Origin of the sequence: Planifilum fimeticola (assembly GCF_003001905.1) — a bacterium.
Lineage (GTDB): Bacteria > Bacillota > Bacilli > Thermoactinomycetales > DSM-44946 > Planifilum > Planifilum fimeticola.
Genome location: NZ_PVNE01000007.1, coordinates 1 through 115,343, shown reverse-complemented (window position 1 = coordinate 115,343; position 115,343 = coordinate 1). Strand labels below are relative to the sequence as shown.

Annotated in this window: 98 protein-coding genes and 4 pseudogenes (1 of these 102 running past the window's edge); 70 read left to right on the top strand and 32 right to left on the bottom strand. The window is 58.4% G+C overall.

Annotated elements, in window-relative coordinates; translation table 11 throughout:
- The 6 genes from CLV97_RS18545 to CLV97_RS06340 all read left to right on the top strand — a co-directional run.
- Positions 1 to 1,252: the 3' portion of a sugar isomerase domain-containing protein gene (locus CLV97_RS18545; protein WP_245891402.1), read on the top strand. Its footprint begins 674 nt before the window's first position; only the last 1,252 of its 1,926 coding nucleotides appear in the window; its start codon lies beyond the left edge, outside the window; the stop codon is at positions 1,250 to 1,252.
- A gap of 144 nt (positions 1,253 to 1,396) precedes the next feature.
- Complete coding sequence (gene uxuA / locus CLV97_RS06360; RefSeq protein WP_106344713.1) at positions 1,397 to 2,464, top strand: mannonate dehydratase; 1,068 nt, start codon at positions 1,397 to 1,399, stop codon at positions 2,462 to 2,464.
- An 89-nt stretch (positions 2,465 to 2,553) separates the two neighbouring features.
- Positions 2,554 to 3,207, top strand: a complete 654-nt coding sequence (locus CLV97_RS06355; RefSeq protein ID WP_106344712.1) for a bifunctional 2-keto-4-hydroxyglutarate aldolase/2-keto-3-deoxy-6-phosphogluconate aldolase — start codon at positions 2,554 to 2,556, stop codon at positions 3,205 to 3,207.
- Between the two features lie 321 nt (positions 3,208 to 3,528).
- Complete coding sequence (locus tag CLV97_RS06350) at positions 3,529 to 4,602, top strand: restriction endonuclease-related protein (protein WP_106344684.1); 1,074 nt, start codon at positions 3,529 to 3,531, stop codon at positions 4,600 to 4,602.
- The gene (locus CLV97_RS06345) at positions 4,599 to 7,694 is read left to right on the top strand and encodes a pPIWI_RE_Z domain-containing protein (RefSeq protein WP_106344683.1); all 3,096 of its coding nucleotides are present in this window, start codon (positions 4,599 to 4,601) and stop codon (positions 7,692 to 7,694) included. Before CLV97_RS06350 ends, CLV97_RS06345 begins: the two co-directional genes overlap by 4 nt.
- 13 nt (positions 7,695 to 7,707) lie before the next feature.
- The gene (locus CLV97_RS06340) at positions 7,708 to 10,089 is read left to right on the top strand and encodes a pPIWI_RE module domain-containing protein (RefSeq protein ID WP_106344682.1); all 2,382 of its coding nucleotides are present in this window, start codon (positions 7,708 to 7,710) and stop codon (positions 10,087 to 10,089) included.
- A 97-nt stretch (positions 10,090 to 10,186) separates the two neighbouring features.
- On the opposite strand, the pseudogene abc-f reads toward CLV97_RS06340, so the two are convergent.
- The 6 genes and pseudogenes from abc-f to CLV97_RS06310 all read right to left on the bottom strand — a co-directional run bounded on the left by abc-f (position 10,187) and on the right by CLV97_RS06310 (position 17,859).
- A pseudogene (gene abc-f, locus CLV97_RS18920) lies at positions 10,187 to 11,817 on the bottom strand (ribosomal protection-like ABC-F family protein).
- A 303-nt stretch (positions 11,818 to 12,120) separates the two neighbouring features.
- Complete coding sequence (locus CLV97_RS06330; RefSeq protein ID WP_245891399.1) at positions 12,121 to 13,092, bottom strand: type I phosphomannose isomerase catalytic subunit; 972 nt, start codon at positions 13,090 to 13,092, stop codon at positions 12,121 to 12,123.
- 44 nt (positions 13,093 to 13,136) lie between these two features.
- Positions 13,137 to 14,555 (bottom strand): phosphomannomutase/phosphoglucomutase, encoded by a 1,419-nt coding sequence (locus CLV97_RS06325; RefSeq protein WP_106344681.1) that lies wholly within the window; start codon positions 14,553 to 14,555, stop codon positions 13,137 to 13,139.
- Complete coding sequence (locus CLV97_RS06320; RefSeq protein ID WP_245891398.1) at positions 14,530 to 15,699, bottom strand: glycosyl transferase; 1,170 nt, start codon at positions 15,697 to 15,699, stop codon at positions 14,530 to 14,532. Before CLV97_RS06320 ends, CLV97_RS06325 begins: the two co-directional genes overlap by 26 nt.
- Positions 15,632 to 16,828, bottom strand: coding sequence for a glycosyltransferase family 4 protein (locus CLV97_RS06315; RefSeq protein WP_106344679.1), 1,197 nt, complete (start codon positions 16,826 to 16,828; stop codon positions 15,632 to 15,634). Before CLV97_RS06315 ends, CLV97_RS06320 begins: the two co-directional genes overlap by 68 nt.
- Positions 16,825 to 17,859 (bottom strand): nucleotidyltransferase family protein, encoded by a 1,035-nt coding sequence (locus CLV97_RS06310; protein WP_106344678.1) that lies wholly within the window; start codon positions 17,857 to 17,859, stop codon positions 16,825 to 16,827. Before CLV97_RS06310 ends, CLV97_RS06315 begins: the two co-directional genes overlap by 4 nt.
- A 376-nt stretch (positions 17,860 to 18,235) precedes the next feature.
- Here CLV97_RS06310 and CLV97_RS06305 point away from each other — a divergent pair, with 376 nt between their 5' ends.
- From CLV97_RS06305 to CLV97_RS06240, 14 genes are all read left to right on the top strand, one after another.
- Positions 18,236 to 19,984: a sigma 54-interacting transcriptional regulator gene (locus CLV97_RS06305; RefSeq protein WP_106344677.1), complete on the top strand. Its 1,749-nt coding sequence runs from the start codon at positions 18,236 to 18,238 to the stop codon at positions 19,982 to 19,984.
- Between the two features lie 128 nt (positions 19,985 to 20,112).
- Positions 20,113 to 21,315: a thiolase family protein gene (locus CLV97_RS06300; protein WP_106344676.1), complete on the top strand. Its 1,203-nt coding sequence runs from the start codon at positions 20,113 to 20,115 to the stop codon at positions 21,313 to 21,315.
- A gap of 26 nt (positions 21,316 to 21,341) precedes the next feature.
- On the top strand, positions 21,342 to 22,238 hold the full coding sequence (locus tag CLV97_RS06295; RefSeq protein ID WP_106344675.1) for a 3-hydroxyacyl-CoA dehydrogenase family protein: 897 nt from the start codon (positions 21,342 to 21,344) through the stop codon (positions 22,236 to 22,238).
- 11 nt (positions 22,239 to 22,249) lie between these two features.
- A complete protein-coding gene (locus CLV97_RS06290) occupies positions 22,250 to 23,401 on the top strand; it encodes an acyl-CoA dehydrogenase family protein (protein ID WP_281257589.1) in 1,152 nt (383 codons plus the stop codon).
- Positions 23,402 to 23,501: 100 nt separating this feature from the next.
- Positions 23,502 to 24,290 (top strand): enoyl-CoA hydratase/isomerase family protein, encoded by a 789-nt coding sequence (locus CLV97_RS06285; protein ID WP_106344673.1) that lies wholly within the window; start codon positions 23,502 to 23,504, stop codon positions 24,288 to 24,290.
- A gap of 111 nt (positions 24,291 to 24,401) precedes the next feature.
- Positions 24,402 to 25,619 carry an acyl-CoA dehydrogenase gene (locus tag CLV97_RS06280; protein ID WP_106344672.1) on the top strand — a complete coding sequence of 406 codons (1,218 nt, stop codon included), beginning with the start codon at positions 24,402 to 24,404 and terminating at the stop codon, positions 25,617 to 25,619.
- An 81-nt stretch (positions 25,620 to 25,700) separates the two neighbouring features.
- Positions 25,701 to 26,681, top strand: a complete 981-nt coding sequence (locus CLV97_RS06275) for an NADPH:quinone oxidoreductase family protein (RefSeq protein ID WP_106344671.1) — start codon at positions 25,701 to 25,703, stop codon at positions 26,679 to 26,681.
- Between the two features lie 154 nt (positions 26,682 to 26,835).
- On the top strand, positions 26,836 to 27,999 hold the full coding sequence (locus CLV97_RS06270) for a thiolase family protein (protein ID WP_106344670.1): 1,164 nt from the start codon (positions 26,836 to 26,838) through the stop codon (positions 27,997 to 27,999).
- A 32-nt stretch (positions 28,000 to 28,031) separates the two neighbouring features.
- Positions 28,032 to 29,198: an acyl-CoA dehydrogenase family protein gene (locus CLV97_RS06265; RefSeq protein WP_106344669.1), complete on the top strand. Its 1,167-nt coding sequence runs from the start codon at positions 28,032 to 28,034 to the stop codon at positions 29,196 to 29,198.
- A gap of 62 nt (positions 29,199 to 29,260) precedes the next feature.
- Complete coding sequence (locus CLV97_RS18775) at positions 29,261 to 29,623, top strand: amidase family protein (protein WP_106344668.1); 363 nt, start codon at positions 29,261 to 29,263, stop codon at positions 29,621 to 29,623.
- A complete protein-coding gene (locus CLV97_RS06255) occupies positions 29,530 to 30,666 on the top strand; it encodes an amidase (RefSeq protein ID WP_281257591.1) in 1,137 nt (378 codons plus the stop codon). The genes CLV97_RS18775 and CLV97_RS06255 overlap by 94 nt, the downstream gene beginning before the upstream one ends.
- A gap of 80 nt (positions 30,667 to 30,746) precedes the next feature.
- A complete protein-coding gene (locus CLV97_RS06250; RefSeq protein ID WP_106344666.1) occupies positions 30,747 to 31,517 on the top strand; it encodes an SDR family NAD(P)-dependent oxidoreductase in 771 nt (256 codons plus the stop codon).
- Between the two features lie 28 nt (positions 31,518 to 31,545).
- Entirely contained in the window at positions 31,546 to 33,234 is a 1,689-nt protein-coding gene (locus CLV97_RS06245) for a long-chain fatty acid--CoA ligase (protein WP_106344665.1), read from the top strand.
- A gap of 131 nt (positions 33,235 to 33,365) precedes the next feature.
- A complete protein-coding gene (locus tag CLV97_RS06240) occupies positions 33,366 to 33,773 on the top strand; it encodes an acyl-CoA thioesterase (RefSeq protein WP_106344710.1) in 408 nt (135 codons plus the stop codon).
- Between the two features lie 433 nt (positions 33,774 to 34,206).
- On the opposite strand, the gene CLV97_RS06235 is transcribed toward CLV97_RS06240, so the two are convergent.
- The 3 genes from CLV97_RS06235 to CLV97_RS06225 all read right to left on the bottom strand — a co-directional run bounded on the left by CLV97_RS06235 (position 34,207) and on the right by CLV97_RS06225 (position 37,785).
- Positions 34,207 to 34,554: a hypothetical protein gene (locus tag CLV97_RS06235; protein ID WP_106344664.1), complete on the bottom strand. Its 348-nt coding sequence runs from the start codon at positions 34,552 to 34,554 to the stop codon at positions 34,207 to 34,209.
- Positions 34,555 to 34,697: 143 nt separating this feature from the next.
- Positions 34,698 to 36,455, bottom strand: coding sequence for a serine hydrolase domain-containing protein (locus CLV97_RS06230; RefSeq protein ID WP_245891397.1), 1,758 nt, complete (start codon positions 36,453 to 36,455; stop codon positions 34,698 to 34,700).
- A gap of 49 nt (positions 36,456 to 36,504) precedes the next feature.
- Complete coding sequence (locus CLV97_RS06225; protein ID WP_106344663.1) at positions 36,505 to 37,785, bottom strand: exo-beta-N-acetylmuramidase NamZ family protein; 1,281 nt, start codon at positions 37,783 to 37,785, stop codon at positions 36,505 to 36,507.
- A gap of 392 nt (positions 37,786 to 38,177) precedes the next feature.
- Between CLV97_RS06225 and CLV97_RS06220 the strand changes: the two genes are divergently transcribed.
- Positions 38,178 to 39,950: a glycoside hydrolase family 3 protein gene (locus CLV97_RS06220; RefSeq protein WP_106344662.1), complete on the top strand. Its 1,773-nt coding sequence runs from the start codon at positions 38,178 to 38,180 to the stop codon at positions 39,948 to 39,950.
- Here CLV97_RS06220 and CLV97_RS06215 read toward each other — a convergent pair.
- From CLV97_RS06215 to CLV97_RS18915, 4 genes and pseudogenes are all read right to left on the bottom strand, one after another.
- The gene (locus CLV97_RS06215) at positions 39,944 to 40,477 is read right to left on the bottom strand and encodes a PTS sugar transporter subunit IIA (protein ID WP_245891396.1); all 534 of its coding nucleotides are present in this window, start codon (positions 40,475 to 40,477) and stop codon (positions 39,944 to 39,946) included. The two genes, CLV97_RS06220 and CLV97_RS06215, sit on opposite strands and share 7 nt — an antisense overlap.
- 147 nt (positions 40,478 to 40,624) lie before the next feature.
- The gene (locus CLV97_RS06210) at positions 40,625 to 41,539 is read right to left on the bottom strand and encodes a DUF7916 family protein (RefSeq protein WP_106344660.1); all 915 of its coding nucleotides are present in this window, start codon (positions 41,537 to 41,539) and stop codon (positions 40,625 to 40,627) included.
- A gap of 121 nt (positions 41,540 to 41,660) precedes the next feature.
- A complete protein-coding gene (gene nagE, locus CLV97_RS06205) occupies positions 41,661 to 43,085 on the bottom strand; it encodes an N-acetylglucosamine-specific PTS transporter subunit IIBC (RefSeq protein ID WP_106344659.1) in 1,425 nt (474 codons plus the stop codon).
- A gap of 206 nt (positions 43,086 to 43,291) precedes the next feature.
- Positions 43,292 to 43,714: pseudogene (locus CLV97_RS18915) on the bottom strand (VOC family protein).
- Positions 43,715 to 44,082: 368 nt separating this feature from the next.
- Between CLV97_RS18915 and CLV97_RS06195 the strand changes: the two are divergent.
- The 3 genes from CLV97_RS06195 to CLV97_RS06185 all read left to right on the top strand — a co-directional run bounded on the left by CLV97_RS06195 (position 44,083) and on the right by CLV97_RS06185 (position 45,486).
- Positions 44,083 to 44,412 carry an ArsR/SmtB family transcription factor gene (locus CLV97_RS06195; protein WP_106344658.1) on the top strand — a complete coding sequence of 110 codons (330 nt, stop codon included), beginning with the start codon at positions 44,083 to 44,085 and terminating at the stop codon, positions 44,410 to 44,412.
- Positions 44,409 to 44,834 carry an SRPBCC family protein gene (locus CLV97_RS06190; protein WP_106344657.1) on the top strand — a complete coding sequence of 142 codons (426 nt, stop codon included), beginning with the start codon at positions 44,409 to 44,411 and terminating at the stop codon, positions 44,832 to 44,834. The genes CLV97_RS06195 and CLV97_RS06190 overlap by 4 nt, the downstream gene beginning before the upstream one ends.
- A 61-nt stretch (positions 44,835 to 44,895) precedes the next feature.
- Positions 44,896 to 45,486 (top strand): YdeI/OmpD-associated family protein, encoded by a 591-nt coding sequence (locus CLV97_RS06185; protein WP_106344656.1) that lies wholly within the window; start codon positions 44,896 to 44,898, stop codon positions 45,484 to 45,486.
- Positions 45,487 to 45,596: 110 nt separating this feature from the next.
- Here CLV97_RS06185 and CLV97_RS06180 read toward each other — a convergent pair whose 3' ends face one another.
- The gene (locus tag CLV97_RS06180; RefSeq protein WP_106344655.1) at positions 45,597 to 46,100 is read right to left on the bottom strand and encodes a DUF5946 family protein; all 504 of its coding nucleotides are present in this window, start codon (positions 46,098 to 46,100) and stop codon (positions 45,597 to 45,599) included.
- Positions 46,101 to 46,481: 381 nt separating this feature from the next.
- Between CLV97_RS06180 and CLV97_RS06175 the strand changes: the two genes are divergently transcribed.
- Genes CLV97_RS06175 through CLV97_RS06160 form a run of 4 tightly spaced genes read left to right on the top strand, consistent with a single transcriptional unit; the run spans position 46,482 to position 50,079 of the window.
- Positions 46,482 to 47,498 (top strand): ATP-binding cassette domain-containing protein, encoded by a 1,017-nt coding sequence (locus CLV97_RS06175; RefSeq protein ID WP_106344654.1) that lies wholly within the window; start codon positions 46,482 to 46,484, stop codon positions 47,496 to 47,498.
- Positions 47,495 to 48,307: an ABC transporter permease gene (locus CLV97_RS06170; protein ID WP_106344653.1), complete on the top strand. Its 813-nt coding sequence runs from the start codon at positions 47,495 to 47,497 to the stop codon at positions 48,305 to 48,307. Before CLV97_RS06175 ends, CLV97_RS06170 begins: the two co-directional genes overlap by 4 nt.
- Before the next feature lie 24 nt (positions 48,308 to 48,331).
- Entirely contained in the window at positions 48,332 to 49,006 is a 675-nt protein-coding gene (locus tag CLV97_RS06165) for a response regulator transcription factor (RefSeq protein ID WP_106344652.1), read from the top strand.
- On the top strand, positions 49,003 to 50,079 hold the full coding sequence (locus CLV97_RS06160) for a sensor histidine kinase (protein WP_106344651.1): 1,077 nt from the start codon (positions 49,003 to 49,005) through the stop codon (positions 50,077 to 50,079). Before CLV97_RS06165 ends, CLV97_RS06160 begins: the two co-directional genes overlap by 4 nt.
- 423 nt (positions 50,080 to 50,502) lie before the next feature.
- On the opposite strand, the gene CLV97_RS06155 is transcribed toward CLV97_RS06160, so the two are convergent.
- Positions 50,503 to 51,372 carry a BglG family transcription antiterminator gene (locus CLV97_RS06155; protein WP_106344650.1) on the bottom strand — a complete coding sequence of 290 codons (870 nt, stop codon included), beginning with the start codon at positions 51,370 to 51,372 and terminating at the stop codon, positions 50,503 to 50,505.
- Positions 51,373 to 51,549: 177 nt separating this feature from the next.
- On the opposite strand from CLV97_RS06155, the gene CLV97_RS06150 reads away from it, so the two are divergent.
- The 3 genes from CLV97_RS06150 (at position 51,550) to CLV97_RS06140 (ending at position 53,187) form a co-directional block, all read left to right on the top strand.
- On the top strand, positions 51,550 to 52,299 hold the full coding sequence (locus CLV97_RS06150) for an alpha/beta hydrolase (protein WP_106344649.1): 750 nt from the start codon (positions 51,550 to 51,552) through the stop codon (positions 52,297 to 52,299).
- Between the two features lie 258 nt (positions 52,300 to 52,557).
- Entirely contained in the window at positions 52,558 to 52,965 is a 408-nt protein-coding gene (locus CLV97_RS06145; RefSeq protein WP_170070381.1) for a hypothetical protein, read from the top strand.
- The gene (locus CLV97_RS06140; protein WP_106344647.1) at positions 52,966 to 53,187 is read left to right on the top strand and encodes a type II toxin-antitoxin system HicA family toxin; all 222 of its coding nucleotides are present in this window, start codon (positions 52,966 to 52,968) and stop codon (positions 53,185 to 53,187) included.
- Between the two features lie 216 nt (positions 53,188 to 53,403).
- Here the strand turns inward: CLV97_RS06140 and CLV97_RS06135 are convergent, their stop codons facing one another.
- The 3 genes from CLV97_RS06135 to CLV97_RS06125 all read right to left on the bottom strand — a co-directional run bounded on the left by CLV97_RS06135 (position 53,404) and on the right by CLV97_RS06125 (position 58,042).
- Entirely contained in the window at positions 53,404 to 55,146 is a 1,743-nt protein-coding gene (locus tag CLV97_RS06135; protein ID WP_106344646.1) for a glycoside hydrolase family 3 protein, read from the bottom strand.
- Positions 55,147 to 55,299: 153 nt separating this feature from the next.
- Positions 55,300 to 56,715 carry a sodium:solute symporter family protein gene (locus CLV97_RS06130; protein ID WP_106344645.1) on the bottom strand — a complete coding sequence of 472 codons (1,416 nt, stop codon included), beginning with the start codon at positions 56,713 to 56,715 and terminating at the stop codon, positions 55,300 to 55,302.
- A gap of 13 nt (positions 56,716 to 56,728) precedes the next feature.
- Positions 56,729 to 58,042 carry an aspartate aminotransferase family protein gene (locus CLV97_RS06125; RefSeq protein WP_281257588.1) on the bottom strand — a complete coding sequence of 438 codons (1,314 nt, stop codon included), beginning with the start codon at positions 58,040 to 58,042 and terminating at the stop codon, positions 56,729 to 56,731.
- 498 nt (positions 58,043 to 58,540) lie between these two features.
- Here CLV97_RS06125 and CLV97_RS06120 point away from each other — a divergent pair, with 498 nt between their 5' ends.
- From CLV97_RS06120 to rbsB, 6 genes are read left to right on the top strand one after another with little or no spacing between them, the layout of a single operon-like run.
- Complete coding sequence (locus CLV97_RS06120; protein WP_106344644.1) at positions 58,541 to 59,542, top strand: LacI family DNA-binding transcriptional regulator; 1,002 nt, start codon at positions 58,541 to 58,543, stop codon at positions 59,540 to 59,542.
- Complete coding sequence (rbsK, locus tag CLV97_RS06115; protein WP_106344643.1) at positions 59,539 to 60,474, top strand: ribokinase; 936 nt, start codon at positions 59,539 to 59,541, stop codon at positions 60,472 to 60,474. The genes CLV97_RS06120 and rbsK overlap by 4 nt, the downstream gene beginning before the upstream one ends.
- A 3-nt stretch (positions 60,475 to 60,477) precedes the next feature.
- Complete coding sequence (gene rbsD / locus CLV97_RS06110) at positions 60,478 to 60,873, top strand: D-ribose pyranase (RefSeq protein ID WP_106344642.1); 396 nt, start codon at positions 60,478 to 60,480, stop codon at positions 60,871 to 60,873.
- 14 nt (positions 60,874 to 60,887) lie between these two features.
- Positions 60,888 to 62,387 (top strand): sugar ABC transporter ATP-binding protein, encoded by a 1,500-nt coding sequence (locus tag CLV97_RS06105; protein WP_106344641.1) that lies wholly within the window; start codon positions 60,888 to 60,890, stop codon positions 62,385 to 62,387.
- A complete protein-coding gene (locus CLV97_RS06100) occupies positions 62,384 to 63,334 on the top strand; it encodes an ABC transporter permease (protein WP_106344640.1) in 951 nt (316 codons plus the stop codon). The genes CLV97_RS06105 and CLV97_RS06100 overlap by 4 nt, the downstream gene beginning before the upstream one ends.
- A 40-nt stretch (positions 63,335 to 63,374) precedes the next feature.
- On the top strand, positions 63,375 to 64,298 hold the full coding sequence (gene rbsB, locus CLV97_RS06095) for a ribose ABC transporter substrate-binding protein RbsB (RefSeq protein ID WP_106344639.1): 924 nt from the start codon (positions 63,375 to 63,377) through the stop codon (positions 64,296 to 64,298).
- 191 nt (positions 64,299 to 64,489) lie between these two features.
- Here rbsB and CLV97_RS06090 read toward each other — a convergent pair whose 3' ends face one another.
- The 4 genes from CLV97_RS06090 to CLV97_RS18910 all read right to left on the bottom strand — a co-directional run bounded on the left by CLV97_RS06090 (position 64,490) and on the right by CLV97_RS18910 (position 66,526).
- Positions 64,490 to 65,248 carry a glucose 1-dehydrogenase gene (locus CLV97_RS06090; protein ID WP_106344638.1) on the bottom strand — a complete coding sequence of 253 codons (759 nt, stop codon included), beginning with the start codon at positions 65,246 to 65,248 and terminating at the stop codon, positions 64,490 to 64,492.
- Positions 65,249 to 65,635: 387 nt separating this feature from the next.
- Complete coding sequence (locus CLV97_RS18060; RefSeq protein ID WP_170070380.1) at positions 65,636 to 65,791, bottom strand: hypothetical protein; 156 nt, start codon at positions 65,789 to 65,791, stop codon at positions 65,636 to 65,638.
- Positions 65,792 to 65,964: 173 nt separating this feature from the next.
- Positions 65,965 to 66,222, bottom strand: a complete 258-nt coding sequence (locus tag CLV97_RS18770) for a DinB family protein (protein WP_106344637.1) — start codon at positions 66,220 to 66,222, stop codon at positions 65,965 to 65,967.
- Positions 66,194 to 66,526, bottom strand: coding sequence for a DinB family protein (locus CLV97_RS18910; RefSeq protein ID WP_106344636.1), 333 nt, complete (start codon positions 66,524 to 66,526; stop codon positions 66,194 to 66,196). Before CLV97_RS18910 ends, CLV97_RS18770 begins: the two co-directional genes overlap by 29 nt.
- A gap of 348 nt (positions 66,527 to 66,874) precedes the next feature.
- On the opposite strand from CLV97_RS18910, the gene CLV97_RS06075 reads away from it, so the two are divergent.
- From CLV97_RS06075 to CLV97_RS06065, 3 genes are read left to right on the top strand one after another with little or no spacing between them, the layout of a single operon-like run.
- Complete coding sequence (locus CLV97_RS06075; RefSeq protein ID WP_281257587.1) at positions 66,875 to 67,804, top strand: NAD(P)H-dependent flavin oxidoreductase; 930 nt, start codon at positions 66,875 to 66,877, stop codon at positions 67,802 to 67,804.
- Positions 67,805 to 67,854: 50 nt separating this feature from the next.
- Positions 67,855 to 68,115 (top strand): hypothetical protein, encoded by a 261-nt coding sequence (locus CLV97_RS06070; RefSeq protein ID WP_106344634.1) that lies wholly within the window; start codon positions 67,855 to 67,857, stop codon positions 68,113 to 68,115.
- Positions 68,102 to 68,416 (top strand): hypothetical protein, encoded by a 315-nt coding sequence (locus tag CLV97_RS06065; RefSeq protein WP_106344633.1) that lies wholly within the window; start codon positions 68,102 to 68,104, stop codon positions 68,414 to 68,416. Before CLV97_RS06070 ends, CLV97_RS06065 begins: the two co-directional genes overlap by 14 nt.
- A 96-nt stretch (positions 68,417 to 68,512) precedes the next feature.
- On the opposite strand, the gene ggt is transcribed toward CLV97_RS06065, so the two are convergent.
- Positions 68,513 to 70,279: a gamma-glutamyltransferase gene (ggt, locus tag CLV97_RS06060; RefSeq protein WP_106344707.1), complete on the bottom strand. Its 1,767-nt coding sequence runs from the start codon at positions 70,277 to 70,279 to the stop codon at positions 68,513 to 68,515.
- Between the two features lie 280 nt (positions 70,280 to 70,559).
- Here ggt and CLV97_RS18850 point away from each other — a divergent pair.
- The 9 genes and pseudogenes from CLV97_RS18850 (at position 70,560) to CLV97_RS06015 (ending at position 80,464) form a co-directional block, all read left to right on the top strand.
- A pseudogene (locus CLV97_RS18850) lies at positions 70,560 to 71,749 on the top strand (trans-sulfuration enzyme family protein).
- 384 nt (positions 71,750 to 72,133) lie between these two features.
- On the top strand, positions 72,134 to 72,790 hold the full coding sequence (locus tag CLV97_RS06045) for a GntR family transcriptional regulator (RefSeq protein WP_106344706.1): 657 nt from the start codon (positions 72,134 to 72,136) through the stop codon (positions 72,788 to 72,790).
- Between the two features lie 18 nt (positions 72,791 to 72,808).
- Positions 72,809 to 73,705 (top strand): 2,4-dihydroxyhept-2-ene-1,7-dioic acid aldolase, encoded by an 897-nt coding sequence (hpaI, locus tag CLV97_RS06040; RefSeq protein WP_106344631.1) that lies wholly within the window; start codon positions 72,809 to 72,811, stop codon positions 73,703 to 73,705.
- 11 nt (positions 73,706 to 73,716) lie between these two features.
- Entirely contained in the window at positions 73,717 to 74,496 is a 780-nt protein-coding gene (locus CLV97_RS06035) for a fumarylacetoacetate hydrolase family protein (protein ID WP_106344630.1), read from the top strand.
- Positions 74,497 to 74,502: 6 nt separating this feature from the next.
- Positions 74,503 to 76,002, top strand: a complete 1,500-nt coding sequence (hpaE, locus tag CLV97_RS06030) for a 5-carboxymethyl-2-hydroxymuconate semialdehyde dehydrogenase (RefSeq protein WP_106344629.1) — start codon at positions 74,503 to 74,505, stop codon at positions 76,000 to 76,002.
- A gap of 23 nt (positions 76,003 to 76,025) precedes the next feature.
- Complete coding sequence (gene hpaB, locus CLV97_RS06025) at positions 76,026 to 77,510, top strand: 4-hydroxyphenylacetate 3-monooxygenase, oxygenase component (protein WP_106344628.1); 1,485 nt, start codon at positions 76,026 to 76,028, stop codon at positions 77,508 to 77,510.
- Between the two features lie 52 nt (positions 77,511 to 77,562).
- A complete protein-coding gene (gene hpaD, locus CLV97_RS06020) occupies positions 77,563 to 78,552 on the top strand; it encodes a 3,4-dihydroxyphenylacetate 2,3-dioxygenase (protein ID WP_106344627.1) in 990 nt (329 codons plus the stop codon).
- Positions 78,553 to 78,719: 167 nt separating this feature from the next.
- The gene (locus tag CLV97_RS18845; protein WP_342749769.1) at positions 78,720 to 78,836 is read left to right on the top strand and encodes a symporter small accessory protein; all 117 of its coding nucleotides are present in this window, start codon (positions 78,720 to 78,722) and stop codon (positions 78,834 to 78,836) included.
- Positions 78,833 to 80,464 (top strand): sodium:solute symporter family protein, encoded by a 1,632-nt coding sequence (locus CLV97_RS06015; RefSeq protein ID WP_106344626.1) that lies wholly within the window; start codon positions 78,833 to 78,835, stop codon positions 80,462 to 80,464. Before CLV97_RS18845 ends, CLV97_RS06015 begins: the two co-directional genes overlap by 4 nt.
- 163 nt (positions 80,465 to 80,627) lie before the next feature.
- Here CLV97_RS06015 and CLV97_RS06010 read toward each other — a convergent pair whose 3' ends face one another.
- The 3 genes from CLV97_RS06010 to CLV97_RS06000 all read right to left on the bottom strand — a co-directional run bounded on the left by CLV97_RS06010 (position 80,628) and on the right by CLV97_RS06000 (position 83,447).
- Complete coding sequence (locus tag CLV97_RS06010; protein ID WP_106344705.1) at positions 80,628 to 81,683, bottom strand: bis-aminopropyl spermidine synthase family protein; 1,056 nt, start codon at positions 81,681 to 81,683, stop codon at positions 80,628 to 80,630.
- 115 nt (positions 81,684 to 81,798) lie between these two features.
- Positions 81,799 to 82,539, bottom strand: a complete 741-nt coding sequence (locus CLV97_RS06005; RefSeq protein ID WP_106344625.1) for an ABC transporter permease — start codon at positions 82,537 to 82,539, stop codon at positions 81,799 to 81,801.
- Positions 82,536 to 83,447: an ABC transporter ATP-binding protein gene (locus CLV97_RS06000; RefSeq protein WP_106344624.1), complete on the bottom strand. Its 912-nt coding sequence runs from the start codon at positions 83,445 to 83,447 to the stop codon at positions 82,536 to 82,538. The genes CLV97_RS06005 and CLV97_RS06000 overlap by 4 nt, the downstream gene beginning before the upstream one ends.
- 217 nt (positions 83,448 to 83,664) lie before the next feature.
- Between CLV97_RS06000 and CLV97_RS05995 the strand changes: the two genes are divergently transcribed.
- Complete coding sequence (locus tag CLV97_RS05995) at positions 83,665 to 84,729, top strand: MerR family transcriptional regulator (RefSeq protein ID WP_342749768.1); 1,065 nt, start codon at positions 83,665 to 83,667, stop codon at positions 84,727 to 84,729.
- A gap of 69 nt (positions 84,730 to 84,798) precedes the next feature.
- On the top strand, positions 84,799 to 86,088 hold the full coding sequence (locus CLV97_RS05990; protein WP_106344623.1) for an amidohydrolase: 1,290 nt from the start codon (positions 84,799 to 84,801) through the stop codon (positions 86,086 to 86,088).
- 120 nt (positions 86,089 to 86,208) lie between these two features.
- Here CLV97_RS05990 and CLV97_RS18515 read toward each other — a convergent pair whose 3' ends face one another.
- From CLV97_RS18515 to CLV97_RS05970, 4 genes and pseudogenes are all read right to left on the bottom strand, one after another.
- Positions 86,209 to 86,694: a GNAT family N-acetyltransferase gene (locus CLV97_RS18515; protein ID WP_245891394.1), complete on the bottom strand. Its 486-nt coding sequence runs from the start codon at positions 86,692 to 86,694 to the stop codon at positions 86,209 to 86,211.
- A gap of 83 nt (positions 86,695 to 86,777) precedes the next feature.
- A pseudogene (locus CLV97_RS18905) lies at positions 86,778 to 86,957 on the bottom strand (GNAT family N-acetyltransferase); the annotation flags it as partial.
- A 410-nt stretch (positions 86,958 to 87,367) separates the two neighbouring features.
- Complete coding sequence (locus tag CLV97_RS05975; protein WP_106344620.1) at positions 87,368 to 88,690, bottom strand: alkaline phosphatase; 1,323 nt, start codon at positions 88,688 to 88,690, stop codon at positions 87,368 to 87,370.
- A gap of 214 nt (positions 88,691 to 88,904) precedes the next feature.
- Positions 88,905 to 89,789 carry a LysR family transcriptional regulator gene (locus CLV97_RS05970; RefSeq protein ID WP_106344619.1) on the bottom strand — a complete coding sequence of 295 codons (885 nt, stop codon included), beginning with the start codon at positions 89,787 to 89,789 and terminating at the stop codon, positions 88,905 to 88,907.
- Positions 89,790 to 89,907: 118 nt separating this feature from the next.
- Here CLV97_RS05970 and CLV97_RS05965 point away from each other — a divergent pair, with 118 nt between their 5' ends.
- The 3 genes from CLV97_RS05965 (at position 89,908) to CLV97_RS05955 (ending at position 92,755) form a co-directional block, all read left to right on the top strand.
- A complete protein-coding gene (locus CLV97_RS05965; protein ID WP_170070378.1) occupies positions 89,908 to 90,642 on the top strand; it encodes a class I SAM-dependent methyltransferase in 735 nt (244 codons plus the stop codon).
- A gap of 166 nt (positions 90,643 to 90,808) precedes the next feature.
- The gene (locus tag CLV97_RS05960) at positions 90,809 to 91,678 is read left to right on the top strand and encodes a PhzF family phenazine biosynthesis protein (protein ID WP_106344618.1); all 870 of its coding nucleotides are present in this window, start codon (positions 90,809 to 90,811) and stop codon (positions 91,676 to 91,678) included.
- Positions 91,679 to 91,900: 222 nt separating this feature from the next.
- Positions 91,901 to 92,755, top strand: a complete 855-nt coding sequence (locus CLV97_RS05955; RefSeq protein ID WP_106344617.1) for a fumarylacetoacetate hydrolase family protein — start codon at positions 91,901 to 91,903, stop codon at positions 92,753 to 92,755.
- 76 nt (positions 92,756 to 92,831) lie between these two features.
- Here CLV97_RS05955 and CLV97_RS05950 read toward each other — a convergent pair whose 3' ends face one another.
- Positions 92,832 to 96,701 carry a GH92 family glycosyl hydrolase gene (locus CLV97_RS05950; protein ID WP_106344616.1) on the bottom strand — a complete coding sequence of 1,290 codons (3,870 nt, stop codon included), beginning with the start codon at positions 96,699 to 96,701 and terminating at the stop codon, positions 92,832 to 92,834.
- Positions 96,702 to 97,144: 443 nt separating this feature from the next.
- A complete protein-coding gene (locus CLV97_RS05945) occupies positions 97,145 to 97,930 on the bottom strand; it encodes a VOC family protein (protein ID WP_106344615.1) in 786 nt (261 codons plus the stop codon).
- Positions 97,931 to 98,195: 265 nt separating this feature from the next.
- On the opposite strand from CLV97_RS05945, the gene CLV97_RS05940 reads away from it, so the two are divergent.
- The 16 genes from CLV97_RS05940 to CLV97_RS05865 all read left to right on the top strand — a co-directional run bounded on the left by CLV97_RS05940 (position 98,196) and on the right by CLV97_RS05865 (position 115,095).
- The gene (locus tag CLV97_RS05940) at positions 98,196 to 99,488 is read left to right on the top strand and encodes an ABC transporter substrate-binding protein (protein ID WP_106344614.1); all 1,293 of its coding nucleotides are present in this window, start codon (positions 98,196 to 98,198) and stop codon (positions 99,486 to 99,488) included.
- 140 nt (positions 99,489 to 99,628) lie between these two features.
- Entirely contained in the window at positions 99,629 to 100,543 is a 915-nt protein-coding gene (locus CLV97_RS05935; RefSeq protein ID WP_106344613.1) for a carbohydrate ABC transporter permease, read from the top strand.
- The gene (locus CLV97_RS05930) at positions 100,543 to 101,367 is read left to right on the top strand and encodes a carbohydrate ABC transporter permease (protein ID WP_106344612.1); all 825 of its coding nucleotides are present in this window, start codon (positions 100,543 to 100,545) and stop codon (positions 101,365 to 101,367) included. The genes CLV97_RS05935 and CLV97_RS05930 overlap by 1 nt, the downstream gene beginning before the upstream one ends.
- Before the next feature lie 324 nt (positions 101,368 to 101,691).
- A complete protein-coding gene (locus CLV97_RS05925; RefSeq protein ID WP_211295692.1) occupies positions 101,692 to 102,549 on the top strand; it encodes an electron transfer flavoprotein subunit beta/FixA family protein in 858 nt (285 codons plus the stop codon).
- The gene (locus CLV97_RS05920; RefSeq protein ID WP_106344611.1) at positions 102,546 to 103,601 is read left to right on the top strand and encodes an electron transfer flavoprotein subunit alpha/FixB family protein; all 1,056 of its coding nucleotides are present in this window, start codon (positions 102,546 to 102,548) and stop codon (positions 103,599 to 103,601) included. Before CLV97_RS05925 ends, CLV97_RS05920 begins: the two co-directional genes overlap by 4 nt.
- A gap of 165 nt (positions 103,602 to 103,766) precedes the next feature.
- Entirely contained in the window at positions 103,767 to 105,074 is a 1,308-nt protein-coding gene (locus CLV97_RS05915; RefSeq protein ID WP_106344610.1) for an FAD-dependent oxidoreductase, read from the top strand.
- Positions 105,071 to 105,352 carry a ferredoxin family protein gene (locus tag CLV97_RS05910; RefSeq protein WP_211295691.1) on the top strand — a complete coding sequence of 94 codons (282 nt, stop codon included), beginning with the start codon at positions 105,071 to 105,073 and terminating at the stop codon, positions 105,350 to 105,352. Before CLV97_RS05915 ends, CLV97_RS05910 begins: the two co-directional genes overlap by 4 nt.
- Positions 105,353 to 105,548: 196 nt before the next feature.
- A complete protein-coding gene (locus CLV97_RS05905; RefSeq protein WP_106344609.1) occupies positions 105,549 to 106,019 on the top strand; it encodes a flavin reductase family protein in 471 nt (156 codons plus the stop codon).
- Positions 106,020 to 106,077: 58 nt separating this feature from the next.
- A complete protein-coding gene (locus tag CLV97_RS05900) occupies positions 106,078 to 106,341 on the top strand; it encodes a YciI family protein (RefSeq protein WP_106344608.1) in 264 nt (87 codons plus the stop codon).
- Between the two features lie 375 nt (positions 106,342 to 106,716).
- Complete coding sequence (locus CLV97_RS05895; protein WP_106344607.1) at positions 106,717 to 107,949, top strand: CaiB/BaiF CoA transferase family protein; 1,233 nt, start codon at positions 106,717 to 106,719, stop codon at positions 107,947 to 107,949.
- A 101-nt stretch (positions 107,950 to 108,050) separates the two neighbouring features.
- Entirely contained in the window at positions 108,051 to 108,956 is a 906-nt protein-coding gene (locus CLV97_RS05890) for a hydroxymethylglutaryl-CoA lyase (protein ID WP_106344606.1), read from the top strand.
- 46 nt (positions 108,957 to 109,002) lie between these two features.
- On the top strand, positions 109,003 to 109,233 hold the full coding sequence (locus CLV97_RS05885) for a hypothetical protein (protein ID WP_106344605.1): 231 nt from the start codon (positions 109,003 to 109,005) through the stop codon (positions 109,231 to 109,233).
- Positions 109,234 to 110,757, top strand: coding sequence for a sodium:solute symporter family protein (locus CLV97_RS05880; protein ID WP_106344604.1), 1,524 nt, complete (start codon positions 109,234 to 109,236; stop codon positions 110,755 to 110,757).
- A 116-nt stretch (positions 110,758 to 110,873) separates the two neighbouring features.
- A complete protein-coding gene (locus CLV97_RS05875; protein WP_106344603.1) occupies positions 110,874 to 112,115 on the top strand; it encodes an MFS transporter in 1,242 nt (413 codons plus the stop codon).
- 41 nt (positions 112,116 to 112,156) lie between these two features.
- On the top strand, positions 112,157 to 114,067 hold the full coding sequence (locus CLV97_RS05870) for a sigma 54-interacting transcriptional regulator (RefSeq protein WP_106344602.1): 1,911 nt from the start codon (positions 112,157 to 112,159) through the stop codon (positions 114,065 to 114,067).
- A 152-nt stretch (positions 114,068 to 114,219) separates the two neighbouring features.
- Positions 114,220 to 115,095, top strand: a complete 876-nt coding sequence (locus tag CLV97_RS05865) for a helix-turn-helix domain-containing protein (protein WP_106344601.1) — start codon at positions 114,220 to 114,222, stop codon at positions 115,093 to 115,095.
- Positions 115,096 to 115,343 lie beyond the last annotated feature (248 nt).

Sequence of the window (115,343 nt, the reverse complement as noted above, 5' to 3'; positions counted from 1 at the left end):
TTACCTGTGGGAGCAGTTGGCCCAGGACGAATTGTGGTCCTGTATGATCGCCGACGGATTTCATCTCCCCGAGTCGGTGTTGAAGGTGATCATGCGCGTGAAGGGAGAAAAGGCCCTCCTCGTCAGCGATACAGTAACCTTCGGCGGTCTGAAGCCGGGGGAGTACACCAGCCACATCGGAGGAAAAGTGGTTTTGACCCCCGAGGGTAAATTGCATCTGGCCGGGAATCCGAACCTGCTCGCCGGTTCGGCCCAACCCTTGAAACGGGGCATCGAGCATTTGGTGAAGACGAGCTTGTGTCCATTGTCCGAGGCCTGGAACATGGCTTCCCTGCGACCGGCCCGCTTGGCGGACCTGCCGAACAAGGACGCCCTGGTCAAAGGGGCGCCGGCCGATTTCGTTCTGTTTCACTGGGGAAGAAGGGGATACAAATACGGGAAACCGTCAAGCACGGGGAGTGCGTTTTCCGTTCTCATTAAAAGGAAGGAGGAAGGACCGATGTCCGTCATGACGCAGTATCTTCACAAAGTGGTGGAACACCTGCAGCGCCTGCATGACGAAGAGTCGGAATCGATCCGGAAAGCGGCCCGGATCATCGCCGATCACATCAAGCAGGACAAAATCGTATACGCCTACGGTCCCGGCGGCCATTCAAACCTGGGTCCTCAGGAGATTTTTTTTCGCGCCGGCGGACTGATGCACGTAAGCGCCATCTTGGACGAAGGCACGCTTCTCAGCAACGGAGCGCTCCGATCCATGGCGATCGAGCGGACGCCCGGATACGGGAAAATTGTGATCCAGGACCACGGGTTAAAAAAAGGGGATCTGCTGATTATCATCAATGCCTATGGGATCAATGCGGCCACCATTGATGCGGCCCTGGAGGCGAAGCGGCTGGGAGTGAAAACCATCGGTGTCACATCGGTGCGCCACGCCTCCTCTACTCCCGAAGATCATCCCGCCCGCCATCCTTCCAAACAGAATCTGCACGATCTGGTGGATATCGTGATAGACACCAAGGTGGAAGTGGGAGACGCCGTGGTGGAAATCGAAGGGTTGAGCCAACGGGTGGCTGCCATCTCCACCTTTGCCAATGCCTACTGCTTAAATGCGATGGTTGCCGAGACCGTGGATCTTCTCGTAAAGGAAGGCGTTCATCCTCCCATCTGGATGAGTGGAAATGCCCCGGGAGGAGATGAAGCCAACGCGCGGTTTATCGAACGGTTTAAGGGAAGGATAAAAAACTTATAATCTGCACGGAGACAGGGATTTCGCCCGGTGCTTTGCAGCAAACGCGAACGGGGCAGGCGATTCCCCTCCGGTTTTCCGGCAGGGGATTTGTTTCACTGGTTTTTGTTTCGGATACGAAAAAGAGTGGAAAGTGTGGTGATGGGGGTGCAAATGTCGTTTCGGTGGTTTGGGGAGGGGGACCCCGTCACGCTGGAACACATTCGTCAAATCCCCGGAGTGACCGGTGTGGTGTCCGCCGTTTACGATGTACCGGCAGGGGAAGAGTGGCCGTACGAAAAAATCGTCTCGTTGAAACGGCGGATTGAAGAAAAAGGGCTGACCTTGGCGGCCATCGAAAGCGTCCCGGTCCACGAGGAGATCAAGATGGGCGGATCGGGCAGAGATCGGTACATTGAAAATTTCCGGAGGACATTGAGGAATCTGGCTCGGGCGGGGGTTTCCGTCGTCTGTTACAACTTCATGCCCGTGTTCGACTGGACTCGTACGGATTTGACTTTTCGGCTGCCGGACGGATCCTCGACACTGGCGTACGACGAAGAAATCGCTCAAAAAATGGATCCCTTACGCGGCGAGCTGGAGTTGCCCGGCTGGGACACCAGTTACGACAAAGGCGAGTTGCGGGCCTTGCTGGAGGCGTACCGCGGGGTGACCGAAGACGATCTGTGGGAACACCTCCGCTATTTTCTCATCAAAGTGATCGATACGGCGGATGAGCTGGGAATCCGCATGGCCATCCATCCCGATGATCCCCCCTGGTCGATTTTCGGACTGCCGAGGATCATCACTTCCCGGGAGAGTCTGGAGCGATTGATCGGTCTGGTTGACAGCCCTTGTAACGGCCTGACGTTTTGTACCGGTTCCCTGGGGGCTGATCCAAACAACGACCTTCCCGCCATGATTCGAACTTTCGGAGGAAAAGGGAGGATTCATTTCGCTCATGTCCGCAACATTCAAATCACCGGGCATCGCTCCTTTGTGGAAATCGCACACTGTTCTTCCGAGGGCTCGGTGGATATGTATGAGGTGATGAAAGCTTTCTGGGAAGTCGGATTTGACGGCCCGATGCGTCCGGATCACGGGCGGATGATCTGGGGGGAAACGGGGAGGCCGGGTTACGGTTTGTATGACAGGGCGATGGGAGCGGTCTATTTGAAAGGTATTTGGGAAGGGTTTGAGAGGAGTTCCTATCAAGGGAGAGCCGGTTTGGGTTGATCGAACCGAAAAGCGGCGGTCGGCACCGCACCGACCTGCCCTTTTCTATTTCTTTGTCTCAACGGTTGAGTCAGAAGGAGGGGATTGTCGTGAAAAAGTGGAAGGTCCTGCAGAGGTTGTCGGAACTCGGTGTCGTCGCCGTCATTCGCACCAAGAAGGCGGAAACGGCGGAGAACGTGGCCTTGGCTTGCCGGGAGGCGGGGTTGTTCGCGGTGGAGATCACCTTCACCATCCTGGGTGCGGACCGGGTGATCCGCCGCTTGCGTGAGGAGGATGCCTTCGGAGAATTGATCGTGGGTGCGGGCACCGTCCTCGACAGCGAAACGGCCCGGATCGCGATTCTGGCGGGCGCCCAGTTCGTGGTCAGTCCCGGCTTTGATGAGGAGACGGCCCGCCTTTGCAATCGCTATCAGATCCCGTATATTCCCGGCTGTATGAGCGCTTCGGAAATCATCCGGGCGATGGAATGCGGGTCGGAGGTGATCAAGCTGTTCCCGGGCGCGGCGTTTGATCCTTCCGTCATCCGGGCGCTCAAGGGTCCGCTTCCCCAGGTGTCCATCATGCCGTCGGGCGGTGTGGACCTGGACAATGTGGAGGATTGGATTCAAAACGGAGCCGACTTCGTGAGCGTCGGCAGCCACCTCACCGCACCGGCGGAGAAGGGGGATTTCCGGCGGGTGAAGGAACTCGCCGCCGAATATGTGGAACGGGTCCAGATGGCCAGGGGGAAGAAGGGTCGGTGAAGCCCACTTCGTATTGAAGAATGGTTTCTAAGGTGTTCATTGTGGGTGGTCAAATGGATTTGGAAAATTGAAAGAGTTATATATTTGGATTCAAGGATTACCACTTGCACCGAAGGATCGAATAGGATCGAAAGTGGCTGGTCGAGTCATTGGAAATATTAGAAAAAAAGAGAGATGGGGTTGTGCGGATACCTTTGGCACAACCCTTTTTAAGAATTATCAGGGCATATATTGATTCTCGAACTATCAAAAATAATGTTGTTTTTTGTATTTTTTCGTTTAAAATAGTAGATAGAAAATGATGACTTAAAGGGTGATTTAATGCAGGAATTCCAGAAAGACGAGATACAAGGAATTTTATATGTTCAATTAATTGGACTAAAACATTTAGATGAGGCGCTGAAAAAAGATGAATTTACCATGCCGGACTCTGTTGTTCATGCACGGAGACAATTGGCGCGCTATTTTCTTAACAAAGGGAGAAAACCTTTAATAGGTTTAAATGAATGGGTTGAGGCGATGCTGCAGCCTGTTGAGACATGGTTGCCCGAGGCGGCAGATTTTATTGATTTAGAAGCTCCACTTTGGGAGAACAACGGTTGGAGCCGGGATTCCGAATATTTTTTACAAGCATACGGGAGACCAGAAGATTATCAGGAACTAACAGTGTTAAAGGTTCTTGAATATTGCCGCAAAAATAACGAACAAGAGGGTTATGTTCTTTTTCGAAGTTTCCTGTCAGATCCGGAATGGGCAGTTGTGTCGGAAGAAGAGTTGAATCAGATGGCCGCGTCGTTTTCGGATGAGTTTTTGAAACAGCAGATAAGAGCTTGTTATGAGCCTTTTGCTGAGTGGGAACAGGCAAGAAAGTGTCCTTATTGCGGCTGGAGTTTATTAAAAAAATCAGGATTGTGGCGCTGTGGCCACGCCAATGTGTGTTTTGATTTAGAAGGATCAAACAAATGGTCTCTACAAACGGCTGAGCCATTTCCTTTTGGGAAAGATACACGCGTCTACCGGCTTCGGCCGGGGATCCACCGCTATACCCTGATCCCTGGAATTCCTGAAAAAAGGATAGCCGAAAATTTAAGCAAGATCCATCGCATCGAACGTTACCCGGAACAGGATCGATTTGATCTTGCTGTTTATCTGGACCACAGAAATATCTACTTAGATGTGAAATGCTTTCGAAGCCCCGTTCATTTGGCAACCTATATTGAACGATTGGGATCTGAGAGATTGGAAGAGTTCCGAACCCATGCCTGGTTTGTAATTCCGAGGGAATACGCCCATAAAGATTACATAAATCGAGTCCGCAATCGAATCGAACTTCAGGTGAATATTTGTGAAGAGGATGAGCTGTATCAACTGCTGAAAGAAGGAGAGGTGCCATGAACCGTCTGAAATTGTTTCAATTGTGCGAAGAGGTCGGAAAAAAGGGGTATTTTGATGCTCTCGATTTGGGTGTCGAGAGAGGTGAGCTTCACCGGAAGAGACGGTTTGTTGAAGTGGAATTCACTCTGTACGGAGGATATCACAGTGGACTCAGTGATTGGCTTGCAAAGGACTTGTGGGCGGCTTTGAAAGGATGGGAGGAGTTGGTACTCCCGAATAGGGCTGATGTGGATCGGATTCGCCGCCTACGGTTGCTCGTTTATTCGTTTCAAAACAAAGCCATTTGGGAAGAAGCCCTTTCATTATATCTCGAAGTTGAGGAACGATATCGCCTGTTTACAGTGGATGAATCGGGACGTTTTCACCCGCGCTCTGTTTCTCCGGTGGTTTGTTCAGACAGAGAGAAAATATACGAGAAGATTCTTTCTGCCGCCATTCCCCGCAGAAAGCGAAAAATCCCCTTGGCCCGGTCGGGTGAATGTTTTCAATACGATCGCGAGGAAACAAACGACCAATACTTTGTAAGAATACCTTCTGATTTTGTTGTTTCTTCGCCTATGGAGATCACTCGCAGAATAAAACGTCCATTTACCCTTCCAGTCGATTTTGATTGGGCGAAGTTGGGCAGGGAAATGGATCGCATTCGGGAAGAAAACGGCTTAAAACCGGTTGATTATTCCGGTCGGATGGAAAAGTTGTCCTTGGTCCCCTTGAATGGAGAAGCTAAAAAATCCATGAAATTTACCGGATTGACACATGTTCTGGGAGGATTGGGCGCAGGAAAGTCCACATGGATGGTGGCTGTGGCTTATGAACTGGTAAAGCGACAAGGAGCCAAGGTTGGTTTTATCGAAAGCAGCGTAGCCAATATATTGAAACGGGCCGAAGAACTTCGCGCGCTCAATCTCTCTGTGGTCACCATTATCGGTACGGGCCAGCGAATCGATCATGAAAGGGAACATTTGGACCGGCCGGGATTGACACTGGAAGAGATTGCAGCGGATTCCAGCCTGATCGACTTGTCTTCGCTTTGTTTGCTTGAATCCCTTGCGGGAGACGAAACTATAAATAACAGATATCCTTGCCAACGTTTGTATAAAAGCAATGATAGGAAAAAGCGTTATGCCTGTCCCATGGCATCAGAATGCGGACTGTATCGGCAACTAGCAACTTTGGATCAAGCGGACGTGTGGATCGCCACGCCTGCCAGTTTGGTGTTTACCCGCATACCTCCCCAAATTTGTCCGGATAACCCCACTTTATATGAAGCGTTTTATGAGGCGTTGGATGTGGTGTTTGTCGATGAAGCGGATGCCCTTCAGAAAGCTTTTGACGAGTTGTTTATTCGCGATGAAAAATTGTTTGGAGATCGCGGTCATCTCATTGAAAATACCATTCGCGATATCCGCAATGCCTTACACGGTCTGTATGAACCGGGAGGACATTTTTTAACGCATTATTTGAGGCGGTGTGATAGTGCCCTCGATGCAACACGCTGTCTGTTCCAATTGATCAAAGAGCACCCCAAAATTCAGGAATATTTGCGAAACCGTGTCTCCTTTAAATTCCAGTGGGAGTATAAAGTGAAATGCTCATTGGAGAGATGGAATCCCTCTGTCGACCTGAGAACATTCTATGATGTGTTGGAGACTTGGAAGCATTCACCTTTCCGAAATGAATTATGGGAAGAGCGCCATCGTAACGGTACGGTTTGGTATCAGAGATTCGAAGATTTTCTCGACGGAAACATCGATCTTCAGCAACTGCTGGGTTCGGTGCCCGATAAAACTCTGGGAAAGCCCGAAATAAGGAATATCGAGGCGGAATGCAGGTTTTACCTCTGGCTGTGCCGATTAGAATCCAGCTTGGATTATATAACGGAACGTTATCCCCAGTTGCTTTCTTTTGTGGAAGAGCTGAAAGTTGATCTTCCCTTCAGTGCCGCGAAAAACCCGTTATTACCCCACCTGCCCACGCCAACGCTGGGGTACCGTTATGGCTATCGTCTAGTTAAGGAAGAAGATTCTAAAAACCTGGTCATGAAATTGATTGAATACAATACTGTCGGTCGCATTCTTCTTTACCGGTTCCCTGATCTATTCCGGCCGGCAGGGGACGGACCGGGGCCTGCTGTCATTCTCTTATCCGGAACAACCCTTGCTCCCCGTAATGTTCATTTTTTCTTGTTCGTGACCCCGGAATGGTTGATTACTTCCGACAACAAGGCTTCGGAAATCACCCAAGAGTTTCTGCCCTTGACTGATCCGGCGGGCCGTCTTATTCGTGTTTCTGGAATGAAGCCGTCGGAAAGGCGGGCAGCCCTCAAAGAATTGGCGCGTCTGGTGCCTTCGTTGATCGAGGCGGAAAAAAATCATTGGAAGAATCAGAGAAGAGTAATGATCGTGACCAATTCCTATCGCGACAGCGAAGCGATGGAAGAGATTTTTTCCCGTTCACCGCTTCAGGTGCGAATCAAATCGTTAACGCGGAAAATCAAAGATCCCATACATGTCACCCGTCCGCGCCTCATGGAAGTGGCCAAAGAGGTGGATGCCTTGATCACTCCGCTTTCCGCCATGAACCGCGGGGTGAATCTGGTCGACGAGAATCGGAAAGCTCTTTTCGGCACGGCTATATTTGTCAGCCGTCCTTATCCGCCTCCCCAGGATATCACTTACATTCTCTCATTTATCCACAGTCGTCTCTCTTCTTTGATCCGACAAGTTCAAAGTGAGGGGTTGTCCGGAAAAGAGGCACTTTCCCGTTTTCGCAAGATCTGTCATGCCATTTTTGAGAAAATGCATGACGAGCCAAACTTCTGGAAGCATCTGAGCGATGAAGAGCGGTTGGACTTGGCTTGGTATTTGTTTGTTCCGATTTGGCAAATGGCTGGCCGCCTTGTCCGGGGAGGAATGCCTGCGCGGCTGTTGTATATCGATTCAAGCTTTGATTCCGGTACTGGGGAGCCCGCTCTTTTCCAGTCTTGGCATCAATTGTTTGATCCCTATAAGGATCACTGGCTTTACCAAGAGTTATATGGCCCCTTCTTGTCCTCGTTGGAGTCTCTTGTATTCGAAGAAAGTCGGAAATGAGGAGTGAATATTCATGACGAATCAACACCGATTGCATTTGTTCGCCTTTGACGTGACGCACCCCCCTGTGCCGGATCAACCGGTTTATGGTTTAAAGTTTCCCCCTTCTTGGTGTGAGATGATTTGGCCCGGGCGTCCTGAAGGAAGTCATGTGAAAATGCCGGGTTTGACTAGTTTGGGAGAGGAGTTGATGCAACTATATCCCGGCTTGTTATACACCCGCTTCGACGATTCGGCCCTTGCCGGAAAGACGCCTGCACTTGTTGCTGAACAACCGATTCCCTCGGATGTGCTTGCCCGGCATTTTACCCGCCATTTCAAGCGGATTGGAAAGGCCGCCTCCTTCGATGCGTCCGATGTTGAGTGGTCCCGCATCGATTGGGCTAAGGTGGATCATCAAGACGCTATATACAGTTGGCTGCCCGCATATTTATCCCGTCGTTTTGCCGAATCCGACAAACCCTTCCGAGTCATGAAGTATAAGCGAAAGACGAAACAACAGGTGTTTGAAGGGGAATTGCGGTTTTATCCGGTTTTTTTGAACGGAAAATATGGCTGCATGACTGAACCCTACAAAGGATTTTCCTATGCCGTCTATTTTTCAGTGGAAACCCGCGCAAACCAACCCGGAAGGAAATTTCTGTACATCCATCCACGAATTCATCGCTTCGTTTCCGTGCCTGTCAAAAGGGGTTTATCGCCTAAAAGAAATGGCACGGTTTTGATCCGTTTGTCTCACAGTCAAGGAAAAACTCCCTTTGTGCCGGTAACGATTACCAAGAGCTCCAAACAGGAAGTTGCAGCGGAGTGGAAAGAGGATTGGATACCGGAATACTTGAATTATTTTCTTTCCAAACCTTTGGAATTGGAATCGCTTTTGAGTGAGCCGTCCAGATATCAAAATGTGGAGGGAGATATTTGCGCATTACTGTTGTACAATCCTGTTTTTTATTCTTCCTATTACAATGAAAAAGTGGCCAAAGGCGGGATGGGGCTTTCGGAGAGAAAGCAACTGTTTGATCTTTTCCAAGAAGTTTTTCCGGAATTGGAACCGTTACAACCGCTTAAGGAAGTAAAAACAAAACGAATCGTAAAAAAGAACTTCCCTATGACTGTAACCGAGTCTGAAGAAAGTCGTTTACGGATCGATTGTCACACGACCGATTCTGTATTTCAGAGTTTAGTTGAACAAATTGAAGGATTGACCGACTATTTCGCAAAACAGGATGATTGTGTGTACAAACTGCGTGCCAGCGGACCTGAAACGGTGGTGGAGTTGAGATATTGTCCGGACAGCGGTGTCGTCCAGGATGTGGATATCAACCATCCTCACCGAACCCTTCGCAAAATGAAAAAGATGATAACAAAATGGGGTAAAGCGCATGGTGCGTTGGTGATGATCGAACCGAAAAAAACCTGGTCGGAAAATCCGAAGGCCGATCCCAAACATGCATTGCGGGTTGCCTTTGCGGAATGCGGACAGATCACCCAATTTCTGCATGACGATAATGAGGAAAATTTTGAACACAGGGTGAAAAACGCCTTTTTCGATCTGCTGAGCGATTTTGGGGTCTATACGCATCATCTGATTGAAGGAGTGGATCGGGAACGGGTTTGGTTGTTTGTTACCGCCTTCCGACCCCACGAATTGAATGAGGGCCGCGTATTATACGCCCGTTATGACGGTAATCGCTATTTGATCCGTATGGAAGGAGACGACGGATCTTGGAGGGCTTTGCCCGACTTTATTACCGATGCGGGAGGTTTGAAACAGGGGCTCGAAAGAGATGGCCTGACAAGAGAGAAACAACCCGAAATCGAACGGACCATCCTTCAAATTCTGCAGGAAACGGAAAGGCCCCTGACGGTTGTTTTTGATCGAACTCCTTTGACCAAGTTATATTTTCCCGTTCAGGATAAACACCTGATAAATGGAGACTGGATCCTGACGAGGCCGGAACTTGATTACCAACGCAACCGCCTCCGCATTTTGCGAATAACGACGGAGTACTATGTTCCTCTTTATTATAACGATAAACCTGGGAAAGATTATACATTCAGTTCTGGTCTGTTCCTTTCTGAGGACGGTGTTTATTACAGTCTGGGTCAAAAACCGGATACCTATCAACTGGCTGTTTTGTATACGAAAGCTACCGATTCTTCGGAGCTACTGCTTCAACCCAATCTGGTGGAGATTTTGCCAGTGGGACATTGGGACCCCGGTGAGGCTGAAGAGGCCGTGCGACAGCTTCACTTGTTACGACAGGCCAATTTAACCTATGATCAGCATACGATTTATCCGGCACCGGTACACCGATTGAATGCGGCAAAAAAATATTTGGAGGCGTTTCTCGCTGTTCAAAGGCTCGTTAAAAATGATCGTGTAAGGATATAATGTGCCGATAAAGTGAAAACTTCGGCATGGTAACAAGAAAGCGGATGCTCACGGGCATCCGCTTTCGTTTATCAAGTTTCGCCAGGATCAAAAAGCTTCACCGCTCCGCCCGTTTCCGCCTGGCTTCATCGTAATTTCCCTCGTAGCGGGTCAGGGTTCCGTTTTCCAGCCAGTAGACGGGAGCGAACAACTGGTTCAAAAAGTACCGGTCATGGGAGACGGCCAGGATGGTGCCGCGAAAATCCCGGAGCGCCTCCTCCAACACCTCCCGGGAGTCGATGTCCAAATGGTTGGTCGGCTCATCCAGAATCAGCGCATTCACATCCCGGTGCATCAGTTGGGCAAGCCGCAGGCGCATCCGCTCGCCTCCGCTCAGATCCCGCATCTTGCGGAAGACGGAGTGACCGTAGAAAAGGAACCGGTCGAGGATCTGCCGGGCCGTGCCCGCATCCGCGGGGACTTCTTCCCGGAACGCTTCCAACACGGTCATGTCCGGGTCCCCCTCCCACCCCTGCTGGGAAAGATATCCCGCCTGGACCGACGGTCCGATGTATACCTCACCCCGGTCCGGCGCGATCTCACCCGTCAGGAGGCGGAGAAGGGTGGATTTTCCCGCCCCGTTTTTTCCCACCACCGCCACCCGTTCGCCGAATTTCACCGTCAGATTTGCCCCCCTCAAGACCGGTTTCCGACCGTAATTCTTGAAAATGTTTTCGAGCCGGAACACGATCTCCCCGCTTCGCTCTTGATGGCCGAAGTTCAGGGCGATTTTTTCCGCTCCAAAACCGGCCGTTCCAGCAGCTCCATCCGCTTGAGCGCCTTTTCCATGTTGGATGCCCGCCGGTGAAGGCCGGCGCTGGGAGGGTTGGAACGGTTGGCCCACTCCCGCAACCGCTTGATGGCTTCCTCCATCTTTTTGATCTTTTTCTGTTGTTCCCGATAAGCCTGGAATTCCGCCAGCAGGCGCTGTTCCTTCTCCTTGACGAAATGGGTGTAATTTCCCTGGTACAGGGTGCATCTGCCGTCTTCCAAATCGATGATCCGGTTGGCGACCCGATCCAGGAAATAGCGGTCGTGGGATACGACCACCACCGCCCCGCGCCATTGGGACAAAAAATCCTCCAGCCATTCCAACGCCGAAAGATCCAGATGGTTGGTGGGTTCGTCCAGCAGGAGCAGGTCGGGCTCGGATAACAACACCTGAGCCAGACCGACTTTGGTCTTCTCCCCGCCGCTGAGGGCGGCAAAGGGACGATCCGGAACGTCTTCCGGCAGATTGAGACCGCGTACGACCCGGCGGATTCGGGTCTCCATCTCATAACCGCCTCGCTTCTCGAATTCCTCCTGACAAACCTGGTACCGGTTCAGGATCCGTTCCATTCGCTTTTCATCGAGCCGGGAATCGGCCATCCGGTTTGCGAGCTCCCCCATTTCCCGTTCCAATTCCATCAGCTCCGCGAAGGGGGAGCGCAGCACGTCCAGGACCGTCGCCCTTGGGTCCGCCTGGGGAATTTGTTCCAGGTAGCCGATCCTTGCCCCTTTGGTCAAAAACACCTCTCCGCGGTCCGGCGCCATCACTCCCGCCAGGAGGCGGAGGAGCGTCGTTTTTCCCGATCCGTTGGGACCGACCAGCCCGATCCGTTCACCCCGTTCGATCACAAAGCTCACGTCGCTCAGCACCCATCGATCATCCAGGTTTTTTCCCACGCGATTGGCCGCAATGATCATCCATATACCCTCCTTGAAAAACAAAAAACCGCAGGCAAGGTTTCCTCACCTGCGGTGTCGTCGTTGTGAGCTTGAAAAGCCGCAATCCGTGTGAAGGGAACCTTCCTCATGCACCGGTCGTGGAATGGCTGAAAAAGGGCACACGAATCCCGTTTGCGGCCAATCCATAGTTAATATTGGAAATTTCGTTCCACCAAGCCATCCGACCGGTACACATCGTTCCCTTCACCTCCTTTGCTCAGGTAAAATGAATTTTATATGTTTTCCATCCGATTTTCAAGAGGAGTCGCCCGCCGAGGAATTTCAATAGAACGTGCGGATCAGCTCCATCTCCGCCGTACAGGAAACATCGTAGCCGGACAAGGTGGCGGGGACGATCGCGGCGTCGCCGCGGGAAAGCGGCATTTCACCGCCGGACCAGTGCAGGGTCCCTTCTCCTTTCGTCACGATCAGGATGTCCGGGTTGTTTTGGCGTCCCAAGTCGAAGGAATGGCGTCCCGAAGCCAGGTTCCAACGGTCGATGGTGAAATAGGGGCAGGAGACGAGACGGGATCCGCGCAGGCCGCCCTCTGCGGAGAGCTCCGCCCGCTCCGGGAAGGGATCCGGCTGCCGATCGTACCGGAGGACGTCGGCCGCCTTGTCGATGTGCAGTTCCCGCCCCCGTCCCCGTTCATCGACGCGGTCCCAGTCGTACACCCGGTAGGTGACATCGGAGGTCTGCTGGATTTCGAGCACCGTCGTGCCGGCCAGCAGGGCGTGCAGGGTCCGCGAGGGGACGAACACCAGCTTGCCCGGGGCGATGGGGGCGTACTCCAGATAATCCTTTACCCGCTTTTTTTCCACCGCCTGGAGATACTCCCGCCGTGACGAAAAGCGGTGGCCGTAGATGACGCGACCGTCCTCCGGGCAGTCCAGCACGTACCAGGCCTCGGTCTTTCCGAAATCCGCTTCCGCTTTGCGGGCGTATTCGTCGTCCGGATGCACCTGGACGGACAGATCCTGCGCCGCTTCGATCAATTTGATCAGGAGGGGAAACCGGGGCTGCGGGCTGGAGCCGAGATAGGCTTCCGGATAATCCCGCACGAGATCGTTCAGGGTTTTTCCCCGGAAGGGTCCTCCCTCAACGACGCTGGTCCCGTTGGGATGGCTGGAGATGAGCCAGTATTCGCCGATCGGCTCTTCCGTTTCGGTGTCGAACCAGGATTTCAGCCGGTGACCGCCCCAGATCCGCGGTACGGCAAGGGGGGTGAATTTGACCGGTTCCATCTTGTTCATCGATACCACCTTTCGATGTTTGGTCCGTCTGCGTGCGCACGTCGTCACCACGGAATGGGAGCGGTGATGCCGCAGCGGCGGATGACGCTTTCCACTTCCCGTTTGATCTCGACCAGCCGTTCGGTGCTGTCCGCTTCGGCCCTGAGCACGAGAATCGGCTGGGTATTGGAACTGCGCACCAAAGCCCACCCGGAGGGGAATTGAATCCGGGCGCCATCCACCTCGACAATCGGGTATTTCTTCGCGAAATGGGCCTTCACCTGCTCGATCACCGATGCTTTCTTCGCTTCTTCACAGGGCACCCGCGTCTCCGACGTGGCGTGGTACTGCGGCACGTCCGCAAACAGGGCGGAAAGGGGGCGCTTTTTTCGGGACAGGATTCGCAGCAGCCGCCCCGCGGCGTACAGCGCGTCGTCAAACCCGTAGTATTCGTCGTTGAAGAACAGGTGCCCTGACATCTCCCCCGCGAAGGGCGCCCGGGTCCGCCGCAACGTCGCTTTGACGTGGGAATGCCCGGTGCGGTGGAAACGGGGGTTGCCCCCGAGCCGCTTGATTTCTTCCACCAGCGCCTGGGAACATTTCACTTCGACCCATGCGTCGCATCCCGGATATTTCGGCAGGATTTCCCGCCAGTAGAGGATCATCAGCTGATCCCCCCAGCGGATGCGGCCCGTTTCGTCCACCACTCCGAGGCGGTCGCCGTCGCCGTCAAAGGCGATGCCCAGGTCCGCTCCCGTCTCCTTCACCGTCCGGATGAGATCCGTGAGGTTCTTCGGATCGACGGGATCCGGATGGTGGTTCGGAAAGGTCGGATCCGACGTGCAGTAAAGGGGAATCACTTCACAACCCCAGCGCTCCAAAGCTTCCGGCGCGAAGGAAGAGGCGGTTCCGTTGCCGCAATCCACGACCACTTTCAACGGCCGGCCGTCGAGCCGGATTTTTTCCTGCAGCATGTCGAGGTAGGGCGTACGAAGGTCCACCGATCTGGAAGGGGAGGTTTGGGCGATTTCCGGTTCGAGACCGGTTTCCGCGGCCACACCCACCATTTCATTGTACAGGTTTTTGACGGCGTTGCCATACAGGGTCGTCTTGTTTTGCGCCACCTTGAACCCGTTTTCATCGGGCGGGTTGTGGCTGGCCGTGATCATGATGCCGGAGGGGACATCCAGGTGTTCCAGGCCGAAGTAGAACATGGGCGAAGTGACTTCCCCGATGTCCATCACTTCGCACCCTTCCTGGACGAGTCCCGCGGTGACCGCCCGGGCGAGGGCGGGGGAACTCTTTCGGTTGTCGCGGCCGACCACCACCGAATGCTGCCCTTCGGCGCGCACCCGGCGGGCAAAGGCACGGCCCAGCCAATAGGCGAAGAATTCGTGGATCTCTTCCCCGACGATGCCCCGGATGTCATATTCCCGAAACACGTGCGGTGCGATTCGGTCAGCAGGTTTCATCATCGCGCTCATGGTGCTTTCCCTCCCGCGTCTTGTGGAATATGGCTTCCGTCAGCAAATAGGCCAGGGTGGACTCGGCCCCCCGATTGCGGTTGGGCCCCCCTTCCGTCAAGCCGTCGCAACAGGAACCGTCCGACGGGTCGGCCATCGGCACCCGGAGGTCATTGTCGCCGTGGAACCACGCCCGACATTTTTCCAGCACGGCCCGGTAGACCGCATCTCCGGTCGACGCAAGGCCCTGCTCGCAGGCCATGGCCAACTTCAACACTTCCACCGGCTGCTGGTCCCATTGGCTGTTCTTCTTCCGGGTGCACCATCCCCGGTTTCCGACGGGCCGAATGAATCCTTCGGGGGACGTCATTTTGTCGATCAGAAAATCGAGGCTCTCCCGAGCGATTTGTTCCGCCTCCCGGGACGGGAAGGTCCTGTGCCACTGAAACAGGGCCCAGGGGAAGACGCCGTTGCTGTAGGTCATGATCTCCTCAAACCATCGCCATCCCGGCCCGGAATGATGCCGGTACCACAAGAGCAGCGCTTTTCCCAGACGGCCGGCAGCCGCCGGCAGATTACGCAAAACCCAATCCCGGAATGAAGATTCGAGCCGGGGATTGGCTTCCGCTTCGCGCACGAGCAGACTGGCCGCCGAAAGGGCGAAGGCGATGCCCCGGGGGTGCCGGAGGCGATCGGCGGCGCGAAAACCCGTCCGGCACAAGTGCTGGGCGATGCGGGAACGGTCGCCGTCGGGATCCCACAACGCGGCGGTCGCCGTGGACCACAGCGTGCGCCCCAGGCAGTCGTCCGACGGTTCCTCCTCTTCCCACCGGCGGTTGTACGCGACGTTGTTGTGGAAATGCCCGTCCTCTTTTTGAACCCAGGCCAGGAAGGCCAGGTACGTGTCGGACAGGCGGGCGAGCTGTTCCGCCGCTTCGGCATCCCTGCCCCGCCGGGCGATTTTTCCCCATTCGACGCAGGCCCAAAGGGCCCGGGCATTGTCGTCGGTGGAGTAGCCCTCCTTCCGGCGGGGGATTTTCCCGATGCCGTGTTCGATGATTCCCGTATCGTCGGTGAGCCGTCTCAGATGGGTCAGTTTAACGGGAAGCGGATGCGATGCTCCGGCTGCCGCCCGCATCGGAACTGCGGGGATGAGACAGCTCACCGAACAGCCGCAGGTGTCGCTCGCCGACGCGGGGCCAATTCATCTCGCGTCCGATCTCCCGGATTTTCCGCTCCCACTCCCGCAATTTGCCGGTATCGGACAGGTGGGCGATGAGGGCTCGGGCCCAGGCATCCGCGTCACCGTACGGGATGAGCAGTTCGGGGTAGGGGCCGAGCAAGTCCCGCGCGTAAGCATAGGGCGTGCTCAGGACGGGTCTGCCCAATCCCACCGCGTAGGCCAGCGTGCCGCTCGTGATCTGTTCCATTCCGGGGTAGGGAGTGACGTATAAGTCGCATGCCATGATGGTGTGCACCAATTCGGATTCGGAGAGGTAGCGGTCGATCATCACCACATGGCGGTCCAGGTTCTGCTCCCGGATCATGTCCCTGAGGCGTTCGCGGTAGGCTTCCCCCTCCGCTTTTTTCACCTGGGGATGGGTTTGGCCCACGATGGCGTACAGGACGTCGGGGAGGCGGCGAACCACCTCCGGCAGGGCTTGGAGGATCATCTCCATCCCCTTGTTGGGGCTGAGCAACCCGAAGGTCATCAGCACCCGCCGGTTCGACCAACCGAGCTTTGCGCGCATTGATTCGCGCTGTTCCGGCACCGGTGACGGGGTGCCGTGGGGGATGTACACGCATTTGTCTTTCGGTACCCGGTATTGATCCGCCAACCGATCGACGGCGTGCCGGTTCATGACCAGGATGCGGTCGCTCCGCCGGGCGATTTCCTCCTGAACGCTGCGGTAGGGTTCCCGGGGGGAATGGAAGACGGTGTGAAAGGTGGTGACCAGGGGCTTGTGGAGCTCCCGCACGAAGTCGAGCACGTATTCGCCGGCGTCGCCGCCGAAGATGCCGAACTCGTGTTGGAGCGAAACGACGGTGACCGGGCTGTCGTTCAAGCGCCGGGCCGTATCGCGGTAATCTTCGCGGATGTCTCGTCGGATCAGCCGCAGCGAGGGGTCGTAATCTAAGGGTTCTTCGGGATCGACGACGGCGATCACCGTATCGACCGGCTCTGAGCCCTCCCCTCGGTGCGCTTTGCGGACGTAGGTTCGGAGATGATGGGTGTAGGTGGCGAGTCCGCACCGTTTTGGCACGTAGGTGCTGACATAGGCCGGGTGGATCATGGCTGCATCACTCCTTGGCGGATGAGATCGCCGGGAAGGCGGGTTGTGACCATGAAGTCGGGGGCGACGACGGCGTGTCGGAACACGCGGTTTCCTTCGAGACGGGTTCCCGGCAGGACGACGGCATGGGCACAGCGGCTGTCCGCTTGAACCGTCACGCCCTCACCCAGCACCGCGTAGGGTCCGAGGACCGCTCCGCGCTCCACCCTCGTTCCGCGGCCGATGACGACGGGTGGAATCAGCTTCGCGTGGCTGGAGATGTGGGTGTCCTCGCCGATCCAGACTCCCTCCGCCTTCATCGGATAGGGAAGCTGAAGCCCGATTTTGCCGTCGAGGGCATCCCGGTGCAGGGCGAGATAGCGGTCGTGGGTTCCCATGTCCAGCCAGTAGCCGCGGACCGCACAGCCGTAGACCGGCAGTCCCTTGCGGATCAGGAGCGGGAAGGTTTCCCGTTCGATGGAAACCGCTCGTCCGGCGGGAATCCAAGAGAGGGTCTCTTTTTCCATCACATAGATCCCTGCGTTGATCCGGTTGGAAGGAGCCTCGTGCCGAGGGGGTTTTTCCACGAACCGAAGGATCCGCCCGGAAGGGGTTTGTTGAACCACTCCGTATTGGGAAGGGTCTTCGACTTCCGTCAAGCCAATCGTGACCATCGCGCCGGAGGAACGATGAAATTCCAAGAGAGGCATCAGGTCCACATGGTGAATGATGTCCGCGTTGACCACGATGAACCGATCGGCCGAAAGCAGCGGTTCCGCGTGCTTGATCGCCCCCGCCGTGCCGAGCAGTTCGGGCTCCTGGCTGTAAGCGATGGTTACTCCGAGACGGCGGCCGTCACCGAAGTGATTCCGGATGATGTCCGCGTTGTGCTTGACGGCGATGACAAAGTCGGAGAGGCCTTGCGATCGGAGGTGCTTGAGGAGGTGTTCGAGCCATGGCCGGTTGACCACCGGTGCCATGGGTTTGGGGAGGTGTTCCGTCAGAGGTCTCAGTCTCGTGCCCAATCCCCCTGCCAACAGCAACGCTTGCATCATGCATCCCCCCATTGGATAGAAATCGGATTTCTATGCCAACAAAGAGACGAATGAGAGTTGCAAAGAGATGAGTGGACAGAGAGAAAAGGTGCGAAGACGGAACGATGCGGAGGAAAAGCGGAGTTGTTAGCACTCGCGTTCAGTGGCTGATAACAAACACATTTATATCATACTTGAAAGACTTGGAAATGACAAGCCCGGCCGGATGACGGGTGATTGGACGGAAATCCGTTGGCGGAAGAAGCGGCAGGGAGGGGGCATTTTTTGCGAAAAAAAAGGAGACAGATAAAAGAATAGGGAAGTATGTTACCTGATGCCCGTTTCCGGCGAGGGGATGGGGCCGTGGAAAATTCCGTTTGCGAGGGGGTAAGTGATGGCTGAGCAACAACTCGATTGGCAGCACCTGTGGAACCAGACTCCCTGCCCCATGGCGGTGGTGGACGATGCGGGCAGGATCCGGTACGGAAACGGGGAATTGCTCCGGCTGTGCGAGGAGCAGATCGCGGAGCATTCGTCCTGGGTGTCGTTCATTCAAGCGACTTCTTCCGAGGAGCATCCGGGGGTTCAACGGATCGGCGGCAAGGAGTACCGCGTTCGCTACAGCACCTTGGAAGAGCCGGAGGGTTGGATTCTCTATTCGCTGGAACAGGTGGCCATCAAACCGAGCGCTCCCCCTCCGTCCTCCAGCGGGTTGGATCTGGACACCCTGCTCGAAAACTCCTATGACTGCATCTACATCACGGATCACAACGGAATCACCCTCCATACCAATTCGGCCATTGAAAGGCTGACGGGCATTCCCAAGGAGTATTACATCGGCAAGGATGTCCGCTATCTGGAAAAGCGGGGGATTCTGAAGAAGTCCGTCACGCTGGAAGTGCTGAAGACCGGGAGGACGGTCAGCACCGTGCAGGAGAACAAACACGGAAAGGTGCTCATCATCACTGGCAGCCCCATCTGCGACGAAGAGGGCCGGATTGTGCGCGTGATCACCAATATCCGGGACGTGACGGAACTGAACCGTCTTCGGGACGAGTTGGACGAGACGCGGAAGCGCTCGGAGAGGTACCGCAAAGAACTGTCCGAATTGAGAAAGTTGTATCTGAAAGAGGAACCCTCCGTCGTCATGAACGACGTGGTGATGCAACAGGCGTACCACCTGGCGATGCGGGTGGCCGGAACGGACGCCACGGTGCTTTTGCTGGGGGAATCCGGGGTGGGAAAGGAAGTGTTCGCCCGGCTGATTCACAAAAACAGCAGCCGTTACGAAAGCGGGTCCTTCATCACCGTCAACTGCGGAGCGATCCCGGAAGAACTGATCGAATCGGAATTATTCGGTTACGAGGGGGGCGCCTTCACCGGTGCCCGGAGGGAGGGAAAACCGGGCATGTTTGAGATCGCCGAAAACGGCACCCTCCTCCTGGATGAGATCGGGGAGCTGCCCCTGTCGATGCAGGTCAAGCTCCTGCAGGTGCTTCAGGAGAAGAAGATTCGGAGGGTGGGAGGGGTCCGGTCGATTCCGGTCAACGTGAGGATCATCGCGGCGACGAACCGGGATTTGAAGGAGATGGTGCAAAGGGGCCAGTTCCGGGAGGACCTCTATTACCGCATCAGCGTGGTGCCCATCGAAATTCCTCCCCTCCGACGGAGAAGGAAGGATATCAAGCCCCTGCTCGTCCACTATCTGGACAAGTTCAACCGCAAATATCGCCGATCCTGCTACTTCGTCCCGGAGGTTTTCGAGAAACTGGAGCGGTATGACTGGCCGGGAAACGTCCGGGAGCTGGCCAATATGGTGGAACGGCTGGTGATCACCTGTCCGGAGGATGCGATCCGGCCGGAGCACATCCCGGAGATCCGGGAAGGTCGAAGCGGTCCGTCCCCCGCGGACGGAGGCAGAAAGGTTCCGGAGATCAACGGGGAAACCTACGATCTGTCCGGATTGAACCGCTCCTTCGATTCCCTGAACGACATTTTGTCCCACCTGGAGCGGTCCATTTTGGCCGAGGCCTACAGGCGGCACCACAGCTCCTATCAGGTGGCGAAGCATCTGGGGATCAGCCAGTCCACGGCGATGCGGAAGGCTTACAAATACGGAATCCGGGAAAAGGGGCTCTCGTAAGTCGGTTTCGGTTTATAAGCCGAAACCGACTTGCTTTTTTTAAGCCGTGCGCGGGAAACGGGAGGGATGAAGAGCATTTTCCCCGTGGCATGAGATTTGCTTAAAAGTGAGGGCAGGAGGTGGAGATTGTGCAGGATTGTTGGATTGTCGGGGCCGTGCGCACGCCGGTGGGCCGTTACGGCGGCGCGTTGTCCTCCGTCCGGCCGGACGATCTGGCCGCGGTGGCGATCCGGGGATTGCTCGAGCGGACGGGGGTTCCCGGCGAAGACGTGGAGGATGTCATTTTTGGAGCGGCCAATCAGGCGGGAGAAGATAACCGCAATGTGGCGCGGATGGCTTTGTTGCTGGCGGATTTGCCCGTCACCGTCGGCGGTGTGACGGTGAATCGCCTGTGCGGTTCGGGATTGGAGGCGGTCAATCAGGCCAACCGGGCGATCCGGTTGGGGGAAGGGGATGTGATGATCGCCGGGGGCGTGGAGAGCATGTCCCGGGCGCCCCTGGTGATGGCGAAACCCGAACGGGCTTTTCCGCGGGGAAATGCGACCGTCTATGACACCACCATCGGCTGGCGGTTCGTCAATGCCGAGCTGGCGAAGCGGTATCCCCCCGAATCGATGGGGGAGACGGCGGAAAATGTGGCGGAGCGTTACGGCGTCTCCCGGGAGGATCAGGACCGGTTCGCCCTCCGAAGCCAGCAGCGGGCGGCGGCGGCGATCCGGGAGGGGAAATTCAAGGAAGAGATCGTGCCGGTTCCGGTCACCGACCGAAGCGGAACCCGGTGGGTGGAGGAGGACGAACACCCCCGGCCGGATACCACGCTGGAGAAGCTGAAGTCTCTGCGACCGGCCTTTCGTGAGGGGGGAACGGTGACCGCGGGCAACGCTTCCGGGATCAACGACGGGGCGGCGGCCCTTTTGCTGGCGACTCCGGAAAAGGCGAGGGCATACGGCCTCAAGCCCCTGGGACGGATCGTCTCCACCGCGGTGGCCGGGGTGGACCCCTCGGTGATGGGGATCGGACCGGTTCCGGCGGTCCGAAAGGCCCTGAAGCGGGCGGGGCTGACGATCGACCAGGTGGACCTGGTGGAATTGAACGAGGCCTTTGCGGCCCAGTCCCTGGCCTGTATGCGCGAATTGGGCATTCCCGAGGAGAAGTGCAACGTCAACGGCGGTTCCATCGCGATCGGCCATCCCTTGGGGAGTACCGGGGCCCGTCTCTTGACGTCCCTTCTCTACGAGATGAAGCGCCGTCAAGCCCGCTTTGGGCTGGTGACGATGTGCATCGGGGTGGGACAGGGAATCGCCACCGTGGTCGAGCGGATCGAAGGATGACGCGTATGGAGGGAGGAGGCTGAAACATGCGGGATGTGCGACGGATCGGTGTGGTCGGCGCGGGAGTCATGGGGAGGGGAATCGCTTACCAGGCGGCGGTTTCCGGTTTTCAGACGGTGTTGTACGATGCGTATCCGGAAGTGGCCGATCAGGCGGTGAAACAGATCGCCTCTCTCGTTAAGCGGCAGGTGGAAAAGGGGTACCTCGAACCGGAACGGGGGGAGGAGGCGCTGCCCCGGATTGAAACGGCGGATGCGTTGGAAGCCTTTGGGGATTGCGATTTTGTCATCGAAGCGGTGGTGGAGGATCTGGACATCAAACAGGACGTCTTCCGAAAGCTGGATGCCGTCTGCGATGACGACGTGGTGCTTGCGACCAACACGTCGGCCAAGAGCATCACCGAGATCGCTTCCGCCGCCTCCGATCCCGCCCGGGTCTGCGGCATGCACTTTTTCAATCCCGTTCACCGGATGAAGCTGGTGGAGGTGGTCCGCGCACTGCAAACCGCCGACTGGGCGGTGGAACAGACGGAAAGAGTGGGTCGCCTACTGGGGAAGGAAGTGGTCCGCATCCAGGAACGGCCGGGATTTGCCACCAGCCGCATCAGCGCCCTGGTGGGGAATGAGGCCTTTTACATGCTGATGGAGGGCGTCGGCACCCCCGAAGAGATCGACCGGGCCATCAAGCTCGGCTTGAACTTTCCCATGGGCCCCTTCGAGTTGGGGGATCTGGTGGGATGGGACACCCGGCTCAAGGTGCTCCAGTATTTGCACGAGACGCTGGGCGAGAAGTTTCGTCCCTGCCCGCTGCTCGTTCAATATGTGAAGGCCGGCCGTCTGGGGCGGAAAACCGGATGGGGCGTGTACCGCTACGATGAACAGGGGCGGCGGATTCCCTCGGATCAGGATCATCCTGTCAAATGAAGGTGAGGTCTTTGAAACTGGACATCAAACCCGAAATTCGACAGTTGCAGATGGTCGTCCGGGATTTTGTGAAGGATGTGGTGGAGCCGGTGGCCCAGGTGATCGAAGAGGAGGACCGGATTCCGGAGCATGTGGTGGAGCAGGCGAAGGAGCTGGGACTCTTCGGCCTGTCCATCCCCGCGGAATACGGCGGATTGGGCCTGAACATGACCGAAAAGTGCCTCCTTTTGGAGGAGCTCGGCAAAACCCACAACGGGTTCACCAGCTTGATCGGGGCCCACACGGGCATCGGGACCGTCGGCATCGTGGAGCTGGGAACGGAGGAACAGCGGGAGCGCTTTCTGCCGAAGATGGCGACGGGGCAATGGATCGGAGCCTTCGCCCTGTCCGAGCCCGAGGCGGGATCCAATGCGGCCAATCTGCGCACGCGGGCCGAACGCAAGGGAGACCGTTACGTCCTGAACGGCATGAAGCATTTCATCACCAACGGGCCGGAGGCCCATGTGATCACCGTCATGGCCAGCACCGATCCCTCCAAGGGGGCCAAGGGGATCACCTCCTTCTTGGTGGAGAGCGATTTTCCGGGCTTCAGCCGGGGACCCGCCGATGTGAAGATGGGGCTCCGGGGCTCCCACACCTGCCAACTCTTTTTCGAAGACTGCGAGGTACCCGAGGCCAACCGGCTGGGGGAAGAAGGGGAAGGATATGTCAACGCGCTGAAAATCCTGGCCAACGGCAGGGCTTCCCTCGCCGCCCGCTGTCTGGGATCCTGCGAGAAACTGCTGGAGCTTTCCCTGGATTACGCCATGCAGCGGAAGCAATTCGGGAAGCCGATCTATGAGAATCAGGCGATTCAGCACATGTTTGCGGACATGTATGTGGAGATTGAAACCCTTCGAAGCATGCTGTATCGCGTCACCTCCCTGGTGGATGAGGGGAAGAAGGTCATCAAGGAGGCGGCGGCGGTCAAATTGTACGCTTCGGAGGTGTATAACCGGATCGCCGATCGGGCGGTGCAGATCTTCGGCGGCATGGGCTACATGCGGAAGCTTCCGGTGGAACGGTTTTACCGGGATGCCCGCATCACCCGGATTTATGAGGGGACGTCGGAAATCCAGCGCAACATCATCGCGGCGCAGCTGAAAAAGGAGTACGTCCGGTAGGAGGTGAGAAAGCAAGTTGCCGGCCATCCGACAATCAGCCGAGGAGGTGGTTCGCCTCGTCCGATCGGGATCAACCCTAAAGAACGGCAGGTGATCAGCGATGCCGGAGACGCCGGAACGGAAAACGATCCTTGCGGAAGTGGCGGACGGGTTGGGAATCATCACCGTCAATCGGCCGGAAGTGCGGAACGCCCTGAATTCCGCGGTGATCTGGGAGATGAGGGAAGTTCTTGGTTCCTGGAGGGAGGACGACCGGGTGAAGCTGGTGGTGTTTACCGGAGCGGGGGAGAAGGCCTTTGTCTCCGGGGCGGACATCGCCGAGTTGAACCGCCGCACCCTGCGGGACGGGTTGGCCGCTGTGCTGCAGGGGCTTTGCGACGAAATCGAGAGGTATGAAAAGCCGACCATCGCCGCCGTCAACGGCTACGCCTTGGGAGGAGGATGCGAGCTGGCCATGGCCTGCGATCTGCGGATCGCCCAGGAAAATGCCAGGTTCGGCTTCCCCGAACTCCATTTGTCCATCCTTCCCGGGGCGGGGGGAACCCAGCGGCTGGCCCGTCTGGTGGGGAAGGGGAGGGCGATCGACATGATCCTGACGGGAACCCTGATCGACGCCCGGGAGGCGGAGCGGATCGGCCTGGTGTCCCGGGTGGTTCCCCGGGGCCGTTTGATGGAAGAGGTGCGCAGCGTGGCCGAAGCGATCCTGTCGAAGGGGCCGCTGGCGGTCCGGTTGGCGAAGCTGGTGGTGCACGCCGGCTTTGAAACGGATCAGCGGACGGGGATGATCCTGGAAAAGCTGGCCCAATCGCTCCTGTACACCACCGAAGACATGCGTGAGGGGACCGCCGCCTTTCTGGAAAAGCGGAAGCCTTCCTTTAAAGGGCGATAAGTTGCCGAAGGGAAGCGGGGAAGGAGATAGGACCTGAAGGGAACGGCCAGGGGGCGCCCCCGGAGCCGGATGCGCGGGTTGCCAACTTTTACGGAAAGAGGGGTGGTTGCCGTGGACTTCGCTTACTCGGACAAGGTCAAAAGCCTTCGAGCCAGGTTGCTGTCGTTTATGGATGAAGTCGTTTACCCCAACGAAAAGGTGTATTTCGAACAGCTGAGGGAGAACCGGTGGTCGGTTCCCCCGGTGATGGAGGAGATGAAGGCCAAGGCGAAGGAAGCGGGGCTTTGGAACCTGTTTTTGCCGGACAGCGAGCGGGGAGGCGGCCTGACCAATTTGGAGTACGCTCCCTTGTGCGAGATCATGGGCCGATCAGTCATCGCCCCGGAGGTGTTCAACTGTTCCGCTCCGGACACGGGCAACATGGAGGTCCTGGAACGGTACGGCACCGACGAGCAGAAGGAGCGATGGCTGAAACCGCTCCTCGAGGGGGAGATCCGCTCTTGCTTCTGCATGACGGAGCCGGATGTGGCCTCCTCCGATGCGACCAACATGGAGACGACCATCCTCCGCGACGGCGACGAATACGTGATCAACGGACGAAAATGGTGGTCTTCCGGCGCCGGGGATCCGCGGTGCAAGGTGGCTATCGTCATGGGCAGGAGCAATCCGGATGCGCCCCGGCACGAACGGCATTCGATGATCATCGTTCCTCTCGACACGCCGGGGGTCCGCATCAAACGGATGCTTCCGGTGTTCGGATATGACGATGCCCCCCACGGTCACGCGGAGATCCTCTTTGACAACGTTCGCGTCCCCGCCTCCAATATCATCTGGGGAGAGGGAAAAGGGTTTGCCATTGCCCAAGGCCGCCTGGGGCCGGGACGGATCCACCATTGCATGCGCCTGATCGGGATGGCGGAGCGGGCGCTGGAGTTGATGGTGGATCGCGTCAAGAACCGGGTGGCTTTCGGCAGGCCCCTGGCCGAGCAGGGAGTGATCCGGGAGTGGATCGCCGATTCCCGGATCGAGATTGAACAGGCCCGCCTCTTGACCCTGAAGGCGGCGTACATGATGGACACGGTGGGCAACAAGGAGGCCAGGAAGGAGATTGCCATGATCAAGGTCGTCGCTCCCAACATGGCTCTCCGCGTGATCGACCGGGCGATACAAGCCCACGGCGGAGCGGGGGTGAGCGATGATTTCCCCCTCGCCTTCCTGTGGGCCCACGCGCGCACCCTGCGGATCGCCGACGGGCCGGACGAAGTGCATCGCCGGTCCATCGCCAAGCAGGAACTTCGGGAGCACCCGAAGGAGAAGGGAAGTTTGTGATCGGCCCTTCAAGGCGGGGCCGGGAAGAACCATCCCGGCCGACGGACCCGAGGGGTTACATCTTCACGGGAGGGAAGCGGTATGCGGGCATGGCAGGTGAGCAAGCTGGGGGATCCGGGGGAAGCCCTCAGGCTGGTGGAGCTGCCCAAGCCGTCTCCGGCGGCGGGGGAGGTGTTGATTCGGGTCAGGGCCGCGGCTGTGAATTTCCTCGATATTTTGCTCTGCCAGGGGAAGTATCAGGAAAAGCCGCCCCTTCCCTTCACGCCGGGGGCCGAGATTTCGGGCACGGTGGAAGCGGTTGGAGACGGGGTCGCCTTAAGGGTGGGGGAGCGGGTGCTGGCCACGCCCCCCTTGCCGAGGGGCGGCTTTGCCGAATGGGTCGTTGTGCCGGAAAGCCACGTCTATCCGATTCCCGATTCCCTCGGCTGGAATGAAGCGGCGGCGATGTTCATCACCTACCAAACGGCGTACTACGCCCTTCACCGATGCGCAAAAATCCGTCCGGGGGAAGTGCTGCTGGTCCATGCCGGGGCCGGAGGAGTGGGTTCCGCCGCGATTCAGCTGGGCTTGGCGGCGGGAGCGAGGGTGATCGCCACGGCCGGGGGGCCGGAGAAGGTTCAGTTGTGCAAACAGATGGGAGCGGAGGCGGCCATCGACTACCGCGCCGAAGATTTCGTGCAGGCGGTGAAGGAGTTGACGGACGGCCGCGGGGCGGATGTGATCTTCGACCCGGTCGGCGGTGACGTCTTCGACCGGTCCCGCAAATGCATCGCTTTCGAGGGCCGCATCCTCGTTATCGGCTTTGCGGGGGGACGGATCGCCGATGCACCCACCAACCACGCCCTGGTCAAGAATTATTCCATCGTCGGGGTCCATTGGGGGCTGTTCCGCAGGCGCATGCCGGATCGGGTGGCGGAAGCGCATCAAAGGCTGATGACGATGTATGAACAGGGGGCGATTCGTCCGCTGCTGCACGGGAATTTCCCCCTGGAAGAGCTGCCGGAGGCGCTTTATCTGCTGGCGGACCGGAAAACCCGCGGGAAATTGGTGGTGAATCCCTGACGGGGCATTTTGCAACATGAATTCACTTATAATTTGGATGATTCCCATTTGACTCAAAAAACCGTGTCCGTTGAGGCTTATATCCGGGATATCCGCTTGGCACCGATGTTGCAAGGATATTGGGCGGGCAAATCTTCGAACCGGGGGTGGAAAAATGAGGGAGGCTGTGATCGTTTCCGCGGTGCGGACCGCGATCGCCCGACGGGGCGGCGCCCTGAAGGATTGGGAACCCCACATCTACGGGGCGGAGGTGGTGAAGGAGGCGATCCGGCGCGCCCGCGTCGATCCCGAGGAGATCGACGATGTGATTTTCGGCAACGCCCTGGCGGGGGGAGGAAATGTCGCGCGGCTGACGGCGTTGCAGGCGGGTCTCTCCCTGGAGGTCCCGGGGGTCACCATCGACCGCCAGTGCGGATCGGGAATGAACGCCGTGGCACTGGCCGCCCTGGCGGTTCAAGGGGGTGCCGGCGAGATCTTCGTCGCCGGGGGGACGGAGAGCATGACCCGCGCCCCCTACCTGCTGGAGCCTCCGTCGAAGCCCTTTGACCGCAATCCCCCGAGATTTGTGCGCAGGCTTTTGTCTCCGGAGCATATCGGCAATCCCCCGATGGGGATCACGGCGGAAAACTTGGCGGAGAAATACCGGATTACCCGGGAGGAGCAGGATCGGTATGCGCTCGTCAGCCAGCGCCGAATGGCGCGGGCGATGGAAAAGGGGCTTTTCCGGGAGCAGATCGTTCCCCTGACGATCCCCGGGAAACAGGGGGAACTCCTCCTCTTTGACACCGACGAGCATCCCCGTCCGGAAACATCCCTGGAAGTTTTGAGCAGGCTTCCGCCGGCCTTCAAGGAAGGGGGAACGGTGACCGCCGGCAATTCTTCGGGGGTGAATGACGGGGCCGCGGCCCTGGTGGTCATGTCCCGCCGAATGGCGGAGAGTCGGGGGCTGACACCCCTCGCGACGGTGCGGGGGTTTGCGGTGGCCGGGGTGGATCCGAACCTCATGGGGATCGGCCCGGTTCCCGCGACGAAAAAGTTGTTGAAAAGAGAAGGGCTTGCCCTGGAGGATATCGATCTGATCGAACTGAACGAAGCCTTCGCCGCCCAGGTGTTGGCCTGCGCCCGCGAGCTGCCCCTGGATATGGAGAAGGTGAACGTGAACGGCGGAGCCATCGCCCACGGCCATCCGATCGCCGCCACGGGGGCGATTCTGGTGACGAAGCTGGTGTACGAAATGAATCGCCGAAACGCAAGACGCGGTCTGGTCACCGCCTGCATCGGCGGAGGGCAGGGAATCGCCGTATTGCTGGAGCGCTGACCCGAGGATGGATTTGAGCGGAGGGATGGATAATGCATCTGCGTCTCACGGAAGAACAGCGGATGGTTCAGCAGACGGTCCGCAAGTTTGTGCAGAAGGAATTGATGCCTCTGGAGCCGGAAGTGCTCCGGAACGAACGGGAAGGGAAGCCGGGGATCACCCGGCAAAAGCTGAGGGAACTGCAGAAGAAGGCGGCCGATATGGGCTTCTGGGGCATCAACACGCCCAAGGAGTACGGCGGTGCCGCCTTGGGGCACCTGATGCAGGCCATCATCACGATGGAAGTTTCCAAGACCTTCGTCCCTTTCACCTTCGGGGGACATGCGGACAACATCCTTTACTATTGCAACGAGGAGCAGAAGAAGCGCTATCTGATCCCCACCCTGAAGGGGGAGAAAATCTCCTGTTTCGCCTTCACGGAGCCCGGCGCCGGTTCCGACACCCGCCGGATTCAGATGTCGGCGAGAAAAGAGGGAAGCCACTGGGTATTGAACGGGGAGAAGATTTTCATCACCCACGGGAATGAAGCCGATTTTGCCATGGTTTTCGCCGTGACGGACAAGGAAAAACAGGGTCACGGCGGGGTGACCTGCTTTCTGGTGGACCGGGAGATGGGATGGCGGTCGGAGTATATTCATACCATGGGCTCCTGGGGGCCGGCATCCCTCATCTTTGAAAATGTCCGAGTCCCGGAAGAGAACATCCTGGGCGAGCTGCACGGAGGGTATAAGCTGGGACTGGAATGGATCGGATACCAACGGTGGATGATCGGTGCCCGGGCGGTGGGCAGCGCGGAGCGGCTGCTTCAGATGGCGATCGACTACGCCAAGCAGCGGATCACCTTCGGCAAGCCCCTGGCGGAGAGGCAGGCGATCCAATGGCAGATCGCCGATTCGGCGGTGGAGATTGAAGCCGCCAAGTGGCTGGTGCTCAACGCGGCCTGGACGTTGGACCAGGGCGAGGACAACCGTCACCTGGCTTCCATGGCCAAACTGTTCGGGGCCAACATGGGGAACCGCGTCGTCGACCGCGTCCTGCAGATTCACGGCGGCATGGGCTACACGAAGGAGCTGCCCATCGAGCGCTGGTACCGGGATGCGCGGGTGTGGCGGATCTACGACGGGACCGATGAAATCCAACGCATCATCATCGCCCGGAACCTGCTCAAGGGTTACGTCAAACTGGGGGATTTTCTCTAGGTCCCGTGGAAAGGGCGGGGCGATGGCAAATCACCATTCATGGGACAAGGAGGTTAAAAGGCGTGTCCCGGGAACAGGAAATCCTCGCCATGAGCGCTGTCGAGCTGGCCCGCCGGATCCGGAACAAAGAGCTTTCCCCCCTGGAGGTCGCCCGCGCCTTTTTGGATCACATCCGCCGGCGAAACCCGGAAATCAACGCCTTTTGCACCGTCGCGGAGGAGCGGGCCCTGGAGGATGCCAAAAGGGCGGAAAAACGGCTGATGTCGGAGGAGGAGCTTCCTCCCCTGCTGGGGGTGCCGATCGCGATCAAGGATCTGAGCCGACCCGGGGCATTCGGACGACGTTCGGGTCGAAGCTTTTCGCCGACCACGTTCCCGGCCGGGACGCCGTCTTCGTCGCCCGGGCGAGGCAGGCCGGTGCCGTGATTCTGGGCAAGACGAACACGCCGGAGTTCGGGTACACGGCCGTCACCGACAATCCGCTTTTCGGGAGGACCAACAATCCCCATGATCCCGGCCGGACGGCGGGAGGTTCAAGCGGCGGATCGGCGGCGGTCGTCGCCGCGGGCTTGGCTCCGATCGCCGAGGGGAGCGACGGAGGGGGGTCGATTCGCATTCCGGCCGGCTTTTGCGGCGTTTACGGGATGAAGCCGACCTTTGGCCGCATTCCCTACGATACGGGTCCCACCCGTTTCTCCGTGGTCGATCCCTTCTTGCACCATGGCAGCCTGACCCGTTATGTGGAGGATGCCGCCCTTTTTCTCGACGTGTTCCAGGGATTGCATCCGGCTGATCCCTTTTCGCTGCCGGTGACGGAGCGCTTTTTCCCGCTGGAGGAACCGGACCTGAAAGGATGGAGGATTGCGTACAGCCCCGACCTGGATTACTTCCGGGTGGAGCGTGAGGTTCGGACGGTCGTCGAAGGGGCCCTCCGCCGGTTGGAAGAATGGGGCTGCCGGGTGGAGGAGGTGTCCCTCGGCCTGGAAGACGGCGCGGAAATCGTGACAAACACCTTCGTCAACCTGTGGGCCGTCTGGTTTGCCGCCCACTACGGACATTTTCTGGAGAAGGAGCGGGACAGGATATCCCGGGGGATGGCGGCCACCATCGAACACGGCCGGCGTTTTTCGGCGGTGGAAATGGAGCGGTGGCGGCAAAACCGTTCGGCGGCCTACGAGAAGGTGGAGAAGGTTTGGCAGTCCTTTGATCTCCTGGTGACGCCGACGTTGGCGGTGCCGGCCTTCCCGCACGGCCGAAATCCCCGGGAGATCGACGGGAAGCCGATCCATCCGCACAATGGATGGATGCTGACCTCCTTGTTCAACCTTACGGGCCACCCGGCCGCCTCCTTCCCTTGCGGGCGCTCTTCCGAAGGCTTGCCGATCGGCATGCAGATCGTCGCCCCCCGCTTTGCGGAGAAGCGCATTCTGACGGTTTCGCGGGCCTTGGAACAATCGATCCGGCTTTGAAGGGGTTTCGCCGGGCATTGAAAAACACACCGGCCATCTGCTGAATCCTTCGATAAATACGAAAAACCGGAGGGAAGCCGATGGGACTGAACAGCTATGACATCAAAGGAAAAGTGGTCGTGGTGACGGGAAGTTCCCAAGGGATCGGAAAGGGAGTGGCGATCGGGATGGCCGGGGAGGGAGCGAAGGTGGCCATCAACGGCAGGAAGACGGAGAAGCTTCGGGCGGTCGCCCGGGAGATCGAGGAAGCGGGCGGGGAGGTGTTGCCGTGTCCGGCAGATTTGCGAGATTTTGAGCAGGTGAAGGCCATGATGCAAAGAGTGAAGGAGCACTTCGGCCGCATCGACGTCCTGATCAACAACGCCGGGGGGAGCTTTTCCCACAACCTGGAGGATTTGTCGCCCAACGGGTTTGACGCGGTGGTGAGGAACAATCTGCATCAGGTGTTTTATTGCTGCTCCGCCGTTCGCCCGATCATGGCGGAACAGGGAGGCGGAAGGATCATCAACATCAGCTCCGTCGCCGGGCTCAGGGGCACCCCGGGATTGGGCGCCTACGGAGCGGCCAAGGCGGGGGTGATCAATCTGACCGAAACCCTGGCGCTGGAGTGGGCGTCCTACAACATCGCCGTCAACTGCATCGCTCCCGGGATCATCCTGACAGAGGGCATGGAGGAGGTGCTGGCGTCCTCGGAGGAGGCAAAACGGGAACTGGAGAGGAGGATTCCGCTCCGCCGGCTCGGAGTGCCGGAGGACATTCTGAACGCCTGTCTCTACCTCGCCACGGAGGCTTCCTCTTATGTGACGGGGGAGACGATCAAGGTGGCGGGCGGGGGGACCGGACGGTTTTAGAAAACATCCGGAAAGCGGAGGGATGAATATGTTGAGCCGCCATTTCGATCATTGGCCCAAAAGGGTGCCCAGGTCGCTGGTCGTTCCCGAGACCAATCCCTATCACAACCTGGAGGTGTCTGCCGCCCGGTATCCGAACAAGGCGGCCGTCCACTATTACGGCGGGGAGATCACGTACCGGCGTTTTTTGGAAGAGGCGAACGCCCTGGCCGGGTTCCTGCAGCGGGATCTGGGGGTTGCCGCGGGAGACCGGGTGCTTCTCTTCATGCAAAACTCCCCTCAGTTTATGATCGCCTTTTACGCGATCCTACGGGCCAACGCGATTGTCGTACCCCTCAATCCGATGCTTTTGACCCGGGAATTGGCCTTCTTCGTCGCCGACAGCGAACCGAAAGCGGCCATCGTCGGCCAGGAGTTGTACGATCGAATCGCCCCGCTGATGGAAAAAACCTCCCTCAAACACGCCGTTGTCGCCGCCTACGGAGATTACGCCGACAGGGGGACGGACCTGTCCCTGCCGGACAGCGTGGCGGCGGATCGGAAGGAGATCGACCATCCCTGCGTCACGCTGTGGGATACGGCCCTGAAGCTGCAGCGACGGCCCGAACCCGTCCGCTTCAGTCCCGACGATATCGTTGTCCTGCCCTACACTTCCGGCACCACCGGTCAGCCGAAAGGGTGCATCCACACGGCCCGCACGGTGCAGGCCAATACGGTCGGGGCCGCGGTGTGGGGGAATGTGTCGGCGGGCAACGTCCCCCTGTCCACGCTTCCCTTTTTCCACGTGACGGGAATGATCCACGGCATGCACGTGCCGATCTACGCCGGCGGCAGCGTGGTGCTCATGACCCGCTGGGACCGGGAGACGGCGGCCAAGCTGATCGAAAGGCACCGGTGCACCCATTGGACCAATATCAGCACGATGGTGGTCGATTTCCTTTCCATGCCGGATGTGACCAAGTACGATTTGAGCTCCTTGTCTTACATCGGCGGAGGCGGTGCGCCGTTGCCCGAGGCCGTCGGTGAAAAACTGCATGAATTGACGGGGATGCGCTATGTGGAGGGATACGGTCTGACGGAAACCATCGCCCAAACCCATATCAATCCCCCGGATCGGCCGAAACTGCAGTGCTTGGGCATCCCCTCCTTCGATGTGGATGCGCGGATCATTGATCTGGACACCCGGAAAGAGCTGGGACCGGGAGAGAAGGGGGAAATCGTTGTCCGCGGCCCCCAGGTGTTCAAGGGGTATTGGAGGCGTCCCGAGGAGACGGAAAAGGCTTTCGTCACCCTGGACGGGAAGCCCTTCTTCCGGACCGGCGACATCGGCTATTACGATGAAGAGGGGTATTTCTTCATCATCGACCGGGCGAAGCGCATGATCAACGTTTCCGGGTACAAGGTGTGGCCCACGGAAGTGGAATCGATTCTGTACAAGCACCCGAAGGTGCAAACGGCCTGCGTCGTCGGCGTCCCCGATCCGCGGAGGGGGGAGTCGGTGAAGGCCTTCATCATCCCGCGGGAGCCCTACCGCGGCAAGGTGACGGAAGAGGAGATCATTGAGTGGTCGAGGGGGCAGATGGCCGCATACAAATGCCCGCGCCGGGTGGAATTTGTCGATCAATTGCCGATGACGGCGAGCGGAAAGATCCTGTGGCGGGCTCTGCAGGAGCAGGAACGGGAGAAGGCCAAAAGGGAATCCGGGGATGGCTCCTAAAACCCCCCACATGCGTGGAAGAAATGGAGAGAATATTGTAAAATGTGCTGTACCCGCTTCCCTTTCGAATCCTTTCGGCCGGGCCGCGGTGCGGGGGAACCGGAATCATCCAAGGGTGGAGTGTGAGTCCTTTGTTCAGAACCGTCATTCAGCCCCGCGTTTCCGAAACGGACGGAGCAGGTCACATCAACAACACGACGGTGCCGGTCTGGTTTGAGGCCGGCCGGCAGGAGATCTTCAAAATGTTCATGCCGGACCTGTCCTTTGAACGATGGAAGTTGGTGGTGGTCAACATCAACATCGATTACCTCCGTCAAATCTATTACGGAAGCGACGTGGAGGTGCGGACCTGGGTCCGGAAAATCGGAAACAGCAGCTTTGTCCTCTACGAGGAACTGCACCAAAACGGCCAATTGTGCGCCAAGGGAACGGCCACTTACGTCAACTACAATTTTGAGACCCAAAGGTCGGAGCCGATTCCCCCGCCGCTTCGGAAGCGGCTGGAGGAGCACCTGTTGGAGGAGAAAGAGGCGCAGTAGAATTTGTCATCGGAAATGCGTGCGGGGGTGGAATCGGCTGGTGTCGCGGTGAAGCCCCTGCGTCCTTACCGAAGGAATGCGGAATACGACTTCCCGCATGGAACCGGGATTTCTTTCCCCGGTTTTTTATTTTTGTTCGGGCAAGCCTGCTTGTCGAATAAAATGAGGACATTTCGCAATAGATGGTATTGGAGCGCTGTTGGAAGAGATAGAAGGGGGTTTTTTGGAAGGATATCCGGAGGGGTGCAAGAGCAACTGGTCCTGCCCGAAAGTTAGAACCGCTGAAGGGAATCACGGACAAGGGGGGATTCATCCGGCCAGCCCATGTGGCGGCGGTGGAGAAGGGAAAAGTGGTGGTGATTGAAGGGGAACCGTAAGGGAAATACGGCGCATCCGGCGCTTCCGCGGTCGGCAGTGCCGTTTGTCCATCGACCTAGGGAGTTGACAAGTAATCGGTGCATTTGCGGAAATCTCTCGCCCATTCTTCCAATCCGGATTTGACTGTGGGATCGTCGAAGCGGTTGGCTGCTCTCTGGAGATATCGGATGCCTTGGTTTAAAAGCCGCAGAGCTTCCCGGTCCGATCGGGCGTCCCGCCGGGACAACCAGCGGATGACGATCAGATGGGGCAAGTGTGCCGGATGGGCGGAGAGGAGGAGAGCCTCCCAATGGCGGCAGGCAATGGTTTCCCGCAGAGCTCGGAGGGTGAGCCCCGCCTGGACGCCGGCGCTTTTGATCAGCCGCTGCAACAGGGGATGGGAGGGGAGAGGCGCGCTGTTCACAGAAATTCTCCTTTCCGAAAATGGTTCGCACTCCTGCCGGACAAACGGGCAGGACTGGCCTGGCCCCCAGATCAACTATTCTTTTCCCAAAACCGATAAGCATCGCAAGAGGGAGGCAGGTGGCCCCGCCTCCCTCTTTTGGATTACCAATTCCGAATCTCCCAGCCTTCTCCGGACCATTGGACATTCACTTTTTTTCCGCTCTCCGTTTTCAGCACCGGGTTTTTGACGTACCAACCCCTGCCGTTGGCGTAGTCGTCGGTCTTGTAACGGAAGCGGAGGTATTTCGTTTCCGGGGGAACGGTGACCTTCACCCGCTTCCACCCATCGCTGTTGCCGACGAAGGGTTCCGCCAGAGGCTCCCATCGGATTCCGTCGGAGGAGCCTTCCACGGTGCCGGAATCGTCTCCTGTCCCCGGTTCAGCTTCCACGCGATACCAGGTGTCGAAGGTGAGGGTGAAGGGTTCGGACGCCTTCGGCAGTTCCCCGCTGCACAGGGATCGGTCCAGATCATCTCCGTAGCCGGAGAACCAGGCACCCTTTTTTCCGAGGCCGTCGACGGGGATGGCGTCGGCGGCCAACCGGGCCACCTGGCGGCGAGTCGGATTGGTGGAAACGGTGTCCCGGGTGGGATGGACCCGGTTGGTCAGCAGGATGGCGATGGTTTGGTTTTTCCGGTTCACCACGAGGGAGGTGCCGGTGAAGCCGGTATGACCCATGGTTTCCGCGTCGGCCAGGGCGTCCATGTACCAGCCCTGGTTCAGCTCCCAGCCCAGTCCCTGGTCATCCCCGGGGAAGTCCGGAAGGTGGTTTTTCGCCATCAGCTCCACCGTCGATTCCTTCAAAATCCGCTTGCCGCCGTATTTTCCGTTCTGCAGGAACATGTGGCCGAACACGGCCAGATCCCTGGCGGTGGAGAATACCCCGGCATGGCCCGCCACCCCGTCAAGGGACCAGGCGTTTTCGTCGTGCACCTCGCCCCAGACCAGCCCCCGTCCGGTCTCCGGCTGATATTCCGTCGCGGCGATCCGGGGCTTCAGCGATGCCGGCGGATTGTACATGGTGTCGGTCATGCCCAGAGGACCGGTAATGTGCTTCTTTACGAAGTCATCCAGCGACATCCCCGACAGCCGCTCCACCAGCTCTCCCAGGGTGATCAGGTTCAGGTCGCTGTATTCATATCGGGTTCCCGGTTCCGCCTCCAGGGGTTGGCGGAACACGATTTGCAGCCGTTCTTCCCGGTTGTTTCCCATCTGGTAGAGGGGTATCCACGGGGCGAGGCCCGAGGTGTGGGTCATCAGCTGGCGGATGGTCACCTTTTCCTTTCCTTCCGCCGCAAATTCCGGGATGTAGCGGGCGACGGGGTCATCCAGTTTGAATTTCCCCTGTTCGTACAATTTCATCGCCGCCGTGACGGTGAACAACTTGCTGATGGAGGCGATGTCGAAGATGGTGTCCTCCTTCATGGCGATCGGCGTTTCCGCCGGAGTGTACCGATCGTCCCGATAAAGGAGGGAGTGGCCGTAGGCCTTGTGTTTCACCACGACCCCCCTGCGGGCGATGAGAACCACGGCTCCGGGCATGGTCCGTTCCCGGATCGCCTGTTGAACATACGGATCGATGGCGTTTAAGGGCCCCACTTTCATCCCGGCGGCCTTGGGCGCTCCCCAGCGCAATACCGGAGAAGAAAGGCCCGGATTGTCCCAGGGAAAGGGATGATGGTTCTGAGAAGGGATCACCTGGACACCGCCGATTTCCACCTCCGGTTTTTTCAGGGTCGTCTCTGCCGATGCCGCGAGGAACGGAGGATTCCATAATGCGGTCGGGAAGATCATCGACATTCCCAGGCTGATGCTGAGAAATCTCCGATGTCCCCGCCTTTTCCCTTGATCTCGGGTCATGTTCTCCCTCCTGAAGTTCGATCGCGTCCGCGGATCAAGGTGCGGCGCGTCATTGTTTATGCCCTTTGGGAGGATAGAGCAGATAACGGGCGCGAAGCTTGCGGAAATCCTTCAGTTCCCCTTCCCATTCTTCCGCAATCTTGCGGGCGGAAACCCCTGCATCCAACTTTTTCCGAACCCGGTCGGAACCGGTCAGCTTGTCGATCCAGTATTCGTTCCCGTCTTTCCGCCAGGCAAAATCCTCGGGATAAAGCTGTTTCACCTTCTCGATGATCACGAGACCCGTCAAAATGGGGGAGAAGCGCTCTGGATCCTCCAGGTGAACCTGAACTCCCCCCACCGTCTCTCCCGCGTATTTGGAAAAGGTGGGGTTGAAGTAAGCTTCCCGGAAGGAGACGCCGGGGAGGTTTTCCTTGTTCAGCGCTTCCGCCAGCTCCCAACCCTTGATGTAGGGGGCCCCCAGCAGTTCGAAGGGGCGGGTGGTTCCGCGTCCTTCAGACAGGTTTGTTCCTTCGATCATCCCGGTTCCGGGGTATACCAGTGCGGTGTCCGTCGTGGGCATGTTCGGAGAAGGAATCACCCAGGGAAGGCCGGTGTCCTCGTAGAGCTGATTTCTTTTCCAACCCTTCATGGCGATGACCGTCAAATCCGCCTTTTTCTTGCCTTCCTGCGGGAAGAATTCTTCATTGAACAACCGGGCCAGTTCGCCCACCGTCATCCCGTGCCGCTGGGGGATCGGATAGAGCCCGACGAAGGAGCGGTACGCCGGATCCAGCACCGGCCCCTCCACCTTGACTCCCCCGATGGGATTGGGACGGTCCAGGACGATGAAGGGTTTCCCGGCTTCGGCGGCGGCTTCCATCGCGTAGGCCATGGTGTAGATGTAGGTGTAGAAGCGGGTGCCCACATCCTGGATGTCAAAGACCAGCACATCCACTCCGTCGAAAAGGGGAACCATCTCTCCGGGCTGTTTGCCGTAGAGGTTGATAAAGGGGAGCCCCGTCCGGGGATCCTCGAAGGAACCCGGCTCATCTCCCGCCTGTTCCGTTCCCCTGACGCCGTGTTCCGGTCCGTACACCTTGACCACCTGGATGCCCGCTTCCAACATGGCGTCAAGGGCATGGCGGTAATCCCGGGTGATGGCCGTGGGATTGGTGATCAGGCCGACTTTTTTCCCTTTCAATCTATCTGGATGTTCGAGCAGGATTTCGAGGCCGGTTTTCACTTTGGCCGGCTTCCCGACGTGCCGGGAGCCGTCCGCGTGATGCGAAACGCTGCTGAAGATCATAACAAACGCCAAAAAACCCATTGCCAGCCACCGTTTCCACATCGAGCTTTCCCTCCCTGCGGAGTGTGGGATCGGGACATTTCGGGTTGAAATAAATCCCCGAAATTCCTTGTTCTACATACAATGGTTTCTTTCCTCTCCGTGATTGGACCTCCATCCTCTGGAGTACCCCATCTCCTATTAGAATATCACAGTTGGCTTATTGGTTTTAAATATTTCAGCATTGTAACATAACGTCCCCAGGGGGCGCTTGCTTGACCGGGACAAGCAATCGTGATAATATTTCGAATGGAAATAAATACATGAAAAGAAGGACGGGAAAGCGGAGGGTTCATTTCCTCGTTTCCCCGGGGGAACGCTTTCATATGTGGGGAAGGACGCCTGCGGGCGGGATCAGCGCTGCCCGAACAAGAAACGGGAGGGGAATCGTGTACATGCGCAGATGGCTTGCTGTTCTGTGTTCGGTCCTGGTCCTCTTCACCATCCTTCCGGCCGCCGCCCTGGCAAAGGCGGGGGATGCCGTTAAGCCGGGCTGGAAGGAGGATCGCGTGGCAAAGGGTTGGATTCAGAGCAAAATCCGGAAGATGACCCTGGAGGAAAAAGTCGGGCAGCTGTTCATGGTGCATGTGTACGGCAGGACGCCGACGGACCCGGATTACGAGGAAATCAATCTGGAGGAGAAGCGGGGCGGAAGAAACTTCAAAGAGGTCATTGAGAAGTATCACGTCGGCGGCGTGATCTATTTCAACTGGACGGACAACATCGGCACCCCTATCGACGCGAAGCAGGTGAACGCCCTTTCAAACGGACTGCAGAAGATCGCCATGAAGCAGCGCATGCAGATTCCGCTCTTCATTTCCACGGACCAGGAAGGGGGTCTGGTCGCCCGGGTGACGGAACCGGCCACGGTTTTTCCGGGCAGCATGGCCACGGGTGCGACCCGGTCCGTTCAATATGCCGGGAAATCGGCCGAAATCATGGCGCGTGAATTGAAAAGTCTCGGCATCAACATGGATCTGGCCCCCGTCCTCGATGTGAACGTCAATCCGGCCAATCCGGTCATCAATGTGCGTTCCTTCTCCGAGGATCCGGACCTGGTCTCCAAGATGGGCGTGGCTCAGGTGAAGGGATTCCAGGGACAAAATATCGTCGCCACCGCCAAGCATTTCCCGGGGCACGGGGATACGGATGTGGATTCCCACTACGGTCTTCCGATCATCCATCACGACCGTGAAACCCTGGAAAAGGTGGATCTCAAGCCTTTCCGGGCGGCGATCGATGCGGGGATCGACGCGATCATGACGGCCCACATCGTGGTACCGGCCCTGGATGACTCGGGGCTTCCGGCCACCCTTTCCAAACCGATCCTGACCGACCTCCTTCGCAGGGAGATGGGCTTTGACGGATTGATCATCACCGACAGCCTCGGCATGTCGGGGGCCAACGTCCTGCCGCCGGAACGGGTTCCCGTCGAGGCGTTCAAGGCGGGGGCGGACATTCTGCTGAATCCGCCGGATGTGGATCTCGCCTACAACGCGGTGCTGAATGCGGTCAAGAGCGGCGAGATCAGCAAGAAGCGCCTGGATGAATCCGTGTTCCGAATCCTTTGGTACAAGATGAAGCGGGGACTGTTCCATCATCCCTACGTGGACGAAAAGGCGACCCGGGTCATCGGGAACAACAAGCATCTGGAAACGGCGGACCGGATTGCCGATAAAAGCATCACCCTCCTGAAAAATGAAAAGGGGGTGCTCCCCCTCTCCAGGGAAAAAAGCCTGTTGGTGACCGGTCCTTCCGACGGCAAACCGGAACGGCTCGCTTCGCTGCTGGCAGAAAAGGGCATCTCCGCCGATGCTTACACGACGGGGGCCACTCCGACACCGGAGCAGATCGAAGCGGCCCTGGAGAAGGCGAAGGATGTCGATACGGTCATTGTCACCACCTATAACGCGGATTCCAACACCGGCCAGCAGAACCTGGTCCGCGCCTTGAAGGAGGCGGACAAACCGGTGGTGGTCGCGGCGATGAGAAATCCCTACGACATCGCCGCTTTCCCGGAGGTGGACGGAAACCTGGCGACTTACGGAAACCGGGACGTTTCGGTTCGCGCGCTGGCCAGGGCACTGACGGGAGAGGTCAATCCTTCCGGAAAGTTGCCTGTCACGGTGCCCGGGATGTTTGAATACGGTTTTGGCCTCCGCTATTGATCCTTCGGCGGCTTCGGCAACACCCGCAGCAATTCGTCGGTTCCGGCCTGGACGACCGACGATGCTGCGGGTTTGATTTTTTCCACCCGGTCCATGTTGGTCACCACGACCGGCGACATCATCGATTTGGCCGTCCTCTGGAGCTTCTCCAGATCGATGCGGATGATCGGTTCCCCCACCTCCACCCGTTTTCCCGGGGTGGCCAGGACGGTGAACCCGTCGCCCTTCAGTTCGACGGTGTTCATTCCGATGTGGACGAGGATTTCCAGTCCCTCGTCGGTGGTGATTCCCGCGGCGTGACCCGTCGGAAAGAGATGGGTCAGCGTGCCGGCGACGGGGGACAACAGCCGGTCGGATTCCGGGAGGATCGCCACTCCGTCCCCCACCATCTTTTGGGCGAAAACGGGATCCGGAACTTCGGTCAGCGGGACCGTTTTTCCGCTGAAGGGAGCTTGGATCCTGATCCAGTCGGCTTCATGGGACGGAATGGATTTTTTTCTTCGCCAAAACAGCATTGCGATCACCACACCTTCTCGTTTGATGTCGTGGGATGGCCCCGCGCGGCCGCACGGACGCCGGGTTCCGGGGATGTGCGGAAGACCGGAGAAAAGGAGTCGGAAGGAGCCGCGAGCGACTGTGCCCTGCCTGCGATGCGTTCCCTCCGCCCTCGGCTCTCAGCGAAGGACGGAGGAGGCCATCCTGCGGTATGTATGGCGCTTTCCGCGGAGGGCGACGGAGGCGGTGAAAAGGTTTTCGGGAGGTGCCATCCCGATGAGTCCGGCGTCACCCAAGTGAAAAATGTCGGCCCCGGCTTTTTTGCTTTCCATCGCGATGGTGCGGACCGTTTCCGTATCCGCCCCTTCCTGGGAGGTGCCGACGGCGGCCATGATGAGCCCACCCCGTGCATGAACCGCTTCGGCGGCCCGGCGCAGCATCGGCACGTCCACCCCCGGTACGGTCCCGGGGGCCGGAAGCAGCACCACATCCGCTCCCGCTTCCGCGAACCGGTCAGCCGACTTCACCAGTCCCTCTTCCGTCCAACCTTCGTCGGTGCCGGCGGCGTGCATCTTCCCGGCGATGATCAACAGTTCCTGCCCGAGCATTTCCCGCACCAGACGGATTCCCCGGATAATCGCGTCGTTGGTGACGCCCGTTTTGGGATTCCCCGTCAGGCAGAGGAAATCAAAGCCCAATTCCTTCACCTTCCGGATGCTGTCCGGGTTCAGAGTCCTCCCGGCGCTGATCGGAATCTGCTCCTCCATCATGGACGGATCGGGATCCACCGGCTCCAGATTGACGCCGATGGGTCTTCCGGTGAACCGCTTGGCCAGGCGAACGACTTCCGCCCCTTCTTCCACGGTCAATCCGCAGATGCGCGGGCGATCGACGTCAAAGAGGTTGAGCAACAACAGGTCCGCGCCGAAGGAGCGCGCCACTTCCGGAAGGGATGCGTCTTCGAAGGGAGAGGGGAAGCAGACGATGAGTTCGGAAAGCAGGGTGCGACCTTCGGCGGCCCGAATCGAGGCCTTCAGTTCCGGTCCCTTCATGGCGGCAAAATCGCTGCCGTGACAATCCAGGATGCGTTTCACGTCGGTTTTCGCCTCCTCGCTCTTTTATAAGGGCGGAGGGGGCGCGCCGTTTGACGGGGGGAAGGGCGCACCCCCTCCGGTATTCGCACATGCCAAGGGAAGGATTCGATTCGCCTATTCGTCATTTTTTCAATTGATGCCGGATCGCTTCCGCCAACATGTCGGCGATGGTGCCGACGACGACCTGAGCGTGCTGATCATCCAGTTTCATGACCCCCGCGGCGCCCAGCCGTTTCAACTCCTCCTCGTCCAGGAGGCTCGCATCTTTCACCCTCAGCCGCAACCGGGTGATGCATCCCTCCACTTCCAGGATGTTTTCCTTTCCGCCCATGGCGGTGAGATACTGACGGGCCTGTTCGGCCATATCGCCCTCCGCCTCTTCTTCCTCCTTGCCCTCTTCTTTCGAAGCGAGCTGATATTCGTCAAAGACGCTGAATCCTCCGCTTTGGGCGGCTTCCCCTTCCGACTCGCGCCCCATGGTTTGGATGTTGAAGGCCTTGATGCTGAAGTAGAACACGAGGAAGTAAAGGGCGAAGAACGCGGCTCCGATGGGGATCAGCCACCATCCCCTCTCCGCCAGCCCCATGTTGAGGAAGTAGTCGATGGCGCCCGCGGAGAAGAAGAATCCGTGCCGGATATCAAGGGCATAGACCACAGCCAGGCTGATCGCCGTCAACAGGGCGTGCAGGACGTAGAGCACCGGCGCCAGGAACATGAAGGCATATTCCAGGGGCTCGGTGATTCCCGTCAGGAAGGCGGTGAGCGCCGCACTCAGCATGAAGCCGGCAACGGCGGGACGCCTTTCCTTTTTGGCCGCCAGTGTCATGGCCAGGGCGGCCGCAGGCAGACCGAACATGAAGATGGGGAAGAAGCCCGCCATGAATCCGCCGGCGGTCGGGTCGCCCGCGAAGAATCGGTGCAGATCCCCGGTCTTTCCTTCATACTCGCCGAAGACGAACCAGATGTACGAATTGATGACGTGGTGAAGCCCCAGCGGGATGAGCAAACGGTTCAGGAACCCGTAGATGGCGGCACCGATGGCGCCGATGCCGGTCAGTCCGTGGCCCAGAACATCGATGCCCGCTTGAATGTAGGGCCAGACATAGCCGAACACAAAGGCGAGAACGATGGCCGCGCCGGCGGTGACGATGGGGACGAAGCGCCTGCCGCCGAAGAATCCGAGATAGTCCGGCAATTTGACGGTGTGATACCGGTTGTACAGCCAGGCCGCGAGAATTCCGGCGATGATTCCGCCGAGGACGCTCATGTTGATGTCCTCGTTGATGGCCTGTGCCCCTTTGGTGATGATTTCGTAGGCGATATAACCGGACAGCCCCGCCGCACCGTGGTTTTCCTTCGCCAGGCCGATGGCCACGCCGATGGCGAAAAGAATCGGTAGATTGTCCAGGACGGCGCTGCCGGTTGCCGCGATAAACGGAATGTCCAACAAGTCCGGTTGACCGAAGCGCAACAGGAGTCCCACGGCGGGCAGCACCGCCACCGGCAACATGAGCGATTTGCCCAGCCGTTGCAACTGACCCAACATGTTCTTCAACCTCCCCCTTGTTTTTGTAAGCGCTTTTCTGCCGAAAGCAAAAAGGGCAGGCACAAGCTGATAAGCTCATGCCTGCCCTTGTCGGCAGTAACACGCTCAATTTCATGTTACCATCTGCGCCAGCATCTTGCAACGGCATTCGCGATGAACCGGACGGATGCAGCCTTCGCAAATCCTCCGCGGCGACGAGAGACCCATTATTGCTGCCCTTCCGCGTCGGGATCCATGTAGAAAAACTCCCAGATATGGCCGTCAGGATCGCGAAAACTCCGGCTGTACATGAAGCCGTGGTCGACCGGACCGCCTGCGGAGATGGCTCCGGCGGCCAAATCCCTTTTGAGGATTTCGTCCACGGCGGGCCCTGCTGTCCGCGGTCAGGGACACGATGACTTCGGCGCTTCGGCCCGGCCCGGATCAGGAATCTCCTTTTTCGTAAAGGATTGAAAAAAATCCTCCCTCAGCAGCATGGCAAATATGTTATCGTTCATCACCATGCAGGTTGCATTTTCGTCCGTTTACCGTTCGTCGAATTGGAAGCCGATTTGGCCAAAAAACTCCGTCGATCTCCGCAAATCCTTCACCGGCAGGTTGATGTAAATGTTTTTTGCTGTAAGCGACATCTTTATCACCTCTGCGAAAAATCTTTTGCATGGCGCTCCGTGGCGAGGGATGATGCGAGCGCCATGGAAGATCCGTTTCTTTTTATTTGCTGTTTTTGGATCAACCTTCTCCAACAGGACAGAAGAGGAAAATCGTTCAAAGGGTCTTCGGCGAAGTTTTCCGCGTCGAAGCCCCGGATCGATTGGCTTGGCCTGTAAAAAATAGGGGATGAAAATATTTGACAGGACACCAAAAGGTGTCATATAATATATTCGACACCAAAAGGTGTCCTTTTCCGGATACCGAAGGGCTCTTTTCCCCGCATCGAGAGGCGGGATGCCGCCTGCCGCAGGGAACGTGGCCGGGATCCATCAGGAGGGGGGGTGTCATGAGCGGAAATAAGCCGTCACGGGATGTATTTGACGCAATTGCCGATTCAACGAGACGTCGGATTATCCAACTGCTGGCCGAGAAGGGAGAATTGCCGCTTCACCAGTTGACGGCGCAGTTTTCGATAGGCCGGACGGCGGTTTCCAAGCATTTGAAAATATTGAAAGAGGCCGGACTGGTTGTGGACCGGAAAGCGGGCAGAGAGACGCGATATCGTCTCAATGCCTTACCGCTGAAGAAGGTTCAGGATTGGGTGACCTATTACAGCGTGTTCTGGAGTGCCAATATGTCACGTCTGGATCAATTTTTGAAGGAGGAAGAAGAGTGAGCCTGAAACTGTCGATGGATTTTCAGTTTACGACGACGATGGAGAAGCTGTGGTCCGCTTTGACCGATTCAAACAAACTTTCCAGATGGATGGTCGACATTCGCAGCGGCGAGCCGATGGAGAACAATTTCAAGCCCGTCGTTGGGCACCGTTTTCAGTTCCGCGCACAGCCGTTCAACGGTTGGGACGGGATAATTGAGGGCGAAGTGCTGGTTGTCGAACCGCCGACCCGGTTATCCTATACCTGGGCCAGCGGCGGGGAAGAACACAAGATCGTCTGGACGCTGCAGGACTTGGGGGACGGGAGAGTCAATCTCCATCTCGAACAGACCGGGTTTTCCCAGCAGCAAGGTCTGGAAGGGGCCAGGTACGGTTGGGGGAAATGGTGCGGGGAGCTTAAAAAAGTGTTGGAACAAGGATAACACGTATGGGATCAGCGTGGCCGGCGGCGGGCGAGCCATTGCTTTCAAGAGGTGAATGTTGATGGGTGAAGGAAAGAGGAATCCGAAATTGGATGCCTATTTTGACAAGCTCAAGCAGTGGAAGGAAGAATTTCAGCTGCTGAGGGAGATCGTCCTGGACTGCGGGCTTGTCGAGGATTTCAAGTGGATGCATCCCTGTTATACTTATGAGGGAAAAAACATCGTGCTGATCCACGGGTTTAAGAATTACTGCGCCCTCCTGTTTCACAAGGGCGCCCTGTTAAAGGATCCCCGGGGCATCCTCGTCCAACAGACGAAAAACGTCCAGTTGGCCAGACAGATTCGGTTTACCGGCTTAGAACAAATCCAAAAACTGCGCCCGGTTTTGAAGTCCTATATCGAGGAAGCCATCGAAGTGGAAAAATCCGGACTGAAATGGGAGCCTCCCGAAAAAGCGGAGCCGATTCCGGAGGAATTGGAGAAAAAGTTTGAGGAAGTGCCGGGATTGAAAGCGGCCTTTGAAAAGCTGACGCCGGGCCGGCAGAGGGCGTATCTTCTTCATTTTTCTTCGGCCAAGAAGCCCGAAACCCGGTTGAACCGCATCGAAAAATATATCCCGCACATTTTGAGCGGAAAAGGAATGAACGATTAGGCGGGGCCATCCGCTTTTGTTCGTCCCGTTTCGCCCGTCGGGGGGCCGTCACCTTCTTTGAGCCACGGAAACGGATGGTACCAAGGGGCGCGGCTGCGATACGCGCCGACTCACAAAATCCACTTCTCGCACAGGGTCCGGATGCGGTCGTGCTGATGCGCCCAGCTTCTCCACACCGTCTCCGCCCATTTTTTGATCATTTCCTTTCTGCTGTTTCCCGCCTCCGCGCTCACCACATCCGAAACCGTGATTTCCCATGTCCGCTCCGGCGGTTCAAGCCGGGGCCATTCGGCTCCCTTTCCCGCCTTTTTCGCCAGCTTCATGTGCGCGTTTTGTACTTGTCTTCCCGTAAATCCGCGCTCGACGGCCAAGTACAGACCGATCAGCGAAAAAACGGTGGTGATGGGTTTGACGGGTCCTCCCGAATGCTGCGCTCCGTAGGCATCCACGCACAATTGATGATAAAAGAAAGGGTCCATTTCCACCATGTTGTTTGCGGTCAATTCCCCGTACAATTCCCAACATTCTCCGCTCGCGAGATAACGGTCGCTCATCGGCAATTGCCGATCGGGAAGCTCCGCCCCGCATCCGGGGCATTTCGAGAAACGATTCATCGATCATCACCCACCTTATTTTAAACCTGTAAAGTCCGGAAGCGAAGGACGGGGGCCGGTTTTGGCGGTAATGCCCGGAAAGGTGCTGAAGCAACAAGGACTTACTCGGCCGGGATTGAAGGGAAAACACATGCGCAAGTCAAAGTCAGCCCTGAGATGAAAGCGGTGGACTGCTGACAAACCCGGGAGACCAATTTTCGCGACACCGAGCCGCAGGGGGCCCTCGACGAAAAATCGCTTCCTCCTGACGCGTTGTCGACAGCCTGTCATCTCCGATGAAGGGCTGTTTTTGTTTTTTCGGAGGAAGTTGTTCATATTCAGTTCACAATCGCCTGCTACGATTCATGTGCGAATCGATTCAAGGAGGAGGGATATCCCGACATGACATATGAACCGCAAACCGCGCCGAAGGACCGGGAATGGGCCGTGGAAGCGCGCGGATTGGTGAAAAGCTTTGGCACCCACCGGGCGGTGAACGGTCTCGATTTGTACGTGCAGGCGGGCACCGTCTACGGAGTGCTGGGCCCCAACGGGGCCGGCAAGACAACGACCATCCGGATGCTGGCCACGTTGTTGCGCCCGGACGCCGGCTTTGCCAAGATTTTCGGTTACGATGTCGTGAAAGAGCCGCAAAGGGTCCGGCAGTTGATCGGTGTCACCGGCCAATACGCATCCGTCGACGAATCGCTTAATGCGGTGGAAAATCTGATGATCTTTTCCAGACTTCTGGGGCTGAGCCGAAAAGAGGCGCGGCGAAAAACCGGCGAACTGTTGGAGGAGTTCGGCCTGACGGAAGCGGCAAAGCGCCCGTTGAAGCACTTCTCGGGCGGTATGCGCCGGCGCCTGGATCTCGCCGCCAGCCTCATCGCCCGGCCGCCCCTCCTCTTTCTGGACGAACCGACCACCGGTCTCGATCCGCGCACGCGCAATCAAATGTGGGAGACGATTCGCCGCCTGGTGAAAACGGGAACGACGGTGCTGCTGACGACCCAATATTTGCAGGAAGCGGATGAACTGGCGGATCGAATTGCCGTGATCGATCACGGCCGGGTTGTTGCGGAAGGGACACCCGATGAACTGAAGACCTCCGTCGGCCGGTCGTCCTTGCAGATCAAGCCGCGGCATCCCGGGGAGATCGAAACGGCAAGGCGCATCATCGAGCGGGTTCTCCGTGTCCCGTCGACGGTGTCCCCGGAAACCGGGAACATCACGGCTCCGATGGCCGATGCGTCCCAGGTGACGGACCTGCTCATCGCCTTGCGCCGGGAGGAAATTCGCCTGACGGAGATCAGCGTGCAAAAACCCACCTTGGATGAGGTCTTCCTGGCCATCACCGGCCGGGAGGCGGGAATAAGCGCAGAAGAATTTGGTGTTGCGAGGGAGGAAAAAATGGGATGAAAAGCATTTCACTTCCGTCCGTCAATCGACCGTTGAAAAATCGTGCAAGCTTTTCCCAGGCAGTAAGTCAAACGCTGACGATGGCCCGTCGCAGTCTGCTGAAAGTTCGGCGCACGCCGGAGCATTTTTCCGACGTCACTTTCCAGCCGATCCTTTTCACCCTGATGTTTACCTACATCTTCGGCGGGGCCATCGCGGGGAATGTGCGGGACTACCTGCCGATCATCGTTCCCGGCATTCTGATCCAGACGTTGGTCGGGGCCGCCGTTGCCTCGGGGGTTCAACTTCGAGATGATATGGACAAGGGCGTGTTTGACCGATTTAAAGCGATGCCGATCGCCCGGATCGCTCCGTTGGCGGGAATCTTGTTGGCCGATACGGTCCGGTACGCCATCGCCGCCGTTGTAACGTTCAGCGCGGGGTATCTCATCGGCTACCGACCGGAAGGAGGCCTTGCCGGCGTGGCGCTCGCGGCCGTTTTCGCCGTCTGCTGCGCGTGGGCCCTCAGCTGGATTTTCGCCTTCCTCGGCGTCATCGCGCGGGATGCCTCCAGTTTGCAGGGGATCTCCATGGTGGTGTTGTTTCCGCTCATGTTTGTCTCCAATGCCTTCGTGCCGGTGGAGACGATGCCCGGCTGGATGCGATGGTTTGCCGAAATCAACCCGATTTCCCACATGATCGCGGCCGTCCGCGAGATGGCCAATCAGGGGACGATGGGCGCCGACTTCACGGTCTCCCTGCTGGGCGCGGCGGCAATCGTCGCGATCTTTGCCCCGATCACGGTCCGCGTGTACATGCGCCGCGCGTAGCCAATCGAAAGAGAGGAGATGAAAATGGCGCGAATCCTGGTCGTCGACGATGACGCACATATCCGGGAACTGGTGAATCATTTTTTGAGCCTTGAGGGCTTTGAGGTCCACGAGGCGGCCGATGGAAAAGAGGCGCTGGGCCTGCTGGAAACGGTGAGCGTGGATTTGGTCATCATGGATATCATGATGCCGGAGATGGACGGGTGGGAGCTCTGCCGGGAACTGCGCGACGTCGGCGACGTGCCGATTCTGATGTTGACGGCCAAGGGGGAGACGAGGCAAAAAGTGAAGGGATTTGAACTCGGGGCGGACGATTATCTCGTCAAACCCTTCGACCCGCTCGAACTGGTCGCCCGGGTCAAAGCCCTGCTCAAACGGTACCGGATCGCCACATCGCAAACCGTGCAGATCGGCCCCTTGTCCTTAAACCGCAAGACGTACGAATGCCGGATGGGAGACCGGGAGATCGCCTTGCCGCCGAAGGAGTTCGAACTGCTCTTCAAGCTGGCCAGCTATCCGGGCAAAACGTTTACGCGGGACGAATTGATCGAACAGATCTGGGGCTACGATTACGAAGGGGATGAACGAACGGTGGACGTGCACATCAAGCGGCTGCGCGAGCGGTTTGCTCATCCGGATGCTCCCTTTTTGATCCGGACGATTCGGGGACTCGGTTACCGGTTGGAGGCCTGCCGATGAAACGGCCATGGTTTGCGCTGAAGGCGGTCTTGACGCTGATTGCCATGATCGCCGTCATCAGCGCGTACTGGACCGCCGCCTTTTTCCTGGCGGAGGCGGTTTACGACCGCCTGGACTGGCGGCCGCAACCCTTGGTCCGGCAGCTTGTGACGGCGAACACGGGATTCCTTCTGATGGGGATCAGCATGAGCGCGATCGCGCCGTTCATACGGAGGCACGAAAAGGCGTACTGGCAAAACTTGATGAATGCCATCCAACGGATCGCGAAGGGCGATTTTCGCGTCAATTTCCATGTGGATCGGGAGAAGCGGAATCATCCCATGACGGAACTGGTAACGGGCCTCAATGACATGGTCGCCCAATTGCGGGCGATGGAGGAGATGCGCCAGGAGTTCATCTCGAACGTGTCCCATGAGATCGGCTCTCCCCTCACTTCGATCCGCGGGTTCGCCCGGGCGCTGAAAAACGAGGATCTGAGCCGGGAGCAAAGGATGCGTTACCTGGACATCATTGAAACGGAATGCGTCCGGCTGTCCAAGTTGAGCGAGAATATGCTGCGGCTGACGATGTTGGAATCGAACCAGCATTCCTTTTTCCCCGCCCCCTATCGTCTGGATGCGCAGCTTCAGACGATCCTTCTTCGCTGCGAACCGCAGTGGGCGGAAAAAGATTTGGACATGAGCGCAGAGCTCGAAAAGGTGGTCATCACTGCCGATGAGGACCTGCTGAGTCAAGTGTGGCTGAACCTGATTCACAACGCCATCAAATTCACGCCGAAAGGGGGGAGGATCACCATCCGGCTTGAGCGCGAAGGCGACAAGGCAGTTGTCACCGTTTGCGACACCGGGCCGGGAATCAGAAAGCAGGATCAGCACCGCATCTTTGAGCGGTTTTATAAATCGGACAAATCCCGCCATCGCGCCGCCGGCGGAAGCGGTCTCGGCTTGTCGATCGCGAAGAAAATTGTTGAAATCCATCATGGAAAGATTTCGGTGCACAGCCGGCCGGGGGAAGGGGCCGCTTTCACCGTGGAGCTTCCCCTCCAATCTCCCGCCTCCGCGCAGAGCGGTTGAAGGGGAGGCGGGCGTTCCTGGCGGATGCGTTGGGACTCGGCCATCTTTGAAGGTGCTGCAAGGGTGAAGAAAAAAGGACGCCGCGCGCCTTGAGACTGCAGACATCTTGCTTTGTAAAGAATGATATAGGGAAAAGGGGGTGTGCCGCTGAGTGCCTTTGCCATGAAGGTGAAACGAAGCGGTCCCCCCTTCGGCGTCTGATGGGATTTTTCCGATCAGGTCAAAGACCGATTTTTCGCCTCGATTCCATGTGGCAGGGGTCGTTCAGCGAAAAATCGCTCCCTCTTAGGCTATGTCGACAACCTATAGGGCTCATGCGCCCTTTTTCTCATTTCTCCGGTTTTTTTCGAAAAAAACGATCTAGCTTGCTTTCTTTCCGGATTCGATTTTTCCGCTGTGATTACGCAAGAAAAAGGAATCCATTCACTCAGGAGTTCCGGAAGCATCCCGTTCTCCCGTGAATCGCGCCACGTGCATGGCCAGGTAGGCCACTTCATCTTCCGGGAGTTTGATGTGAAGCCTGTCTTCCAGCCTGTCGGCCACCGCTTGCGCCCGTCGGAAGCTTTCGGGAAGGCGCTCCCGGATGGCGCGGATCAGCGGATTGACGATGGGCTGAGCGGTGAGGGCGCGTTGAACGGCAAACCGTACATGAGTGACGAAACGGACGTAATCCAGGGATTCTCTGGGGAGGGACCGATTCAATTGGCGTTCCATCTCCTGAACCGCCGCACGCACGCCTTCCGTGACGCGGATGGTTTCCGACCATTTTCCCCGCTCCCGGGCGGCCTGGAGGTGCAGGGTCAAGAATCCGATTTCCGAATCGGGGATCTTGACGCCGAAGCGCTTTTCCATCAGCTTGGCAGCGTCGGCGGCAGGACCCCAGGCCTCGGGATACAGGAACCGGATTTCCTCGAGAAAGGGGTTGTCGATTTCCAGCCCGCCTTTGAGGCGTTTGAGGGCGAAGCCGATGTGATCCGGCAATGCAACGTGGATGTGTTCGTGCAGGGGGCCCAGCAGCGGTGTGGCGTGGGCGATGATCTCCTCGGCGACGCCGATCACCTCGTCGCTGACCACAGTGAAAAGCTGCTTAAATTTGGCGCGATTGTCCGGATTGGCCAGGGTAAACCGCTTTTCGATCCGAGGGTCCTCCGGGTCGATCGGATTTCCGCGCCGCGCGCCGAAGCCCAATCCCCGGCCGATGAGAATCTCTTCCTCCCCGTCCGGCGACCGCACCACCAGCACGTTGTTGTTGAGCGAACGATCCACCACATAATGGCCCCGTTTCATTCTCATCCTCCGCTGTCTCCTTCCGCCTTCCGCACCTCGCTGTTCACCGAATTCCACAAAGGGAGGGCCAAATCCTTTTCCGCAAACATTTTGGCCGCCGCGTTCCGGATTGCGTTTTGGATCGGAACGTTCAGTCTATTTATATCTTTGAAGGAGAATTTTTCTTCAAGGAGGTCGGGTGGGATGGCGGATTCCTATCCGGTGATGAAAGGAGCGGAGCCCTTCTTCTTTGAGGGGAACGAGGTGGGGGTGCTGGTTCAGCACGGATTTACCGGCACGACCCAAAGCATGCGGGAGCTCGGCGAGTACCTGGCCCAATGCGGGTTTACCGTCCATGGTCCCCGCCTGAAGGGGCACGGCACCCATCCCGAGGAGATGGAAAAGACCACCTATAAGGACTGGATTGCTTCCTCCGAGGCGGGGTACCGTCTGCTCAAGGAGAGGTGCTCCCGGGTGTTCGTGGTCGGCCTGTCCATGGGAGGGACGTTGGCCCTCCATCTGGCGCACCGGTATCCGGAGACTCGGGGCATCGTCTTGATCAACGCCGCCATGTTCATGGAGGAGTTGGAGAAGGTGGCCCAATTGGAGGAACCTCGCTTCCTGGAACCCCTCGGCTCGGACATCAAGGCTCCGGGCGTAAAGGAGCTGGCCTATGAAAAAACACCCCTGAAGTCGGTGCGGGAGCTGGTGCGGTTCATGGCGGAGACCAGGGAGAAGGTCTCTTCCATCACCTGTCCCGCCCTGATCCTCGTCTCCACGGAGGATCACGTGGTTCCTCCTTCCAACTCCCGGTTTATTTACGAAGAGCTTTCGAGCGAGGACAAGGAATTGGTGGAGCTCAAAAACTCCTACCATGTGGCCACCCTCGACAACGACAAGGAATTGATCAAAAGGGAAACGGAGAAGTTTATCCGCCGTCTGGTGAAGGAGTGATCAGGGACTGGCAGGTATCGGTGAGGAAATAGAAGCGGGGGAAAACCGCTCCCTCTTGATACGCTTTCAACGATTGAAGGCGGGCAATCTGCCCGCCTTTGGAGTTGGAAGAGATGTCATCTCAGGGGGGAAGACAAGAGATTCTAAGGCGCATGTGCCGAGAGAAAATAGGAAACAATGAAAAGCGGAATACATAAAACGTACAGAATGTACACTTTGTGCATATTCTGTTACAATAGGAGGTGAGGAGGGTTGATGATGCAAGCGATGAACGCCACCGAGGTCCGCCGGCATTGGAGCGAGTTTATTGACGGCGTCGTGCGAGGGCGCCCCCAGGCAGTGAAGCGTAATCGGGATCATATACTGGCCATCTCGCTGGATCATGCCAGGGAGTTGTTGAATGGAGTGCGGTTTACGATGAAAGTTGAGCATGAAGAAGACGGATCGGTTACCGGTTCACTGGAAGGCCTGGACCTGGTGGAAAACGCCCCGGACCTCGAATCCCTCCGAAGGGCTCTGGCCAAGGAACTGTTAATCTACTCCGAGCACTACTTTGCCCAATTCCCCATGTACTTTTCCTCTCCAAACCGACGTCACCACTTCCCGGCCGTTCTTCGTGTACAATTGGCTGAAAGTGAAGATGAAGTGATGGAGCTGATCGATTGAGTGCCCACCTGGAGGGAGTTGGAACGATACTGCCGGAGAAACGGTTGGAGAGAGCTGCCGGGGAAAAGGGATCACATCTATTTCGAGAAGCAGCTTCCGGATGGAACCGTGTTGCGAACCAAGGTTTCACGCGGCAGCGGGGAAATCCCCAAACGGCTTTGGCAGCAGATCCTGAAGAAGCAACTGAAGATCACGATGGAGGAATTTAACCGGGGGAAGTGAGAAAGGAGGTGTTCGGAGGCGCTTTTCCTCCTCAACTCCATGCAGAGGGGGGCGTCCGGCGAACAATCGATCCCTCTTGATGCGTTTTCAACGATAGAAGGCGGGCAATTTGCCCGCCTGTTCGTATATCGGACCCATGGGAGCGTCGAATGGTTCACGACGCGATACAAACCGCCGTCCAAAACCGTCCCGTTGCCCGAGTGTCCATCGGCGGTGTCAGTCGTAGCGCAGTCCGTGTCCGTAGGGGTAAAGATCGCCGATGCTCACCGGGAGACGCCCCCCCGGCTGTTTGCCGAAGATTACTTCGACTGCCGCCCGAAGCGCGGTGGGGTTGGGGGTTTGCCAACGGTCGAGGGCGTAGGATGCGAGGTATGCATCCACCTCCGGATAGTCGGCGAGGTCATAGGGCAGACCCAGGGAGAGGGCGACCACCGGTTTTCCCGTCTTCTGCAGGGCCCGGACCAACTCGCTTTGTCCCGGTGGGAGTTTGCTCTGGGAATAGGTGGCGACCAGGATCCGATCCGCCTGCTCGGCCAGCCGGACCGCTTCCTGTATCTCTTCCGCCGTCGGATCGTAAGTCCGGGCTTGCCATCCGATCACCTCGCCTCCCCCGATCGCCTGGACCACTTCCACCGCTTCCGGCACTTGGATTACCCCCGCCACCAGGGTGGTTTGGTTCTCATTCCGCCGAAAAGGCAACACCCCTTCATTTTTCACCAGAGTGGTCGCGCGGCGCGCGATCTCATCCGCTTTTTTCCGGTGGGAGGGCTGGCCGTTCACCCTTTCCGCCCGTTTCGGGTTGACGTAGCGATCGGCGAACAGACCGTACTCACATTTGGCCTGCAGCACCCGGCGGACGGAGGCGTCCACCCGTTTTTCGGAAATCGCTCCGGTCCGGACCCCGTCGAGGATCGCGCTGATGGTTTCCACATGATCCTCAAAGGAGCCGGTGGACATGATCACGTCGGCTCCGGCCTGCACGGCCATCGCCGTGGCCTCCCGGGTGCCCCAGTTTTCGTCGATGGCGTCCATCGTCATGGCGTCGGTGATGATGATCCCGTCATAGCCCATCTCGTTTCTCAAAAGGCCGGTCAGCACCTTGTGAGACAGGGTGGCCGGGAGTTCCGGATCGATCGCCTCCACCACCACGTGGGCCGTCATGATGGAGTCGACCCCCGCGTCGATGGCGGCCTGAAAGGGCGGAAGGTGGACCTTTTCCAGAGTTTCCCGGTCATAACCGACCGTGGGCAATCCGAGATGGGAGTCCACATCCGTGTCCCCGTGTCCCGGAAAATGCTTGGCCGAGGCGATCACCTTTTCTTTCTGGTACGCCCGCACCTGCGCGGCGGTCAGCCTTGCAGCCTGTTGCGGGTTTTCGCCGAAGGAGCGGACGCCGATCACGGGATTTTCCGAATTGGTGTTCACATCGGCCACCGGGGAGAAGTTCCAGTGAAAGCCCATCGCCCGGGCCTCCCGGGCGGTCAGCCGGGCGGCTTCCTCGGCATCCTTGACGCTGTGGGTGGCCCCGATTCCCATCTGCCGGGGAAAGGCGGTGGTGCCCCGGCGGATGTTCTGGAAGGCGCCGAACTCGAGATCGGCGGAGATCAGGAGGGGGATTCCCAGCCGGGTATGGGATGCCCACTTCTGAAGCCGGTTGTTGTATTCGGCCATGAAGGCGGGATCCGGTTTGTTGTAGATGATCACCGATCCGACGTGGTAGTCCTGAAGGATTTTTCGGGTATTTTCGTCGGGCATGCCGCCGGGGGCATCGTGGGTGACCGCCATCACCATCTGTCCGGCCTTCTCCTCCAGGGTCATCCGGGAAAGAAGGCTTTCCGCCAACCCCTTGCAGGAAGGGGTTGCCCGCGCCGAAGCGGGAGCGGTCGGCACCGATGCGGTCAAGGCGACGCCCAGGATCGAAGCGACGGTTCCCATCCACACGCGGCGAAAGAGGGACATGGACCATCCTCCTTAAGGCGGGATTGTTGAACCTGTTCGACGAGGGATCCGTCTTTTCCTTGTCATTTGAATTCAATTGGGAGAATTCAAACAAAAAGTCCCTCCACCCGCAGGGTTTGGAGGGACTAAAGGCGTTTTTTGTCCGTGTATTTTTCACGATTTCAACTGTTGTTCGGCCGGTAGGGTTGTTTCGCGAAGGGGCCGGCTCTTGTCCATCAGTGAGACGACGACCATGATGATCAGGCTGGCGGCCATGCCGTACATGATGGGATCGGTGGAGGTGATGCCCAAAACGGCCAGTCCGCCGATTACGACCGCCGTGCCGCCGATGACCGCCGAGAAGCCGGCCTTGGGGGTCGCTCTTTTCCAGAAGATACCCATGACGACCGGGATGAAGATCGCCCCGGACAGGATGGCGTAGGCCACGTCCAGCGCCACCAGCACGTCCTGGATCCAGATGGCGAAGACGATGGCGAGCGCCCCCAGGGACAAGGTGGCCAATTTGGAAATCCAGATGTATTTTCGATCGTCGGCTCCTTTGAACAGGAAACGGATGAGAATGTCGTTGGTCAGGAGCGTGGACGATGCGAGCAGGGATCCGGAGGCGTTGGACATCAGCGCGGCGCAGACGGCGGCGAGCACCAACCCCAGCAGACCGGGCGGAAGGATGCCGCCCGCCATTGCGGCGAAGGCGTCCTGGGGCTGCTTTAGGTCGGGCAGGGAAACGAGGGCGCACATTCCGATCAGGCTGAGGGCGATGGCCCAGGCGATGCTGTAGAAGCCGGCAAACAGGGCGCCCTTTCGAGAGACGGAGGCGGACCGGGCCGTGAACACCCGCTGCCAGATATCCTGGGAGACCACCATCCCCAGGCAGTACAGGAGGAAATATTGGAAGATCTGAGCTCCGCCGATGTGGGTCCAATCCAGGTGGGCGGCCGGAACCTTGGCCAGGAGGGCGGAGAAGCCGCCGACGTGGGAGAGGGACATGGGCAGCATGACGAAGAATACGCCGACGGTCATGATGACGAACTGGATGACGTCGGTCATGGTGACGCTCCACATGCCGCCCAACAACGTGTAAAAGATGACGATTCCCCCGCCGACGATCATGGAGGTCGTCAATTCCCAGCCGAGGATGGCGTGGATGATGGCCCCCATGCCGATCACCTGCGTCACCGTCACCATGATGGTGTAGATCACCGCCACCACGGCGCTAAGGAGGCGGGTCTGCTCCCCGTATTTGAGTCCCAGGAGTTCGCTGATGGTGGTCACCTTCAATCGGTTGAAGGCGCCGCTGAAAAAGAGGCCGAGCAACATGATGCCGAGCCCCAGCATCGCGACAAACCACATGCCGGAGATTCCGTGCTCGTATCCCAGCCGGGCGGTGCCGATGGTGGCGGCCCCGCCGATGATGACCGCCACCAGGCAGCTGCAATAGACGATCAGCCCCAAATTGCGGCCGGCCAGTACGTATTCCTCCGAGGTGCGGACTTTTCGGGTCCCGATGATGCCGATCACAATCAGGACGAGGAAATAGACCAGAATCACTCCCGTATCCAACCGATTCATTCGATAACCTCCTTTATAAAACCGGATGGCCGTTGTCCAGCTCGGCCAAGACCCGGTCGAGCACCTTCAATCCCTCATCGATCTGATCGCGGGTGACGGTGAGCGGGGGGATCATGCGGATCACTTCTCCCCGGTTTCCGCAGAGATAGAACAAGACGCCGTAATCGGCGCATCGGTGGAGGATCTTGAGCAGCGTCTCCCCGTCCGGCTCGCCGGTCGTCGGGTCGATGATTTCGATCCCGATCATGAGGCCGACGGAGCGAACATCGCCGATACGCGCATGCTTTTTGCGGAGCTCATCCAGCTTTTCCCGCGCGTAGGCTCCCATCTGGCGGCAACGGGCCAGAAGGTTTTCCTCTTCGATTACCCGGATGGTGGCCAGTGCCGCCTCGCAGGCGATCGGGTTACCCCCGAAGGTGGTGGCGTGGGCGCCCGGCGTCCATTTCCGCATCAGCTCCCGGGAAGCGGCGGTGACGCCGAGGGGCAAGCCCGAGGCGATGCCCTTGGCGATGGACATGATGTCCGGCGTCACGCCGAAGGTCTGGGCGGCGAACCACTGGCCGGTTCTTCCGAACCCGGTCTGCACTTCGTCAAAGACCAGCAAGATGCCGTGCCGGTCGCAGATCTCCCGCAGACGGACCAGCCACTGACGGGGCGGAACGATGTATCCGCCTTCGCCGAGGACGGGCTCAAGGATCACGCAGGCGATTTCTTCCGGCGAAACCTGATGGTGAAAGAGACGTTCCAGGTTCCGTTCCAGCTCCTCCGCGCACCAGGCAGCGACGTCCTGACCCGGCGGGCATTTGCGGGGATCGGCATAGGGAATCTGGTAAACCCCGGAGACTGCGTGCAGATGCTTCCGGTATTTGCTCTTGGAGGTGCTGACGCTCAGGGCGCCCAGGGTGCGGCCGTGAAAACAACCCGTGAACGAAACGACGCAGGGCTTCCCGGTCGCGTGTTTCGCCAGCTTGATCGCTCCTTCCACCGCCTCGGTCCCGCTGTTTCCGAAAAAGAAGGAATCCAGCCCGTCTGGCAGGATGCGGGCCAGCTCTTCCGCCAATTTCAGCGCGGATTCGTAGACGATGACTCCCATGGGGCCGTGGAGAAAACGATCCGCCGCCGCTTTGATCGCCTCCACCACCTTCGGATGGCGGTGCCCCACGTTGGTGACGGCGATGCCGGAGGTGAAATCGAGGTATTTCCTGCCGTCCAGCCCCAGGTAGTAACACCCTTCTTCGCCGATCACCGGCAGGTTGGGGAAATCCTTGGTCATGGTCGGAGCCAGATGGCGATTCATTCTCTTCAGAAACGATTCCGGCGTGCTCAAGCGAATCACTCCTTTTTCTTCAGCGGCTTCCGCGTCCCTCACGTCTGCAGGGGACGGCGGCGCTGATTGGATGCGAGGGGATGATGTTTTCGGGGTGACCGGATTCTCGCGTTTCCGCATAACAATACGATTATACGTATAAACATCCACATCGTCCAGGAGGAAAATGTTGACGGGATGAGGGGAGCGGCCGCGGTCTGTGCCGGAGGAAAACATAATCGCATCCGAAGAAGCCTGTCACCGCTTTCGACCGGTGATGATACGGACTGCTTTGTGGATTCCCGGCGGAATCTCCTCCTTCTCAAGAAGAAATTAAAGAACTTGAAGCGGCCGGCTCCGGATTTGGGGCTAGCGGGGACGAGTGGAGATCTGGTAATTATTGCACAATTGACACTCCATCAGCAGGGAATTTATACTGTATGTAACCGGTTACTCATGTATCGGATATTTTTTTATCGTCGATGTGTAACCGGTTACATATGGAGGTTGAAAACAGATATGGCAACGATTCGGGATGTGGCTGCCCGGGCCGGGGTTTCCGTGGCCACCGTCTCCCGGGTGCTGAACGGGAACGGTTACGTGAACAAGGAGACGGCCAGGCGGGTCCGACAAGTGATCCAAGAGCTGAACTACCGGCCGAACATGGTGGCAAGGGGGTTGGCCAACCGGAAGACGGGGACCCTTGCCGTCATCCTTCCGGACATCAAGAACCCGTTCTTTTCGGAGTTGGCCCGAGCGGTGGAAGATACGGCCCGGGCCGGCGGATTCACGGTGATCTTCTGCAATTCCGACGATTTGGGTCCGAGGGAGAAGAGCTACATTGAAGTCCTGCGGCAGAAATACATCGACGGCATCATCATCGCCTCCAACACGCTGGAGGAAGAGGATGTCGCCTACATCAACGACAACGACATTCCGCTGGTGGTGTTGGACCGGGGACCGGGTGACGGGAGCTGCGCCGTGTTCCGGGCCAAAAACGCCGACGGGGCGAAAAAGGCCGTCCGGCACCTCATCGATACGGGCTGCCGAAAGGTGGCACACATCGCCGGGCCCGAAGCATTGGTAACTGCCCGGGAACGGCTGAAGGGATATCGTGAGGTTGCGGGTGCATTCTCCTGGTTTGACGAGAGCCTGATCGAGCCGGGCCATTTTTCGGTCGAAGGGGGAAAGGGAGCCGTTCGGCGGTTGTTGGAACGGCATCCCGATGTGGACGGAATTTTTGCCGGCAACGATCTGATGGCGATCGGGGCGCTCAAGGCGCTGCAGCGGATGGGGATCAAGGTGCCCGACCAGGTGTCGATCTGCGGTTTCGACGGTGTGGAAATGACGGAGTGGACGGAACCGGAGCTGACCACCATCGCTCAGCCCATTTACGAGATGGGGGCCAAGGCGACCCATTATCTGATCGATCGGGTCCGGGGCAGGGCGGAGCCGAAGGCGGTGGTGGAGCTGGACGTCCGATTGATACAGCGAGGAACCACGAGGAGGGGTACGGATTGACGCGGAAGCGGGCGAGGGTGGCAATCGTCGGCAGTCTCAACATGGATGTGGTCGTCAAGGCGAAGCGCGCCCCGAAAATGGGCGAAACCGTGATGGGGGAGGCGGTTCATTTCATCCCCGGCGGCAAGGGGGCCAACCAGGCCGTGGCCGCGGCCAAACTGGGGGCTCAGGCGGTGATGATCGGAGCGGTGGGGGACGATCCCTTCGCTCGATCCCTCCGGGAGTCCCTCCAAAAGAGCGGAGTGGACCTCAGGGGCGTGAAAACCGTGCCCGGAATGGCCACCGGTATCGCCTCCATCCTCCTGACTGATGAAGACAACAGCATTGTCGTGGTGGCGGGAGCCAACAGCCGGTGTCTGCCCGAAGACGTGGCGGCGGGAAGAGAACTGCTCTCCGGTGCGGATATTCTCCTGCTCCAGCTGGAGATCCCCCTGGAGACGGTGCTCGCGGCCGCCCGCACGGCCAAGGAGCTGGGGAAAAAGGTGATTCTGAACCCGGCCCCGGCCCGGGAGCTCCCCGATGAACTGTACCGGCTGACCGATGTGATCACCCCCAACCGCTCCGAGCTGGAGTTTCTGACGGGCCGTCCCGTGGAAGAGGGCGGGCTGGAGGCGTCGATGCGAAAGCTGTTGGAGCGGGGAGCGGGCTGCGTGGTGACCACCCTGGGAGCGGAGGGAGCCGCCTTCCTGTCGCCGGAGGGAGGATTTCGGCGGGTGAAGGGGTATGCGGTGGATGTGGTCGACACCACCGGTGCGGGGGATGCCTTCAACGCGGCTCTGGCATGCGGGCTGTCCGAAGGGATGGAACTGCCGGACGCGGTGGATTTTGCCGGCCGCACCGCCGCCCTGGCCGTCACCCGTCTCGGTGCCCAGGACGGGATGCCGCAGCGGAAGGAAGTCGAAGACTTTGCCAAACGGCTGAACGGAGGATGAACGGTGAAAAAGACGACGCTGTTAAACAGCCATCTTTCAAGGGTCATCAGCGAAATGGGCCACACGGACCGGCTGGTCGTGGCGGATGCCGGGCTTCCGATCCCGCGGGAAACGGAGCGGATCGACCTGGCGGTCCGGCCCGGATTGCCCGGTTTTCTGGAAACGCTGGAGGCGATCCTCACCGAGCTGGAGGTGGAGAAGGTGTATGTGGCCGAGGAGACGGGGAGAATCAGCCCCCAGCTGCATCAGGCGCTGAAGGAGATGTTTCCGGGGGCGGAGTGGGAAGAGGTCACCCATGAGGAATTGAAGGGGATGACAGAAGGGGCGAAGGCGGTGGTCCGGACCGGCGAATGCACCCCCTACGCCAATGTGATCCTGCAGGCTGGTGTTTCATTTTGAAGGGGGATGATCCCATGCCCGCGCATCTTTTGGAGATGAAAGGAATCCGGAAGGAATTTTCCGGTGTCCCGGTCCTCCGCGGCGTGGACTTTACGCTGTATCCCGGAGAGATTCACGCCCTCATGGGGGAAAACGGGGCGGGAAAATCGACACTGATGAAGATCCTCGCCGGAGTCCATCGGAAGGACGGAGGGGTCATCCGGATTGACGGGGAAGAGCGGGAGATTCCGAGCGCCCGGGAGGCGATGGGGCTGGGTGTCGCCGTCATCCACCAGGAACTGAACCTGATCCCCCATCTGACGGTGATGGAAAACCTGTTTTTGGGCCGGGAGATGGTTTTCGGGCGGACGGGATGGATCCGCTGGAGGCAAATGAAGGAGGAAGCCCGCAAGTGGCTGGAGCCCCTGGGACTCGAGGTGGATCCTTCCCGGGAAGTGGCTTCCCTGTCCGTGGGGGAGCAGCAGCTGGTGGAGATCGCCCGCGCCCTCTCCATGCAGGCCAGGATCCTGGTGCTGGACGAACCGACATCGGCTCTGACCAACCGGGAAATCGACACCCTTTTCCGAATCCTCCGCTCATTAAAGAAAAAGGGAGTGGGAATGATATACATTTCCCACCGGATGGAGGAGATCTTCGAAATCTGCGACCGGATTACGGTCCTTCGGGACGGCGAGTGGATCGGCACCCGGCGGGCGGATGAGATCGACGTGGATGAATTGATCCGGATGATGGTGGGGAGGGACATCAAGAACCACCACTTCCGGGAACCGGTGGAACCGGGGGAAGAGCGGCTGCGGGTGGAAGGGCTCACCCGGAAGGGGCAGGTGGAAGACGTCTCCTTTTCGATCCGGAGCGGGGAAATCGTCGGTCTGACCGGCCTGATGGGCGCCGGGCGGACGGAAGCGGCCCGCCTCCTCTTCGGCGTCGATGCCCCCGATCGGGGGAAGGTGTGGGTGGACGGAAAGGAGGTCCGGGTCCGACACCCGGCCGACGCCATCCGCGAAGGCATCGCCTTTGTGACGGAAAACCGGAAGGAGGAGGGATTGGTCCTGTCCCTTTCGGTCCGGGAAAACCTTTCCCTTCCCAATCTGGACGCCTTGTCCGCCCGCGGGGTGATCCGCGGCGAGAAGGAGAAGCGCCTGGTGGAGGAATCGATCCGGCGGTTGTCGATCAAAACCGCGGGGCCGGGGCAGGAGGTTCGTTTCTTAAGCGGTGGGAACCAGCAAAAGGTTGTCATCGGCAAATGGCTGGCCACCTCGCCCCGGGTGCTCATCCTGGATGAACCGACCCGGGGGGTGGACATCGGCGCCAAGGAGGAGATTTACCGGCTGATGAACCGGTTGACCCGGGAAGGCATGGCGATCCTGCTCATCTCTTCGGATCTCCCGGAGGTGTTGGGGATGAGCGACCGGGTGCTGGTGATGCACCGGGGGCGGATCGCCGCCGAATTCAAAAGAGAAGAGGCGACCCAGGAAAAAATTCTGGCCGCCGCCTCGGGAGGGTGCGCGTCATGAACAGTCTATGGAAGAATACAGGGGGACGGTTGGGCCTGTTTCAAAAGATCGGTCCCCTGATGGGCCTCGGTGCCATCGTCATCGTCCTGTCCTTCATCAGCGAGGACTTCCTGACCATCACCAACATTTTCAACGTATTGCGGCAGATTTCCATCAACGCCCTGCTCGCCTTCGGGATGACCTTCGTCATCCTGACCGGCGGGATCGATCTGTCCGTCGGATCCATCCTGGCCCTCTCCGGCGCCCTCAGCGCCGGTATGATCGCCGGGGGAACGGACCCAATCCTGGCCGTCCTCGCCGGGTTGGCGGCCGGCACCCTGATGGGAGCGGCCAACGGGCTTCTGGTGGCCAAGGGGCGGGTGGCTCCCTTTATCGCCACCCTGGCGACGATGACGATCTATCGGGGATTGACGCTGGTTTACACGGAAGGGCGTCCCATCACCTTCAGCAACGACGCCTTCTCCCTGTTGGGGAAGGGATATTTTCTCGAAATTCCCGTGCCGGTCATCTGGATGTTGCTCTCCTTTCTCATCCTTTACTATCTGCTTCGCAACACCACCTTCGGCCGCCACATTTACGCGGTGGGAGGAAATGAGGAGGCGGCCGTCCTCTCCGGGATTCGGACGGACCGGGTGAAGATCCGGGTCTATGCCATCAGCGGCCTGTTCGCATCCCTGGCGGGGATCATTTTGACCTCCCGCCTCAGTTCCGCCCAACCGACGGCGGGTGTGGCCTACGAGCTGGATGCGATCGCCGCCGTCGTCCTCGGGGGGACGAGCCTGTCCGGCGGGCGCGGTTGGATTGCCGGCACCCTGGTCGGCGCCATGATCATCGGGGTGCTGGACAACGGCCTCAACCTGCTGAATGTATCCTCTTTCTACCAGCAAGTGGTGAAGGGAGGGGTGATTCTGCTGGCGGTGCTGTTGGATCGGTCCCGGAATACCTGATGCATTGGATGAAAAGCTTAAAACCAGGAGGTATGCGAGGATGAAAAAGGTGTGGTTTTCCCTGTTGACGGCCGTGTTGGTCGTCGGATTGATCGCGGGCTGTTCCAGCCAGTCCGGCCTGGAGCAGCAGGAAGAGAAGCAGGATGACAGCGTGACGATCGGTTTTTCCATCTCGACGCTCAACAACCCCTTCTTCGTCACCCTGAAGGAGGGAGCGGAGAAGGCGGCCAAGGACTCCGGTGCGGAACTGATCGTCGTCGATGCCCAGGATGACAGCGCCAAGCAGTTGAGTGACGTGGAGGACTTGATCCAGAAGAAGGTGGACATTCTCCTGATCAACCCCACGGACAGCCATGCGGTTTCCAGTGCCGTGGAGTCCGCCAATCAGGCGGGAATTCCGGTGATCACCGTGGACCGTGAAGCCGAAGGCGGGGAAACGGTGGCCCACATCGCCTCCGACAACGTGTCGGGCGGGAAAATGGCCGGTGAATATATCCTGGAGCAGCTGGGCGGCAAGGGCAACATCGTGGAGCTGGAGGGAATCCCCGGAACCTCCGCCGCCCGGGACCGGGGCAAGGGATTCCACGAAGCCGTGGACGGCAAGCCGGGTGTGAAGGTGGTGGCTTCCCAGCCGGCGGACTTCAACCGGGCGAAGGGCCTGAACGTGATGGAGAACATCCTGCAGAGCCACAAGGACATCCAGGCGGTTTTCGCCCATAATGACGAAATGGCGTTGGGCGCGCTGGAGGCGATTCAAGGCGCCAAGAAAGAGATCCTGGTCGTCGGCTTCGATGCCATCGAGGATGCGGTGAAGGCCGTCGAAAAGGGAGACATGGCCGCCACCATCGCCCAGAAGCCGGAGGAGATGGGCCGGATCGCCGCGGAAGTGGCTGTCAAGGCCGCCAAGGGAGAGAAAGTGGATAAGTTTTATCCGGTGGAGCTGGAACTGATTACGAAGAAGTGATTTGTACGACAGACAAGCCGCGTTAAAGACGAAAAACCGCGGTGGGACGTAATCGGGAGAAAGACATTAAGTAGAGGAGAACATTACGTTCCGTGGGTTGCAGCTTTTGTTCACTTGAAGGCGGACAAACCATCGAGGCTGTTGACTTCTTGTTGTCAACAGCCTCAAGACTTGTCCGCAGGTTGATGAGATCATCTTGCAGCCACTCCGCCGTCAATCACCATTACGTGTCCCGTTATATAGCTGGCCTCGTCCGAGCACAACCAAGTGACTGAGTTTGCAATATCATTTGGATCACCAATCCGCTTGATTGGTATTTGAGACTCATATCGACTTTGTGTGATTCCGGTTTCGTTGAATACCCGCTCTAACATGGGCGTACGAATAGCTCCCGGACATACCGCGTTGATGCGAATATTGGAATGGGCATATTCAAGCGCAGCGGATTGTGTTAAACTGATCACTCCACTCTTGCTTGCCGAGTAAACGGCTGCATTTGGCGTGCCGCCCAAACCATTGATGGATGAGATATTCACAATCACTCCAGAGCCTTGTTTTAGCATCTGACGAATTTGATATTTCATGCAAAGCCAGACGCCTTTAAGGTTGATTGCCAGAGTTAAATCAAAATCGTCTTCTGGAATGTCCGCCGTGGGGGCCAGTTTTCCACCTATACCAGCGGCGTTGCATGCAAAGTCCAGACGCCCAAAACGATCGACGATTGTTCGCATCATCTTCTTCACTTGTTCGCCCACGGAAACATCCGCTTGAATCGCAATCGCCTCTCCACCCAAATTCCCGATCATTTCTTGGGTTTCAACAATCTTCTCTCTTGTGCGTCCTGCGACAATTACCTTTGCTCCTTTTTTTGCAAAAGCCAATGAAGTTGCTCTTCCTATTCCAGAACCGCCACCTGTAACCAAAACCACTCTACCAACAAATGGTTTCATGACCTCTTCACCTTCCCTCAGTAAATTCTTACTCGACACAGAGGTAGATTTGAAGTACACGATTCCGTCCTACAATGGCCTTCCAGGTATGATGGTTATCTTTTACGAGAAAAAAGACTTCCTGCGCTCTTTGTCAGCAATCTCAATAAATCGGTTGGGTCCGAGGAACTCACAAGCTACTCGAGTTTGATCTCGATTTGACGGGAGAGACTTTTAAACACAAATCTTCGAAACAACGACTTGCGCAATAAATCCCCTCGGATCCGCGGTCCAGATAAACAAACCTCCGATCCCCATGGGTGGGAGGGGTTCCGTCCCATGGAACACAAAAATGGAGGGCCGGTGCGCCCTCTTTCCTTTTTCCCTTTACGTGGAAAACGATTCCCTCTATTGCTTGGGCTTCATGTATTTCAGATAATAACCACCCAATATTAACAACACGACCGAAATCCCCCATTTGATTAAAGCATATTCGGGGAGCAAAACAGGTAAATTGATGAATACGGCGAGAATGATGAGAATTTTACCCAGGCAGCGTTTCATGGGACTCCTCCTTGTACCGCCGGTTTCCTCTCTCAGCCGGTTTTTCTGACAAATCATCCATCGAAGACAGTATGAAGCGAAACCCGTCCATCTCGGGCTCTTTACCTATGCACAGCGTTGTGTACCCATCGCGGACCCGACTTTGTATCGATTTTCTTCCGGAACGATACAACTCATATTTTCTTTGCTTTTTGCCGACGCCATTCTTGCAAAATCTTCTCCAGTTGAACAAGGTGCCGTTTTTGATGTTGCACCAAAAAGTACATCCATTGATATAAGTCGATCTTTCCCAGGTTTTGCACCGACATGCGCACGTGATACAACGTTCCCTGGCCTGCCGAAAGCGCGTCCAAAATGTCGAGGCATTGCTTCTGCTGTTTGTGGAGGGTGGCGCGAATTTCTTCAACAGGTACGTTTCCCGTCGGCTCCATGTGTTCGGGACGATCCCAGGAAAAAGCATCCGGTCGTGCAATGGATGCCAGACGATCCAGGTCGGTTTCCCCGTGGGGAACTTTTCCTTGTTCGTACCGCTTCAGCGCTTTTTCCTTTGCGGATAATGATCATCAAAAAGTGGTTGGTGAGCGTGATATGCTCCAATACCTCACGGATCGACCAGCCGCCGTCCCTTGGCTTGTAGGTTAGTGATCCGGCGGGCAGATCAAACCATCGATCGAGCTGCTCCAAGGTATCCACAAGATCCCTGCGGATTTTTTCGATTGCATCGGATACTTTCATGTTGTTTCACCGTTCCCCGATTGATAATTATATTCTTCGAATTCGTTGAAAAACGATACCAGGAGAAGCGGGTGTATGAAAAGGCTTTTGCTGTCGCAACGAAACAGGGCGGCACACTCCCTACCGGCTCCTCGGAAAAGATAGGGTCAGAATGAAAGGGTGGTTCTTCTCTGACCTGCTGCAATTTCGAGAGATTTGAAAGGAAAAAAGCGAAAAAACGCAGAAAAAAATCATATGTGCAGTTTACAAATCGGGTAACTGTATCTCTACTGCATCCTTGAATTACTTGGAAAGAAGGGATCAAAAATTCGACGAACACTGCCTTCACCCATTGCGGAACAATTGGCTTTGCCCGTCATCGCAGCGCCGATGTTTCTCGTCTCCAGCCCCGAACTGGTCGTGGAATGCTGCAAAGCAGGGATCATCGGTTCCTTTCCTTCTTTAAACGCCCGCACCGTTGATGTGTTGGACGACTGGATGACGCACATCGCGGAAGAGCTGAGAAAAGCCCGGGAGGACCAGCCGGACCGTCGGATCGCTCCCTGGGCGGTCAATTTGATCGTCCACCGGACCAATCCGCGGTATGAGGCCGATCTGGAACTGATCCGAAAGCACCGCCCGCCGGTCGTCATCACCTCCCTCGGCAATCCCGCGCCGGTGGTCGACGTCGTGCACGGGTACGGAGGACTCGTCTTTTCCGACGTCAGCACCCTGGTCCACGCCAGGAAGGCGGCGGGTTCCGGCGTCGACGGCCTGATCCTGGTCTGTTCCGGGGCGGGGGGGCATGCCGGAAGGATCAATCCCTTCGCCTTTGTCGGGGAGGTTCGCCGCTTCTGGGACGGAATCCTTATCCTGGCCGGTTGTCTCTCCAGCGGACGGGATGTTTTCGCCGCCCGGGCGATGGGGGCCGATCTGGCTTACATGGGGACCCGGTTCATCCCCTCCGCCGAAAGTTTTGCGAGTGACGAATACAAAGAGATGCTGATCCAGTCCGACCTGGACGATTTGATTTACACGGACGCCTTCAGCGGTGTGCACGCCAACTTCCTCAAGCCCAGCATCCGGAGGGCCGGCCTGGATCCGGATCGCCTTCAAAGGAAAGAATCCGTCGATTTTTCCCACCTGGACCAAACCAATGCAAAGGCCTGGAAAGATATCTGGTCTGCCGGACAGGGAGTGGGGAGAATCGAACGGGTGCAACCCGTTTCCGAAATCGTGGCGGATCTCAAGCGGGAATACGACGAGGCCCTTAAAGAGTTCCGTCACGCCCTCCCTTGATTCGCCCGCGAAGGGCGTTTTTTCTTAGAAACGGATCGATTGCGGGGGCCATGTTCGAGGACTTGATTCACAAACCGCTGGACGGTCTAAAAATGCGGTTGGTCGACCGGAAGCTGACGATTCCAGGCGGAATGGGCCGGGTGGAAGAAGCGAGTTTTTCCTTTAACGAGCCTGCAACGGAAGAGGAGATTCAGGGCTTCATCCGTCGCACGGGATTCCGGATGATTACCGGACATTTCTCCGGCACTTCGACGGGGCCGCCCTTTTCCAGCAGCGGTACGGAGGCCGGATGGAACTGTGCGGTTTGTTGATGTTGAGAACAGGCTGGGCATCCGGTTTTTCCTGGATACTGGTATCCCAACGGCCGTCAAGACGGTCAATTTGATGATTGACGGCGCAAAAGCGAAGAAGGGTGAAAGGGATCGTCTCATAGGGCGGGATTCCGGCTTCGTGCAGGATGCCCGATATCTCGCTTTGAATTTTGCGCTCTGGCTGGACCGATTCATCGTCGTCCAAGGGGTCAGGTTCTGGAAATGGATTCGAATGGACGCGGACCGTTACCATTCTCCCTGCGGGCCGGAAATCAGTCACCCCTCCGCCAAACCGGAATGAGGCGTCCCTTCCTGCGGCGGACTTCGCCTGAATAAAGAAGGGTCCGGTATGACCAGACCCTCCGGAATTGAGGCCCGGGCTGCCCGGACCGGCCTGTCATTTTTTCTTTCCTTTTCCGAACAGGCCGATGGCCGCCCCCTCACGGGTCGAATCCGCCGCGCCGATGTAGAGGCCGGACCGGTGATCGATCCAGATGCTCTGCACGTTTCCGATGTTGACGGGCGCGCTTTCCCACCGGTGGCCGAGTTCTTGGAGCCGGCTGCGGGCCTGCTCGGGAACCCCTTCTTCCCAGCGGATGTCGGGATAGAGGTTGCTGTAGATCCGCGGTTCTTCAATGGCCGCTTTGAGCGGCATGCCGTACTCCAGCTTGTTGAAGATCACCTGGAAGACGGAGGCGATAATCGTCGAGCCGCCGGGGGAGCCGACGGTCATGACCGGCTTTCCGTTCCGGAACACGATGGTGGGGGTCATGGAGCTCATCGGCCGCTTGAAGGGCCGGACTTCGTTGGGGCCGCCGGGAACGGCGTCGAAGTCGGTCAGCTCGTTGTTCAGCAGGATGCCGTACTCCGGAACCATGATCCCGCTTCCGAAGAGCTGCTCGATCGTGGTGGTGTAGGAAACCAGGTTGCCCCACCGGTCGGCCACGGTGAAGTGGGTCGTCTGGCCGATCGGCCGGTCATCGGGTTGGGCGGAGGCCGGTTTGTTCCCGTTTTTCCCTTCGTATTTCCAGGGATCCCCGGGTTCCACCTCCGGGTTGGCCCGATCCATCGATACCAGGGCGGCCCGTTTCCGGATGTATTCCGGATGGAGCAACCCCTTCATCGGGACATCGACAAACTCCGGATCACCGATGTAAGCCCCCCGGTCGGCATAGGCCAGGTGCATCGCTTCGGCAAACAGGTGATACTTTTCCGGGGAACGGACGTCGTATCGTCTCGCTTCCAGTTCTTCCAGCAGCTTCAGGATCTGGATCGCGGTGAGGCCGCCGGAGCTGGGGGGCGGCATGGACACGATCTCGTAATCCTTGAAGGTTCCCCGGACCGGCCGATCCATCGTGACGCGGTAACGCTTCAGATCGTTCAATGTCATGCTGCCGCCGTGCTCACGAACGGTCCGGGCGATCGCTTCGCCCACTTTTCCCCGGTAGAAGACGTCGGTTCCGTGTTTTTGGATCAGGCGCAGGGTTTTGGCCAGATCCTTCTGAACCAACAGATCCCCTTCCTTCAGGGGTTTTCCGCCGGGGAGGAAAACATCCCTGGCGGCGGTCCTGGCCAGCTTTTCCTTATTCTCCTCGATGGCATCCGCCAACACCCAGTTGACCTTCACTCCCCTTTCCGCCAAGCGGATGGCGGGATCGATCAGTTTGGAAAGGGGACGGGTTCCCCACCGGTCCAGGGCGGTCTCCAATCCCTTCAAGGTGCCGGGGACGCCCACCGCATTCCCGTGGGTGTGGCGCTCCGGAAAGGGAATCACGTTTCCGTCCTCGTCCAGGAACATGTCGGGTTTGGCTCCCATCGGAGCCCGTTCCCGGCTGTTGACGATAGAGACCTTTCGGGTCTCGGCGTCGTAGACCATCATGAAGCCGCCCCCGCCGATTCCGGACATCATCGGCTCCACCACGTTTAACACAAACTGAATCGCCACCGCCGCATCCACGGCGTTTCCGCCCTGGCGCAACACATCCGCCCCCACCTGGGTCGCTAGGGGGTGGGCGGTGACCACCATCCCCTCCTCGCCCACCGCCACCTGCCGGTGAGGGGCGGAGGAGCGCTTCGCTTCCACCAGGGTAGATGGAATCGCCAGGGAAAGGGTCAGCAACAGGGAACACAGGATACCCAGAATCGGTTTCCAGCGAAGTCTCATCATATTCCCCCCGTTTCTGTAATTTTCCAAAAGGGCGGGGCGCGTCAACCTTCACCCGCTGAATGGCACCTTTATAACTTTCGAGTTTTTGGGCAAAAATCCTTCCGTTTCAGGAAGCCGAAGGAAGACGGGGGATGAGGGAGCTGCCCTCCCTTGACAGGAACCGGGGAAACCCATACCATACAGTGCAACCGGTTTGAAGGGCGATGAATGGGGGAGAAGGATTTCGCATACAAGGACCGGGAAACATCACGGCGCATTTCAGGAAGGGGGAGAAACGATGGACGAACGGGAGAAATTTGACGGGTTCCGGAACGAGACCCTGGTGATCCACGCCGATGAAGAGGTGGTTGAGGACGGGACGGTGGCGCCGGCGATTTATTATTCCGCCACCTTTCGCGCCCGGGATGCCGCCGAATTCAGGGAGATGGCGAGCACTTCCCGTCATCCCAGGTACTACACCCGTTACGGCAATCCGGTGCACGAGCGCGTCGCCAAGGTGATCGCCGGGCTGGAAGGAACGGAAACGGCGATCATGACCGGCTCCGGCATGGGGGCGATTGCCACGACCCTGCTGGCCCTGGTCCAGGCCGGGGATCATGTGATCGCGCAGACGCGGCATTATATGGGTACCGCCAAGATCATGGACGAGATGCTTCCCAAATTCGGGGTGGAGGTCACCCTGGTGGAGCAGACGGACGTCGGCGCCTTTGAAAAGGCCGTCCGGCCCAACACCAAGCTGATCATGCTGGAGTCGCCGGCCAATCCGACGATGGTGGTGACGGATATCGCCGCCGTGACGGAACTGGCCCGGCCGCACGGGATTATCGTCGTGGCCGACAACACCTTTGCCACGCCGATCAACCAGCGCCCCCACGATCTGGGGGTGGATGTGGTGGTGCACAGCGCCACCAAATACCTGGGAGGCCATCACGATTTGACGGCGGGCGTCATTTGCACGCGGGAAGACTTGGCCGAGCGCATCTGGCAGACCCATATCTCCCTGGGATCGTCCTTTCGCCGATGGATGCCTGGCTGCTGCTTCGGGGGCTGCGCACGCTGCCGGTCCGGGTGGAACGGATCAATGAGAACGCCCTCGCCCTGGCCCGCTTTCTGGAGGAGCAGCCGCAGATCGAGCGGGTGCACTATCCCGGGCTGCCCAGCCATCCGCAGCATGAACTGGCGAAACGCCAGATGCGCGGTTTCGGGGGCATGATGGCCCTGGAAATCAAGGGGGGGTATGAGGAGACGGCCCGTTTCGTCTCCGCCCTGGACCTCCCGATGAACGCCGTCAGCCTGGGCGGGGTGGAATCCCTGGTGGTCCATACGGCGGCGATGTGGGGCGGAGTGATGACCGAGGAGCAGATGAGGAAGGCCGGGATTCAGCCCAATTACGTGCGCTTTTCGGTGGGACTCGAGCATGTGGAGGATCTGAAGGCGGACTTGTGGCAGGCGCTGCAGAAGATTTAAAGGGGAAGAAGTTCCGAAGGCGAGGGGAGCACCCGGATGGCAAGGCGGGTCCGCGCTCTGAAGACGCGCGGCCGGGGCGGACGGGCCTGCAACCTTGAACCTGAACCGGGTTCGGAATCGGGAAACTGCGGGCGGCCGGTTGGCTGAATCAGGAACAGGAATGAAAAAAGGCCCATGCGAGGCCTTTTTCATTTGCAAACAGGAGGCCGCCTTCCACTCCATCCGCTTTCAACTCCCGGATCGAACGGAGGCGGGGACGGAGGGCAGCCTTTCCCGGCGAACCGCGATAACTTGTTTTTTCTGTCTAATGTTTTTAGATGGTTTATTTTGAATATTTTATAAAGACTGTTGACTTTCCTATATGAAATCATATACGATTTAAATATGAAAGGGACAATCAGCAAACAGAAGTTGGCCTACGAGCTGATCCGCGAGCGGATTCTCGACGGAACCTATCCGCCCGGCACGCGGATCGTCCTGGACGCGGTGGCCAAGGAGATCGGCACCAGCTCCATCCCCGTCCGGGAAGCGATTCGTCGCCTGGAAGCGGACGGGCTGATCGAGTATCAGCCCTTCGCCGGAGCCCGGGTCGCTCCGATGGATGAAACCGCTTATGTCCAGAGCCTGAACGTGTTGGCGGTGCTGGAGGGATACGCGACGGCCCTGAGCGTTTCCCGGCTGACGGAGGAGGATTTTCGGCGGCTTGTCGAGATCAACGAATCGATGAAGGAGGCTTTGACGGACTTCGATTTTGTCCGGTTCGGGAACCTGAACCGGGATTTTCACCAGACGATTTTGGAAAGGTGCGAAAATGACGTCCTGAAAGAGCAGGTGCGGCAGATCTGGGGGAAGCTGGACGCCGTCAGGCAGCGCGGGGTGTGGCACGTTCCCTCCCGGGCCAGGGAATCCATCGACGAACACGAGCATCTCGTAGAACTGATGAGGAACAAAGCGTCCGCCGAGGAGATCGAGAAGGCGGCGCGGCAGCACAAGTTGAACACGGCGACCGCGTTCCTGAATCGCCGGGAGCGATCCGTCTAGGGAAGGAGGAGGCAAGAGATGAAAAACGTTGACCGGTTGCGCGGTTCGGTTTGTCCGGTGGTCACCCCCTTTAACGAGAGGGATGAAGTGGACGAAGAGAAGTTGAGAGAACTGATCGATTGGCAGCTTGAAAACGGGACCCACGGGATTTCGGTGACCGGCACCACGGGAGAACCCAGCTCCCTCACCCTTGAGGAGAGGGAGCGGGTGATGGCCGTCGCCGTGGAACACGTGGCCGGGCGAGCCCCCGTCATTCTGGGGACGGGGTCCACCAACCACAAGGAAACGCTCTATCTGACCAAAAGGGCGGAGGAGCTGGGGGCCGATGCGGCGCTGGTGATCGTCCCCTACTACAACAAACCCTCCCAGGAGGGGCTGTACCAGCACTTCCGCCGCGTGGCGGAGTCCGTGGACATCCCCATCATTGTCTACAACATTCCCGGCAGAACCGCCGTCAACATGGAACCGGAGACCCTCGCCCGCCTCCGGGAAGCTTGTCCCAATGTGGTGGGAGTGAAGGAGTCCAACAAGAATTTTGAACAGGTCAGCCACGTCCTGAGGTTGTGCGGCCGCGATTTCCTGGTCTATTCCGGGATCGAGACCCTCTGCTATCCGATCCTGGCCGTCGGAGGCGCCGGTTTTATCAGCGCCACCTGCAACGTTTTGCCGCGGGAGATGTCCAAATTGTATGAACTGGTGCGCGACGGCCGCTGGCAGGAAGCGATCGACCTGCATTACCGGCTGCTCCCCCTGAACGACGCCCTGTTCTGGGAGACCAATCCGGGACCGCTGAAGACCGCGTTGGGGATGATGGGGAAAATCCATCCCGCCCTTCGCCTGCCGCTGGTTCCCCCGAATGAGGAGATGCAGGCCAAATTGCGGGAGATTTTGCGGATGTACCAACTCGTGGAGTAGGAGGCGATGAAGTGAAACACGCTCGATATCTGTACCGGGGACGGGTTCGGAACGGACGGGTGGAGGACGGAATGCTGGTGGATGAGAGCGGGCTGCGGCTGGCCATGGATGAGGTGGAGGCCTGGCTGCCTCCGGTGATACCCAACAAGATGATCGGTGTCGCCCTCAACTTTGCGGATCACGCGGAAGAATTGGGGCTTGCCATGCCCGAGGAACCGGTGCTGTTCATCAAACCCAACAGCTCGCTGATCGGCCACCGGTCGCCGGTGGAATATCCCCGGGGCATCCGCCACATGCACTACGAGGCCGAATTGGTGGCCGTGATCGGCCGACCGGGGCGCAACATCCGACGGGAAGAGGCACTGGATTACGTCCTCGGGTATACGATCGCCAACGACGTGACGGTGCGCGATTTCGTGGGCAACATGTACCGGCCCCCGATCCGCGCCAAGGGACAGGATACCTTCGGACCGATGGGGCCCTTCCTGGTGGACAAGGAGGATGTGCCCGATCCGGGAAATCTGGCGATCCGGACCTATGTCAACGGCCGGTTGCGGCAGGAAGGGCACACGTCGGACATGATCTTTTCCGTGGAGGATCTGATCGCCTTCATCAGCTCCTTCATGACGCTGGAGCCGGGGGACATGATCTGGACCGGAACCCCGAAGGGGATCTCCCCGGTGGAGCCGGGGGACGTGATGCGCGTGGAGATCGAAGGGATCGGGGTGCTGGAGAATCCGGTGGTTCTCTCTCCCCACACGAATGTGCCTACCGAGAAGCAGGAGGTGTGACAAGCGATGACATCCCCCCTTTCTTCCGTCCGAACGGAACAAGTGCAGCAGTACATCGGCGGGCAGCGGGTCGCCGCTTCCGGCGGGGAGACCTTTGAGACGGTGAATCCCGCCAACAATCGGCCCATCACCACCGTTCCCGCCGGGGACGAGCGGGACATCGACCGGGCCGTGGCCGCGGCGAAGGAAGCCTTCGACAAGGGGCCCTGGCGGAAGATGAAAGTGGCCGAACGCGTCGAGATCCTGGAGCGGATCGCCGACGGCATCCTGGAGCACGCCGAGGAGCTGGCCCGGCTGGAGACCCTGGACACCGGCCTGCCCATCAAGCAGACCCGGGGCCAAATCCGCCGGGCGGGGCAGAATTTCCGCTTCTTCGCCGACATGGCCCGCCATCACCTGACCGGGGAGACTTATCCCGTGGACGGGACCTTTCTCAATTACACCGTCCGCCGTCCTGTCGGCGTCGCCGGGCTGATCACCCCCTGGAACACCCCGTTCATGCTTTCCACCTGGAAATTGGCGCCCTGTCTGGCGGCGGGGAACACCTGCGTGCTGAAGCCCGCCGAGTGGTCCCCCCTGACCATCGACCGGTTCACCCGCATCGTGGAAGAGGCCGGGTTGCCTCCGGGCGTGTTCAATGTGGTCCACGGGTACGGGGAGACGGCGGGTGCGGCCCTGGTGCGCCATCCCGACGTCCAGCTGATCTCCTTCACCGGGGAGACGCGCACCGGGATGGAAATCATGCGAAACGGCGCCGATACCCTGAAGCGGTTTTCCATGGAACTGGGCGGAAAATCCCCGGTGATCGTCTTTGAGGACGCGGATCTGGACCGGGCCCTGGATGCCGCCGTCTTCGGCGTTTACTCCCTCAACGGCGAACGCTGCACGGCGGGATCCCGTCTGTTTCTCCAGGAGTCCATCTATGAACCCTTCGTGGAGAAGCTGAAGGAGAGGGTGCGGCGCATCCGGGTCGGCGATCCCTTCGACGAGCGGACCGAACTGGGCCCCCTGATCCACCGGGAGCACCTGAAGCGGGTGCGGGGGTACCTGGAGACCGCCCGCGAAGAGGGAGCGGAGATCGCGGTGGGGGGCGGCACCCCGGCGGGGCTCGAGGAGGGCAATTATCTGGAGGCCACCCTGATCCTCGGCGTCCGCAATGAGATGCGGGTGGCCCAGGAGGAGATTTTCGGCCCCGTCCTCACGGTGATCCCCTTCCGGGAGGAAGAGGAGGTGATCCGGAAGGCCAATGATGTGATCTACGGCCTCGCCGCCTACGTGTGGACGGAGAACCTGGAGCGGGCGCACAATGTGGCCCAGTCGATCGAATCGGGGATGGTTTGGATCAATTCTCAGAACGTTCGAGATCTTCGGACCCCCTTCGGCGGAAGCAAATACAGCGGGATCGGACGGGAGGGAGGCACGCACAGTTTTGAGTTTTTCACCGAAGTTCAGACGGTTCACGTCGCCTTGGGCAAGCATGCGATTCCCCGTTTTGGAGCCGAGTGAGAAACTGGCGGGAGGTGTTGAGTATGCCTGCGCGTACCGGTGAACAGTATGTGGAGGAGTTGGACCGGAGAAACATCGAGGTGTGGATCCACGGGGAGAAAGTGGAGGGAAAGATTTCGGAGCATCCGGCCTTCCGGAACATCGTGCGCAGCCTGGCGGAATTGTATGACCTGCAGCACCATCCGGACCTCCGGGATGAGATGACCTATGTCTCCCCGCTGTCGGGCGAAAGGGTGGGCATGTCCTTCCTGATTCCGAAAACCCGGGAGGATCTGGAGAAGCGCCGCAAAATGATGAAGCGGTGGGCGGATCATTCCGGCGGGATGATGGGGCGGTCCCCCGATTACCTGAACAGCGCCCTGATGGCCTGCGCCGCCGCGGCGGACTTTTTCGCCGAGGACGATCCCCGCTACGGGGAAAACGTCCGGAATTATTACCAGTACATCCGGGAAAACGATCTCAGCCTCACCCACACCTTGATCCATCCCCAGGCGAATCGGTCCGTCAGCGCTTCCAAACAGAAGGACCCCTTTTTGGCGGCCCGGATCGTGGAGAAGAACAGCAAGGGCGTGGTGATCCGGGGGGCTCGGATGTTGGCCACCCTGGGCGGAGTGACCGACGAGATCATGGTGTTTCCCTCCACCCTACTGAAAGCCGGCAAGGAGGATGATCCCTACGCCTTCGCCTTCGCCATCCCCTGCGATACGCCCGGACTCAAGTTCCTGTGCCGGGAGAGCTTCGATTATGGAAAGACGCCCTTCGATCATCCCCTGGGCGCCCAGTTTGAAGAGATCGACTCCGTGGTGATCTTCGACGACGTGCTGGTGCCCTGGGACCGGATTTTCATGCTGGGCAACGCGGAGATCGGCAACCGGCTGTACCGGGAAACCAACGCCGTCGTCCACATGGCCCACCAGGTCGTGACCAAAAACGTGGCCAAGACGGAGTTCATCCTCGGCGTGTTGGCCAAGATGGTGGACATGGTGCAGATCGACCGCTTTCAGCACGTGCAGGAGAAGTTGGCGGAAGTGATCATCGTCCTGGAGGCGATGAGGGCTTTCCTCCGGGCGAGCGAAGTGGATGCGAAGATCGACCGGTGGGGGATGATGACCCCGGATTTCGGCCCTCTGAACGCGGCCCGGAACTACTACCCCCGCATCTATCCCCGCTTTGCGGAAATCGTCCAGCAGCTGGGGGCGAGCGGCCTGATGGCGATACCCACGGAGGCCGATTTCAAAGGGGGTCTGCGCCCGGAGATCGACAGGTACCTGCAGGCCGCCAATGCCGAAGCGGAGGAGCGCGTAAAGCTGTTCCGCCTGGCGTGGGACATCGGCGTCAGCGCCTTCGGGGGGCGTCAGGTCCTGTACGAGCGGTTTTTCTTCGGCGATCCGGTTCGCATGGCCGGTGCGCTGTACCAGTCCTACGACAAACGGCCCTACATGGAGAAGGTGGAGCGGTTCCTTGAGCGGGCCGGCATGCGGGCCCAGGATCGGGCGGAAGTGAGATGACGGTCGGTTCTGTCCGGGGAAGGGAGGAAACTTCAATAAGGAGGGAATCGCCGTGTCGGAAGAGGTCAATGTGATCCGTGTGGCCCACGTGGAGCTGAGGGTGAAGGATCTGGAGCGATCCCAGGAATTTTACGTGGACAAGCTGGGCCTGATCGAAACCGCCCGGGAGGAAGGCCGCCTCTATTTGCGGGGGCTGGAAGAGCGCGTCCACCACAGTTTGGTGCTGGTCGCTTCGGAGCGGCCCGAGGTGGGACACATCGCCTACCGGGTGGAAAAGCCGGAGCACCTGGATATCCTGGAATCCCGCTTCCGAAAGCAGGGACTAAGCCCCGTGTGGGTCGAAGCCGGGGAGGAGCGGGGCCAGGGACGGGCGCTGCGCGTTCAGGATCCCCTGGGACTACCCCTGGAATTCTTCTGCGAAATGGAAGCGGTTCCAAGGATGCTCCAGCGCTACGACATGTACCGCGGAGCCCGCATCATGCGGATCGATCACGTCAACTGCATGGTTTCGGATGTGCAGAAGGGTTACGATTGGTACACCGGAGAGCTGGGCTTCTCCTGCTCCGAATACACGGAGACTGATGACGGAGGGCTTTGGGCCAGTTGGCTGTTCAGGAAGCCCAATGTCCACGACCTCGCCCTGATGAACGGGCGCGGCCCGCGGCTGCACCACGTGGGGTTCTGGGTGCCGGAGCCCCTGAGCATCCTCCACGCCTGCGACGTGCTCGCGGCCACGGGGGATGCGGGGAAGATCGAACGGGGGCCCGGCCGGCACGGCTTGTCCAACGCCTTTTTCCTCTACCTGCGGGATCCCGATGGCCACCGCGTCGAGCTGTACACGGGTGATTACCTGACGGCGGACCCGGACTGGAAGCCGATCCGCTGGCACATCAACGATCCGCGCCGGCAAACCTTCTGGGGACAAGCGGCCCCCGACAGCTGGTTCCAGGAGGCCACTCCCGTGTCATCGGTGAGGGACGGAAAGACGATTCCCCTTGAGGAGCCGGTGCTGTCGCAACACAAACCCCAGTTCCTCATCTGACCGCTGAAAAACCGGACGTCGGGATGGATTTTCCGCCTCGGCGCCGAACCGCAGGGGGCGCTCGGCGGAAAATCGCCCTTCCCGGCGCTTGGAAATCTGCTTGATTGGTTCTTCTTTTCCGATATTTTTTCAAACTATTTTGTAATTTTTCCGAAGGAGGGATGGACATGCTGGGGATGGACGACGGGATGATCGCCCTCGCCTGGTTGGGAACCGTGCTGTCCGCCGTCTTTTGCGTCCTGTACGGGATGATGCGATGGAATCAAGGAGGGGATTCCGAATGAACCTGCCCTTGCTTATCGGGATCATCATCGTCTATATGGCGATCATGTCCTGGCTGGCCTATCTGGGGAACAAGCAGACGAGGACCGCCGAAGACTACCTGGTGGCCGGCCGGAGGATTCACCCGCTGGTGATGGCCCTCTCCTACGGGGCGACGTTTATCAGCACGTCGGCCATCATCGGATTCGGCGGGGCGTCCGCCCTGTACGGGTTCGGCATGCTGTGGCTGGCCTTTTTGAACATCATCGTGGGGATCTTCGTCGCCTTTGCCGTCTTCGGCGTGCGCCTCAGGAAGATGTCCAGCAATCTGAGGGCCACCACCTTTCCCACCCTGTTGGGGGAGCGGTACCAGTCCAAATTCATTACCGTCTTTTCCGGGCTGATGATCTTTCTGTTCATGCCCGCCTATACCAGCATCGTGCTGATCGGCGGCGGGCGGTTCCTGCAGGAAACCCTGAAGGTGGATTTCAACATCGGGCTGATGCTGCTGGCGATTATTGTCGGACTGTACGTCATCACCGGCGGATTGAAGGCGGTCATGTACACGGATGCCTTTTGCGCCCTGGTGATGACGGTGGGGATGGTGTTCCTCCTGTTCAGCAGCTACTCCGCGGTGGGCGGGGTGATCGACGGGCATGAGGGCTTGTCGGCGATGCGGGACCTGGTGCCGCAAGCCCTTGCGGAGCAGGGGCACCGGGGTTGGACGGCCATGCCCGAGTTCGGCTCCCCCCTCTGGTGGACCTTGGTCAGCACCCTGATCATGGGCGTCGGCATCGGGGTTCTGGCCCAGCCCCAGCTGGCGATGCGGTCGATGACCGTGACCGACAATCGCGCCTTGTACCGGGCGGTGCTGATCGGCGGCGTGTTCATGTTTTTCATGACCGGCACCGCCTTCATGGCTGGTCCCCTCAGCAACCTCTACTTCCATGAGACCCAGGGGAAAATCTCCGTCGATGTGGCGGGAGGAAACATCGATCTGATCATGCCGATCTTCATCAACCAGATCATGCCCGAATGGTTCTTGTACCTGTTTACCCTCACCCTGCTGTCTGCGGCGATCTCCACCATCAGCTCCCTGATTCACGTGCAGGGGGCGGCCTTCGGGGAGGACATTTTGAAAACCCTGGGCGTCAAGTCCGCCAAAGGCTCCCTCAATCTGTCCAAAATCGGCGTGCTGGTCGGCGTCGTCGCCGCCGTGATCCTCGCCTACATCCTTCCGGGCAGCGTCATCGCCCAGGCGACGGCTTTCTGGTTCGGCATCTGCGCCGCCGGTTTCCTGCCGGCCCTGATCGGCGCCCTCTACTGGCGGAATGCCACCCGGGCAGGGGCCGCCGCCAGCATCGTGACCGGATTTGCCGTCAGCATCTTCGGGTTTCTGTTTCTCCACCAGAAGGAAGCGGCGGCGATCGGCCTCTCCAAAGCGCTGTTCGGGAAAGAAACCCTTCTTCCGTATCCGTGGACCCATGTGGACCCCCTCTTTTACGCCTTTCCGATCGCCGCCGTCGTCTTCGTGACGGTGAGCTGGTTGACCCGGGCCTCCATCGCGCCGGTCCGCGAGCAAATTCAGCGCAGTTTTGCCGGATTGGGAGGGAGCGTATCGGCGGAGAGCCGCGAGGCGGGGAAGATGTGACGGGACCCTTCGAGCGTGTGACGTGCGGTTTGGAGGGGGCGTGGCGCCGATGCCGTTGCTTCTAGCGTCGGACGGGGCGGACCCCTTCGGGTCGACTTGTTCACCCACAAAGACGCCCCTGCAAGCGCCATATGCGCAGCAGGGGCGCGGTTTTTTCAATGTGTTATTGAGGCAAGGTGACGCAGGCCTCGTCGTCGTAGTAGAGGTCCCGGCCGAGCTTGACCGGTCCGGTGAAGAGAGGCTGCGGTTTTTCCGCCAGTTCCAAGCGGAAGACGGTGCTCATGTAGAAGGGAACGTCGGGCTCCTTGACCGGGACCGGCGCCATGCGCGCCACCGGGTAGCCCTGGGCGACGATGTTTTCCAGCTGGTAGTCCTGGAAGGCGCCCAGCATGTCCGTGATGGCGAAGCCCATGTCGAGGATGCCCTGCTGGATCTTCCGCCACTTCCGCCAGGAGGCTTCCAGGTAGGAAAGGCCGAAATACCCCGAGGCGCCCGGCCCGCGCAGTCCCTCCGTACAACGGCTCAAAAAGAGCAGGAGGCCCTTGACGGTTTCGACCGGATCCGTGAAGAAGACGTCAAACTGCTCCCGGAAGTGAGAGGGCAATCCCTCCTGCACGTTGTAGGATTCGACCTGGAGGTGATCCCATCCCCGATCCTTGGCCACGTCGCGGATGAATTGGATGATGCGCTCGTCCACATCCAGGACGCCGATTCGTCGCGGCAGTCCCGAGAGGGCCGCTGCCACGGAGGTGAGATCGTCATCTCCGAGAAGCAGCAGGTCGCGTCCCGCCAGATCCCCTCTTTCGGCCATGAGGGCAAGCCGCAGCACGGTGGTTTCCGGCGTCACATACCCCTGATCGAAGTCGGGCGTGGCTTTGGGGCGCATGTCCACGATCTCCTTGAAATCCTGAAGGACACGGTCAAAGGGGGGCCGAAGCACGATGCCGCGACCCGAGCAGGCCCCGCAGCGCTGTTCATCCACCCGGTCCAGTCCCAACGCTTCCACCTGTCGCCGACCCGCTTCGGTGATGACGAATCGGTCTTCCTCGCAGGCGACCAGCTCATGCATCAAGAGTTCCTGCAAGGCCTCCAGAACCTGATGGGTTTGGGCTTGTCCCGCCCGCATCAGTTCCCAGAAGGATTTCGGTCCGAAGCGGAGCGTGCGGAGCAGAAGGACATGGACCCGACGTGCATCCATTGCCGTATCTGTTGTTGCCATCAACACCGCTCCTTTCCCCTTTCAGGAACGTCGATATGCCAAAAAAATATTATAGGGTGCATTCTATTGCTTGTCCACCGAGCCGGGGTGGGACCGGAAGGGCTGTGATAAGCGTTCAGTCCCCCCAGCGGAAGAACCGGGCCGCCAGGATGCCGGAGACGATCGCGATTCCGGCGAGGACGGCCACATGGATTCCGTAATCCCACAGAGGCGCCTTGTTCCAGGTTCCGCGCAACAGCTCCACCACGTAATAGAGCGGGAGGATCTTGGCCGCCGTTTGCAAATAGGAGGGCATCATTTCCAGGGGGAAGGTGGCGCCGGACAAAAAGAGCATCAGGTTGAGGAGCAGGGAGCCGATGGCGGCGGCGGACCGGTTGTCCCGGGCCAGGGACGTGACGAACATGCCGAAGGGAAAGAGGGCCAGGACGGACAGGAGCAGCGCGGCCGCCACGCTGCCGGGATACTTGGGCGCTTCCAAATCGTAAAACACCCACCCGAAGCCCGCGAGGATGAGGGCGCTCACAAGGAAGACGAAGGCGCCGCAGAGCATGTGGGCTCCCAACACCATCTGCGGACGGAGGGGAGTGGCCTGATACCGGCGGAGAATTCCCTGGACGCGGTACATCACCAGTGCGGTTCCGATGGTGAAGAGCGCCGTCGTCAGCAGATTGACCCCGATCCAGGAGGGGACGTACATGTTGCTGTAGCTGAGTCCTCCCGGCATCCTTTGATCGCCGAAGAGGGAGCCGAACAGCCAGATCATCAGGATCGGAAAGAGAAAGGTCCAAAACACGTTCTGTTTATCCCGGAAAAACAATTTCATTTCCATCCAGGTCAGCCGGGCCACGATGCTCACGCCGATTCCTCCTTCACCAGGGAGACGAAGAGATCGTCCAGGTTTCCCGTTTCAAAGCGAAAGGCTTCAATCTTCCAGCCTTCCCGGTCCGCCAGCAGGAAAAGCTGCAGGGAAGCCGCCTGCAAATCCCGGGCATAGATCCGGAATATCCGGTCTTCCCGCTCCACCTTGGTCACTCCGGGCAGGGAAAGCAACGGCTGTTCGTCCGCTTCCGGCGATTCAAAGCGCAGGTGCCTCACTTTGCCCCAGGTCGCCACCAGCCGCTGCGGGGTGTCGATGGAGAGGACCCGCCCCCGGTGAAACATCGCCACCCGGTCGCACAGACGCTCCGCTTCTTCCATGTAATGGGTGGTCAGGACGATCGTTTTCCCCTCATCCCGGAGCTTCAGGATCAGCTCCCACAGTTCGCGGCGTGCTTGCGGGTCCAGTCCGGTGCTGGGTTCATCGAGAAAGACGATCTCCGGATCGTGAATCGTCGCCAATGCCAGGGTGACCCGCTGTTTCCAGCCCCCCGACAGCCGGCCGAAGGGGACGTCCAGGCGTGGTTTCAGCCCCAAAGCGTCCACGATCCGATCGACATCCCCCTTTTTCCGGTAGAAGGAGGCGAACAGGCGGAGGGCTTCCTTCACCTTCATCTGCTCGTGGACAGAGGTGGATTGGAATTGGATTCCGATGCGTTCCCGCAATTCGTAGGGGTGTTCGTCGGGATCCAAGCCGAGGATGCGGATGGTCCCCGAATCCCGTTTCCGCAACCCCTCCAACATTTCAACGGTGGTGGTTTTTCCAGCGCCGTTGGGACCCAGGATCCCGAAAATTTCTCCGGACTTCACCGAGAAGCTGACATCCCTGACGGCGTACGCGTCGGGGTATCGCTTGTGCAGATGCTCCGCCACAATCGCCGGTTCCACTCTGTTACCTCCTTTGATCCCCTGGTGCCGACTTCCGGATGGTTCTCAGCCGCGAAGGCACGGAAATCGAAAACATTTATTGAATAAAAAGGAAAAATGAGAAAAATAATTTTTTCCTGACCATTATTATATGTAACGGCCTGTGGGAATGCAATCGTGATCCCCTTTACACTCACGCAGCGTCAACCTTTATAATCGACGCGAGGGAGGTGGAGGGATGGAACAGCGTATGCACATCCGTCAGCTGGCGGAGAAGTTGCGGACCTCTCCGCGAGCGATTCGTTTCTACGAGGAGAAGGGGCTGATCTCTCCGGAAAAAGATCCCCACAACCGCTACCGTCTCTTTTCGGAAAGGGACGCCTGGCGGCTGCAGACGATCCTCGCGCTGCGGGAGGTGGGGATGCCGGTCCGGGCGGTGAAGAGGGTGCTGGAGGTGATGGATAAAGGGGAAAACAGCGGGGTGCGCCGCTACCTGGAGCTGCAGCGGTCGGCCATGTTTTTCGAGTGGATCCGCCTCCGGGAGATGATCGTGACCCTCGACGGCATGATCGACTCCCTGGAGGACCGGGCGCCCGACCGGGAGGATATTTACCGGTTGACGGAGCGGTCGAAGCGTCAGCAGGACCGGCGCCTCAAGTGGCGGGACCGGTGGAATTTCGACCGTCAGGCCGCCTCCTATGATCAGCGGGTGTCCCGGGGGGCGGAGGGTTTTGACGTTCACCGGGATTATGACACGGCGCTGGATGAAACCCTCCGGGTTATCGATCCCCAACCCGGGGAGAAGGGACTGGATCTCGGCACCGGGACGGGCAATCTGGCGGGTCGGTTCCTGGCGGCGGGGGCGGAGATGGCCGGTGTCGACCAATCCTGGGAGATGTTGCGCCGCTGCAGGGAAAAGCATCCGCAGATGGTCACCCGGCTGGGCAATCTCCTGGCGATCCCCTTTTTCGATCAGTCTTTCGATTTCGTCGTCACCAGCTATGCGCTGCATCATCTCGAGGAGGATCAGAAGCCGCTGGCGCTGGAGGAGATGCACCGGGTGTTGAAGCCGGGAGGGCGCATCTGCATCGCCGATCTGATGTTCACCACGGAAGAGGCGCGGCGGGATTATCTGCGGGACTTGAGCCGTGCCGGGAAAGAATACGCGATCGCGATGATCGAGGATGAATACTACGCCGACCGCTCCCGTCTGCTCGCCTGGTTTGAGGCCCGCGGGTACCGGACCGAGGCACGGCAGATCAACGAGATCCTCCATCTCGTTTACGCGGTGCAACCGGGGTAAAACCCTTGACTTTTCCGCTGCGTCAACCGGTATGCTCCTCCTGAACAAGGATGGAGGAGGAGATGCCGGATGAGTCTGTTGATCCGCGGAGCCCTCATTTTGACGATGGGGGAAAACGACCAGCCCTTTTCCGGGGACATTCTGATCGAAAAGGACCGGATTGCCGCCGTCGTCCCCCGCTGGGAAGGGCGGGCGGATGAGGTGATCGACGCCTCGGGCATGGTGGCGATGCCCGGTCTGATCAACGCCCACAACCACACGCCGATGACCCTGATGCGCGCCTTCTGCGACGACCTTCGCCTGATGGAATGGCTGGAGAAAAAGATGCTGCCGGTGGAAGAGCGGATGAACGAGGAAGACATTTACTGGGGTGCGATGCTGGCGATGGCGGAGATGATCCGCTCGGGGACCACCGCCTATGCCGACATGTACATCCACATGAATCACGTGGCCCGGGCCGTCATCGACAGCGGCATGCGCGCCTCCCTGGCCCGCGGCCTGGTCTTTCTGGAGGATGACGGCGGAAAACGGCTGGAGGAAGCGCTGTCCCTCATCGAAAAGTGGACCGGGGCGGGGAACGGGCGCATCACCACGATGCTCGGTCCGCACGCTCCCTTTACCTGTCCGCCCGAGCCCCTCACGGAAGTGATCGATCTGGCCCGAAAGCGAGGCGTGCCCATCCACATCCATCTGGCGGAAACCAAGGAGGAAGTGGTCCGCATCCGGGAGCGGTACGGACAAACCCCCACCGAGTACCTGTACCACCTCGGACTTTTCGAGCACAACCACGTCCTGCTGGCCCACGCCGTGCACCTGACGCGCCGGGACATCGGGCTCTTGAGGGGCATGCGCGGTGGGATCGCCCACAACCCGGTGAGCAATCTCAAACTGGGCTGCGGCATCGCGCCGGTCTGCGACCTGTTGGCGCAGGGGCTCACCGTGGGGCTGGGCACCGACGGGGCGGGAAGCGCCGCCACCCTGGACATGTTTGCCGAGATCAAGGCGGCCGCCTGGCTGCAGAAGGTGGATCGATCGGATCCGGCCGTGGTGCCCGCCCGGCAGGTGCTAAGGATGGCCACGGTGGAAGGGGCCAAATTGTTGGGCATCGACGACCGGGTGGGCACGCTGGAGGAGGGCAAGCAAGCGGATCTGATCCTGATCGATCTCCAAAAACCGCACCTTCAGCCCCTTCACGCTCCCTACGCCCTGATCGCCTACAGCGCCGCCGGCGCCGACGTGGACACGGTGATTATCGACGGACGGGTGGTGATGCGCCGTCGGGAGTTGATGACGATCGACGAGGAGGAACTGTTTCGGCAGGTGGAGAAACGGGCTTCGAGGTTGGTGGATGGAATTTAGGATACCGCTGATCGGAACCGGAGGGGGCCGCCTTTCGCCCACATGACAAAGGCCGGCACACTCCTCCGTCTACAGTCTTCCGGTCGACGTGGAAGTGGAGGGTGAAAGGCCGCGACCGGTTCATCCGAAGGCTTGCGACGCGACTGCAAACAGATGCCCGCCCGGCGGGAGCGCATTTCCGTTTCGCATCATCACCGGGGGGTGCCGCACGGTTTCGAAGCCGCGTCGGGTCAGAAAGTCCGCCAGGCGGCGATGTTGGGAGGGGATGTCGATGCGCACCGGTCCCGGAGCCCATCCGGCGATCCGGTCGATCAGGAGCGCGGCCGCCTCTTCGTCCGGCGCGACCACGGGGCCGATGACCATGCGTTCCGGTCCGGGCACGCCCAGGGCGAATCCCGCGGCTCTGCCCGCCCGGTTTCGGAGGACGGCTCCGATGGAAGCCTGCTCGATTCGCAGCCGCAGGAGGCGTTCCCGTCGGGCGCCGAAGGCCTTTTCGTCCACATCGATGATCTCTTCGATGTCCTTTTTTGATACGGGATGGACGGTCCCTTGATGCGCCGTTTTCCCCAGACCGCCCGTATACCGCTTGGCCACCAGCTTGTCCAAGGTGCCGACCGTTTTGAAGCCCAGTTTTTCGTACAGGGGCTTCCTTTCTCCGTCGCCACGAGCAAAATGGGACGGTCCGGAACCTCCTCGATGCAGGCGCTCACCAAACGGGTGGCCAGCCCCCTTCTCCGGTAATCCGGGTCCACCATGACCACTCCCAGGGAAGCCAGGGTGGAGTAGGGGAAGAGGGCGGCCGTGGAAACCACCTTTCCCTCCGGGGTGCGGTGGGCGAAAAAGCGGCCGGATCTTAGAACTACTTCCATTTCTTCCTCCGAGTAATCCCATCCGATGCGGGCGGAGAGGCGCACCACATCCGGGATGTCGGCTGGTCTCACCCGGTCGATGGGGAGGGAGTCGACCGTTTTCGTTGCGTTCCTCTGCATGGACCTGTTACTCCTTTCCGCCGGTTCCCTTTTCGCTGCCCGGAGGACCGGGTTCCTCATGCCAAAGACTTTTAGGTATGGCACTTGACACGGCTTTCAGATTGATCTGAATCTGGGCAATGTCTGATCTGCAGTCCCATTCAATCTCCAAGATGGGAATGTAGCAATATATTTGCAATTAGAGCAAAAACCTTTTCACCATAGTGTTTGATACATACGGCTTTGCAAAAGTTCCTTAACAAAAGACCCCGCACCGCGAGGGTGCAGGGCCTTTTTTTGCACGGAGGGTATCACTTCTGCTTGAATTCGATCTTCATGGCCTGGGCCATGCGCTTGGGCAGATCGGTGTTTTCCATCCATCCCCGGAACAGGTCGGAACCCTTTCCGTAGGAATAGACGGGGAGGTTGACGCCCGTGTGGGCGGTGCTTGTCCAACCGATATAAGCGCGCTTGCTGACGACGTGGTTGATGGCCAGTTTGCGGTTGCTGGCGTTTCGGATTTGCTCCACTTCTTCATCCGTCAAGTCGATCTTCGCATATTTCTTGAGCACGTCCCGGATGTTGCTGCCCTTTTCGTCGATTTGTTCAGCCATGTATTGACCGGTGGCCGTCACATTGCGCAGGATTTCCGCGCGGTTTTTGTATTCGTTGTAGCCGCCGACGGACATGCCCCCCGTGTCGTGATCACCGGTCACGACCACCAGGGTGCGCCCATCCCGCTTGGCGAAATCCATCGCCACCTGGATGGCCTGCTCGAAGGCCTCCGTGTCCTTCATGGCCCAGGCGGCATCATTGTCGTGTCCGCCCCAGTCGATCTGGCTGCCCTCCACCATCAGGAAAAAGCCCTTTTTGTTCGTCTTCAGCGTGTCGATCGCCGTCCGGGTCATTTCGGCCAGGCTGGGTTCTTTGGACTTGTCCCGATCCAGCTCGGGGGACATGCCCTCCTCGGCAAAGAGACCCAGCAATTTGTTCCCCTTGGCCTTCAGCAGCTGGTCGCGGTTTTCCAGCACCTGATAACCCTGGGCGCGGGCTTCTTCGATCAAATTTCGCTCCGGCTGTTTGCCCCCCTCCGATTCGGGGAGAAAGAACTGCTTCCCGCCGCCGAGCAGCACGTCAGGCTTGCCCAGCATTTGGGGGGCGATGGCGACTTCATCGTTGCGGTGGGGAACCTTGGCCGCAAAGGAGGCCGGGGTGGCGTGGGTGACGGAAGAGGTGGACACCAGACCGGTCGATTTGCCGCTTTCTTTGGCCGCCTCGAGGATGGTTTTCAACTTCTTCCCGTCCGGATCCATTCCCACCATGTCGTTGTTGGTTTTCACGCCGGTGGCCATGGCGGTCGCCGCGGCGGCGGAGTCGGTCACGGCGTTGTCGGCGGAGGCGGTGCGGATCATGCCCGAAAGGGTTTGATCAAACAGGGTCGGCTGATCTCCCTTGTAAAGCCGGTAGTTGGTGGCATAGGCTGCCGAGAATCCGTCCCCGATCATGAAAATGACGTTTTGCACCTTGCCGTGCCCGTCCGACTGAGCTCCCGCCGAATCCGCGAGCAATCCGGCGTTCCAGGCGGTCAGGACCAGGGCAAAAATCAAGACTCCCAACCACAGCTTTCTTTTCATGGCTTCTCCCTCCCGAGGAAAATGGTCGTTGCCAGGAGCGGTTTTCTTGGGAAAGGCTTCATTTCGGATCTTTTAATCGATTCGGAAGCGTTTCACCCAACCTTCCCTCAAAATCACAAGATAGAGCACCCCCTTGCTTAAATATTAACAACCGTTCATTAATTTAATATTATCATTGTTTAAATGTTGCATCAATGTTATCTAAATTAATTGACTATTGCGCCTTGTTTAAGAAATAAAGGAGATGGTTGACCAGGGCGTCCAGTCCGCCGGAACTCCTTTTCCGCTTGGGAAGGACCAGGTAGACGGGAATTCCGGGTAGGGGGGGATCGGAGCGAAAGGGGAGTACCTTCAGTTCCCCGGCGGCGGCCATCCCTTCGGCGATGCTTTTGAGCAGGAATCCGACACCTTCCCCGGTCAGCATCCACCGCAGGAGCAGGGACATGTGATCCACCTCGACGGAGGGCAGGAAGTGGCGGCCGAAGACGGCTCTGAACCACTGTTCGAATTCCGTGCCCCAGCTGAGATGAATGAAGGGGAGCGCCCGAAGAGCTTCGGGGGTAAGCACTTCCTTTTCCAGGGGAAAATCCGTGGGACCCGTCAGACAGAGGGATTCTTCGCGGAGGGGGATTACTTCCAGCCCCGGGTGGTACGAAGGAATGTAAAGGATGCCCGCGTCCGCCAGCCCGCCGAGCAGCTTTTCCGTGATTTCGTCGGAATGGCCGGTGATGAGCCGGAGGGCGATCTCCGGGTGTTTCCTCCGGAACTTTTTCACCGCGGGAAACAGGATGTAATCCCACAGGGAATGGGGGCTGCCGACAAAGAGCTGTTCCTCGGCCACCCCTTCCATCATCAGCGCCTTTTCGCCCTCCCGTTTCAGATCGATGATCCGCCGGGCGTAAGGGAGGAGATGTTTGCCCGCGGGGGTGAGCTCGATGTACCGGCTGGTCCGTCTGAACAGCGGTTTTCCCAGGGCTTTCTCCAACATCTGAATGCGGGTGGTGACCGTGGACTGGACGAGATGGAGAGACTCCGCGGCGCGGGTGAAACTCTTGGTCCTGGCCACCTGCAGGAAAGCTTCCAACTGGTTGATTTCCATGATGTCGCCCCTTTATCTATTTAATAAATCGATAGAAACTATCTATTTTATTCGTTTAACAAATAGAATGACCTGCCGTAAGCTGGAGGGGACGGGAAACGCGACAGGAGGGATCCTCATGGACTGGAAATTCTGGCTGCGGAGATGGGACCGGCAGCAAGAGCGGTATCTCCCCTTCAGGGAACAGAGTTTTAATGCGATGGTTCAATGCGTGGCAGAGGGGGTCCGGGGCAGGGGAAGGGCGTTGGATCTCGCCTGCGGTTGCGGTTCGGTGACCGAACGCCTTTTGAAAGGGATTCCGGAACTTCAGGTGGTGGGGGTGGACATCGATCCCGTCCTGCTGAAAATCGCTCGGGGCGCCTTTGGGGGGGATGAACGGGTGAGGTGGATGGAGCGGGATCTGCGCGATCCGGATTGGGCGGCGGATCTGGAACCGGAATCCTTTGATGCCGTCGTCACCGCCACGGCGCTTCACTGGCTGGAGGAATCCGTTCTCCTTCGGGTTTACCGGGATGTGGCGGCTCTTCTTCGGCCCGGCGGGATTTTTGTCAATGCGGACCACATGCCCCTGGAGAACCGGGTTTTCTCCGATGCGGGCAGGCGTCTGTACGACGAATGGTTTGAGGCATCCGCGGATCGGGACGATTGGGAAGGATGGTGGGAGGCGATCTCGAAGGAAGAAGTGATGGAGGAAGCCCTGGCCGAGCGGGAGAGGCGCTTCGGTCGGCGGAAAACCCATGAGTTTATGCCGCCCGCTTCCTGGCACATTCAGCACATCTCCAACGCCGGGTTCTCCTCCGCGGAGATCCTTTGGAGGTCCTTCGATGAAGCGGTTCTGGCTGCGTGGAAATAACGGGATGTTTGCTTTTTGGGAAGCGGCCATATCCGCTGCGCATCCGGATTCAAGCCACTATGGCAGCGCGCGGCGGTGAACTCCCGTTCGTGGTGACGGAAAGGCCTGCAATCCGGAGGAGGGATCATCCGGAACAAGATCATTCGCATGTTGGAGGTCCTGCGAAATGAAACATTCAGTCCCTTTCCAACAAGTCGATGTGTTTTCGGCCGTACCGTTCAAGGGAAATCCGGTTGCGGTCGTGCTCGACGGCAACGGTCTGCCCAAGGAACGGATGCAGGCCATCGCCAACTGGACCAACTTGTCTGAAACCACCTTCGTCTGTCAGCCGACGGATCCCCGGGCGGACTATCGGCTGCGCATTTTTACGCCCCGGAATGAGCTGCTGTTTGCCGGCCACCCGACCATCGGATCGGCTTACGCCGTGTTGCGGAACGGATTGAAGCCCAAGACCGAGGGACGCTTGGTGCAGGAGTGCGGCAAGGGGTTGGTTTCCATCGACATCGACGGGGACCGCTTGTTTCTCACGCTGCCGAAACCCGCTCTGCGGGACATCCCGGCCGGGGAGCTGGCCGAGGTTGCCAAAGCGCTGGGTGTCCCCATGCAGAGCGTACGGGCGAGGGCGACCGTCGACGTCGGGGTGGCGTGGATGACGTTGCAGTTGTCCGATGCGGAGGAGGTGCGGCGCCTTGTGCCCGATATGTCCCGGATTGCCGCGTTGACTCCGCCCGGTGTTTCCGGCGTGACCGTGTTCGGCTTGGCGCCTGCAGGCGCACGGCCGCAGATCGAAGTGCGTTCCTTCGCCCCGATCGAAGGCGTGCCGGAAGATCCGGTATGCGGCAGCGGCAACGGCTGTGTGGCGGCGCTCGTGAGGCAATTCCGGCTGATTGAGGAACCGGCTTACGTTGCGAGCCAGGGCCGCTGTGTGGGCCGTGACGGTCGGGTAGAAGTGCGGTTCCGGGACGACGGGACGATCTTGCTGGGCGGGCACGCGGTGACGTGCATCCAAGGCACGCTTCGTCTTGAAAGTGGATGAGGGAGTGCGGACGCGGAGTGTCTGAAACTTTATGGGCGGCACTCCGATTCCTGGGTGTCCGGCTTTCCGCCTCCTGACAGGGGGATTCTCACGTTTGCCGTGAAGATCGGAATCAGCGTGAACGCAAGCCAAGGGAGCCGAGAGTTTTATTGTGAGGAAGGAAGGAAGAGGATACTTCCCGAATTGTTGAAAAATACGGGGCTTGAGGGAGGTGCAGACAACATGAAGCTGTTGACGTTTCGAACGGAGAAGGGTTGGAAGACGGGTGTCAAGACGGAACGGGGCGTTCTGGGGATCCCGGATTCCATAGAGTCCATCGCGGAAAGAGGGGAAACGGCGCTCAGGGAGCTGGCCGCCGAGGTGGAACGGGCTCTCCGGGCCGGGACGCAGCTTTTGCCCGAGAAGGAGTTGACCCTGGGCCCCTGCGTGCCGCGTCCGGAAAAGATCCTTTGCATCGGCCTCAATTACCGAAAGCACGCGGAAGAGTCCAACATGCCGATTCCCGAATACCCGATTCTCTTCAACAAATTTGACAATGCCCTGGCCGGGAGCGGAGAGCCGGTTCCGATTCCCCGCGAAGCCCGGCAGGTGGACTACGAGGCGGAATTGGCCATCGTGATCGGCAGGACGGCCCGGCATGTGAAGAGGGAAGAAGCCATGGACTACATTTTCGGTTATTGCGCGGCCAACGACCTGTCCGCCCGGGACCTGCAGTTTCGAACCAACCAATGGTTGCTGGGGAAGTGCTGTGACGGATTTTGTCCGCTCGGTCCCTATCTGGTGACCCGGGATGAGGTGGAGGATCCCCACGCCCTCGGCATCCGTTCGTATGTGAACGGGGAGCTCCGGCAGAATTCCACCACGGGCGACATGATATTCCGCTGCGATGAACTGGTCAGTTACATTTCCCGATACATGACCCTTCGGCCCGGGGATGTGATTTTGACGGGCACCCCGGAGGGCGTGATCATGGGGTACCCGGAGGAGAAGCGGGTGTGGCTGGAGGACGGAGACGAGGTAACCGTCGAAATCGACGGGCTGGGACGGCTGACCAACCGGCTGGTCCGAGAGGCTTAGGGACTCCGTTGCAGCGGTTCGGAAAAGGGAAGGGGGTGTGCCGCCGATGATCCGAGGCGGCACACCCCCTCGATGTTTATTGGTTTTTAGGGGGAATTTTCACGTAGGTGGGGTCGACGGACGGCGTCCAGGTTCCCTCCTTCCAGTGCGTATACGTTTTCCATTCCTCCGAAATCCCGTCTCCGGTAATGCGATAATCATCCAGGAAAGGACTCTCCCCTTCCAGCACGGTCTTGATCCGCACATACCGCGCCGGATGAAGGCTGCTCAGATCGTACGATTTGCTCCCGCTTTCCAGGCGGAACTCGATTTCGTCCAGCACGCGGTTTCCGTCCTCGGACACCTGCACGATGGCCGTCACCGACTCCCTTTCTCCGACATCCGCCACCGCCTGAAGTTCTTTCAGTGACGTCGGCTTTTGCAGATCCCGCCATTCGGTGGTGTGGGAGTGTTCCCCGGTGAATCGGTTGTTCCGGTACAAATCTTGAACCGCTTCTTGGCTGAGGGCCTTTTGAAAGATTTGAACCTCGTCGATCATCCCCCTCACCGGAAAACTGTTCGAGTCCCAGGGACTGATGCCGATGCGCAGGGGATAGTTGTTCGGAGCGATCGGATGGTCACCGGTGGGAACCCGCTCAATCGGCTCCCCGTTGATATACCCGATCATCTCCCCGCCCTTTTCCCAGGTTACCGCCAGGTGCACCCATTCACCCGCGGGGATGGATCCTTTCGTAAACGTATGCCGGGAGCTGTCCGCATCCCAGACCTCCGGATAGAGACCGTTGTTTTGCACGCCCAGGACATATCCGTTGCCGATCGATGTTTTTCCGACGATTTTCTGGTCCGCCGCGGGGTTTTCCAGTTGGACCCATGCCATCAGCGTCAGTTCGTCGGAGGCGTTTAAGCGGTCGCTGTGGGGAACCTCCACCCAGTCATCGCCGTCCAATCGGAGTGCCTGCCCGTGCCGGCCGGGCACCCGTTCGGGGTTCCCCTTCAGGGTTCCGTCGTGGCCGAAGCCGGAATCATCCCTGGCGATGTCTCCGTCCGGTTCGTCGAAGCGGAGGGACAACACCGGTTTCAGCAGCCCGATCACGCCGGGAATGCCCACCTTTCGGGGCGGGGTGTCCCCGATCCGGATTTGGAATTCACCGTTGTTGTCGAAGGTGTGATGGAAAACCACGGTTCGGGTCTCGCCGGGACCGAGGGTGATCGGCCGGGACTGCGCCTTCTGTCCGTCCACGATCAGATCCACATCCTGGGTTTTTTCATAGCTTCCGATGTTTTGCACCTTCGCTTCGGCGGTTACATGGTCCGACTTCCCGTCGTGGTCCACCTTCAGATCGCTGTATTCGAAGGCGGCGGGCTTCGGCGCGATGGTCACCTCCCGCCTGAGGGAGGAGGAGTCGATGGTGATCTCATGTTTGCCCGGATGGTACAACCGCAGTGTGAAGACCACCGTTTCGCTGCTGTCCGGTCCGATCACCGCCTTTTTCGACTGGACCCGTTTTCCGTCCACATAGAGCGGAATTTCCTTGACGCCGATCCCGCCCCGGTTTTTCACCCGAACCTTCACCTGGAAGGGTTCATGGGCTTCCGCTTCCGTTTTTGACACCTCCAGCGAGGTGTAGACAAAGGATGGATTTTCCGCAGTCATGGAAGGCGGGGCGTCTTTCGGATCGGATCCCCACTTTTTGTTCGGTTTCGGCCCCATCACAAAGGTGAGGCTTCCGCCGTCCGCCAGGTCTTGGTGACGGAACCACGGACCTCGGAGGGGCTTGCCGTTCAAGCGGGCGGTTTGGATGTAGGGACCGTCTTCATGCCCCAGCCGCTTGATCACAAAGTCCTTTCCTCCGTAATGATATTCGGGCAGGTGGATGATCACTTCGTCGAAAAGGGGGCTGCCGATCTGATACGTCGCCTGGGCCGGGGCCACCGGGTAGAATCCCATGGCGCTCAGGACAAACCAGGCTGAAAGCTGCCCCACGTCCTCGTTGCCGGGAATGCCGTTGGGGCCGGTTCCGTAGAGTTCATCCATGATTTTTCGGGTGTACTTTTGGGTTTTCCAAGGCTGGCCCGCGTAGTTGAACAGGTAGGCGTAATGCTGGTCCGGTTCGTTGCCGTGCCAGTATTGGGAGAACTTTTCGTTCCAGGCGGGATAGATGAAGGCGGAAAAGATGTGGTCCAGGCGCTTCCGGAAGGTGTCCCTGCCCATCAGCTGCATCAACCCGCGCACGTCGTGGGGGACGAAAAAGGTGTAGGACCAGGAGTTTCCTTCCACAAATTCGTTCCATTCCCTCGGATCAAAGGGTTCCCTCCAGTCTCCGTCCGCCTTTCGGGGGCGCATGAATCCCGTCTCGGGATCGTACAGATTCTTGTAGTGGAAAGCCCGCTCTACAAACCGCCGGTAATCTTTCTCCTTGCCCAATTTTTTCGCGACCTGGGCGATGGTCCAGTCCACATAGGCGTCCTCCAGGGTGGTGGATACGGATCCCCAGCCTCCCCAGTCCGTGTCGTAGGGGATATAGCCGTACCGTTCATATTCCTTCAGCCCTGACCGTCCGTTGAAATCGTGTTCCGGGGGAGGCAGTTGCGTCGCTCCTTTGAGGATGGCCTCATACGCCTTTTGGCGGTCGAAGTCGCCGATATCCTTCATGATCGATTCGGCGATGACGGAGACGGCGTGGTCCGAGATCATGCAGTTTGTATAGCGGTTGACCATCGGCCACCGCGGCAGCCACCCGCCTTCTTCATAATTGGCCAGCAGGGATTTGATGAAGTCATTCTGCTCTTCCGGTTCGACCAGGTTGTACAGCGGATGGGCGGCCCGAAAGGTATCCCAGAGAGAAAAGGTGTGGTACTGGGTGTAGCCTTTGGCCGTGTGAACTTTGTTGTCAAACCCCATGTATTTGCCGTCGACGTCCGAAAAGGTGTAAGGCCCGAGCAGCGCATGATACAGCCCGGTGTAAAACTTGACTTTGTTCTCTTCGTTTTCGTCGCGCACTTCGATGGTTCCGAGTTTCTGATTCCAGATATTCCGGGCATCGGCCCGCACCTTGCCGAAGTTCCAGTGAGGAACTTCCGCATTCAGGTTTTTCATCGCCTGTTCTTCGCTCACGTAGGAAATCCCGACCTTGACGAGAATCCGTTCTCCCTGGCGGGTGGAGTAATTGACAAAGGCTCCGATATCGTTTCCGGAGGCGAAATTGGAGCCCTCGCTCACCTGCCGGCCGTTCCAGGTTCCGTAGGATTTGAACGGCTTGGAAAACTTGGCGGCGAAATAGACGGTGTAGGGCGTTTGCCCTCCGCAGAAGGGTTTCGGATTCACCTGGGATCCGACAAGGGTGGTATTGTTCAGGATCCGGACTTCCCCTCCGGATACCGGCTCGTCTTCGAGGGTGTGGGAGACGTCGAAGAGAATGCGGCTGTTTTCACTTTCCGGGAACGTGAATCGCGAGAACCCCGTTCGGGTCGTGGCGGTCACCTCGGCCCGGATTCCGTAGTCGTCCAAGGTCACCGCGTAGTAGCCCGGGGTCGCCGTTTCGGTTTCGTGTCGGAAGGCGGACCGGTAGCCGGATTCCGTGGTTTTCAACTCGCCCGTCATGGGCATGGTCAAAAAACTGCCCAGCCCCCAACAACCGGTTCCGCTCAAGTGGGTGTAGCTGAACCCCTCGATATGCTTGTCCCTGTACATGTAGCCCGCGATGTGGCGCCCCGTGTCCGGGCTCAGCTGGACCATCCCGTGGGGCAGGGCCGCTCCGGGGAAGGTGTTGGCTTCCCCCATCGCCCCTTCCTCGGAATAGATGTCGGTTCCGATGAAGGGATCGACGTAATCGACGGGTTCCTTGCCCCTTCCCGACTTAGGCGTTTCAGCCGCCAGAGCAAACGGTTGGGCACACAGGCCGAACAGCAAAAGGCTTGCAATCAGCGAAATCCGGATTTTTCGCAATCCGTATCCCTCCCGCCGGAGTGATTGGCCGATCAGGTTTTTCTGATCAATTTAATTATAGTAAATATTAGAAAATATTTAAACAAGAGGGAGGATATGCGGCTGAAAAGGGATGCGGGGAGGCGTTCTGGCGGATTGCCTCAAAGAAGGTTGGGGTGGCGGGGAGAACCGAACAGGGAATTGTCCGGATCATCAAAGAAATGGGATGATCGGTGAAAACTCACCGGGAAAAGTCCAGGCATCCATCATGAAGCTAGTTTGTGAGAAAAAAGAAAAAGAAGAGGGGAAATGTCCTCCGAGGATCAAGAGAACGCGTTGGGCGGGACCGATTTTTCGCCGGGAGCCCCCTTATCCAATGGAGCGGAGGCGAAAAATCGCGTCCCGATTCTTAGATGCAGGGTTTGTCACCTTCCCTCTTCCAAAGCGATCTGCCGTTTCCGCATTCAGTCTCCCTGCGGCAGATTGAGGCGGCGGACCGTGTCCGCGTCGAAGTCGGACGTGAGTCGGACGGAGAAGTTGTAGCCGTCCTTTTCCAGCGAAACTTCCATCCGATCCCCTCGGTCGGCCCTTTCAAACCGGGAACAGAGGCGGGAGAAAAAGTCCTCATCCGGTGTTCCCAGCACCACGTGCATGTCCGGTTTCAGCGCCCGCATGGCGATCGGGATCCACGGGCGGTTCCTGTCGACCGTCACGGCGTGGGCGGTCCCGCTGATGACGAAGGAGAACTGTTCGGTGGGTTCCTTGGAACGAAAGCCGAGTTCCGTTTCGAGCCACGAACGAAACCGGGACACGCTTTGTACCGGAAAACCAATTTCCCTCAGGTACAGAGCATTGAGCGGTCCGTGTGCCGGAATCGCATCCTCAGAAATGTACGAATGGGCGATGAGCTCGAGCAGATTGCCGTCCCCGTCCCGAAAGTAGAGATTGCGCCGAATCGGGATTTCATCGATTTCACGGCCGTCAGGCCAGGCGGCGATCAGCAGACCGGACTGCCGGATGAGATCGGCGGCCTCGTAAAATCGGGAGTAGGGAACTTGAACCGCAAAGTGAGCAGGTGCAAGCGGCTTGTCCGACAGGAAAAAAGACAAGCGGGTAAAGGGAGTCAGAGAAAAGGAGATTTGATCGGAAGACTCATCGACAACAGGCAGACCCAGACGCTGGTTGTAAACTTGCTTGGTTCCACTTAAAGAGACGGTGGGAAGCCGCAATTCGGCAAAGTGAGTGATCAATTTCCTTGTCCTCCCGTTTGTCTAACTTCCGTGGAATAATCATACCCCCGGTTCCCTTTCATGTCCATCCAATCCTGTGCCGAAGCCTCAGCCTTTTAAAGTACTCCTCGGTCTAAAGGCAGAGGCTAATTTCCGCGAAGACGGAATAGAATGCTATCCCTTTCAATTCAAATGATTTATAATATCTAGAGGGTAGATGCGTTTTTGCTTGGAAAGACCGTAGGATGTCCGGGAGCCAAACCGTCAACGGAAGGAGTTGGGATGGATGGGACGCCCCTGGCGAAAGAAGTGGAACATTTCGGTGATGATCGCCTTGGCCTTGGTGCTCGCCGCTTGCGGTTCCGGCGGGCAGAGCGCCGACGGCGGCGGGGACAACAAGCAGGTGGAGATTTTCAGCTGGTGGACCGGCGCGGGTGAGGAGGCGGGACTCCATGCCCTGATCGACCTGTTCAAGGAAAAGAATCCCGACATTGAAGTGATCAACGCCGCCGTGGCCGGAGGAGCGGGCACCAACGCCAAGGCGACGCTGGCCACCCGCATGCAGGGGAATGATCCGCCGGATACCTTCCAGGTGCACGGAGGGGCCGAGCTGAACGAAGGATGGGTGGCGGCCGGGAAAATGGAACCCCTGAACGACCTGTACGAAGAAGAGGGGTGGATGGATAAGTTTCCGAAGGAGCTCATCGAGCTGGTCAGCAAGGACGGCAACATCTATTCCGTTCCCGTCAACATCCACCGGGGCAATGTTTTGTGGTACAACAAGGAGATTTTTGATGAAAACGGGTTAAAGCCGCCCAAGACCTTCGACGAGTTCTTCGATGCGGCCGAGAAGCTGAAGAAGAAGGGGATCACCCCCCTGGCGCTGGGGGACAAGGAACCCTGGACGGCCACCCACTTGTTTGAGTCGGTTCTCCTCGGGACTCTGGGACCGGAGGATTACAACAAGCTCTGGAGCGGGGAGCTGGCCTTTGACGATCCCAAGGTGAAGAAGGCCCTCGAAACCTTCAAGCGGATGCTCCAGTACACCAACAGCGATCACGCCGCCCGCAACTGGCAGGATGCCGCCCAGATGGTGGCCAAGGGCGAAGCGGCGATGAACGTGATGGGGGATTGGGTGAAGGGATACTTCACCACCGATCTGAAGTTGAAACCGAACAAGGATTTCGGCTGGGTTCCGACGCCGGAGACCGAGGGCACCTTCATGGTGATCACCGACACCTTCGGCCTGCCCAAGGGGGTCAAAAACCCCGAAGCGACCAAGGCCTTCCTCAAGGTGCTGGGCTCCGTCGAGGGGCAGGACGTGTTCAATCCGCTGAAGGGATCGATCCCCGCCCGGGTGGATGCGGATGTGAACAAATACGACGAGTACGGCAAACAGACCATCGAAGACTTTAAGAATAATCGTCTGACACCCAGCTTGGCCCACGGTTCCGCGGCTTCGGAAGGATTCTTGACGGAGGCGAACAAGATCATCAACACCTTCGTCTCCCAGGGGAATGTGGACCAGGCCGCAGATGCCTTGAAACAGGCGGCATCTTCCAGCGGAATCGGCAACTGAGGAAGGGGGCTTGTTTCACGTCTCAGGCGGTGTGTCCGTTCGCCTAAGTTTGCAGCCGGGGCGGTGTTGTGACGCGGAATGGCGTTGCGACGCGCCCCTTTCAACAATTTGATCCAATTCAACGGAGAAGGAGCGAAGGAATGAGGCGAAAGGAACAGTGGATGTCGTTTTTGCTGGTGCTTCCCTCCTTTTTGGCGATCGCCGTCTTCGTCTACGGGTTTATCGGGTGGACGGGAGCCGTCTCCTTTACGGGATGGAACACTCTTGTGCCCGACTGGTCCTGGGCGGGACTGAAAAACTACCTGTACCTGTTTAGTGATCTCCGCTTTCAGGCGGATCTGCGCAATACGCTCGTGTTTACGGTGCTCTTCATCATCCTGTCGGCGGGTTTGGGTCTTCTCCTGGCCGTTTTCATCGACCGTCGAATCCGCGGCGAGTCCTTGTTCCGCAATATCTTCATCTTTCCCATGGCCTTGTCCTTCATCGTGACGGGTGTGGTATGGCAGTGGATCTTCAACCCTTCCACGGGGGTCAACCTGCTGTTGAAGGAGTGGGGATTGGAGAAGCTTCCCCAGTGGTACGTGGATACCCAGGTGATTCCCGGCGTCGAGTGGGGCCAAATTTCCTTCGGAATTCCCCTGGCGCTGATCGCCGTCGTGATCGCCGCCGTCTGGCAGCTGTCCGGTTTTGCGATGGCCATGTACCTGGCGGGCCTGCGGGCGATTCCCGAAGAGCTGAGGGAGGCGGCCCGGGTGGACGGGGCCAATGAATGGCAGGTGTTCCGCAAAGTGGTTCTGCCCCAGCTTCGGCCGATCACCTTGAGCGTCATCATCATTCTGGGACACATTTCCCTGAAGATTTTCGATCTGATTTATGCGATGACGGGACCCGGAGCGATGTTTGTGACGGATATGCCGGGGGTGTATATGTTTGAGACCACCTTCCGGGGGAACCACTACGCCCAGGGGGCGGCCATCGCGGTGATCATGCTGGTTCTGGTTTCCGCACTCATCGTACCCTATCTTTGGAGCAACCTGCGCAAGGGGGTGGAGTGATGCCCATCGTACGCCGACTTCCGCGATTCCTGCTCTATCTGATCCTGGTGGCCCTCTCCCTGTTTTATCTGACCCCCGTTTACGTCATGGTGGTCACCAGCTTCAAGGGAATGGAGGAGGCCACCCTCGACCGCATGTGGGAGCTGCCTTCTTCCTTCGATCTGGCGAGTTATGCGACCGCCTACGAGAAGCTGGCCCCCCACCTGCTCAACAGCCTGTATCTTACGATTCCGGCCACCCTTTTGACGGCCCTTCTGGGATCGCTGAACGGATATGTCCTGTCCAAATGGCGCTTTCCCGGCGCCAACACGTTGTTCACCCTGTTGTTGTTCGGCATGTTCATCCCTTACCAAAGCATCCTGATTCCGCTGATCCAGTTCATGCAGGGCATCGGCCTGTACAACTCGATCCCCGGGTTGATCCTGATTCATGTGGTGTACGGGATCCCGATCGCCACCTTGATTTTCCGCAATTTTTACGCGGGGATTCCGACGGAAATCCTGGAGGCTGCCAAAATTGACGGGTGCGGCATGATGGGCATTTACCGGCGGATCATCCTGCCCCTTTCCCTTTCCGGTTTTGTCGTGGTCGGCATTTGGGAGTTTACCCAGGTGTGGAACGAATTTCTGTTCGCCGTCACGATGACCACCTCCACCCAGCAGCCGGTCATGGTGGCTCTGCAAAATCTCTCGGGCAGCCAGATCGTGCAGTGGAACGTGCAGATGGCCGGCGCCCTGCTCGCCGCGCTTCCCACCCTGCTGGTGTACGTCTTTTTGGGAAGGTACTTCATCCGCGGTCTTCTGGCCGGTTCGCTGAAGGGATGAGGTGCCGTCACCCTTGAATCCCGAAGGGGTCCGGCTCGATGTTTCCGTTACGAAAAGTTGGTCCCGCTTCCTGTTGCCCTCTTGTTCACCGGTGACCGAGGATGTTTGATCCTCGTTCACCGGTGGAAATTTCATGACGAATCGGTTTTTTTCGGTTCAGGTTTTCTCTTTGAAGGAAGGTGAACATTTTACGAAAACCCTTGACCAGGGGGATTTTTGACCTTTCAAACTGCAGAAATTTCTGATATAATAAGTATGTGACAAACTGAACAAACTTTGCGTCCATGGGCTTGATTTGGACCGGGAGGGGGAGGAGTCTGGGTGATGCTGCATATTGTCGTCTGTGTCAAGCAGGTGCCCGACAGCCGTGAGATACGGATCCATCCCAAGACGAACACGCTCATCCGCCAGGGAGTGCCTGCCATCGCCAACTTCTACGACATGCACGGACTGGAGGAGGCCCTTCGCATCAAGGATCAGTACGGTGCCCGCATCACCGTGATCACCATGGGTCCGCCGCCCGCGGAAAAGACGTTGAAGGAGTGCATATCCCTCGGAGCGGACGAGGCGATTCTGGTCACGGACCGGAAGTTTGCCGGGGCGGATACGCTGGCCACTTCCTACGTGCTGGCCAAGGCGATCCAGAAGGCGGCAGATGAATTCGGTCCCGTCGACCTGGTGTTCTGCGGAAAGCAGACCCTTGACGGGGACACGGGGCAGGTCGGTCCGGGAATCGCCTGCCGGTTGGATCTCGAACAGCTCACCTACGTCGAGAAGGTGGTGAATCTGGATCCCGAGAAGCGGCGGATCACCGTCCATCGCCATCTGGAAGACGGCGTGGAAGTGGTGGAGACGAAAATGCCCGCGCTGATTACGGCGCTTCAGGAATTGAACAAGGTCCGCCGGGCAAGTTTGCCGGGGATGATCCGGGCGGCCCGCTATAAGCCCATCGTCTGGTCGGTGAAGGATTTTCCGGATATCGATATCAACAAAATCGGCCTCAAAGGGTCGCCGACCATCGTGGCCAAATCGTGGGTTCCCGAGCAAAAACCGGTTGACGGGGAAATCCTGGAGAAGGCGTCTCCGGAAGAGACCGCCAAACAGCTGGTCGACAAGCTGTGGGAAACCGAACTGCCGGAGAAGCTCGGTTGGGTTGCTGAGAGGGAGGAGGTCGCCCAATGACGGAAGAGCGCAAACAGAACACCGAACCCGACTGGTCCGAGTACCGGGGCGTGCTGGTGGTCGTTGAACAGCGGAACGGGAAAGCCAAGCCGGTTTCCTGGCAGCTGTTGGGGATCGGGCGGAAGTTGGCGCAAAAGCTGGAAGTGGACACCCTCGCGCTGGTGATGGGTCACAACGTCGATCACCTCGCACAGGAAGCGGTTTATTACGGGGCGGACAAGGTGTACCTCGCCGACGATCCGGTGTTGAAGGATTATCGCACCTATCCCTACAGCCGGGTCTGCCTGGAGTTGATCCGGCAGATCAAGCCGGAGATTGTCCTGTTCGGAGCGACCTACACCGGGCGGGATTTGGCCGGGGCGATTGCGACACACCTTCCGACGGGACTGACCGCCGATTCCACGATGCTGGATGTGGAACCTCCGCCCAGCCGGCTGTTGCTCGCCAGCCGTCCGGCCTTCTCGGAAAAGATGGTGGCGACGATTCTGTGTAAAAGATACCGCCCGCAGATGGCGACGGCCCGGCCGGGGGTGTTCGACGCCCTGCCGAGGGATGCCTCCCGCCAGGGAGAGACTATCCCCTTCGCCTGTCCCGTGAAGGAGGAGGATGTGGCCGCCCGCGTGATCGACTTTATTCAGGATGAACAGAGGGTGAACTTGGAAGACGCCTCCGTGATCGTGGCCGGTGGACGCGGACTGGGCGGTCCCGAGGGATTCAAGGTGCTCAAGGAGCTGGCGGACGCCCTGGGAGGCGAGGTCGGGGCGAGCCGGGCCGTGGTGGAAGCGGGATGGATCAGCCACGACCATCAGGTGGGGCAGACGGGACACACCGTTCGGCCCAAGCTGTACATCGCCGTAGGGATATCCGGTGCCGTCCAACACGTGGTCGGGATGCAGAACTCCGATGTCATTGTGGCGATCAACAAGGATCCGGACGCTCCCATCTTCAAGGTGGCCCACTACGGGGTGGTGGGTGACTGGTCCGAAATCGTTCCGGCGATGATCGAGGAAGTGAAGAAGCGCAGGGGACTTGCAATGGTTGAACAGGCTTGAGGTGGCCGAGCGGTGAACATGCCGGGGGGCGGCGCGAAAGCGCTGTCATGCGGTTGACAGGTAGAAGCGCCCCCTCCGGCGCCCGACCAGGATATTCTCACCAGGCTTTGAAACGGGCAGGATTGCATGGACGGAAGACCACAGGGAACGGAGGAGGCGGAGAGGATGGCTCAGGAAAAATTTGACGCAATCGTGGTGGGGGCCGGCCCCGCCGGCAGCGCCGCCGCCTATACGATGGCCAAGGCGGGACTCTCGGTAGTGCTCTTGGAACGGGGCGAATTTCCGGGTGCCAAAAACCTGTTCGGCGGCGTATTGTATCGAAAACAGCTGGAGGACATCCTTCCGGACAAGTGGAAAAAAGCGCCGGTGGAACGGCGGATCGTCGAACAGCGGATCTGGCTGATGGGCGAGGAGTCGGCCGTCACCCTGAGTCACCGCAACGAGGCGTTCAAGGAGCCGGCCAACTGCTGGACGGCCCTGCGCGTCAAATTTGACCAGTGGTTCGCCGATCAGGCGGTGGAAGCCGGTGCCCTGCCGATTTATTCGACCGTGGCGACCGAGTTGATCACCGAAGGGGATCGAGTCATCGGCGTCCGCACGGACCGGGAAGCCGGGGACCTGTACGCCGACGCGGTGATCATCGCCGACGGGGTGAATTCGCTCTTGGGGAAATCCCTGGGCATCCACCGGGAGTGGAAGCCCGACGAGGTTTCGCTGGCGGTCAAAGAGGTGATCGCCCTTCCCCGGGAAAAGATCGAAGACCGGTTCAACCTGGAGAAAGACGAAGGGGTTACCATCGAATTTATGGGAAAAACCTCCCTCGGGATGGCCGGGTTGGGCTTTCTCTACACGAACAAGGATACCCTTTCCCTGGGCATCGGCGTCATGGTGAACCACCTCAAGAAGAAAAAGATAAAGCCCTACGAGATTTTGGACCAGGTCAAGAAACACCCGATGATCCGCCGCCTCATCGAGGGCGGGGAAGTGAAGGAATATTCCGGACACTTGATTCCCGAAGGAGGCTGGAATTCGGTCCCGCAGCTCAGCGGAAACGGTTGGTGCATCACGGGGGACGCCGCGCAACTGGTCAATTTCGTTCACCGGGAAGGCTCCAACCTGGCGATGACTTCGGGCAAATATGCCGCGGAAGCGGTGATCGAGGCGAAAAAACGCGGAGATTTCTCCCGGGAAACCCTCAGCCTGTACGACGAGAAGATTCACCAATCCTTCATCCGAAAAGACCTCGTCAAATACAAGGGAATGCACGAATTCTTGAAGGAGGAAGATCCCGACCTTCTCTTCAACCGCTTGCCGCAAGCGGCCAATCAGGCTTTCTATGAGCTGTTCCTCGTCGACGGGGTTCCCAAGGGCGAGAAACAGAAAAAGATGTTCCAATATCTGAAGGAGGCGGCTGGCGGAACCTGGGGGCTCGCGAAATTGGGGATTAAAGGATGGAGGGCGATGAACGGATGAGTGAAATGAAAATCGCCGATCGGCTGTTCACCATCCGCTACAAGGTGGATGAACAATCCCACCTGATCATCAAGGATCAGGAGGTGTGCCGGAGGTGCGAAACCAAGGAGTGCACCCATTTCTGCCCGGCGGATGTCTACGAATGGACCGGTGAAATGACCACGGTGGCCTTTGAAAACTGCATCGAGTGCGGCACTTGCCGGATCGGTTGCCCCGATTACAACATCCACTGGGTGTATCCGAAGGGCGGTTATGGCATCACGTACAAATACGGATGAGAGCGCTGCGGAGAGATCGTTTTTCCTTAAGATGAGGTGTGCCGCAGCGATGTTTGAGAAGCGGCTACCCCACTGCTTCACCCTGTCGGCAAGACAGGGTTGTTTTTATGGAATGGATGAGAGACGGCTCTTTCCGGTATAATGGGGTCAAGATGCGCCGAAACGGCGAGTGTGCCATCAGTGGGAGGGGAAATGGATGGATCTTCGGGATTATCGCAATTGTTTGGGAAGCTTCGCTACAGGCGTGACCGTGGTGACCTTCAACACCGATCAAGGCAAGCACGGGTTTACCGCCAATTCCTTCACTTCGGTGTCGCTCGATCCGCCCCTGGTCCTGGTTTCGGTGAACCGGAAAATCAAATCCTGCGCTTACATGCGCGATAACTCCTTTGCCGTCAACATCCTCCGCGGTAATCAGCAGGACCTCGCCCTTCATTTTGCGGGCAAGCCCCAGGAAGGTCTGGAGGTCCGATGGAAAGAGGGGGATTTCGCCCCCTACTTGGCCGATGCTCTCGCCACCATCCAATGCGTTCCCTGGAAGGCTTACGACGGCGGCGATCACGTGTTGTATCTCGGAGAAGTGAAGCACTACCAATATGATCAGGGGGATGCCCTGGGCTTTTTCCGGGGGAACTTCTTTCCCATATCTTCGGATTCCGGAAACTGAGTGCTTTCAAGAGAAGCCTTGCAGGCGGGCCTGATTCTGGATGCGAGGAGTGTTGCCCATGGCTTACTTCGCGGCCATTTTGCACATGGAGAAACCGGAGCTCAATCAGAAATTCCGACCTCAGCACTTGGCCTATCTGGAGTCCCTGAAGGAACAGGGGAAGATTTTTGCGATGGGTCCCTTCGCCGACGGGGCGGGAGGAATGGTGGTGTATATTGCCGACTCCCTGGAAGAGGCCAAAAACATGGCGGAAAAGGACCCGTATGTGGTCGAGGGGGTCCGCCGGCTGGAACTGCACGAATGGAATATGGTCCGGGGTTGAAAAAGAAAATCGCCGTCCCCGGTCCCTCGCGGGCCGGGTGACGGCTCAACCTGTTGGTACGGAAGGGGATTGTGGAAAGTAACCTTCCATGGTATATGGATATGCGCATGACCTGTTTCAAAATGCCGCATCGGCGGCGTTTTTTATTTTCCGTTCAGTCGGGACGGAGAAACGGGGCTTTCGCTTGCCATATAGCGGGAATCGATACCTTGTGTTTCGAAAACGAAACACAAGGTTTAATATATGAAACATTTTTCCCGCCGTTTTCAGGCTCCCGGCGGCGCGGGCCGTTTAATTATGGAGTATTCCCTACTTTGGCACAATATTTGCTAAATGCTATAGTCGGAAAACAGATGGGGAGGGGGAGAAACTTTTATGGATGCAAAACTGCCGCTTTCCGGATTGAAAGTGCTTGAGCTGGGTCAATTGATTGCCGGTCCGTTTACCACCCGAATTCTTGCCGAATTTGGAGCTGAAGTCGTCAAAGTGGAGCCGCCGGGCAAGGGCGATCCCCTTCGCCATTGGCGATACATGTATAAGGGGTTTTCTCTGTGGTGGAGAGTTCAGTCCCGGAACAAAAAATCGATCACCGTCAATCTGAAGGATCCTGACGGGCAGAAGGTGATTAAGGATCTGGTCAAGGAATGCGACATCCTCGTTGAAAATTTTCGTCCCGGGACCCTGGAAAAATGGAATTTGGGCTATGAGGAACTGTCGGCGATCAACCCTCGGCTGATTATGGTTCGCGTATCCGGATACGGACAGACCGGACCTTACCGCGACAAACCGGGGTTTGGAAGCGTGGGGGAAGCGATGGGTGGAATCCGACACCTGACGGGGTATCCGGATCGGCCACCCACCAGGGTGGGCATTTCCCTGGGGGATTCGTTGGCGGCCCTGTATGCCGTGATCGGCACCTTGATGGCGGTTTATTGCAGGGACGTCAAAAAGAGCGGGAAGGGTCAAGTGGTCGATGTGGCCTTGTACGAAGCGGTGTTCAGCCTGATGGAAAGCATGGTGCCCGAGTACGACAAATACCGGTATGTGCGGGAAAGGACCGGAAGCGTGTTGCCGGGGATCGCTCCGTCCAATACCTATGTGTGCAGGGACGGGAAATATATCGTGATCGGCGGAAACGGGGACAGCATTTTCAAGCGGCTGATGCGTGCGATCGGACGGCAGGACTTGGCTGATGATCCCCGTCTCGAGGATAATTCCGGGCGCGTCAAGCATATGGAAATGATCGATCGGGCGATCGAGGCTTGGACGCGCAATAAAACGTTGAAGGAAGCTTTGGAGTGGATGGATAAGCACCAGGTGCCGGCAGGCTCGATCTACAGCGTGGAGGATATGATGGGCGATCCCCACTTTCTGGAGCGTGGCATGATTGAAGAGTTTCCGCTGAATGGGGAGACCTTGAAGGTGCCCGGCATTGTTCCCAAACTGAGCGATACGCCGGGACAAACCCGATGGTTGGGTCCTGAATTGGGAGAACACACCGAAAGGGTGCTCAAGGAATGGGCCGGCTACGATGACGAGAAAATTGAGGAGCTGAAGCGAAAAGGGACCATTTCCACCCCGGCTGACCCGAAGCCTGCGCCCTCTTGAATCTTCGGATCAGAGAAATAGGGCATGCGAGGGATTCTCGCGGCGGCCGATGAGGTTCCTCTCGGGGAACCCGCTAGGAGTTTTTAAGGAGGGAAACCGAAATGGAACGGGTTTATATCCATGAGGTGATGCCCCGGGATGGCTTGCAAAACGAACCGTCCTTCGTTTCTACGGAGGACAAGATCCGGTTGATCGACCGTCTGAGCCGAACGGGCGTGTCCAAGATCGAGGTGACTTCCTTTGTTTCTCCCAAACGGGTGCCCAACCTGAGAGATGCGGAGGAGGTGATGAAGGGAATTCAGCGGGTTCCTGGGGTTTGCTACACCGCCTTGGTTCCCAATGTGAAAGGAGCCGAGCGGGCGTTGGACTGCGGGGTGGATGAAATCAATGTGGTGATCTCCATAAGCGAAACCCATAATCGCAAAAATGTGGGATGCAGCGTCGAAGAGTCCCTGGATCGACTCGGTAAGATCGTGGATTTGACGGGGGCGACGTCGGTGACCGTGAACTGCACCTTGGGAACCGCCTTCGGGTGTCCGTACGAAGGGGAAATCGCCGAAAGCCGTCTCCTCTCCATCGTCGCAAGGTGCGTGGAACAAGGCGTTGGGGGAATCAGTCTCGCCGATACGACCGGGATGGCCAACCCCCGCCAAGTTTACCGGGTCTGTCGGCGAGTCAAAGATGCGGTTCCCGATCTTCCGCTCACGCTCCATTTTCACAACACGCGCGGAATGGGTCTGGCGAATGTGCTGGAGGGATTGCGTGCAGGTGTGGTGCGCTACGATGCTTCTTTGGGGGGAATCGGCGGTTGCCCGTTTGCACCGGGGGCATCGGGGAATATTTGCACGGAAGATCTGGTACACATGCTCCAGAGCATGGGATACGAGGTCCCGGTGGATCTGGATGCTCTCATTCGGGCGGCCAGGGAGTTGCAGGAGATTTTGGACAGGGAACTTCCGGGTCAGGTCATCAAGGCGGGAAAGGCTACGGATCTCCATCCTGCATAGCTTTCAGGGGACGTTGTCCCGCATGAAAAGATCGGAGGGAGGCTGTATGAAAGAACCGATTCGCAACGGGAAACTGTGGTTGGTTTTCGGGATTCTCTTTTTTCTGAGCGTTCCCTGGTATTTGCCGGTCGGGTCCTTTGAACCCGTCATTCTCGGCTTTCCCTACTGGGTGATCATCGTTCTGCTGGGTTCGGCGGCGATATCGCTGTTTCTTACGTATGTGTTGAAATACGAGTGGGATATGGAAGGTGATGGGGAAAAGGAGGAGAGGTTGTAGATGGAGCTGGCCTTTGCAGGTTGGTCAGGGGTTTTCATCATGGTGGTGTACGGGCTGATCATGCTGGGAATCGGGGTTTATGTCTACCTGAGAAACAAGGGTTTGCATCAAAGCATGGATGAGTATTTTCTGGGAGGACGCCAGTTGGGGGTCATGGTCCTCTTTTTCACCCTGTACGCCACCCAGTACAGCGGCAACACGATCGTCGGATATGCTCCCAACGCGTATCGGCTGGGATTTGAATGGGTGCAATCGATTCCGTTTATGATTTTGGTCATCGCGGGGTATCTGCTGTTTGCCCCGAGGCTGTATGTGCTCTCAAAGCGGCACCGTTTCATCACGCCCTCCGATTGGTTGGAAGCGCGTTTTCAATCCAAGGCGGTCACCCTGGTGGGCACCTTATTGATGCTTTACGGTTTGGGCAATTACCTGCTGGAACAGCTGGTTGCGATCGGGCACGGGGTCGCCGGATTGACCGGAGGAACGATTCCCTATCAGGCGGCCGTTCTTTTCTTCATCATCGTCATGTTGATATACGGATGGCTGGGAGGGATGCGCTCCGTCGCCTATACGGATGCGATGCAGGGAATTGCCCTTTTTGTGGGAATCGTTTTGATGCTGGTGGGAACGATGGTGTATTTCGGCGGACTGCCCGAAGCATCCGATTATATGGCGACTTATGCGCCGGAAAAACTGGGCGTGCCGACGGGTGAACGCAACCTGTCCTGGATCAGCATGTTGATTCTCGTCGGAATCGGTGCGGCGGTCTATCCCCATGCGGTGCAGCGCATTTTCAGTGCCAAGAGCGAAAAGACATTGAAAAAATCGCTCAGGAACATGGCTTGGATGCCGTTTATCACCACGGGGTTGGTGATGCTGGTCGGTTTGATCGGGGTTAAGGCCTTTCCGGGGCTTTCGGTGCAGGAATCGGAACAGCTGGTGGGGATGATCGCCAGTGCCATCGCCAATGAGAATCTGTTTTTTTACTGGGCCATGATATTGCTGTTCGGCGGAGTGGTCGCGGCGATTCTGTCGACCGCCGATTCCGTCCTGTTAAGTTTTTCGTCCATGGTGTCCCGGGATATCTATGAACGCCTGATCAACCCTGCCGCCTCCGAGAAGACCAAGATCATGGTGGGAAAAGTGGTTGGCGTGGTGATGGTGTTCATCCTGCTGATGATCGCCTGGTATCCTCCCGCGACCCTCTATGAGATTTTCATATTGAAGTTCGAAGTGCTGATTCAGGTGGCCCCGGCGTTTATTCTGGGCCTTTACTGGCACCGGCTGCACAAGCATGCGGTCCTTTTGGGCATGTTGGTCGGAGCGGGCATCGCCGGATACATGACCTTGGCCCATGTGGAGAATCCGCTCGGCATTCACAGCGGATTGTGGGGTCTGATGGTCAATCTGCTCATCTGCATCGGAGGCAGTTATCTGTTTTCTTCCAGCGTTCAGGAGCAGCAGCGCTCCCGGGAGATCCTCTCCATCGATGCCGCACCTGCCGGCAAACGGCTGGAGGGATAGTGTTCCAGAGGGGATTTCATCCGGGGGAAGCACGCATGTCGTCTCCCATGAATCAAACCGGTCGAGGCAGTCGGCCGGTTCTCTTCATACTTTTCTCCATGAGAAGGTGATCCCTTTTGTCAACCGATGAAAATCGGGAGTTCCCTTATGCGCGAAATTTCCGAGTGCTGATGCTGGTTTCCTTTTTGACGGTTTGGGGATACGGGGCGCAGCGGGCGGTCATGTCGGTGCAGATGGAGACGTCCGGAACGGACGTGCTGTGGATGGGGGTATTGCTTTCCCTGTTTGGCCTGCCCCGGGCGGCGATGAACATCGTCGGCGGCCATTTGACCGACCGGTTTTCCAAAAGAGGGAACATGCTTTTCTCAATCGCCCTGTTCGCGGTGGTCAGCATTCTTCTGATCGGGTTCAGCCGTTCCAGCGTGGCTATGGGAATTTGGCGCGTGCTTCTGGCGATCGGTGTCAGCTGGGCAACGACGGCGATGTTGGCTTATTTGGCAGACATCACTTTGCCGCAGAAGAGGGGAACGGCCTTCGGACTGCAAAAGATGTTTACATGGTTGGGCATCGCTCTATCCGGCTTTTTTGCCCCTATGATCCTGCTTCAAATCGGAATGAGAGGATTGATGGTGCTGATGGCCGTCATCGGGGGAATCGGCTTGGTTTTTGCCGCGCGGTTTCTCCATGACCTCCCGCCGGTGGAGACATCCAGACGGTCGGATCCCGGTGGAAGGCTTTCCGCGGGGCGCGGTTCGGACCCGGGGACGGGAAATGCCGTCGAAAAATGGGTGCTCGCCTACGACGGCATGCTGATCAAATGCGTGGAGGACGGCATCGTCACTTTTTTTATTCCGCTCTACATCCTTTGGCACGTCTCGGACATCGTTGCCATCGGCTCGATCATCTCCCTGTTTACCGTCACATATGTCGTCTTCCAGCCTCTGGGCGGGTGGCTGGCAGATCGCATTGGCAGTTGGAGGGTCACCTTGACCGGCATTTTTTTGTTGACCGTCGGAGCGTGCGTCATCCTGTTGTTCCCAGGCGTTGGGATGTTTTTCGTATTCTCCGCACTGGCGGGTTGCGGGAGCGGTTTGGCCGTCACCAGTGCGGAAATGCGGGCCAGCATGATCGGAAGCGCACACCAGAGGGGGAGAATCTTGGGGTATTGGCGCTTTTTCAGGGACCTGGGCTCTTTCTTCGGGCCCGTGCTGACGGGATGTTTTCTTGCTTTCGGACAGACGGGATGGATGTTGCTTTTTTTAATGGGAATGTGCATAGCGGCGCTATTGGCATCCCTTCCCTTTGCAGGAAGCGGGAGGATTTTTCCGCTTGCGGAGGAAACGCACAAAATTGAATAATAGGAATATGGATTCTTTTGTATACGGAGAGGAGTTGGATAATGGCTCATCCCGTATATTTTTTGAGTTATCCGTATTTGACCGACGTCGTGCGATCGGTGATCCGGGAGCGGGAATATCCCTTTTCAATCGGAATCAAGGAATTGAAAATTGGCGATCCCGTCACGGTGGTGGAACAGTTGGACCGGGATGAATCGGTGCAGGTGATCATCACGGTGAGGGGGCATGCCCGATTCGTGTCCGGGTTGAAGAGGACGGCGGCGATTCTTTTGGATGTGTCCGGGGATGATCTCCTTCACGCATTCAGACAAGTCAAGCCGGAGACGAAGGAGATCGTCATGATGCGATATGGACGCATTTTTGAGGAATATACCTCGTTCGACCACCTGTTTCCCTTTCGAATACATCACGATACCTATCGTGATGAGAGGGAGGCGGTGCAAAAAATCAAAGGATGGCTTGAGAAGGGAATCCGAACCTTCGTCGGTACCAGTGCGGTTTGTAATGAAGCGCGGCGGCTGGGGGCTCAAGCCATCTTTTTGTATTCGAAAAAGTCCATCGCCAAGGCCTTTGAACGGGCGGCCGGCATCATCCAGTTGGCGAGAAAGGATCGGGAAAAGCTGGAGCGGATCAACGCGATCATCCAAAATGCCAGCAATGCGATCCTGGCCGTCGATCCCCAAGGGCGCGTGGAAAGGTTGAACCGGCATGCTCTGAGGTTGCTCGGGAAAACGGAACGTGAACTTTGCGGTCAACCCATCCGTTCTTTTCTGCCCGACTTGGCCTGGGAGCACCTGTTAAGCGAGGGAGAATCGGTGGAAAACGCTTTGACCCAAGTCGACGGAACCCATCTGATCCTGAACATGGTTCCGATTCGGGTGGATGGACAAAACCTGGGAGGTGTCATTACGTTTCAAGAAACCTCCAAAGTGAGCGATGCGGAGACAAAAATCCGCCGGGAACTGCATCGCAAGGGACTGGTGGCCAAATACCGGTTTTCGGATATCATTCACCGGTCCAAGGTGATGAAACACTGGTTGCGAAGGGCCCAGATCTACGCCGAGGCGGACGCCACGGTGCTGATTCAGGGAGAGACGGGTACCGGCAAGGAATTGATCGCCCAAAGCATTCACAATCACAGCGACAGAAGGAATCAGCCCTTTGTCGCCGTCAATTGCAGCGCTTTGCCGGAGTCCCTGCTGGAGAGCGAATTGTTCGGTTATGAGGATGGGGCCTTTACCGGGGCCAAAAAGGGCGGGAAGCGGGGGCTGTTTGAGCTGGCCCATCGCGGGACGCTGTTTTTGGACGAGATCGGGGAACTCTCTCCCAACCTGCAGGCCCGATTGCTTCGGGCGCTGCAGGAGAGGGAGATCATGCGAATCGGAGGGGATTCGATCATTCCTGTCGATGTTCGCATTATCGCGGCCACCAACAAGGATTTGCGCGGGTTGGTCGAAGAGGGGTTTTTTCGCGAGGATTTGTATTACCGGCTCAACATGCTGTTTCTTCACCTTCCTCCATTGCGGGAGCGGAGGGAAGATATTCCCCTGATCACAGAGTCCTTGTTGAAGCGGCAGGGAATCGCAACGTCCGAGAGCAGGAAGATCGCCCGTGAATTGACCCGTTTTCTTTCCGGATATTCCTGGAAAGGGAATGTTCGGGAGTTGGAAAACGTTGTCCACCGGATCGCCGTCCTTTATCAACACGCAGGGGAGAACTTCCCGCATTTGTTCCGGGAGTTGCTTGAGGAGTTGGTTGAGAGCGATTCGGGCGGGTTTGGACCGAGTAAGGCTTCGTCCCGTTTGTCGGATGAGCTGAAAAAGGCGGAACGGGCCAACATCATGAGGGCGCTGCGGGAAGCCGGCGGGAACAAGGCGATGGCGGCGAGGAAACTGGGGGTCAGTCGAACCACCCTGTGGCGGAAGCTGAGGAGCTTTGAAGAGGACGGATAGAAGAAGGGGACAGGCATGCCTTTCAAGGTGGATTCTGTCGAAAAGGTAATTCTTTTGCCTTATTTTGTAAATGACGAAGGAATTGGCGAAGGGATGGTGTAAAGAAAACAATAATCCAAATTGGGATACAGACAGGAAAGGAGCGGGGTCTGTTGGCTTCCTCTCCGGAAAAGGATCCAATCGGCGTGTCCGACCGGGTGGAGATGCTTTATACCCTGGAGGAAGTGGCCAAGGCGAGGAAGGTGAGTATCGACGACCTGAAGCGCCGCATTTTTGAGGGAACGATTCAGGGTGTGCAAAAGGGGGATCAGTGGTTGATTCCCCATGAGGAAATGGAGAAGTTGGGAGATGAACCGACGGAGGACCCGAATCCCGAACCTTTGCAGGATTGGGAAGTGAAGGGATCGACGTCGTTGACCGTCCTTTCGGCGGATCAAGAGGAAGAAAAAGAGGAGCCGTGGAGGAATCGGGCGAAGGAGCTCTTTTCCGATTGGTTAAACGGCCTCAAAAACGCGAAGTGGAACGAGAAACTGGACGAGAAGGCGAAGGAGTGGATCGGGCGATTCTTTCAGATCGTGGAGCGCCTCAGAAAAAAAGAGGTGGAGGAAGAGGGCGCCCGGCAGAAGGTGAGCCTCAAACTGGGATTGATGACGGGCCGCAAGGAAATGAACTGCGATTTTTGCCAAGTGACGGATCATTTTTATCCCGGCGCCCTGTTTGCCGACGTCTACGTGGATGGGGAACTGATGTGGGTGATGTGTCCCAATTGCCTGTGGTACTGCCGGGAACAGTCGAACGGTTCCCTGGAAAAGAACGTTCGGGCCCGGTTCAATCAGCTGGCCCACCGGCTGGAGCAGGAAGCGCGCCGCGCCCGTCGCCTGGCTTCCACGGAGGATTTCCGCGTGCCCGGCCGCCACGAATGGGAGGCCTGGGAAACGGCGTCCTACGCCCTCAAGGAAGCGGCATCGACCTACGATGCCGAAGCCTTTGATGGGGGGTTTGAGGAGGCCGCGGAAAAGGATCGATGAAAAACCGGTGCGGGAGGCGTAAGCGGAGGCGGAAAAACGCTCTCTCCCGGACCTGCAGATATCCCCCGCCACCCTTTAGGTGGCGTGAGACTGCTGACAAAGGTAGCAGGTCAGCAGTCTTTTTTTGTCGAAATCAGAAGATAACACAAAAAGGATAAGGACGGGATGGTATGTTTCAAACCCACTCCCATCGGCAAGGCAGTATTGAATTGGTCAATATCGAAGATTTGGTACCGCAGGATCACCTG

Bases quoted from the DNA above. Each gene is read 5' to 3' on its own strand.
- CLV97_RS05900 (WP_106344608.1), top strand. From the start codon at position 106,078: ATGGCTTACTTCGCGGCCATTTTGCACATGGAGAAACCGGAGCTCAAT.
- CLV97_RS06150 (WP_106344649.1), top strand. From the start codon at position 51,550: ATGGCGGATTCCTATCCGGTGATGAAAGGAGCGGAGCCCTTCTTCTTT.
- CLV97_RS06330 (WP_245891399.1), bottom strand. From the start codon at position 13,092: ATGAACAAGATGGAACCGGTCAAATTCACCCCCCTTGCCGTACCGCGG.
- CLV97_RS18060 (WP_170070380.1), bottom strand. From the start codon at position 65,791: ATGAAACGCTGCCTGGGTAAAATTCTCATCATTCTCGCCGTATTCATC.
- CLV97_RS06120 (WP_106344644.1), top strand. From the start codon at position 58,541: ATGGCAACGATTCGGGATGTGGCTGCCCGGGCCGGGGTTTCCGTGGCC.
- CLV97_RS06325 (WP_106344681.1), bottom strand. From the start codon at position 14,555: ATGAGCGCGATGATGAAACCTGCTGACCGAATCGCACCGCACGTGTTT.
- CLV97_RS06090 (WP_106344638.1), bottom strand. From the start codon at position 65,248: ATGAAACCATTTGTTGGTAGAGTGGTTTTGGTTACAGGTGGCGGTTCT.
- CLV97_RS05890 (WP_106344606.1), top strand. From the start codon at position 108,051: ATGGAACGGGTTTATATCCATGAGGTGATGCCCCGGGATGGCTTGCAA.
- CLV97_RS05885 (WP_106344605.1), top strand. From the start codon at position 109,003: ATGAAAGAACCGATTCGCAACGGGAAACTGTGGTTGGTTTTCGGGATT.
- CLV97_RS05905 (WP_106344609.1), top strand. From the start codon at position 105,549: ATGGATCTTCGGGATTATCGCAATTGTTTGGGAAGCTTCGCTACAGGC.
- CLV97_RS06350 (WP_106344684.1), top strand. From the start codon at position 3,529: ATGCAGGAATTCCAGAAAGACGAGATACAAGGAATTTTATATGTTCAA.
- CLV97_RS06285 (WP_106344673.1), top strand. From the start codon at position 23,502: ATGCCGGAGACGCCGGAACGGAAAACGATCCTTGCGGAAGTGGCGGAC.
- CLV97_RS05880 (WP_106344604.1), top strand. From the start codon at position 109,234: ATGGAGCTGGCCTTTGCAGGTTGGTCAGGGGTTTTCATCATGGTGGTG.
- CLV97_RS06145 (WP_170070381.1), top strand. From the start codon at position 52,558: ATGCAAGCGATGAACGCCACCGAGGTCCGCCGGCATTGGAGCGAGTTT.
- CLV97_RS06305 (WP_106344677.1), top strand. From the start codon at position 18,236: ATGGCTGAGCAACAACTCGATTGGCAGCACCTGTGGAACCAGACTCCC.
- CLV97_RS06230 (WP_245891397.1), bottom strand. From the start codon at position 36,455: ATGACCCGAGATCAAGGGAAAAGGCGGGGACATCGGAGATTTCTCAGC.
- CLV97_RS05915 (WP_106344610.1), top strand. From the start codon at position 103,767: ATGGCTCAGGAAAAATTTGACGCAATCGTGGTGGGGGCCGGCCCCGCC.
- CLV97_RS05935 (WP_106344613.1), top strand. From the start codon at position 99,629: ATGAGGCGAAAGGAACAGTGGATGTCGTTTTTGCTGGTGCTTCCCTCC.
- CLV97_RS06185 (WP_106344656.1), top strand. From the start codon at position 44,896: ATGGGTGAAGGAAAGAGGAATCCGAAATTGGATGCCTATTTTGACAAG.
- CLV97_RS18845 (WP_342749769.1), top strand. From the start codon at position 78,720: ATGCTGGGGATGGACGACGGGATGATCGCCCTCGCCTGGTTGGGAACC.
- rbsB (WP_106344639.1), top strand. From the start codon at position 63,375: ATGAAAAAGGTGTGGTTTTCCCTGTTGACGGCCGTGTTGGTCGTCGGA.
- ggt (WP_106344707.1), bottom strand. From the start codon at position 70,279: ATGAGACTTCGCTGGAAACCGATTCTGGGTATCCTGTGTTCCCTGTTG.
- CLV97_RS06310 (WP_106344678.1), bottom strand. From the start codon at position 17,859: ATGCAAGCGTTGCTGTTGGCAGGGGGATTGGGCACGAGACTGAGACCT.
- CLV97_RS06105 (WP_106344641.1), top strand. From the start codon at position 60,888: ATGCCCGCGCATCTTTTGGAGATGAAAGGAATCCGGAAGGAATTTTCC.
- CLV97_RS05990 (WP_106344623.1), top strand. From the start codon at position 84,799: ATGAGTCTGTTGATCCGCGGAGCCCTCATTTTGACGATGGGGGAAAAC.
- CLV97_RS05910 (WP_211295691.1), top strand. From the start codon at position 105,071: ATGAGTGAAATGAAAATCGCCGATCGGCTGTTCACCATCCGCTACAAG.
- CLV97_RS06045 (WP_106344706.1), top strand. From the start codon at position 72,134: ATGAAAGGGACAATCAGCAAACAGAAGTTGGCCTACGAGCTGATCCGC.
- CLV97_RS05895 (WP_106344607.1), top strand. From the start codon at position 106,717: ATGGATGCAAAACTGCCGCTTTCCGGATTGAAAGTGCTTGAGCTGGGT.
- CLV97_RS05920 (WP_106344611.1), top strand. From the start codon at position 102,546: ATGACGGAAGAGCGCAAACAGAACACCGAACCCGACTGGTCCGAGTAC.
- CLV97_RS05925 (WP_211295692.1), top strand. From the start codon at position 101,692: ATGCTGCATATTGTCGTCTGTGTCAAGCAGGTGCCCGACAGCCGTGAG.
- CLV97_RS05975 (WP_106344620.1), bottom strand. From the start codon at position 88,690: ATGAAAAGAAAGCTGTGGTTGGGAGTCTTGATTTTTGCCCTGGTCCTG.
- CLV97_RS05940 (WP_106344614.1), top strand. From the start codon at position 98,196: ATGGGACGCCCCTGGCGAAAGAAGTGGAACATTTCGGTGATGATCGCC.
- CLV97_RS06010 (WP_106344705.1), bottom strand. From the start codon at position 81,683: ATGGCAACAACAGATACGGCAATGGATGCACGTCGGGTCCATGTCCTT.
- CLV97_RS06275 (WP_106344671.1), top strand. From the start codon at position 25,701: ATGCGGGCATGGCAGGTGAGCAAGCTGGGGGATCCGGGGGAAGCCCTC.
- CLV97_RS06165 (WP_106344652.1), top strand. From the start codon at position 48,332: ATGGCGCGAATCCTGGTCGTCGACGATGACGCACATATCCGGGAACTG.
- CLV97_RS06170 (WP_106344653.1), top strand. From the start codon at position 47,495: ATGAAAAGCATTTCACTTCCGTCCGTCAATCGACCGTTGAAAAATCGT.
- CLV97_RS05965 (WP_170070378.1), top strand. From the start codon at position 89,908: ATGGACTGGAAATTCTGGCTGCGGAGATGGGACCGGCAGCAAGAGCGG.
- CLV97_RS06265 (WP_106344669.1), top strand. From the start codon at position 28,032: ATGCATCTGCGTCTCACGGAAGAACAGCGGATGGTTCAGCAGACGGTC.
- CLV97_RS06160 (WP_106344651.1), top strand. From the start codon at position 49,003: ATGAAACGGCCATGGTTTGCGCTGAAGGCGGTCTTGACGCTGATTGCC.
- CLV97_RS18770 (WP_106344637.1), bottom strand. From the start codon at position 66,222: ATGGAGCCGACGGGAAACGTACCTGTTGAAGAAATTCGCGCCACCCTC.
- CLV97_RS05995 (WP_342749768.1), top strand. From the start codon at position 83,665: ATGGAACAGCGTATGCACATCCGTCAGCTGGCGGAGAAGTTGCGGACC.
- CLV97_RS06270 (WP_106344670.1), top strand. From the start codon at position 26,836: ATGAGGGAGGCTGTGATCGTTTCCGCGGTGCGGACCGCGATCGCCCGA.
- CLV97_RS05930 (WP_106344612.1), top strand. From the start codon at position 100,543: ATGCCCATCGTACGCCGACTTCCGCGATTCCTGCTCTATCTGATCCTG.
- CLV97_RS06175 (WP_106344654.1), top strand. From the start codon at position 46,482: ATGACATATGAACCGCAAACCGCGCCGAAGGACCGGGAATGGGCCGTG.
- CLV97_RS06015 (WP_106344626.1), top strand. From the start codon at position 78,833: ATGAACCTGCCCTTGCTTATCGGGATCATCATCGTCTATATGGCGATC.
- CLV97_RS06225 (WP_106344663.1), bottom strand. From the start codon at position 37,785: ATGTGGAAACGGTGGCTGGCAATGGGTTTTTTGGCGTTTGTTATGATC.
- CLV97_RS06315 (WP_106344679.1), bottom strand. From the start codon at position 16,828: ATGATCCACCCGGCCTATGTCAGCACCTACGTGCCAAAACGGTGCGGA.
- nagE (WP_106344659.1), bottom strand. From the start codon at position 43,085: ATGTTGGGTCAGTTGCAACGGCTGGGCAAATCGCTCATGTTGCCGGTG.
- CLV97_RS06220 (WP_106344662.1), top strand. From the start codon at position 38,178: ATGCGCAGATGGCTTGCTGTTCTGTGTTCGGTCCTGGTCCTCTTCACC.
- hpaB (WP_106344628.1), top strand. From the start codon at position 76,026: ATGCCTGCGCGTACCGGTGAACAGTATGTGGAGGAGTTGGACCGGAGA.
- CLV97_RS06135 (WP_106344646.1), bottom strand. From the start codon at position 55,146: ATGTCCCTCTTTCGCCGCGTGTGGATGGGAACCGTCGCTTCGATCCTG.
- CLV97_RS06345 (WP_106344683.1), top strand. From the start codon at position 4,599: ATGAACCGTCTGAAATTGTTTCAATTGTGCGAAGAGGTCGGAAAAAAG.
- CLV97_RS06340 (WP_106344682.1), top strand. From the start codon at position 7,708: ATGACGAATCAACACCGATTGCATTTGTTCGCCTTTGACGTGACGCAC.
- CLV97_RS06070 (WP_106344634.1), top strand. From the start codon at position 67,855: ATGTTCGAGGACTTGATTCACAAACCGCTGGACGGTCTAAAAATGCGG.
- hpaI (WP_106344631.1), top strand. From the start codon at position 72,809: ATGAAAAACGTTGACCGGTTGCGCGGTTCGGTTTGTCCGGTGGTCACC.
- CLV97_RS05960 (WP_106344618.1), top strand. From the start codon at position 90,809: ATGAAACATTCAGTCCCTTTCCAACAAGTCGATGTGTTTTCGGCCGTA.
- CLV97_RS06245 (WP_106344665.1), top strand. From the start codon at position 31,546: ATGTTGAGCCGCCATTTCGATCATTGGCCCAAAAGGGTGCCCAGGTCG.
- CLV97_RS06195 (WP_106344658.1), top strand. From the start codon at position 44,083: ATGAGCGGAAATAAGCCGTCACGGGATGTATTTGACGCAATTGCCGAT.
- hpaE (WP_106344629.1), top strand. From the start codon at position 74,503: ATGACATCCCCCCTTTCTTCCGTCCGAACGGAACAAGTGCAGCAGTAC.
- CLV97_RS06155 (WP_106344650.1), bottom strand. From the start codon at position 51,372: ATGAGAATGAAACGGGGCCATTATGTGGTGGATCGTTCGCTCAACAAC.
- CLV97_RS06130 (WP_106344645.1), bottom strand. From the start codon at position 56,715: ATGAATCGGTTGGATACGGGAGTGATTCTGGTCTATTTCCTCGTCCTG.
- CLV97_RS05955 (WP_106344617.1), top strand. From the start codon at position 91,901: ATGAAGCTGTTGACGTTTCGAACGGAGAAGGGTTGGAAGACGGGTGTC.
- CLV97_RS06250 (WP_106344666.1), top strand. From the start codon at position 30,747: ATGGGACTGAACAGCTATGACATCAAAGGAAAAGTGGTCGTGGTGACG.
- CLV97_RS06180 (WP_106344655.1), bottom strand. From the start codon at position 46,100: ATGAATCGTTTCTCGAAATGCCCCGGATGCGGGGCGGAGCTTCCCGAT.
- CLV97_RS06295 (WP_106344675.1), top strand. From the start codon at position 21,342: ATGCGGGATGTGCGACGGATCGGTGTGGTCGGCGCGGGAGTCATGGGG.
- CLV97_RS05870 (WP_106344602.1), top strand. From the start codon at position 112,157: ATGGCTCATCCCGTATATTTTTTGAGTTATCCGTATTTGACCGACGTC.
- CLV97_RS05970 (WP_106344619.1), bottom strand. From the start codon at position 89,789: ATGGAAATCAACCAGTTGGAAGCTTTCCTGCAGGTGGCCAGGACCAAG.
- CLV97_RS18910 (WP_106344636.1), bottom strand. From the start codon at position 66,526: ATGAAAGTATCCGATGCAATCGAAAAAATCCGCAGGGATCTTGTGGAT.
- CLV97_RS06100 (WP_106344640.1), top strand. From the start codon at position 62,384: ATGAACAGTCTATGGAAGAATACAGGGGGACGGTTGGGCCTGTTTCAA.